The 115,343-nt window shown below is 41.4% G+C and carries 95 protein-coding genes and 3 tRNA genes (1 of these 98 running past the window's edge); 52 read left to right on the forward strand and 46 right to left on the reverse strand.

Annotation, left to right across the window (positions count from 1 at the left end; all coding sequences use genetic code 11):
• Positions 1 to 18 precede the first annotated feature (18 nt).
• The 3 genes from OCK74_RS17270 to OCK74_RS17280 all read left to right on the forward strand — a co-directional run bounded on the left by OCK74_RS17270 (position 19) and on the right by OCK74_RS17280 (position 2,291).
• Positions 19 to 699 (forward strand): hypothetical protein, encoded by a 681-nt coding sequence (locus OCK74_RS17270; RefSeq protein WP_279298316.1) that lies wholly within the window; start codon positions 19 to 21, stop codon positions 697 to 699.
• 18 nt (positions 700 to 717) lie between these two features.
• A complete protein-coding gene (locus OCK74_RS17275; protein ID WP_279298317.1) occupies positions 718 to 1,170 on the forward strand; it encodes a GNAT family N-acetyltransferase in 453 nt (150 codons plus the stop codon).
• A 296-nt stretch (positions 1,171 to 1,466) separates the two neighbouring features.
• Positions 1,467 to 2,291, forward strand: a complete 825-nt coding sequence (locus OCK74_RS17280) for a nickel-binding protein (RefSeq protein ID WP_279298318.1) — start codon at positions 1,467 to 1,469, stop codon at positions 2,289 to 2,291.
• Between the two features lie 195 nt (positions 2,292 to 2,486).
• Here OCK74_RS17280 and OCK74_RS17285 read toward each other — a convergent pair whose 3' ends face one another.
• The 6 genes from OCK74_RS17285 to OCK74_RS17310 form a co-directional block, all read right to left on the reverse strand.
• Positions 2,487 to 3,695 carry a glycoside hydrolase family 27 protein gene (locus OCK74_RS17285; protein ID WP_279298319.1) on the reverse strand — a complete coding sequence of 403 codons (1,209 nt, stop codon included), beginning with the start codon at positions 3,693 to 3,695 and terminating at the stop codon, positions 2,487 to 2,489.
• 239 nt (positions 3,696 to 3,934) lie between these two features.
• Positions 3,935 to 5,266 (reverse strand): APC family permease, encoded by a 1,332-nt coding sequence (locus OCK74_RS17290; protein ID WP_279298320.1) that lies wholly within the window; start codon positions 5,264 to 5,266, stop codon positions 3,935 to 3,937.
• A 226-nt stretch (positions 5,267 to 5,492) separates the two neighbouring features.
• On the reverse strand, positions 5,493 to 5,903 hold the full coding sequence (locus OCK74_RS17295; RefSeq protein ID WP_279298321.1) for a VOC family protein: 411 nt from the start codon (positions 5,901 to 5,903) through the stop codon (positions 5,493 to 5,495).
• A gap of 57 nt (positions 5,904 to 5,960) precedes the next feature.
• Positions 5,961 to 6,410 carry a helix-turn-helix domain-containing protein gene (locus OCK74_RS17300; RefSeq protein ID WP_279298322.1) on the reverse strand — a complete coding sequence of 150 codons (450 nt, stop codon included), beginning with the start codon at positions 6,408 to 6,410 and terminating at the stop codon, positions 5,961 to 5,963.
• A gap of 245 nt (positions 6,411 to 6,655) precedes the next feature.
• A complete protein-coding gene (locus OCK74_RS17305) occupies positions 6,656 to 7,231 on the reverse strand; it encodes an outer membrane beta-barrel protein (protein WP_279298323.1) in 576 nt (191 codons plus the stop codon).
• Between the two features lie 45 nt (positions 7,232 to 7,276).
• The gene (locus OCK74_RS17310; RefSeq protein WP_279298324.1) at positions 7,277 to 10,060 is read right to left on the reverse strand and encodes a PAS domain S-box protein; all 2,784 of its coding nucleotides are present in this window, start codon (positions 10,058 to 10,060) and stop codon (positions 7,277 to 7,279) included.
• A 228-nt stretch (positions 10,061 to 10,288) separates the two neighbouring features.
• Between OCK74_RS17310 and OCK74_RS17315 the strand changes: the two genes are divergently transcribed.
• The 13 genes from OCK74_RS17315 to OCK74_RS17375 all read left to right on the forward strand — a co-directional run bounded on the left by OCK74_RS17315 (position 10,289) and on the right by OCK74_RS17375 (position 28,502).
• Positions 10,289 to 11,191 carry a hypothetical protein gene (locus OCK74_RS17315; protein WP_279298325.1) on the forward strand — a complete coding sequence of 301 codons (903 nt, stop codon included), beginning with the start codon at positions 10,289 to 10,291 and terminating at the stop codon, positions 11,189 to 11,191.
• Between the two features lie 62 nt (positions 11,192 to 11,253).
• A complete protein-coding gene (locus OCK74_RS17320; protein ID WP_279298326.1) occupies positions 11,254 to 12,696 on the forward strand; it encodes a hypothetical protein in 1,443 nt (480 codons plus the stop codon).
• A 211-nt stretch (positions 12,697 to 12,907) separates the two neighbouring features.
• The gene (locus OCK74_RS17325; RefSeq protein ID WP_279298327.1) at positions 12,908 to 14,044 is read left to right on the forward strand and encodes a hypothetical protein; all 1,137 of its coding nucleotides are present in this window, start codon (positions 12,908 to 12,910) and stop codon (positions 14,042 to 14,044) included.
• 187 nt (positions 14,045 to 14,231) lie between these two features.
• Positions 14,232 to 14,783, forward strand: coding sequence for a hypothetical protein (locus OCK74_RS17330; RefSeq protein ID WP_279298328.1), 552 nt, complete (start codon positions 14,232 to 14,234; stop codon positions 14,781 to 14,783).
• On the forward strand, positions 14,729 to 15,049 hold the full coding sequence (locus OCK74_RS17335; RefSeq protein WP_279298329.1) for a hypothetical protein: 321 nt from the start codon (positions 14,729 to 14,731) through the stop codon (positions 15,047 to 15,049). The genes OCK74_RS17330 and OCK74_RS17335 overlap by 55 nt, the downstream gene beginning before the upstream one ends.
• Positions 15,050 to 15,155: 106 nt before the next feature.
• Positions 15,156 to 20,852: an IPT/TIG domain-containing protein gene (locus tag OCK74_RS17340; protein WP_279298330.1), complete on the forward strand. Its 5,697-nt coding sequence runs from the start codon at positions 15,156 to 15,158 to the stop codon at positions 20,850 to 20,852.
• Positions 20,853 to 20,860: 8 nt separating this feature from the next.
• A complete protein-coding gene (locus OCK74_RS17345) occupies positions 20,861 to 21,730 on the forward strand; it encodes a hypothetical protein (RefSeq protein ID WP_279298331.1) in 870 nt (289 codons plus the stop codon).
• Positions 21,731 to 22,145: 415 nt separating this feature from the next.
• Positions 22,146 to 23,963, forward strand: coding sequence for a 3-keto-alpha-glucoside-1,2-lyase-like domain-containing protein (locus OCK74_RS17350; protein ID WP_279298332.1), 1,818 nt, complete (start codon positions 22,146 to 22,148; stop codon positions 23,961 to 23,963).
• 19 nt (positions 23,964 to 23,982) lie between these two features.
• The gene (locus tag OCK74_RS17355) at positions 23,983 to 25,986 is read left to right on the forward strand and encodes a c-type cytochrome (RefSeq protein WP_279298333.1); all 2,004 of its coding nucleotides are present in this window, start codon (positions 23,983 to 23,985) and stop codon (positions 25,984 to 25,986) included.
• Between the two features lie 25 nt (positions 25,987 to 26,011).
• Entirely contained in the window at positions 26,012 to 26,749 is a 738-nt protein-coding gene (locus OCK74_RS17360; protein ID WP_279298334.1) for a 3-keto-disaccharide hydrolase, read from the forward strand.
• A gap of 189 nt (positions 26,750 to 26,938) precedes the next feature.
• Complete coding sequence (locus OCK74_RS17365; RefSeq protein WP_279298335.1) at positions 26,939 to 27,577, forward strand: DUF502 domain-containing protein; 639 nt, start codon at positions 26,939 to 26,941, stop codon at positions 27,575 to 27,577.
• Between the two features lie 18 nt (positions 27,578 to 27,595).
• The gene (locus OCK74_RS17370; protein ID WP_279298336.1) at positions 27,596 to 27,898 is read left to right on the forward strand and encodes a DUF1330 domain-containing protein; all 303 of its coding nucleotides are present in this window, start codon (positions 27,596 to 27,598) and stop codon (positions 27,896 to 27,898) included.
• Positions 27,899 to 28,067: 169 nt separating this feature from the next.
• On the forward strand, positions 28,068 to 28,502 hold the full coding sequence (locus OCK74_RS17375) for a hypothetical protein (RefSeq protein ID WP_279298337.1): 435 nt from the start codon (positions 28,068 to 28,070) through the stop codon (positions 28,500 to 28,502).
• 17 nt (positions 28,503 to 28,519) lie between these two features.
• On the opposite strand, the gene OCK74_RS17380 is transcribed toward OCK74_RS17375, so the two are convergent.
• On the reverse strand, positions 28,520 to 29,536 hold the full coding sequence (locus tag OCK74_RS17380) for a potassium channel family protein (protein WP_279298338.1): 1,017 nt from the start codon (positions 29,534 to 29,536) through the stop codon (positions 28,520 to 28,522).
• A 138-nt stretch (positions 29,537 to 29,674) separates the two neighbouring features.
• Here OCK74_RS17380 and OCK74_RS17385 point away from each other — a divergent pair, with 138 nt between their 5' ends.
• Both OCK74_RS17385 and OCK74_RS17390 read left to right on the forward strand, forming a co-directional pair.
• Entirely contained in the window at positions 29,675 to 30,214 is a 540-nt protein-coding gene (locus OCK74_RS17385) for a Crp/Fnr family transcriptional regulator (protein WP_279298339.1), read from the forward strand.
• A 58-nt stretch (positions 30,215 to 30,272) separates the two neighbouring features.
• Complete coding sequence (locus OCK74_RS17390) at positions 30,273 to 30,860, forward strand: DinB family protein (protein WP_279298340.1); 588 nt, start codon at positions 30,273 to 30,275, stop codon at positions 30,858 to 30,860.
• 4 nt (positions 30,861 to 30,864) lie between these two features.
• Here OCK74_RS17390 and OCK74_RS17395 read toward each other — a convergent pair whose 3' ends face one another.
• Both OCK74_RS17395 and OCK74_RS17400 read right to left on the reverse strand, forming a co-directional pair.
• Positions 30,865 to 31,026 carry a hypothetical protein gene (locus tag OCK74_RS17395; RefSeq protein WP_279298341.1) on the reverse strand — a complete coding sequence of 54 codons (162 nt, stop codon included), beginning with the start codon at positions 31,024 to 31,026 and terminating at the stop codon, positions 30,865 to 30,867.
• Between the two features lie 50 nt (positions 31,027 to 31,076).
• Positions 31,077 to 31,304, reverse strand: a complete 228-nt coding sequence (locus OCK74_RS17400; protein WP_279298342.1) for a hypothetical protein — start codon at positions 31,302 to 31,304, stop codon at positions 31,077 to 31,079.
• A 133-nt stretch (positions 31,305 to 31,437) separates the two neighbouring features.
• Here OCK74_RS17400 and mutL point away from each other — a divergent pair, with 133 nt between their 5' ends.
• On the forward strand, positions 31,438 to 33,447 hold the full coding sequence (gene mutL, locus OCK74_RS17405; protein WP_279298343.1) for a DNA mismatch repair endonuclease MutL: 2,010 nt from the start codon (positions 31,438 to 31,440) through the stop codon (positions 33,445 to 33,447).
• A 58-nt stretch (positions 33,448 to 33,505) separates the two neighbouring features.
• Here the strand turns inward: mutL and OCK74_RS17410 are convergent, their stop codons facing one another.
• The 3 genes from OCK74_RS17410 to pnuC are packed head-to-tail and all read right to left on the reverse strand — an operon-like array spanning position 33,506 to position 36,431.
• Positions 33,506 to 35,170, reverse strand: coding sequence for an ArnT family glycosyltransferase (locus tag OCK74_RS17410; RefSeq protein WP_279298344.1), 1,665 nt, complete (start codon positions 35,168 to 35,170; stop codon positions 33,506 to 33,508).
• A 23-nt stretch (positions 35,171 to 35,193) separates the two neighbouring features.
• The gene (locus OCK74_RS17415) at positions 35,194 to 35,778 is read right to left on the reverse strand and encodes an AAA family ATPase (protein WP_279298345.1); all 585 of its coding nucleotides are present in this window, start codon (positions 35,776 to 35,778) and stop codon (positions 35,194 to 35,196) included.
• The gene (gene pnuC / locus OCK74_RS17420; RefSeq protein WP_279298346.1) at positions 35,775 to 36,431 is read right to left on the reverse strand and encodes a nicotinamide riboside transporter PnuC; all 657 of its coding nucleotides are present in this window, start codon (positions 36,429 to 36,431) and stop codon (positions 35,775 to 35,777) included. The genes OCK74_RS17415 and pnuC overlap by 4 nt, the downstream gene beginning before the upstream one ends.
• 187 nt (positions 36,432 to 36,618) lie before the next feature.
• Between pnuC and OCK74_RS17425 the strand changes: the two genes are divergently transcribed.
• Entirely contained in the window at positions 36,619 to 36,993 is a 375-nt protein-coding gene (locus tag OCK74_RS17425) for a SnoaL-like domain-containing protein (protein ID WP_279298347.1), read from the forward strand.
• A gap of 87 nt (positions 36,994 to 37,080) precedes the next feature.
• Here the strand turns inward: OCK74_RS17425 and OCK74_RS17430 are convergent, their stop codons facing one another.
• From OCK74_RS17430 to OCK74_RS17455, 6 genes are all read right to left on the reverse strand, one after another.
• A complete protein-coding gene (locus OCK74_RS17430) occupies positions 37,081 to 37,677 on the reverse strand; it encodes a NifU family protein (protein WP_279298348.1) in 597 nt (198 codons plus the stop codon).
• Positions 37,678 to 37,764: 87 nt separating this feature from the next.
• Positions 37,765 to 38,607: a hypothetical protein gene (locus OCK74_RS17435; RefSeq protein ID WP_279298349.1), complete on the reverse strand. Its 843-nt coding sequence runs from the start codon at positions 38,605 to 38,607 to the stop codon at positions 37,765 to 37,767.
• Positions 38,608 to 38,706: 99 nt separating this feature from the next.
• Entirely contained in the window at positions 38,707 to 39,453 is a 747-nt protein-coding gene (locus OCK74_RS17440; protein WP_279298350.1) for a hypothetical protein, read from the reverse strand.
• Positions 39,454 to 39,635: 182 nt separating this feature from the next.
• Positions 39,636 to 40,631: a 2-hydroxyacid dehydrogenase gene (locus tag OCK74_RS17445; protein WP_279298351.1), complete on the reverse strand. Its 996-nt coding sequence runs from the start codon at positions 40,629 to 40,631 to the stop codon at positions 39,636 to 39,638.
• Between the two features lie 14 nt (positions 40,632 to 40,645).
• Positions 40,646 to 42,991, reverse strand: coding sequence for an ATP-dependent helicase (locus OCK74_RS17450; RefSeq protein WP_279298352.1), 2,346 nt, complete (start codon positions 42,989 to 42,991; stop codon positions 40,646 to 40,648).
• A gap of 43 nt (positions 42,992 to 43,034) precedes the next feature.
• Positions 43,035 to 43,442, reverse strand: coding sequence for an ester cyclase (locus OCK74_RS17455; RefSeq protein WP_279298353.1), 408 nt, complete (start codon positions 43,440 to 43,442; stop codon positions 43,035 to 43,037).
• A gap of 336 nt (positions 43,443 to 43,778) precedes the next feature.
• On the opposite strand from OCK74_RS17455, the gene mrdA reads away from it, so the two are divergent.
• From mrdA to OCK74_RS17470, 3 genes are read left to right on the forward strand one after another with little or no spacing between them, the layout of a single operon-like run.
• A complete protein-coding gene (gene mrdA, locus OCK74_RS17460; RefSeq protein ID WP_279298354.1) occupies positions 43,779 to 45,920 on the forward strand; it encodes a penicillin-binding protein 2 in 2,142 nt (713 codons plus the stop codon).
• The gene (rodA, locus tag OCK74_RS17465; protein ID WP_279298355.1) at positions 45,921 to 47,258 is read left to right on the forward strand and encodes a rod shape-determining protein RodA; all 1,338 of its coding nucleotides are present in this window, start codon (positions 45,921 to 45,923) and stop codon (positions 47,256 to 47,258) included.
• An 18-nt stretch (positions 47,259 to 47,276) separates the two neighbouring features.
• The gene (locus OCK74_RS17470; protein WP_279298356.1) at positions 47,277 to 48,026 is read left to right on the forward strand and encodes an MBL fold metallo-hydrolase; all 750 of its coding nucleotides are present in this window, start codon (positions 47,277 to 47,279) and stop codon (positions 48,024 to 48,026) included.
• Here OCK74_RS17470 and OCK74_RS17475 read toward each other — a convergent pair.
• Positions 48,023 to 49,129 carry a tryptophan 2,3-dioxygenase gene (locus OCK74_RS17475; RefSeq protein ID WP_279298357.1) on the reverse strand — a complete coding sequence of 369 codons (1,107 nt, stop codon included), beginning with the start codon at positions 49,127 to 49,129 and terminating at the stop codon, positions 48,023 to 48,025. The genes OCK74_RS17470 and OCK74_RS17475 overlap by 4 nt on opposite strands.
• A 193-nt stretch (positions 49,130 to 49,322) precedes the next feature.
• Positions 49,323 to 50,600 carry a phosphoribosylamine--glycine ligase gene (gene purD, locus OCK74_RS17480; protein ID WP_279298358.1) on the reverse strand — a complete coding sequence of 426 codons (1,278 nt, stop codon included), beginning with the start codon at positions 50,598 to 50,600 and terminating at the stop codon, positions 49,323 to 49,325.
• A gap of 282 nt (positions 50,601 to 50,882) precedes the next feature.
• Between purD and OCK74_RS17485 the strand changes: the two genes are divergently transcribed.
• A complete protein-coding gene (locus tag OCK74_RS17485; RefSeq protein WP_279298359.1) occupies positions 50,883 to 52,577 on the forward strand; it encodes a peptide MFS transporter in 1,695 nt (564 codons plus the stop codon).
• A 121-nt stretch (positions 52,578 to 52,698) separates the two neighbouring features.
• On the opposite strand, the gene OCK74_RS17490 is transcribed toward OCK74_RS17485, so the two are convergent.
• Positions 52,699 to 53,916 carry a DUF1501 domain-containing protein gene (locus tag OCK74_RS17490; protein ID WP_279298360.1) on the reverse strand — a complete coding sequence of 406 codons (1,218 nt, stop codon included), beginning with the start codon at positions 53,914 to 53,916 and terminating at the stop codon, positions 52,699 to 52,701.
• Positions 53,917 to 53,941: 25 nt separating this feature from the next.
• Complete coding sequence (locus OCK74_RS17495) at positions 53,942 to 55,399, reverse strand: DUF1800 domain-containing protein (protein ID WP_279298361.1); 1,458 nt, start codon at positions 55,397 to 55,399, stop codon at positions 53,942 to 53,944.
• A 634-nt stretch (positions 55,400 to 56,033) separates the two neighbouring features.
• On the opposite strand from OCK74_RS17495, the gene OCK74_RS17500 reads away from it, so the two are divergent.
• The 4 genes from OCK74_RS17500 (at position 56,034) to OCK74_RS17515 (ending at position 58,604) form a co-directional block, all read left to right on the forward strand.
• Positions 56,034 to 56,639: a hypothetical protein gene (locus OCK74_RS17500; RefSeq protein WP_279298362.1), complete on the forward strand. Its 606-nt coding sequence runs from the start codon at positions 56,034 to 56,036 to the stop codon at positions 56,637 to 56,639.
• Positions 56,640 to 56,837: 198 nt separating this feature from the next.
• Positions 56,838 to 57,308 (forward strand): group II truncated hemoglobin, encoded by a 471-nt coding sequence (locus OCK74_RS17505; protein WP_279298363.1) that lies wholly within the window; start codon positions 56,838 to 56,840, stop codon positions 57,306 to 57,308.
• Between the two features lie 16 nt (positions 57,309 to 57,324).
• Positions 57,325 to 57,639 (forward strand): putative quinol monooxygenase, encoded by a 315-nt coding sequence (locus OCK74_RS17510; protein ID WP_279298364.1) that lies wholly within the window; start codon positions 57,325 to 57,327, stop codon positions 57,637 to 57,639.
• A 482-nt stretch (positions 57,640 to 58,121) separates the two neighbouring features.
• On the forward strand, positions 58,122 to 58,604 hold the full coding sequence (locus OCK74_RS17515) for an Lrp/AsnC ligand binding domain-containing protein (RefSeq protein WP_279298365.1): 483 nt from the start codon (positions 58,122 to 58,124) through the stop codon (positions 58,602 to 58,604).
• Here OCK74_RS17515 and OCK74_RS17520 read toward each other — a convergent pair.
• The 7 genes from OCK74_RS17520 to OCK74_RS17550 all read right to left on the reverse strand — a co-directional run bounded on the left by OCK74_RS17520 (position 58,601) and on the right by OCK74_RS17550 (position 66,852).
• The gene (locus tag OCK74_RS17520) at positions 58,601 to 59,686 is read right to left on the reverse strand and encodes an ABC transporter permease (protein WP_279298366.1); all 1,086 of its coding nucleotides are present in this window, start codon (positions 59,684 to 59,686) and stop codon (positions 58,601 to 58,603) included. The genes OCK74_RS17515 and OCK74_RS17520 overlap by 4 nt on opposite strands.
• 103 nt (positions 59,687 to 59,789) lie before the next feature.
• Positions 59,790 to 60,905 (reverse strand): glycosyltransferase, encoded by a 1,116-nt coding sequence (locus OCK74_RS17525; RefSeq protein ID WP_279298367.1) that lies wholly within the window; start codon positions 60,903 to 60,905, stop codon positions 59,790 to 59,792.
• 15 nt (positions 60,906 to 60,920) lie between these two features.
• On the reverse strand, positions 60,921 to 61,592 hold the full coding sequence (gene mtgA / locus OCK74_RS17530; protein WP_279298368.1) for a monofunctional biosynthetic peptidoglycan transglycosylase: 672 nt from the start codon (positions 61,590 to 61,592) through the stop codon (positions 60,921 to 60,923).
• Between the two features lie 152 nt (positions 61,593 to 61,744).
• Positions 61,745 to 62,383 (reverse strand): LysE family translocator, encoded by a 639-nt coding sequence (locus OCK74_RS17535; protein ID WP_279298369.1) that lies wholly within the window; start codon positions 62,381 to 62,383, stop codon positions 61,745 to 61,747.
• A 16-nt stretch (positions 62,384 to 62,399) separates the two neighbouring features.
• Positions 62,400 to 63,947, reverse strand: a complete 1,548-nt coding sequence (locus OCK74_RS17540; RefSeq protein WP_279298370.1) for a GH3 family acyl-acid amido synthetase — start codon at positions 63,945 to 63,947, stop codon at positions 62,400 to 62,402.
• 93 nt (positions 63,948 to 64,040) lie between these two features.
• The gene (locus tag OCK74_RS17545) at positions 64,041 to 65,963 is read right to left on the reverse strand and encodes a glycosyltransferase family 2 protein (RefSeq protein WP_279298371.1); all 1,923 of its coding nucleotides are present in this window, start codon (positions 65,961 to 65,963) and stop codon (positions 64,041 to 64,043) included.
• Positions 65,964 to 66,057: 94 nt separating this feature from the next.
• Positions 66,058 to 66,852 (reverse strand): hypothetical protein, encoded by a 795-nt coding sequence (locus OCK74_RS17550; protein WP_279298372.1) that lies wholly within the window; start codon positions 66,850 to 66,852, stop codon positions 66,058 to 66,060.
• Positions 66,853 to 67,126: 274 nt separating this feature from the next.
• On the opposite strand from OCK74_RS17550, the gene OCK74_RS17555 reads away from it, so the two are divergent.
• From OCK74_RS17555 to OCK74_RS17565, 3 genes are read left to right on the forward strand one after another with little or no spacing between them, the layout of a single operon-like run.
• Positions 67,127 to 67,900, forward strand: coding sequence for an inositol monophosphatase family protein (locus OCK74_RS17555; protein ID WP_279298373.1), 774 nt, complete (start codon positions 67,127 to 67,129; stop codon positions 67,898 to 67,900).
• Positions 67,901 to 67,940: 40 nt separating this feature from the next.
• The gene (gene thiL / locus OCK74_RS17560; protein WP_279298374.1) at positions 67,941 to 68,972 is read left to right on the forward strand and encodes a thiamine-phosphate kinase; all 1,032 of its coding nucleotides are present in this window, start codon (positions 67,941 to 67,943) and stop codon (positions 68,970 to 68,972) included.
• Between the two features lie 21 nt (positions 68,973 to 68,993).
• On the forward strand, positions 68,994 to 70,466 hold the full coding sequence (locus OCK74_RS17565) for a S41 family peptidase (protein WP_279298375.1): 1,473 nt from the start codon (positions 68,994 to 68,996) through the stop codon (positions 70,464 to 70,466).
• A gap of 2 nt (positions 70,467 to 70,468) precedes the next feature.
• Here OCK74_RS17565 and OCK74_RS17570 read toward each other — a convergent pair whose 3' ends face one another.
• The 4 genes from OCK74_RS17570 to feoB all read right to left on the reverse strand — a co-directional run bounded on the left by OCK74_RS17570 (position 70,469) and on the right by feoB (position 76,471).
• Complete coding sequence (locus OCK74_RS17570; protein WP_279298376.1) at positions 70,469 to 71,299, reverse strand: nitrilase family protein; 831 nt, start codon at positions 71,297 to 71,299, stop codon at positions 70,469 to 70,471.
• Positions 71,300 to 71,323: 24 nt separating this feature from the next.
• On the reverse strand, positions 71,324 to 73,078 hold the full coding sequence (locus tag OCK74_RS17575) for a hypothetical protein (RefSeq protein ID WP_279298377.1): 1,755 nt from the start codon (positions 73,076 to 73,078) through the stop codon (positions 71,324 to 71,326).
• Positions 73,079 to 73,496: 418 nt separating this feature from the next.
• Positions 73,497 to 74,291 (reverse strand): hypothetical protein, encoded by a 795-nt coding sequence (locus tag OCK74_RS17580; RefSeq protein ID WP_279298378.1) that lies wholly within the window; start codon positions 74,289 to 74,291, stop codon positions 73,497 to 73,499.
• A 62-nt stretch (positions 74,292 to 74,353) separates the two neighbouring features.
• Positions 74,354 to 76,471: a ferrous iron transport protein B gene (gene feoB, locus OCK74_RS17585; protein WP_279298379.1), complete on the reverse strand. Its 2,118-nt coding sequence runs from the start codon at positions 76,469 to 76,471 to the stop codon at positions 74,354 to 74,356.
• Between the two features lie 221 nt (positions 76,472 to 76,692).
• On the opposite strand from feoB, the gene OCK74_RS17590 reads away from it, so the two are divergent.
• The 5 genes from OCK74_RS17590 (at position 76,693) to OCK74_RS17610 (ending at position 82,939) form a co-directional block, all read left to right on the forward strand.
• Positions 76,693 to 78,351 carry a M28 family peptidase gene (locus OCK74_RS17590; protein WP_279298380.1) on the forward strand — a complete coding sequence of 553 codons (1,659 nt, stop codon included), beginning with the start codon at positions 76,693 to 76,695 and terminating at the stop codon, positions 78,349 to 78,351.
• A gap of 19 nt (positions 78,352 to 78,370) precedes the next feature.
• Positions 78,371 to 78,805, forward strand: coding sequence for an IPExxxVDY family protein (locus OCK74_RS17595; RefSeq protein WP_279298381.1), 435 nt, complete (start codon positions 78,371 to 78,373; stop codon positions 78,803 to 78,805).
• Between the two features lie 116 nt (positions 78,806 to 78,921).
• A complete protein-coding gene (locus OCK74_RS17600) occupies positions 78,922 to 79,158 on the forward strand; it encodes a 4a-hydroxytetrahydrobiopterin dehydratase (protein WP_279298382.1) in 237 nt (78 codons plus the stop codon).
• 232 nt (positions 79,159 to 79,390) lie between these two features.
• Positions 79,391 to 82,144 carry an outer membrane beta-barrel protein gene (locus OCK74_RS17605; protein ID WP_279298383.1) on the forward strand — a complete coding sequence of 918 codons (2,754 nt, stop codon included), beginning with the start codon at positions 79,391 to 79,393 and terminating at the stop codon, positions 82,142 to 82,144.
• 54 nt (positions 82,145 to 82,198) lie between these two features.
• Positions 82,199 to 82,939, forward strand: a complete 741-nt coding sequence (locus OCK74_RS17610; protein WP_279298384.1) for a GLPGLI family protein — start codon at positions 82,199 to 82,201, stop codon at positions 82,937 to 82,939.
• Positions 82,940 to 83,017: 78 nt separating this feature from the next.
• On the opposite strand, the gene OCK74_RS17615 is transcribed toward OCK74_RS17610, so the two are convergent.
• The 3 genes from OCK74_RS17615 to rho all read right to left on the reverse strand — a co-directional run bounded on the left by OCK74_RS17615 (position 83,018) and on the right by rho (position 86,515).
• Positions 83,018 to 84,028, reverse strand: coding sequence for a hypothetical protein (locus OCK74_RS17615; protein WP_279298385.1), 1,011 nt, complete (start codon positions 84,026 to 84,028; stop codon positions 83,018 to 83,020).
• Positions 84,029 to 84,227: 199 nt separating this feature from the next.
• Entirely contained in the window at positions 84,228 to 84,794 is a 567-nt protein-coding gene (locus tag OCK74_RS17620; protein ID WP_279298386.1) for a hypothetical protein, read from the reverse strand.
• Between the two features lie 71 nt (positions 84,795 to 84,865).
• Entirely contained in the window at positions 84,866 to 86,515 is a 1,650-nt protein-coding gene (gene rho / locus OCK74_RS17625; protein WP_279298387.1) for a transcription termination factor Rho, read from the reverse strand.
• A gap of 614 nt (positions 86,516 to 87,129) precedes the next feature.
• Between rho and asnS the strand changes: the two genes are divergently transcribed.
• The gene (gene asnS, locus OCK74_RS17630) at positions 87,130 to 88,566 is read left to right on the forward strand and encodes an asparagine--tRNA ligase (protein ID WP_279298388.1); all 1,437 of its coding nucleotides are present in this window, start codon (positions 87,130 to 87,132) and stop codon (positions 88,564 to 88,566) included.
• Between the two features lie 72 nt (positions 88,567 to 88,638).
• Here asnS and OCK74_RS17635 read toward each other — a convergent pair whose 3' ends face one another.
• Entirely contained in the window at positions 88,639 to 89,448 is an 810-nt protein-coding gene (locus OCK74_RS17635) for a universal stress protein (protein WP_279298389.1), read from the reverse strand.
• A 146-nt stretch (positions 89,449 to 89,594) separates the two neighbouring features.
• Between OCK74_RS17635 and OCK74_RS17640 the strand changes: the two genes are divergently transcribed.
• Positions 89,595 to 90,122 carry an ExbD/TolR family protein gene (locus OCK74_RS17640; protein ID WP_279298390.1) on the forward strand — a complete coding sequence of 176 codons (528 nt, stop codon included), beginning with the start codon at positions 89,595 to 89,597 and terminating at the stop codon, positions 90,120 to 90,122.
• 446 nt (positions 90,123 to 90,568) lie between these two features.
• Positions 90,569 to 91,768, forward strand: coding sequence for a chromate efflux transporter (gene chrA, locus OCK74_RS17645; protein ID WP_279298391.1), 1,200 nt, complete (start codon positions 90,569 to 90,571; stop codon positions 91,766 to 91,768).
• Here the strand turns inward: chrA and nadD are convergent.
• Together nadD and OCK74_RS17655 are read right to left on the reverse strand one after the other, a co-directional pair.
• Positions 91,756 to 92,337 (reverse strand): nicotinate (nicotinamide) nucleotide adenylyltransferase, encoded by a 582-nt coding sequence (gene nadD, locus OCK74_RS17650; protein ID WP_279298392.1) that lies wholly within the window; start codon positions 92,335 to 92,337, stop codon positions 91,756 to 91,758. The two genes, chrA and nadD, sit on opposite strands and share 13 nt — an antisense overlap.
• A gap of 21 nt (positions 92,338 to 92,358) precedes the next feature.
• The gene (locus OCK74_RS17655; protein ID WP_279298393.1) at positions 92,359 to 92,583 is read right to left on the reverse strand and encodes a FeoA family protein; all 225 of its coding nucleotides are present in this window, start codon (positions 92,581 to 92,583) and stop codon (positions 92,359 to 92,361) included.
• Positions 92,584 to 92,641: 58 nt separating this feature from the next.
• On the opposite strand from OCK74_RS17655, the gene ybeY reads away from it, so the two are divergent.
• The 6 genes from ybeY to OCK74_RS17685 all read left to right on the forward strand — a co-directional run bounded on the left by ybeY (position 92,642) and on the right by OCK74_RS17685 (position 103,949).
• Entirely contained in the window at positions 92,642 to 93,079 is a 438-nt protein-coding gene (gene ybeY / locus OCK74_RS17660) for an rRNA maturation RNase YbeY (RefSeq protein WP_279298394.1), read from the forward strand.
• 81 nt (positions 93,080 to 93,160) lie between these two features.
• Complete coding sequence (mnmG, locus tag OCK74_RS17665) at positions 93,161 to 95,023, forward strand: tRNA uridine-5-carboxymethylaminomethyl(34) synthesis enzyme MnmG (protein WP_279298395.1); 1,863 nt, start codon at positions 93,161 to 93,163, stop codon at positions 95,021 to 95,023.
• A gap of 262 nt (positions 95,024 to 95,285) precedes the next feature.
• A complete protein-coding gene (locus tag OCK74_RS17670; RefSeq protein ID WP_279298396.1) occupies positions 95,286 to 97,442 on the forward strand; it encodes a PAS domain-containing sensor histidine kinase in 2,157 nt (718 codons plus the stop codon).
• 91 nt (positions 97,443 to 97,533) lie between these two features.
• On the forward strand, positions 97,534 to 97,821 hold the full coding sequence (locus tag OCK74_RS17675) for a hypothetical protein (protein WP_279298397.1): 288 nt from the start codon (positions 97,534 to 97,536) through the stop codon (positions 97,819 to 97,821).
• Between the two features lie 971 nt (positions 97,822 to 98,792).
• Complete coding sequence (locus OCK74_RS17680) at positions 98,793 to 102,236, forward strand: SusC/RagA family TonB-linked outer membrane protein (RefSeq protein WP_279298398.1); 3,444 nt, start codon at positions 98,793 to 98,795, stop codon at positions 102,234 to 102,236.
• A gap of 39 nt (positions 102,237 to 102,275) precedes the next feature.
• Positions 102,276 to 103,949: a SusD/RagB family nutrient-binding outer membrane lipoprotein gene (locus tag OCK74_RS17685; protein ID WP_279298399.1), complete on the forward strand. Its 1,674-nt coding sequence runs from the start codon at positions 102,276 to 102,278 to the stop codon at positions 103,947 to 103,949.
• A 207-nt stretch (positions 103,950 to 104,156) separates the two neighbouring features.
• Here OCK74_RS17685 and OCK74_RS17690 read toward each other — a convergent pair.
• Positions 104,157 to 104,239, reverse strand: a tRNA-Tyr gene (locus tag OCK74_RS17690).
• Between the two features lie 7 nt (positions 104,240 to 104,246).
• Positions 104,247 to 104,322: transfer RNA gene (locus OCK74_RS17695), tRNA-Thr, on the reverse strand.
• Between the two features lie 291 nt (positions 104,323 to 104,613).
• On the opposite strand from OCK74_RS17695, the gene OCK74_RS17700 reads away from it, so the two are divergent.
• From OCK74_RS17700 to OCK74_RS17725, 6 genes are all read left to right on the forward strand, one after another.
• Positions 104,614 to 105,930 (forward strand): site-specific integrase, encoded by a 1,317-nt coding sequence (locus OCK74_RS17700; protein ID WP_279298400.1) that lies wholly within the window; start codon positions 104,614 to 104,616, stop codon positions 105,928 to 105,930.
• 123 nt (positions 105,931 to 106,053) lie between these two features.
• Entirely contained in the window at positions 106,054 to 106,365 is a 312-nt protein-coding gene (locus tag OCK74_RS17705; protein WP_279298401.1) for a helix-turn-helix domain-containing protein, read from the forward strand.
• Positions 106,362 to 106,763 carry a hypothetical protein gene (locus tag OCK74_RS17710; protein ID WP_279298402.1) on the forward strand — a complete coding sequence of 134 codons (402 nt, stop codon included), beginning with the start codon at positions 106,362 to 106,364 and terminating at the stop codon, positions 106,761 to 106,763. The genes OCK74_RS17705 and OCK74_RS17710 overlap by 4 nt, the downstream gene beginning before the upstream one ends.
• Positions 106,764 to 106,792: 29 nt before the next feature.
• Entirely contained in the window at positions 106,793 to 107,422 is a 630-nt protein-coding gene (locus OCK74_RS17715) for a hypothetical protein (RefSeq protein ID WP_279298403.1), read from the forward strand.
• Between the two features lie 131 nt (positions 107,423 to 107,553).
• Complete coding sequence (locus tag OCK74_RS17720) at positions 107,554 to 107,943, forward strand: hypothetical protein (protein ID WP_279298404.1); 390 nt, start codon at positions 107,554 to 107,556, stop codon at positions 107,941 to 107,943.
• Between the two features lie 490 nt (positions 107,944 to 108,433).
• Positions 108,434 to 109,261: a hypothetical protein gene (locus OCK74_RS17725; RefSeq protein ID WP_279298405.1), complete on the forward strand. Its 828-nt coding sequence runs from the start codon at positions 108,434 to 108,436 to the stop codon at positions 109,259 to 109,261.
• 2 nt (positions 109,262 to 109,263) lie between these two features.
• On the opposite strand, the gene OCK74_RS17730 is transcribed toward OCK74_RS17725, so the two are convergent.
• From OCK74_RS17730 to recQ, 5 genes are all read right to left on the reverse strand, one after another.
• Positions 109,264 to 110,322, reverse strand: coding sequence for an RES family NAD+ phosphorylase (locus OCK74_RS17730; protein ID WP_279298406.1), 1,059 nt, complete (start codon positions 110,320 to 110,322; stop codon positions 109,264 to 109,266).
• An 8-nt stretch (positions 110,323 to 110,330) separates the two neighbouring features.
• Complete coding sequence (locus OCK74_RS17735) at positions 110,331 to 111,269, reverse strand: sce7725 family protein (protein WP_279298407.1); 939 nt, start codon at positions 111,267 to 111,269, stop codon at positions 110,331 to 110,333.
• Positions 111,270 to 111,271: 2 nt separating this feature from the next.
• On the reverse strand, positions 111,272 to 112,141 hold the full coding sequence (locus tag OCK74_RS17740; protein WP_279298408.1) for a sce7726 family protein: 870 nt from the start codon (positions 112,139 to 112,141) through the stop codon (positions 111,272 to 111,274).
• Between the two features lie 149 nt (positions 112,142 to 112,290).
• A tRNA-Phe gene (locus OCK74_RS17745) sits at positions 112,291 to 112,363 on the reverse strand.
• Between the two features lie 131 nt (positions 112,364 to 112,494).
• Positions 112,495 to 114,750, reverse strand: coding sequence for a DNA helicase RecQ (gene recQ / locus OCK74_RS17750; protein ID WP_279298409.1), 2,256 nt, complete (start codon positions 114,748 to 114,750; stop codon positions 112,495 to 112,497).
• A gap of 355 nt (positions 114,751 to 115,105) precedes the next feature.
• Here recQ and OCK74_RS17755 point away from each other — a divergent pair, with 355 nt between their 5' ends.
• Positions 115,106 to 115,343, forward strand: the start of a protein-coding gene (locus tag OCK74_RS17755; protein WP_279298410.1) for a KpsF/GutQ family sugar-phosphate isomerase. The gene runs 746 nt beyond the window's last position; the window shows 238 of its 984 coding nt (coding positions 1-238); it begins with the start codon at positions 115,106 to 115,108; the stop codon falls past the right edge of the window.

Below are 115,343 nucleotides of genomic sequence, written 5' to 3' on the forward strand. Positions count from 1 at the left end.
GGTAAATGAATCAGAAAGATGAAACAGGTCTATATCAATAGTAAAGAAAGGGTGGTGATCAAGGATGGCAAGCAGGTGCCCAGACTGTTGTTGGGCATGATCAGGGGCTCGATTGGGAAGTGCTTTGTGGTGAAGCATTATAGGGGGAACAAGAAAAAGAAGTGGAAAAAAAGGATTGTGATCACCAAGTACCCAGATATGAGTGGCATAGTGGCCTCTGAAAAGCAGAGGGTAAGGAGGGATTTGTTTAAGGAGGCAGTGGTGTATGCCCAGTGGATCCTCTCGGATGCGGAAAGGAAGGAGGCGTTTCGTAAATCTCTACCCAGGAAGAAGAGAAAGCATGTCTACCAGGCAGCTATTCGGTTGTATATGAACATGCAGGGGGACAAGCAGTGGCTGAGGAAGCAGCTGGCAGTGAGAGGGATGATGAGTACGGGCAGAAGGGAAATAGCTGATGTGAGGGTGGTAAAGGGTGAATTGTCAATGGGGAATATAAGAGAAGTCAGTGGAGTGTGGTCAATGGGAAATTTGAGCAAAGCGAAAAGTGCATGGGCAATGGTGAATGCGCGGAGGGCGAATGAAGGCTATCAGCAGCATGGATTATGGAAGGTTATATGGGAAAGGAAGAATTTTATGGATGTGTGGCAACAGGAAATGGTTGAAGAGTTGTGTTGCAAGCCTTTCTATTGTGATACTTAATCAATAAAAATTGAATAAATGAAGCTACACAGAGCTGATTCGAGTAATCGAGATTTTATTGAACTGGTTAGAGCTTTGGATGCGGAGTTGGCCCAGAGGGATGGAAGTGATCATTCATTTTATGCCCAGTTCAATACGATTGACAGGATCAAATATGCGATAGTAGCTTATGAGGATGATAAGGCTGTAGGTTGTGGGGCTATCAAAGAATTTGCTCATGGTATTATGGAGGTGAAGCGTATGTATACATTACCGGAATACAGGGGAAAGGGAATTGCGGCTAATGTGCTGGGTGAATTGGAAAAATGGGCAACAGAGTTAGGTTATCAGAAGTGTGTATTGGAGACGGGAAAGAGGCAACAAGAAGCGATTGCTCTTTATACAAAGAACGGTTATCAGATCATTCCGAACTATGGGCAATATGTGGGGGTGGAGAATAGTGTATGTTTTGAGAAAGAAGTAAGGGTATAATTGGTTAGAGGACATCTGTACAGGTCAGTGGGAAATTAGAAGAGATGATGAGGACAATGGATGGGTAGAAATAGATTTACAACTTTGACAAAGACCTGTGAACGGCATATCTTAGGGAAGAGGAGATATGTTTGGTACTTTTTGCAAGTTTGGTTAACTTACCAATGGTCTTGATCTCTGCTATATTTCTTATTGTTTGAAAGGATTCATTGTTGCCTCTATTTACTTTCACCTACTATTATAAAGTAAATCCTTCCTTATGTGAATATTTTTTCATCATCTAAAGTCTTCTGGTTATGCCACTCTATATGGACATGCATAAGGGTATGAAGGGACTTTCCCGTGAAGAATTAGAAAATGCGCATCGACAGGATGTAGAAATTCAAGATAAATATGGTGTGAAGTATCAAAAGTTTTGGGTCAATGAGGAAGCGGGGACTATATTTTGCCTTATTGAAGCCCCCAGTAAAGAAGCTTGCGCCGCTGTCCATTTCGCATCTCATGGTCAACAAGCCTGTGAGATCATTGAGGTACACCCTACCGACTATGCAGCCATTATGGAACCGGCTCATTCAACACCAACCGGTATTGTAGTGCATCCGGATGGGAAGTTGGATTCTGCAACCCGGACCTTTCTCTTTACAGATATTGTAGACTCTACCAGCCTCACAGAAAGCTATGGGGATATTATGGCTATGACTATTTTACGAAAGCACAATGAGATTGTTCGAAACGTTTTACAGAAAAATACAGGCACGGAAGTAAAACATACAGGTGATGGCATCATGGCGACTTTTATGTCCAGTGCGAAGGCAGTACGCAGTGCATTAGAAATTCAAAATAGTTTAAAAGAATACAGGGAGGAACATCCGGATGTTCCTTTACATATTCGAATCGGCATCAATGCCGGTGAACCCGTGACGGAAGGCAATGATTTCTTTGGAGCTGCAGTGCAGTTGACCAAACGGATCTGCGACATAGCAAACCCAGACCAGGTTCTTATATCAGATGTGATTAAGAGTTTGTGTATGGGTAGGAATTTTCAATTCCAGGAGTTGGAGGCCCAACATCTAAAGGGTTTTCACGAGCTAATCAAAACGTATGTTGTAACGGGATATTAGGTATAGGGAAAAGGAAGCCATATCCAAAACGCCTATATTCACCTACAAGATTGAAGGTAATAAATGGTATATCAAAGGTGGGTTTGATACCATAAGGTATTGGTAAGCAGCTTTTAGAAGCTGTTATTGGCTTTGCAAAGTTGAAATGATGCATGAAAGTTCGCTGGCAGGTGTCGAACTGGAATGCGAATGCTATTAGAGTTTTCTTAACCGGAATAACTTTGTCTCGTGGCTTTGTACAATGCCTTTCCACCTTTTTCCTTTGCCAATGTTTTTATGTTGCCAGAGGTCTCTTATTTCATATGTTCCATCCAAACCCAATTCATTGAAGTCGATGCCTGATGTTTGCGGCACATTACTACGGTTTAAAACTGCGACAGTATAATCGCCATTTGATAGTGGTTTTACAAACACATTCCATATATCTCCTTTTACTTTCCGTTCTGCCTGTTGACCTAATGGATCCTGGTTTAGTGCGATCACTTCCTCGTTCAGCAAAATGCGCCTGGTTGGTTCATTCATGTTACGCAGGTCATTGGCGGCTATGAGGGGAGCGTTCATTATGCTCCACAAGCTCATTTGACTTTGGTATTCAATATCATTGCACCCAGTGCCGCCAAGGTAGCCGGAAGGCCCCTTTTTTCCATACAGTCCTACCATAAGCATGTCGGGATCGTTCCACCCGCCAGAGCCAGCAAATGAATGCAGATCGGCATTTATATCAACAATATCCAGAATTCCAGCACCTACCCGGTGCAGGTCGGTAACTGATTTAGGCGATTCAAGACTTCTCCACTTGTCACGTATGTCAGCAGTTGTGCGCCACAATTGCCCGCCTGAGTTCTTTGCCCAATACCAGGGTTTTCTATCTCCCCATTCGCAGATCCCGAACATAATTTCTCTTCCGCTTTTGTGAAGCGCCTTTCCCATCCGGGTATAGCGTGTTATGGCAGTTGCAGAATCCTGCGGTGCACCACAATAATCGTATTTGAGGTAGTCAATCTCCCATGAAGCGAAGGTTTTGGCATCCTGTTCTTCAAAGCCCAGACTTGCTGTATAACCGGCACAGGTCAATTGAGCTGCATCGGAATATATTCCCAATTTGATTCCTTTTGCATGCATATAGTCTGCTAATGCCTGAATGCCTGAAGGAAACTTTTTAGGATCAGGAATCAAATTGTTTTTATTATCCCTGCCACCCTGCCAACCATCGTCTATGAAAATATAATTAAATCCTGCTTTAACCATGCCACTGGCTACCATTGCATCAGCCATTTCACGAATGGTTTGTTCATTAATATCTACACCAAAATAGTTCCAGGTCATCCAGCCCATTGGAGGAACAGGTGCCAGGATATTTTCCTTCCTGGAATTTGTTTGTGCGTAGAGAGAAAAGCCTTTCATGCAAAAAATAATAATAAGCAAAAAGAACCTTGTTCTCTTAATAAATTGAAGGGTAGAGACAGATGCTAGCATAATATGATGCAAATGTTGAACTTTAAAAATACTATTTGAAAACTAGTGCAAACCATGCAACCGTTTGCCCAATTTTTAATACAATTCAGTGATCTGCTATAACTGCTGAAGATTGTTTTAAAATCGGCAGCATGGCTAGTAGCCTTATTCGTTTGTTCAAAGTTGTGTTACTGCAACTGAGTAGCGAGTTTGTTTCTCTTGCGAATGAACAGGTTGTAGAAGGGATAGGAAAAAATGATGAGGGACAGGATGACCAGGAAGCTGAATTGATCGCTGATGGCAAAGCCAATGAATAGGGCGATTGTGACAATGAAAGCGAAATAAGTGGAGAAGGGATAGCCCCAGGCTTTATAAGGACGATGCAATGTGGGCTCCTTTTTTCGTAAATATATCAATGAGAGAAAGGCAAAGCCTGTGACCATCGTCATCATGAAGGCTCCTAAAGCGAAGAGCTGTTCAAAGGAACTCAGGAGGATCATGGTTGTGGCAATGGTATAGCAAAACAGAAGTGATATGTAAGGTGTTCCGCCTTTGTTCAGGATCGTTCCCTGTTTTATAAAATAGCCATCTCTGCTCAGCCCAAATAAGATGCGTGAAGGGATCATCATATAAGCGTTGAGAATACTGAAAAGAGAAAACAACGCTATCATAATAATTAAATTTTTACTCCACCTCCCAAAAGCTACTGAAGCTGCATCTGATGCGGCCAGTGTTGAATTGGCAATTGCACTAACCGGGAGCACATACAAGATAGCTGCATTGACCAGGACGTAAAGCAGCATTACAGTTAAAGCGCCGATCATGTAAGACTTAGGAATGTTGTGACCGGGATCCTGGTCTTCTTCAGCAAAGAAAGAAACGGACATCCATCCATCGTATGAGCCCATAATAAGTTGTAATGATTTAAAGACAGCGATGAACATTCCCCCGCTTAGTAAAGGAGTATTGATACTTTGAATAGTGGTGGTATGTTCGCTGAAAAAACAACCTCCTATCAATACTAAAAAGAGCAACACTTTAGCAGCACTGGTTACTTGCTGGATGCTGCTGCCACTTTTCACTCCCGGCAAGTTGAAAAGCGTAAAGAAGCTTAGAAACAAAATCGCTACCAATGTTGTATAGGGTTTTATACCCGGGAAGATCAAGGTGGTATATTCACTTAACACAATGCAGAAGTAAGCAGGCGCTATTGCGTTACAGATGAAATCAAACCAGCCATTTAAAAAGCCCGCATAACCGCCGAAAGCTCTTTTGATGTAATTGTAAGCCCCTCCAGCTTTGGGGAGCATTGTAGTCAGTTCGGCATAAGAGGAAGCTGACAGAAGAATGTATATGCCAACGAGTATCCAACATAGTAAGATCATGGGAGCACTTGGCAAAACAGCAGCAATGGTTGAGGGAGCTCTTAAGATACCAACTCCAATTGTACCTCCAACTACTACGGCAATCCCAAAGGCAACTCCTAATACTCTTCTTAGCTTGTTAATATGCTTTTTCACTGGCGCTTATAAGTATTATTTCAGCTAACGGAGAAGCATTGGCGTTGCGGCAGACTTTTTTCATTCGTTGGTTTGAAACCAATGCTCAATAAAGATAAACAATTCACCTGTTATTCTATAGTTCAATTGATCATGTGCAATCGGAATGTAAGGCAGGCCGTAATATATTGATGATTGCCTTTCCTTATTTGCTGCAACGCCGATAAAATTTGGTCAACAGCGGTTGTTACTTTTTCTGTCCCAGTGAAAACCAGTTTCCAGAATCGTCAACAAACAAAGCTTCGTAGCCGTAAAACTCTTTTGTTGGGGGTTTTTTGAAAACGATTCCTTTGGCTTTCATTTCTTCGTATGTTGCATTCAGGTCATTGCATTCAAATACACCAAAACCAAATGTCCCTTTCTTTACAAGTTCTCTCATTTGTTCGGCTGCACCGTCTTTGAACATCATACCGTCTTCAATAGGCATTAAAGTAATTTCCAATTCCGGTTGCTCTGGTGTGCAAACAGTCAACCAACGCATCCCTGGTCCCATTGGTGCATCTGTGTGCACTTTGAAGCCGAGTTTGTTCACATAAAAATCATAAGCACTGTCCTGATTAAGAACAAAGATGCTTACATGGCTTAATTGGGTAATCATAGTTCACTTTTTGTATTGCTTATGTAAGCAAAAGTCAACATTGATTTTTCAATCCACTTATTGAAAATTGCTTTTTTGCGTCCATCCTTTTTGTTCAGCGAAACATGCGGGAATAAATTGTAAAGGGTCTGTTTTGATTTGCTCTTGTTTTTCCATAAACTGTCGCTGATAAGCAGAAGGGGACATCTTAGTATACCGTTTAAATAAGTCGGTAAATGAACTCACACTGGTAAAACCTACAAAGAAGGAAACATCTGTTACAGACATTCCTTTTTGTAAAAGTCGTATGGCATTTTCAATTCGCACTTTTGTCAAGTATTGATGCGGTGTTTTACCATAGATCGTTTTGAACAGCCGGATGAAATGAAACTTGGAAAAGTAGGCTTCATCAGCGATATTGTTGAGATCTATGCAGTCATCAAAATGCGTATCAATAAAGAGTTTGGCTTGAACAATTCGCTTGTAGATATATATTTTAGGGAAATCGCTTTTCATTGGTATGCGCATGCAGAGGTTTTGAAGGGTTGATGATTTTTAATGAGGGGTGATCCAGAGTACAGCAAACAGCACCTAAGGAAAGCCTTTATGGTTAGTGTGTGTTATGGGCAAAATCATTAACATTATCAGAAACGCCTGTCTTTAAAACGTGTAGCAATTGCCGTCCCTAAAGCAAAAAACGTTCCCAAAAATAAAACCTTGAACAGGATGAATACGAGGTGATGAGGTTGATAGCTAAAAAAATGGCAGGAAGATCAAAAGCGATAGGCTGCGCCCAGAGCTATGCCGATATAGCCGGTGGCTTTATCGGCTTTGCCGGTACCGGGTGGCGGACCATCCATAACCATGGGGTAGTTTGCTTCTATGAATGGAAATACCTTATCATTGACTTTCATTCTTAATCCTAAAGCCGGCATTATGCTAAAGCTGGCATTAAATTCTGTTTCACCTGATGTGGGCGATAGATCATAACTAAGATTATAGAGGCTAACGCCCATGCCGAAACCAAGATAAGGGATCCACTTTTTATCGGTCAGCTCATAATCTGCAGTTACTAAAATAGGTACTTGATCAAGCCTGGCATTTTCAAAAACATCAGAGGGATTATCATCATTGTGCATGCGTCCCCAACCTAACATAAGACCTACGCCCCAACGATCATTCTTTAACCGCTTCGATACATTCAGCTGGTAAAGTATACCACTATTCGAAATTGTATTATATCCAGTGATCGGAATTGACATTCCAATGCCGGGTTGTACTGACCATTGTGCCTGCATTTCGCATGTCCATAAGATCATTGCCAGAAGGAGTGTATATTTCAATTTCATGTGACAACATTAATTTTTTACAGGTTAAATATGGAGTTACAGCCTTCATCTTTTGACAGGTAGGGTTATTTCGAAGGTGGCGCCTTCGTTGGGCCTGCCTTTGGCCTGAATGGTGCCGCCGTGGCGTTCTACTATGTTTTTGCATAGGGCGAGGCCAAGGCCGCTGCCTTCGTATTTATCTTTGGAATGAAGGCGGGTGAAGGTGCCAAAGATCTGTTCGGCAAATTCCTGTTCAAAGCCTATTCCATTGTCGTGAAGATAAATGTGGACCAACTCCTGACCTTTATTGTTTTCGACTTTGGCGGTAATGGTGATGGACGGAGGAACGTCAGGCCTGGTAAATTTAAGTGCATTATTTACCAGGTTGTAAAAAAGCTGGTGCAGTAAAATGGGAGCGCCTTCGATGGTGGGTAAGTTGTAATAGTAAATTGAAGCTCCTTTATGTTGTATGACCAACTCCAGGTCCACTTCAACACTTTTCATTATTTCGTTCAGGTCTACGGGTTCGAACATTTCTTCCAAAGCAGTGACGGTAGAATAGGTAAGCACGCCATCGATCATGACGATCATCCTGTTGGCAGCATTTAGTACCCTATTGATATACAGTTGTGCTTTTTCATCAAAATTTTCTCCTAATTCGTCTTTCAAACGGCCAACAAAAGTTTTTATTTTCCGGACAGGTTCTTTCAGGTCGTGCGAGGCTACATGCGCAAATTGCTGGAGGTCTTCATTAGAGCGCTGCAATTCTTTTGTCCTTTTCCTGACTTGCTCTTCAAGCTTTTGGGAAAGAGTTTTCTGATCGTGTATGTCTGTTAAGGAACCGATCCACCGGGTAATTTCACCTTTCTCATTTCGCACTGGTCCACCCTGGACACTATGCCAGCGGTACTCGCCAAAGCTATCCCTCAGTCTTAGTTCCGCCTTATAGACATCTCCTGTTTTCAAACTTTGCTCCCATACTTGAACTATGCGATCAAGATCTTCCGGGTGTACCAACTGCACCCATGATTCATGACCCATTGGCCTGAAGCCGGCGTATTCTTTCCAGCGAGAGGAAGCATACAACTGCTTTCCTTTTTCATCGGTCATCCATACCAATTGCGGCAGAGCTTCTGCAAGTACACGAAAGCGGCTTTCGCTTTCCATTAAAGCAGCCAATTGCTTTCTTTGCTGGTGAATATTCAAGGCTGTGCCAATAAAGCCAGCAAATTTATTGTGTTCAAAACGCGGCACCCCTTTGGCGAAGTACCATTCGTATTTTCCTGTTGCCGCATTTTTTATACGACATTCTATTGCAAAAGGTTTTTGTTTTTTAACGGCATTATTAAAGACCTTATACAACTTTTGAATATCATCGGGATGCACAAATTTTTCCCAAGCCAAGTCGGTTAATTCTGTGTAATGAGAGAGACCAAGAAAGCTCAGGAGTTCTTTATTTGTGTAAGTAACATACATATTTTCATCTGCCATCCAAACCCACATTGGTGCCTGATCGGCCAAAGTGCGAAAGCGCTCCTCGCTTTCACTGATCCGTTCTTCTATCAATTTTTGTTCGGTGATATCTATACTGACACCGGTGAATGTAACAGGTTCTCCCCTGGCATTATAAAAAAACTGGCCAAAAGACCGGATCCAGCGTATGGCGCCGTCATCAGCTCTTTTTATGCGGTAATAAGCATCATACTGCGTTTTTTGCAGGCGTGCGCTCTCTACTTTTTCAAGCGTTTTTTCTTTGTCAGCAGGCAGTATTACCTCATGCCAATCCTCGTAAGTAAGATCGGATCGATGTTCATCATAACCCCACATCCGTTTATGAAGTGGCGTCCATTCGAGTATGTTGGCATTTACATCTAAAGACCAGACACCTACGTGGGCCGCAGTTGTTGCAATGTCTAAGTGCCTGCTTGTTTCCTCCAGTGCCTTTTCGGCTACTCTACGCTGGTGTATGTTTGTTACTGAACCAATATATCCCAAAAAAATTCCTTGTTCATCAAATCGAGGTATGGCAGTGTCTAATACCCATTCGTAAGAGCCGTCCCATTTGTGAAGCCTGTAAACATTTTCATAAGGTTGTCGATAGTGGCTGGCTTCAAGAAATCCCTGCATAGTCTCTTCCCTATCATCAGGATGTAATGCGTTGGCCCAACCGTAGCCTTCAGCTTCCTCTAAAGTCTGGCCTGTAAACTCGAGCCACTGCTTGTTCAAATATGTGCAATAGCCTTTCGTATTTGTAACCCAAATCATGACAGGCACATTATCGGCCATATTGCGAAAGCGTTCCTGGCTTTCTTTCAGAATTTCTTCTTCCTTCTTTTGTTCGGCCTCTTTCAATATCCTTTCGGTTGTTTCTGTGCAGGAAACAAATACGCCACCAGGTTTTCCTGACTCGTCTATTACAGGACTATAACAATACGTCCAGTATGAGTTTTCCAATTTTCCATTGCGATAAATGGAAAAATATTGGTTTTCGCTCAGGATTGATTCCCCACCAGAAAGGACCTGGTCTATCATGGGTTTAATATAATCCCAGATTTCCGACCATACTTCAGCTCCCTTTTTTCCCAAGGCATGAGGGTGCTTTCCGTTTTCACCCAGGCTTGGGCGAAAAGCATCATTATAAAAGCAAATGTGGTCTTCGCCCCAAAAGAGGAACGTGGGGAATTTGGAGTTGATAATAATGCTTAATGTAGTACGAAAACTCTGCGGCCAGGTTTCTATTGGACCAAGAGTGGTTTGGGACCAGTCAATAGAACGGATGAGATTACCCATCTCTCCTCCACCCGAAAGAAATCCAAATGCTGCCTGCCCAACTCTTTCATTTGCTTGCATATTCAAGGTCCCCGTTGTATAATCCACCAGAAGAATACCAAATTAAGACATTATTAAAAATAAAAAGAATATCAGCAGAGAATTAATGCCCAGAAAAACAAAAGAAATAGGACCTGACTGTAAAGAATTGTTGGCTTTTGAGCATGATTTAAATCATCATAATTGCTGTACCCAACGTTATAACTTTAAAGACTCGAATACGAAACTTTATAAACCAGAAATATTGCCATGAGAAAAATCTTTAGCATTTTATGGCGGAGCATTCTTGTTGGCCTAGCCTATTTGATTGCCAATATGGTTATTGGAAGTATCCTAGCACAACCAGGATTTGAATTTTCAAAAACTACTCCACAAGACCTTTCCCGTTTACTCTTTACCACCTTTATATCCGGATTTCTAATGGGGGTTACACTTGGACCAGTAACTACTCTTTTCAGAGCAACCCGAGTACGCTCTACTTTAATTTTCAGTAGTGTTATTTTTCTGAATCTTGTATCTGTTCTTATTGAAGGCTATCTGTTTGTTCCAGGATTGCTGCAACAGGCTTTTATCCCAAGCTTATTATTGCTACAGTTTCTTTCTTCCATTGCCAGCAGCTTTGCCATCACCTTTCTTTTTAGCAACCAGAACAAAATGGACCCTATCATAACAATTGATCACAGGTCATGGTATTCATGGACCTGGCGGTTTATAATTAGTGCCGCCAGCTACCTGTTATTTTATTTTGCGTTTGGTTTTGTAAACTATGAATTAGTTACCAGGCCTTATTATGAAACCCATAGCAGTTTAGCTGTGCCTGAATTGAGTACTGTTATCCAGGTTGCATCGTTCCGTTCGTTGTTGCTCATCGCTTCTATTTTACCCCTGATCACGTTGCTGCATCTACCGCGGAGAAAGATGGCATTTACCTGTGGGATGATCCTGTTTGTGATCGGCGGCATTATACCTTTATGCATGCAAGCAGGTATGTTGCCAACAAAGTTGCTTATTGCCAGCGGGATAGAAATCTTCTTTCAAAACTTTCTTACGGGAGCTGTTGCTGCGGTTGCGCTTGGCGTCTGTAAGCTATCTATTCCTGACTCCTCAACAGATGTTTTTTATCATCTTGAAATTGAAGAAGAAGCGCTCTAGGGAGAAAGCCAGATGGCCTATGTTTGCATGAACAAACATGCTCATAATTACCAGCAGGCACCATGGCTAACAAGGTTAACAGATACAAAGAAATCCTCAGAGACCTGAATGAATGGGATCTATTTTTAATGAAGGAATCTGGTCTCCCGGGACCAAGAGCAAATCTTGAATTGTTAGCTGCTGTTGCTGATGCAGGGGATGAGGATACTTTTAACAGGTATGCCTATGAATTTACTCCCGAACAGGCATCCACCAACTCACCGGAAGTATTTTTAGTATTATGTGGCGTTGCAGGTATGGGAAAGCTGATTACCTCTGGCAAAACCCACTATTTCAGAAACCTGCGTGATTTTGCCAATGATCCAAGATGGCGGGTACGGGAAGCAGTTGCCATTGCACTGCAGACTGTTGGTGAGCAGGATATGAATATGCTGCTTGCAGCAATGGAGCAATGGAGCAAAGGCAATCGTTTGGAGCAACGTGCAGTTGTTGCGGCATTGTGTGAACCTAAATTACTAAAGCCAAAGGAAGCAGCACAAAAAGTACTGGAAATACTTGACCACTTAACATCGGATTCTTTGAAAGAAAGAAACAGGAAGGATGAAGATTTTAAGACCCTTAGAAAGGCATTGGGATATGGATGGAGTGTGGCTGTTGTGGCTTATCCAGAAAAGGGAAAACATATGATGGAGCACTGGCTCACCCATGTTGATAAAGATATACATTGGATCATGAAAGAGAACCTGCGTAAAGACCGATTGATGAAAATGGACAAGGTTTGGACGACAAAATGGTTGAGAGTTGTTGTTGGGATGGTGCTGATCATACTGTCACTTTTGACCAGCGTTGTTTCGTTTAGCCAAAACAGATATGCGATTGGCGTGGAGACTGGCTTTTCGGATGACAAGTACAAGGTTAGTGACCGGAATGGAAATCTGATTAATATTCCATGTATCAGCTTTGTGGCGGGTATCAATTTCAGAGAGCAAATTGATCATCATCTCTTTTATGAATTGGCTTTTCTTGTCAAACAGTATACAACAGGTTTTGCGTTGCAACAGCAGGTTAGCAATGTTGGGAATGATGCATTTGTAGCCTTACTCATTCCTGCACGGGTGGGTTATCACCTCAATATTTCAGACCGGGTTTCTTTAGTACCCCTGATCGGTATATCTCCAACATTAAAGCTCCCGGGCAAGGAAGAAGCCGCCGGTTCTTTTTATGAAAAGAATTCAGTGGCTGAAGTGGAGTGGCATTTTACAACGAGACCATTGAAAAGGGATTTTTATGCACTTGTGCAGGGAGGTTTAGGACTGGAGCATACACCGCTTTTGTTCTCCAATTTGAAATTTACTTTTAATTGCAATTACTATTATCAATGGCTATGGACTGTCAATGCTCTGGATATTCAATACAAAATTGACAATGGTCCTGTTGAGCAGGGGAACCTTTTTGGGATGGGCAGGTTTTTAAATTTCAGCGTTGGGGTGAAGTATGGGTGGTGAGGGAGCTTGATATGTTGCTGGTGGTGGGTTTTCTTGACAAGTTGATATTAGAGTAGGGCAGGTTGTATTGGCGAAGGTTTTTTAGGGGAGGGAAGTTTCGTTTTTGGGGTTAGGTGTTTTAGAATGAATGGGGGTTGAAAATTGTTTTGAGATTAGTGGGGATTAAAACTTTCGCATATTTTTGAATTGAACGCTATATAAATACCCACCCATGCAATTTGAGTTTGTAAGTGACGAAACTTTTCAAACAATTTTAGAACGTGACTATGATGAATTACAACGTTGTTTAGGTAGTAAAGCTGCAAAATCAGTTCTTATTCTTGCGGGTAGCATTGTAGAAGCACTTCTGTCTGACTACTTTATTGAAAACTTACCAGCTGGACATACCCAAGCAACAATATTAAACCTTGCCTTATCCAACCTTTTAGATTTAGCTGAAAATGAAGGGTTAATCAGTCGCAGTGACAAGAACTTAGCCACTGTTATTAAAGATTACCGAAACTTAATCCATCCCGGCAGAGAGGTTCGAAAGAACGAGCAGTTTGATTTCGAAACAGCTGAATTGTCCTTTAAAATATTAAATCTGTTAATCAGAAAAATTGAAAGGAAATACAGAGAGAAATTTGGATACACCGCAGACGATATAATGGCGAGTTTAAATGAAGACTGGAACTACCATTCGATATACAGCTCCGTTATAACTCGTTTAAGCATCGCTGAAAAGAATAAGTTAATAGATGAATTGGTGAGCCAAGAGAATAAACTGAAGTCAAAGTTTGTAAAGTTTGAAGGTGAATTCAACTATGAGAACACATATGAAAATATTGAGGAAGTCAAGTCTCTTGTTACTGAACTAAAGCCTATTCTTAAACAAGAAACAATTCTTTCTTACCTAAAAGAGCTTGTGCATGCAGTTACAAGTGGACATAGTTTACAAGCATTGGCCTTGTATAATCTTTTCCATGAAGATTTACATCTTTTGCCTGAACAAGAGCAAGAGATGGTATCCATTTATATGCTATCGTTATACAGTGACATTTCCGAAAATAGTTCTGATTTAGCTGTTGAAAAAACATATTCAACTATCGGGAAGTACACAAAGACGGAGAAAGGAAAAGATTATTTGAAGTCTGTTTGTGGTTTTGCTATTCCGCATTTCGGTGGTGCAGGCGTAAATTATGAATTTGATGTTCTAGAACAAATTTTAAACTCTTTCTCCGAAGCCGTAAAAGACGAAGTATTAGCTGATTTGAAAGCTAAGTTATTACCATTGGAGAATGTTCCTGCTAACATTAAAAAGGACTTTGTCGAACCTGCCGTAAAGCGAGGTATATTAAGCTTTGAGTAATACAGTGTACAATAGTGCATTGCTGCAAGTGTGGCAGATCTAATTCTTTTCAGCTTGACTTATAACACAGCATCTGGTTATCTTTACTGAACTGCAATGCTGTCAATTCCACACCTGACAGCAATGCTTTAAGGTTGTATGCTACATCTCGGACTCTATGCTTTTGGGACAAATCAAAACTAACACAATGAGACAGCTTGTACTACGCATAGTTCTAAGCGTGCTACTGCACACATTGACTACCTTCAGCCGGGCTCAAACGTGGGAAGCAGTAAACCCGCCGCTCAATTTATTTAATGGGACTATTTTCGCTACTACTGTCGATGTGTCGGGGCACATTTATGCTGGTGGTGGTTTTAAAAATGGCAGTTATAAGAATTTCGTTGCTGTATGGAACGGGACAGACTGGACTGAACCTGGCGCTGGTGCAACGGGATTGAACGCCAATAGCAGTATCCTTACGCTTGCCAGTTATGGTGACACAGTTTACGCTGCGGGCGCTTTTACCAATCGATCGTCACAGTATTATGTAGCCAAGTGGAACGGAAGTGCCTGGAGTGAGCTGGATCGCAATTCCTCCCTGCGAGCAAATGGTTTTATTTATTCCCTTGCTGTTGATCGGTCCGGCAATGTCTATGCTGCTGGTAGTTTTACTGATACTACAGGTAAGTATTATGTTGCCAAGTGGGACGGAACGGCACGTCGTGGAGCGAGCTGGGAACTGGCACCAATGCATTGAATGCAAACGACTATATCGGTTGCCTGGCAACCGATGCCAGTGGGAAGGTGTACGCCGGTGGTTCGTTCAGAAATGACAGTGGTGAATGCTACCTTGCCAAATGGAACGGGAGCAGTTGGACGGAAACCGGCACTGGTGCCGGGGCTTTGCATGCAAACAACACAATCAAAACTGTGGTGGTGAAAAACGAAACGGAGGTTTATGCAGCCGGTATTTTTACCGATGCCGGAGGCAGTTGTTACGTTGCCCGGTGGAATAATGACTAAAGTCAAACTAATAATTGCACAGACTATTAGCCTAAACCATCTGTTGCCTTATATTTGATTATTTTCCTAAACCCCTTGTGACAACAACAGCCAAAGAATAACTGCTATGAAATTTTGCTTTTTCTTTTTATTAATCACGCTCTTATGTACATCACAAATCCTTTCACAGCCTTCCATCACTTCATTTTCGCCATCAAGTGGCGCTGTTGGTACAACAGTTATCATAAATGGTGCAAATTTTAGTACAACACCTGCCAATAACATTGTTTATTTCGGTGCGGTAAGAGCTAATGTCACTGCAGCAACGGCAACTTCATTAACTGTAACTGTTCCAAACGGAGCAACTTGTCAACCATTGTCAGTTACTACTGGAAATCTTATAGCTTGGTCCGATGCGCCCTTTATTCCAACGTTTCAGTGGGGAGGCGCTATTAACAACAACGCATTTTTCAATCCTTTGCCCCTTGATTCAGTTTCAACCGGTAATTTTAATACGGAGGGCTTGGCAATTGCCGATTTGGATGGTGATGGAAAACCGGATGCCGCAGTTGCTGACAGGGCCAATAACACCGTATCCCTTTTTCGAAACCGTACAAGTGGAAATGAACTTTCTTTCTATGCCAAAGTAGACCTGGCTACCGGCAAAACGCCTGCTTTTGTTACTGTTGGTGATTTGGACGGCGATGGCAAGTTTGATTTGATTGTTGCTAACAGTGATATAAATACCAGCACGGTTTCAGTTTACAAAAACAACAGTACGGTAAACAACCTTTCTTTTGCCGCACCTCAATCCATTGCTGCTGGTACTCAACCCATGGCTCTTTTTGTAACAGACTTTGACAAGGACGGAAAGGCCGATATAGCCATTGCCAATGTTGACCTTCCCGGCTCCATCACTTTGCTGCGCAATATCACTTCCGGCGGTGTGATTTCGTTTGCGCCGAAACAATCCATAGCTGTTTCCGGAACATTTAATGATGTAAAAGCTGCTGATTTGGATGGTGATAAAATGCCTGATCTGGTCTTTTCAAATTACCTGCTGAATGTTGTTTCTGTGTTACGAAACACAAGTACCTCCGGTAATATTTCATTTGCTACATCGCAAAACTATGCAGCAGGAAGCTTTCCTTCAGGTATTGCTATTGGTGATATGGATGCAGACGGGAAAGCAGATGTAGCCGTTGCCAATTTATATTCCAATACGGTATCAATACTAAAAAATGCAAGTGTTAGCGGCGCCATTTCTTTTGGGCTAAAACCAGATATTGGCTCACTGGACAGCCCCACTGATGTTACGCTGAGTGATGTAGACGGTGACGGTAAACTTGATTTACTGGTGAGTGATGCAAACAATAGCACAGCTTATGCGGTTTCGGTTTTAAAGAATTATAGCACCACAGGAACTATTTCGTTTGGTACAAAGGCCGACTTCGGCATTACAGCAACGGGGAAAATAGGAACAGCAGATTTTGACATGGATGGCCGGCAGGATTTTATAGTTACGTCTGGCGCACTTCGTGGGGTTATTTATAAAAACCGCATCGGGGCTCCCGACATTACCTCATTTTCACCAACAAGTGCTGCTGCAGGAACAACGGTAACGATTTATGGTTCCAATTTTAACGGAACAACATCTGTTAGTTTTGGCGGTGTTGCTGCCGCTTCATTTACTTTGGTCAATTCATCAACTATAACAGCTATTGTGGGTGCAAACAGCGTTTCGGGCAACGTGGTGGTAAGTTCTCCAATGGGTTTTTCTTCAATAGCAGGATTTGTTTTTGCAGCACCTCCAAGGATTACATCCTTTACACCACAAACGGCTGTTACTGGGACAACGATAACCATCACCGGAACGAATTTCACAAACGCAACATCTTTCAGTTTTGGAGGTGTCCCGGCTGGTTCTTTTTCGGTCGTAAATCCAACCACCATTAAAGCCATTGTGGGAAGCGGAGCATCTGGCGACGTATCAGTGACAACACCTTATGGAGCAGCTTCTTTACCTGGTTTTGTATTTACGACTCCACAGCCAACCATCACTTCTTTTTCGCCAGGCTTTGGCGGCACAGGTGCTACAGTTTCCATTGCCGGAACCCATTTAGCGGGTGCCACGTCGGTTAGTTTTGGTGGCGTGCCTGCCAGTTCATTTGTTGTGGTTTCCAATAATGCCATTACAGCAACAGTGGGTTCGGGGGCTTCGGGTAATGTGAGCGTTACTACAGCATCGGGTACGGATTCACTGCCAGGATTTACCTATATCCCGCCGCCGGCAGTTACTTCTTTTACTCCTGCGTCAGCAAAATATGGCACAACTGTAAACATAACGGGCAATAATTTAAATAATGTTACAGGAGTGAGTTTTGGCGGTGTGCCGGCACTTTCTTTTTCAATCGTTAATGCCACTACCATTACGGCAACAGTTGGAAATGGCGCTTCCGGCAATGTGGTTGTCACGTCGCCATACGGTTCAAGCACAATGAGTGGCTTTACATTCCTGCCTTCGCCGACAGTTACGTCGTTTACACCTCAGTCAGGTCCGCCCGGAACAACCGTTACCATTACTGGCATTGATTTTACCGGAGCGACCAGTGTTTATTTTAATGGGGAACCGGCTACTTCCTTTACGGTACTTTCTTCAACCACGATTCAGGCAGTGACGGGTATTGGCAATACGGGCAGCGTACAGGTTACGACACCCAATGGATTTGGTATTTCTAGTTCTTATTATACCTTTATTTATCCGCAGCCAACCATTACTTCATTTTCGCCAATGTCCGCCACCACTGGTGATGTGGTCAGCATCACCGGAACAAATTTTATCAAAGTTCAATCCGTACGTTTTGGCGGTGTTGCCGCAAGTTCTTTTGTTGTTAATTCCTCTACAAGTATAACCGCCACAGTAGGGGCAGGTGCTTCTGGTAATGTTGTTCTAACAACCGCAGGCGGACAAGCATCAATAGCCGGATTTACATTTGTGCAACCACCGCCTACTATCACCAGTTTTTTTCCGCAGTATGCTGCAAACGGTCATTCAGTTACTATTACTGGGAACAATTTTTTGAATACAACCGCCGTATCATTTGGTGGCGTGAGTGCTTCCTCTTTTGTCATCAATTCCAATACAAGTATCACCGCCATTGTTGGCAACGGTGCTTCGGGCAATATAGCCGTCACAACGCCTAGTGGAAGTGCCAATTCAACATTTTTTAATTACGATAATCCGAAGATTACATCCTTTAGTCCAGCTTCGGCTGCAGCAGGGACCGCCGTGATCATCACAGGTTCTGACTTTTACAATGTTTCTTCGGTGAAGTTTGGTGGTGTGCCTGCTGCTTCATTTACAATTCATTCGTCGAACAGTATCACGGCTGTTGTTGGCGCAGGGAATACGGGCGATGTCACAGTAACTACACAAGTAACCACAAGCCGCATGGGCGGATTTACTTTTATTTCTCCAACACCGGCTATTCATTCAGTTGTTCCAAGTATTGCCACTACAGGTACGACCGTTAAAATAACCGGCAATAAGTTTACAGGTGCCACAGCTGTTAGTTTTGGCGGTGTTACTGCTGTATCCTTTGTAGTCAATTCTGATTCGCTTATTACAGCCACCGTTGGTGCAGGTACCTCCGGTGATGTTTCTGTTACCACACCTTTGGGTGGTGTAACTTATCATGGATTTATTTATACCAATGCACCAGTGATTACATCAATTGTTCCTGGTTCAGCACCTGTTGGTGCTTCTGTAACCATTTCAGGTTTTAACTTTAATCCAACTGCAGTTGGTAATACAGTTTATTTTGGCTCTGTAAAAGCACCTGTTTTATCTGCTTCTTCAACATCTTTGGTGGTCACTGTTCCGGCGGGTGCAAGCTACCAGCCAATTAGTATTACTAATAATGGTTTAACAACTTATTCATCCAAGCCTTTTAATATAACATTTACGTCACTGGAAACGTTGAGCACAAGTGCTTTTGCACCAAAAATTGATTTGGCTCTTGGCAACAAACCATATGGTATGGCGATTGCGGATATTGACTTGGATGGCAAAAACGATGTTGCCGTTGCCGTTGGAAATCCATCGAACAACCTAAGCTTGTTTCAAAATACAAGTACGCCTGACAGTGTATCTTTTGCTCCGAAGAAGACGATTGCCTATAACAGATATCCCCAACAAACTATCTTCAGCGACATTGATGGCGATGGTAAACTTGACATGATAGTTGCAAATGGCTCCGATATGAACGGCGTTTCAATATTCAGAAACACAAGCACAAACAACAGTGTTTCGTTTGCCGATGAGTATCTTTTTAACAACTTACGCCTGGGTAATTTTAGTGTAGCTGCCGGTGATTTGGATGGTGATGGAAAGGTTGATCTCGCTGTTTTATCGCAATATTCAAAAGAAATTTATATCTGTAAAAATACAGGCCAGCCAGGAATAATTTCCTTTGCTTCACCTATTGTAAGATCTGTGAATGGCATGGGCTCGAATATTATTATCACCGATATGGATTTGGATGCAAAACCCGACCTGGTAATTTCTACTGTTGTTGGTAATGGAAGTCCATACGGGAGTCTTTTCATCTACCGCAATACCAGTTCCGCAACTGCAATTTCGTTTGACGCAGCAAAAGATTTTTCCACCTCGGGCAGTGCGGCATCGCTTGCTATTGCTGATATAGATAGTGATGGCAAAAGTGATGTAATAGTAACAAATCTATATCTTAATACATTTAGTTACCTGCGGAACGTTAGTAGTGTTGGCAACATTGCATTGGAGAGTAAGCTTGAATTTCTAACCTCACAACATCCATCTGGTATAACCGTTGCTGATCTGGATGGGAACAACAAACCAGAAGTTGTTATTTCAAATAATGGCAATTCAACAGTATCTGTATTTAGCAATACCAGTTCGAATAACACACTTTCATTTGCACCGAAATTTCAGATAACCACAGGTGATGGCCCATATACTGTAACAGTTGGTGATATGGATGCTGACGGTAAACCCGATATCCTGACGACAAATCAAAACGACGGTAGCTTTTCAGTGATAAGAAGTTTGGTGGACGGCTTTTTTGTTAGATCTTTTGTTCCTACTTCGGGTGGTGCTGGAACTATAGTAACAATTAAAGGTACACATTTCACTAATGTTACCGATGTTAGCTTTGGCGGTGTAGCCGCCTCTTCTTTTACGGTGGTGAATGATTCCACGATTACTGCGGTTGTTGCCAATGGTTCAACCGGGAGTGTAAGGGTAAAAACAGCTGCCGGCGAGGATTCACTTCAAACATTTACCTATACCTGCGACTCTGTGAAAGGCCCGGTTCCTGTCATTTCTTTAATCCGTGATTCAGTCCTGGTCAGTTCCCAGGCCAATTATTACCAATGGTATTACAACAATAATAAGTTGCCAAATGCCATTTCCAATTCATTGGTTTTCAAAAATGCCGGTTTCTATCACGTGGAGACAAGTGCGGATAGAACCTGCTGGATTCCTTCGTTCGATTATCCTGTTCTCATCGGCCGGAGTACAACACAGGACTCCCTGCAGCTATATGTGTACCCCAACCCCTCAACTGGCAATTGCATTGCGTATGTAAAGCTGCCACAAGTGGGCACTTCAGTCGCCTATGTCCAGGTATTCAATGTGACGGGTGTGCAGGTTTTTCAAACCAGCAAGTTGATCTTTTATGGAAATGAAATCAGGATCCCGTTCACCATATCGGCCAAAGGGACCTATTTTGTTAAAATGGTCGTTAACAACAAGGTCGTTCAGCAATCGATCATCATCATTTAATGTATTGTATGAAGAAGATTTCCTTCAGTTACCTCATGACCGTTTTGGTGATCTTGTTGAGCTGTGGCAAGAACAAGGATACTGAGCCCGATACCGGAAACAATGGCGGTGGTAATAATCAACAAAACACAAGTTGTGTACTGACCACGATTTCGCAGGTAAACAGCGGAGCCGGTGCCGAATCGTCCTTATCTGCATTTTACAACAGCAATAACAATGTTACCAGTTTGGTTGTCTATGATAGCGTCAATAGAGCAAAAAGCTTTGAAGCTAGTTTCTCCTATATCACAGCCGACTCTGTCAGGATAAGCCCCTATCAATACCTGCGACTAGACGGCAACAAGCGGGTTATACGCTTTGTTACAAAATCAGATCTCTCTGATCCTGCTCATGCCGATACATATGTCTTTGAGTACTCCTACAACAGTGATGGCTATCTTGCAAAAAAGGATCTTTTTATCAATGGTTCAACAAGGGCAAACTTCAGCACAGCCTACACTTATGCCAATCAACAGTTAACGGGTTGCCTCATGACAACGCCCAGCGCAGGTAACCAAAAGGTGTTGGAATCAACTTTGTCTTACGACAGCAAAACGACGATCAAAAACTGGATGTATACATTCCCGGATGCCATGGAAGGTTACCCTTATCTAACTGTTCTCAATTTTGGAAAACATGTTGTGAACCCATTAAGTAAAGTTGTCACCAAAATATACAACCCTGCTTCCGGAGTTTTGCTTGACACATGGACCACCAGTTATGACAACTATCAAACTGATGCCAATGGGCATGTGCTGTCCGGCGTTGCAACAGGAGATCTGCAACAAGGAATAGCATCATTTTATGGCAAAACAAATTTCTACTACACTTGTCATTGATGATAGTTCACTTTCAATTAATGGCAAAAATATTTTTGTCCGAAGTAAACCAAACGATAAACCGATATAAACCAGACAGCCATTACAAAAATTAGTAAAGCCCGGCAGCCATTATAATGGCTCAAAGCACACAATCGAGTAGACGAAAAGCCCCAGAGAAAAGCCCCGGTACACACATCATGTACCGGGGCTTTTAGTTCTACTCCTTGTTGACCGAATGGCTGCCCAAGCCACTGGATGGAGCGGGTAGCCATGGCGGTGGCTAGCTTGACACAGGGAAACTCTTTAGGGAATTGTTGGTGGATCAGACTCCGGCTAATGCATTTTTTTGAATAATTTCATTCGTTTCATTTTTATAGATATTTTCGTTTCACTCATTGATTTTCAAAGCCATTAAAACAAATTAGCACTAACGATGACTTCCTTATTTCAGCAGAAAGTGATTGGTGTGTCCCTTTTTGCAGTAGCTGCTTTATGTCAAAAAGCTTCTGCCCAATCGTCACTTTCCCTAATTGGTCTTTCGTCTTTTCAATCTTCCGGGCCTTCCTGGAAATTAGCCGGAGATGTTTCTGCCGATCTTAGCCAGAACAATGTGTTGCAAACAACACCTGGTACCGGTGTATTGGTAAATCTTCCCAGCCAGCAAATTCATGGCGCCGATCTGTTGACCAATTTCCAGCACGGTGACCTGGATTTGGAATTGGACTACATGATGGCCAAGGGTTCTAACTCGGGCATTTATTTGCAGGGCCGTTATGAGCTTCAGTTGTTGGACAGCTGGGGCGTAAAAAGCCCTAAATACAGCGATAATGGCGGTATTTATGAACGCTGGGATGAGAGCCGCGGCAAAGGACTAGAGGGGTATGAAGGCTATGCACCCCGTCAAAATGTAAGCCGTGCGCCCGGCCTGTGGCAGCATTTAAAGGTTTCCTTCCAGGCGCCCCGTTTTGATGGAGCCGGCAAAAAAATTGAGAACGCAAAGATTTTGCGTATAGAATTGAATGGCGTAACCATTCATGAAAACGTTGAACTGTTTGGCCCTACCCGTGGTAGTATGGGCAGGGAAGCAGCCCTCGGCCCCCTGCGTATACAGGGCGATCATGGCGCCGTTGCATTTAAAAATGTTAATATAAAAAACTTCGACAAGCCCCGTCCGGAACTGTCGGATGTAAAATATTCAGTTTACAAAGGAAAATTTGAAGCAGAACCGGATTTTGCCAAGCTGAAGCCGGAAGCGGAAGGCACTTTAGCTGCACTTTCTTTAAATGTAAAAAACAAACTGAACGGAGAGGGTTTGATCCGTTATACCGGCAATTTACAGGTAAAAGAGTCCGGAACCTATCAGTTCAATTTAAATGTAAGCGGCGGTGGCGGCCTGCTTCAAATCAATAATCAAACCGTAATCCCCACCGGAGGAAGAAGTGGCGAGATCGCACTTCCTGCAGGCAATCTGCCCTTTGAACTTTTATTTGCCAAATCGGCCAGCTGGGATAGGTCGGCTTTAGGATTGACGGTTGCCGGTTCCGCCATTCGTGATTTCCTCCTCAGCGAAGCCGCTATTGCGGGTCCAGGGGTTGATCCTATTTTGGTGGATGCACCGTCCAATACCATTCTGAGAAGCTTTATGGATATTCCCGGAGGCCCCAGAGTAGTGCATGCAGTAAACGTGGGTAGTGCAGAACAGTTGCATTATACCTATGATATGGACAAAGGCGCTATTGTGCAGCAATGGCGCGGTGGTTTCCTGGATGCCACACCCATGTGGCACGAAAGAGGTGATGGTTCTTCCCGTCCTTTAGGAACGGTTCAACGATTTGGCAAGCCAGTGCTTGCAATTGCCCGGCTTTCTTCTGCCCAGGCAGACTGGCCCGAGGATACCGCGGCAACTGGTTTTCAACCCAAAGGTTACGATCTGGATGAAGTAAACCGTCCCATATTTAATTACTCCATTTATAGCTCCATGGTTTCCGATATCATCCGCGTAGTCAATAATGGGCAGGGATTGCAAAGAGAAATCAACATTCAGAATCCGGGCGAAAACTTGTATGTGCGTTTGGCGGAAGGCAAAACCATTGAAGCCAGGCCCAACGGCACTTACCTGATTGATGATAAATCATATTATTTACAGATCAATGATGCAGGAGGCGCAGAACCGGTCATTCGTGAAAAGAATGGTCGTAAAGAACTGATCGTTCCTGTAAAAAACAAAGTAAGCTATTCAATTCTTTTTTAATTTCTGATTGCTACAATATATGAATCAAGTATTCAAGAATGCTTTATCGAAAACAGTAAAACTTTTTTCGGCTTCATTTTTATCGATTGGTTTGGCTGCACCGGTCTTTGCCCAGGAGGCTGCAAAAGAAGAAGACTTCTTTAAAATTATCCGAGTAAATGCTCCCGAAGGAGTGATCCTGGAAGTGGGTGGACTGGCCGTTTTACCTAATGGTGACCTGGGCGTTTCTACCCGCAGGGGCGATATCTTTATTGTTGAAAACCCAACCACACAGCGTCCATATTTCCGCAAGTTTGCTTCAGGTTTGCACGAAGTGCTAGGCCTAGCCTACAAAAATGGCGCCTTGTATTGCGCACAAAGAGGCGAGCTGACCAAGCTGATTGACAGAAATATGGACGGCAAGGCCGACCGGCTGGAAACTGTTTATGCCTGGCCGCTTTCCGGCCATTATCATGAGTACAGTTTTGGCCCTAAATTGGCGCCTGATGGCACTTTCTTTGTTTCCGGCAACGTTGCTTTTGGAAATGAGGAATGGTATCGGGGCGAAAGCCGTGTGCCCTGGAGAGGCTGGATGATGAAGATCTCCGAAGACGGAAAAATGGAACCCTTTGCCACAGGTTTTCGCTCCCCTTGCGGCCTGGGCATGATCGACGGCGAATTGTTTTATGTGGACAATCAGGGCGACTGGATCGGCTCAGGGGGACTGGTGCATGTGAAAAAAGGTGCATTTATGGGCCACCCGGCCGGACTTCGATGGACCGGCATGCCGAATTCTCCACTTACATTAACCACCGAGCAATTATATGCCCATGTAAACCCGCGGCAGGTAAAAAATGACCAGGGCCGCTATATCAAGCCGGAGAATGTTGTCAATGAAAAGTTTGTAACATTAGCCGAGGTGAAAAAGGAAATCCCCGAGATCCAATTGCCCTCCGTTTGGCTGCCCCATGGTGTTCTTGGTATCTCCAACTCTGAAATTGTAAAAATTCCGGAAGGAGCCTTTGGACCCTTTGAAGGACAGCTTCTGATTGGCGACCAGGGACAGAGCAAGATCAGCCGTGTGTTTATGGAAAAAGTGAATGGCGAGTTTCAGGGCGCTGCCTGGGAGTTCCGCCAAGGTTTTCAATCGGGCGTATTGCGTATGGCCTGGGCAAAGGATGGCTCTTTGTTTGTAGGTGAAACCAACCGCGGATGGGGATCGGCCGGTGAAGAGAATCAGGGCCTTCAGCGTTTGGTATGGAATGGCCGTATTCCTTTTGAAATGAGAGCCGTTCGCGCCATGCCTGATGGCTTTGAAATTGAATTTACCAAGCCTGTAAATAAGAAGTCGGCCGAAGACATTGCTTCTTACTCAGTGGAAAGCTTTACCTATAAATACCATCCAGTGTATGGAAGTCCTACTGTGAACGCTCAAAAATGTAAGGTTAAAGGCGTAAAAGTTTCTGCCGATGGTATGAAAGCCAGGATCATTGTAGATGGTCTGCGCCAATACTATATTCATAACATTACCCTGGATGGCGTGCGTGATCTGGAGGATTCCTATTCACTGGTGCATCCTACAGCTTATTATACACTCAATAATGTTCCTGAGGGTCAGAAATTATCAATGAGTGAAGTAAGCACTAAAAATTCAGGCGGAACTGCAAAGAGCAATAGCGCATTTGCGGCCACAACTCTGGCTAAGGGTGGTACATCACTGAAAACACCTGATGATCCTAATGCAAAAGCAGACGCGAAAAAAACAACAGCAGCTACAGCAAAAGGTGTTGCTGATGTTAAACCCCTTTTGGCTAAATACACTTGTAATGCCTGCCATAATGCCGACAAGCGCCAGGTAGGACCTGCATTTAAAGATGTGGCTAAAAGAAATTACAGTATCGAAAAGATAGTTAGTCTTATTTATAATCCGCAGCCTCAGAATTGGCCTGGCTATGCCACAGAAATGCCGCCTATGCCACAGGTGCCCAAGGAAGATGCAAGGAAAATTGCAGCCTGGATCAAATCGTTGTCTGCAAGTAAGTAAGCTATTACATTCAAAAAGAAAAACTATGAATAAAGGATTATCTGTAATTATTGGTGTAACCAGTATTTTGTGTGCCTGCTCCTCTTCAAAAATGGGCACATCCGCCACACAGCTCAATACCTTAACCAAGCAGGAAAAAAAAGAAGGCTGGGAGCTGCTGTTAGATGGCAAAACAACCAATGGCTGGCATACCTACAACCGGGACACTGTAAGCAAAAACTGGAAAGTGGTGGATGGTGTTTTAATAATGGATCCTAAGGCCAAAACTTCGAGTGGAATGGAGGATCTGATCACCAACAATGAATATGAAAATTATGAACTTTCATTAGAATGGAGCATATCAGAGCAAGGCAATAGTGGGATTATCTTCAATGTAAAAGAGAGTCCTAAATTTGGCAACACATTTGTAACCGGCCCTGAAATGCAGATCCTCGATAACATCAAAGCCAGTGATAACAAACAGGAAAATCATCTTGCAGGATTGCTGTATGATATTCATGGAACTGCAGCCATGTCAAAACCCAAACCGGTTGGTGAATGGAACCTGGCAAGGATCATGCAAAAAAATGGTCATCTGACTTTTTATTTCAATGGTGTAAAAACACTTGATGTGCAGCAGGGAAGTGAAGAATGGAAGAATATGATAGCCAGAAGCAAATTCAAAACCTGGACAGACTTTGCTTCTGCAACTAAAGGAAAGATCGCTTTGCAGGATCATGGTTATGAAGTGGCTTTCAGAAATATCAAGATCAGAAAGATCTGATTTCCACTCAGTAAAAAAAACAAAAGCAGGTTATTGCGTTCAAAGGGCGTAATAACCTGCTTTTTTATTAATTCCTAAAAAGGGTTATTTAATGGTCTTTTTGGCGGAAATTAGAGTTTAAAAAGGTTCATCCTTTTTGCCTTGACTATGGCCGGGTTTACGGCTTTTTACTAAATTAATACTGCGGTAATGAGTAAAATATTCCATAGCCTCAAAAACACATTTATAGAAGGTGCCATATTCTTGTTACCCTTGCTCATCGTTTTTGTAGTGCTAACAAAAACAACTGAGGCTTTAAGAGGCCTTTCGACAAAAATCGCCAGTTTATTTGGATTGAAAAGCTTTATTGGCATTTCGGGCGGCACAATCATCAGTGCGCTCATCATTATTTGTATTTGCATGCTATGTGGCTTTTTTTCAAGGTATTCCTATTTTAAATCACTGTACGAATGGATGGATAACGGTCTACAAAAACATCTTCCCGGATACACCTTATACAGGGAAATGGCAATGGAGACGCTCGAAATCAGGGAGGAGGTTTTGCCTTTTGAAAATGCCGCATGGATAGAAAAGGACAATAGGTGGCAACCTGGATTTGTGGTTGATTCCTCAACTGATAACAAATGCATCGTTTTTGTTCCAACTGCTGGAAATGTAAAAGAAGGGGAAATATATCTTATTGAAAGCAATAAAGTTCATTCATTGCCGCATGCAGATCTAAAAGCTTTCCGGACGAGTATCAATAACCTGGGAAAGGGGCTTTTGAACTTTGAAGGAGGCGATCCTCTTCAAGCTACCAGTGAAGAGGATGATAGTATAAGACGTTGAAAAATTGAAGAAATTAAAATGATCTATATAATACAACTCATTTACATTAAAGAAGGGCAAGAGGAAGTGTTTCATCAATTTGAAGACATTGCTATACCAATCATTTCAAAGTATAACGGTCGGCTTTTATTGCGAATCAGACCCGACGAAAACTCCTTTATTGAGTATTGTATCGACAAGCCATACGAAATACACTTTGTTGAGTTTGGCATTGAGCAAGATTTTGAAGCCTTCAAACAAGACGAAGAGCGAAATAAATTTTTACATTTAAAAGACCAGTCCATAAAGACTTCAATATTAATCCAAGGAACAAAACTTTGACGAAACGAAAACGCGAGCAACCGTCTGGGATTTGGAAGAAATGGCCGTTATTCAAAGAAATTAAGAATATAAACAAAGGCGTCCAGATTTTGAGGTTTTAGAGCGGATGAGTACCTTTAAAGCGACAGACCCTTATACACATAGTGACGTTACCGGTAATTGTTCAAAAATGTATTTATTCCAGAGGATTTATCAATCAAGACATTTCGTTTTAATACCTATTATTTCCACTTTATTTATACAGTGTCAATCAAATTCCATCTCCTGCAAGGACATTAAAAACGGGAAGTTTCAATTTTACTCCAAACGGTCAGGTGAGCGCTACCTGGTGATCAGGCAAGACACCTTACAAAAGGAGCTGAATATAAATACCGGAGACACCTCCTATTGGAAAGTAAAATGGCTGAGTGACTGTACCTTTTCTGCCACTTATCTTTCAGGGGGCCCTGAAAAGACTGAAGAAGAGAAAGACTTTTTGACCCGACATCAAACGGTGGTGCAGATTTTAAAGATCACCCCGACGTATTACATCGTTGAGGGGAGCCTTGATTCCATCAACTCCGATATGAGCATTGTGGATACGATTTGGATTAAGGGGAAATAAGCTTTCTTTTTATTTTATTAGTCGCCTACATTTTTTTTCATGGCGGAAATTTGTTCACGGGTACCGAAAACGATCACTTTCATGCCATGAGATATGATGATAGTGTCCGGGGGGTTTATATTGAACCTGCCTTGTTCGTCTTTGATACCAATGCAGTTTACACCGGTTTTTTTCCAGTTCATGATTTCCTTCAATGACTTATCCCTGACGTGCGGTGGCAACTGATCATAATTCACGGCTTCTATATGGATGGCCTCCCCCTCCTCACCAGACAAGAAGTCAATGAATTCAATTACATCTGGCTTTGATACCAGGGTGGCCATATGTGTGCCGCCAATCATATCCGGCATGATCACATTGTTTGCACCAGCTTTATATAACTTGGCGGTGGCACCATGACTGGAAGCTCTCCCTATGATTTGCGCTTTAGGGTTCAAGGACCTTGCCGATAAGACAATAAATACATTATCAGCATCCTCAGGCAGGGTTACGAGTATCGCTTTTGCTCTTTCGACACCAGCCTGGACCAAGATCTCATCATCAGTTGCGTCTCCTACTAAGTAAACACATTTTGGGTCATGCAGCAGGTAATGGTCCAGCGTATTGTGATTTTTTTCAATTACCACGTAATCAATTTTGTGTGCTCTCAATGTTTTGGCAGCCTGCTGCCCATTTCTGCCAAAACCACAAATAATCACATGGTTTTTCTTTTGTTCCAAAGCCTGCATAAGACGTTTCGTTTTAAAATATTGAGACAGTTCGCCACTTACAACGTACTGCGTTAATTTGGCTAGTAAATAAGAGATCGTTGAAAAAGAAGCAATGATAAAAATTACATTAAATATCTTTCCCTGCTCAGATAAAGGCCTTATCTCATGATAGCCTATTGTAGTAATGGTAATCATTGCCATATACAATGCATCCAACAGGCTGAAACCTTCAATAATAATATAGCCGCAAACACCAAAAATGATAATAGCGAGGATCATCAGGAACCATCTCTTGAAGGGAGGCGTCTTTACAAGTTGTGGCATATCAATGGCTTGGAAGGCTATTAATGAATTGAAAACGGATATCAAATATCACCAGAAGTTTATAGGAAAGCAAAAAATTATGGAGTTTGCTTCCTATATTGTAACGAATGTAACTTACAACTTCTACCTACGAACACAATGGCAAGCGGTCAAGCATTTATCGAAAATCTGATCAATATCCTTGATATCATCTCAGAACAAAGAACAATATCAAAGGGTGAATTTCTTATCAGGGAGGGACAAATTGAAAAAAACCTTTATTATATCGAAACAGGTGCGGTCAGGGTTTTTCATTTGTCTGAGTTTGAAGAACAAACCATTCGCTTTGGATATGAAGGTTCATTTATCAATTCATTGTATTCATTTATCAAGGGCACGCCCTCAGAATTTTATATTGAAGCGCTTAGAAAATCGACATTAAGGGTTATTTCCAAAGGCCAGCTTTTAGATATCGTCAATGAAAGCAATGAACGCCTGAAACAATACAACTCCTTACTTGAAACTTTGGTGTGCCAGCAAATTGAAAGAGAAATCGACCTGCTCACTGTTTCACCTTCGGAAAGATTAAGGCGGGTTTTGGAAAGGAGTCCCAACCTGTTCCAGGAAATACCTTTGAAATACATTGCGTCTTACCTTAGAATGACACCGGAAACTTTGAGCAGGATCCGGAATTCTTGATCTCAATCAAGGAAGCTGTTATCTTTTGTTTTCAGCTTTGCATCAAACAAAATCAATTATGCAAATACAGACACACCTTCTCATTGAAGACCTCCTCAACAGAACAGAAAAGGCTACCAGGGCTGTCAAGAGATTTAAAGAATTGTCTATTGAGCAATTGAATTACAAGAAGAGTGCAACAGAGTGGAGTGTATTGGAGTGTATTGAGCACTTGAATCTATATGGTGACTTTTACCTAGTAGAAATCGAAAAGCAAATATTGGCTCATAAGAGCAAAGCACCATCAACTGTTTTTAAAAGCGGCTTGCTTGGTAATTATTTTGCCAACCTGATGCAGGTAAAAGATGGGAAGGTGAATAAAATGAAGTCGCCGAAAGATAAAAATCCTGTCAACTCGGTCTTGACGCCAACGACCTTAGACAGGTTCCTCAAGCAGCAGGAACGATTGAAGTCGTTGCTGATACAAGCACAGCATGTTGATCTTACGAAAACGAAAACAGCTATTTCGCTGACAGGGTTGGTCCAACTACGGCTTGGCGACACCTTCCGCTTTTTTGTTTATCACATTGAAAGGCATGTATTACAAGCGGAGAGAATCCATGCAGGCAGGACGAGCCCGCATTTATCAACATCAACTGTAGGGTAATACCCTAACTGGCTTCAGCCGGCTTATCAGCTTTCCCGTTTACCGTAAAGACATAGTTGCTGCTATCTGCTTTAATGCTGCATGCCACCTCTGCACCAATTGGTATTATGGCTAATTCATTGGAAGCTAATGTTGTACCGTCAATGGTGCGTATTCTTAGGAGCAATTAGGGTTTACTTAGGTGAAAGGAGTGGTGGGCATAGGTGGTGCCAGATATTAAACAACATCTTCATTTTTGAGCCAGAAGGTGCGCACAGCGTCCAATTGCTCAAAATCCAGTTCATCGTCTACTTCGGTTTTACTCCTGTCGTCCCTATAAGTAAACTGGCGGGATGGGCCATGTGCGGGCTCCAGGGTAAATTCGTAAGTTTCTGGTCCGGTATTGTGTACTATAACGTGCGTTCCGCTTTCCAAGGTAAACGCGATTGGATAATGCTTTACCATAAAATTGAATTTATATTCTAAGTTAGGAAGTAATAGGGCAATGTGCAATGGCGAGGTAGTGAATTGTGAAAATGGGTTGTAAGGTTGTAAATTCCGTAATACAATCAGTATTTTTGGCCATTAAGATAGTACCGTGGCTGATAGAATTTTATTGCTCCCTGATAATATTGCCAACCAGATAGCCGCCGGCGAGGTGATTCAAAGACCTGCCAGTGCGATCAAGGAATTGCTGGAAAATGCTGTTGATGCCGGCGCAACAGAGATCAAACTGATCATCAACGATGCCGGTAAGTCGTTGATACAGGTTATTGACAACGGCAGCGGCATGAGTGAGACTGATGCCCGTATGTGTTTTGAGCGGCATGCGACTTCCAAGATCAAAAATATTGACGATCTATTTCATGTCCGAACAATGGGTTTCCGTGGCGAGGCGTTGGCCTCCATTGCAGCTGTTGCCCAAGTGGAATTACGCACCAGAAAGGCGGATGCTGAAGTGGGCACTTATATAGAAATAGAAAACAGCGTGGTGACCAAGCAGGAACCAGTGGCGGCCCCAGTAGGCACTTCCATCGCCATGAAGAACCTGTTCTTCAATGTTCCGGCGAGGCGCAACTTTCTCAAAAGAAATGCAGCAGAAATGCGCCATATTATTGACGAATTCATGCGGGTTGCGCTGTCATTTCCCAACATCTTCTTTTCACTCACCAGTAATGGGCAGCAACTTTTTCACCTGGATGCAGGTACACTGAAGCACAGGGTGGTACAGCTGCTTGGCAATAATTACAATACTAAGCTGGTATCAGTGAAGGAGCATACGGATTACTTGAATATTTACGGGTTTGTGGGTAAACCAGAGACTGCCAAGAAGACACGTGGCGACCAGTACTTCTTTGTGAACAACCGTTTTATCAAGAGCGGTTACCTGAATCATGCTGTTATGAGCGCTTACCAGGAAATGATCGCTCCTGACAGCTTTCCCATGTATGTGCTTTTTATTGACCTGGACCCGACGCAGGTGGATGTGAATGTGCATCCTACCAAACAGGAAATCAAATTTGAAGACGAAAAGATCGTGTATGCATTTGTGCAAGCAGCGATCAAGCATGCATTGGCACAATTCAGCATCACGCCCACGCTGGACTTTGATTTAGATGCTTCTATCCAAGGCCTGGAGTCTGTTCAAAAGCCATTTACGGAAGAAGACAAGAGCAGTACCCAATCATCTTCTATTTTTCAAAGCTTTACACAGGCTAACCAGGCACATGCAATTGAACCAGGCAGAGGAGCAGAAAGCCTGGAAACTGGTCTTCAGAACTGGCGATCTGACTTAGGAACACTGGGAGCGGGGAGTGCAGCAAGGGAATTGGGAAGCGGGAATACAGGATTTGGAAGCTGGAGTGGAGGCCCAGGAAGTAGAGGAGGAAGCAGCTTTGGCGGTGGAAGTAATCTGGGTGGATTTCCCATGCAGGATTTTAAAAGTCCCAGCAATGAGCGTGTGGAACCGGTTGATGAACCGCCTTTTATCCACAGGCAAAGCAGCTTGAATTCAGAACTTCAATCATCAAATAATAAGATCCAGAATGCATTTCTGACGCAGTTGTTCTTTTCCTATATATTGCTGCCGTCAGAGAACGGTTTCCTATTGATTCACCAGCAGTCGGCGCACGAGCGGATCATTTATGAGCGGCTACAGCAGTCGATGCAGGGCAAACCTATTGCTACCCAACGCAGCCTGTTCCCATCCACTATAGAATTAACGCCGGGTGATGCCGTTTTGCTTACAGAGTTATTACCCAGTCTTCAACAAATGGGCTATACTATTGAGCCGTTTGGAAAGAATGCTTTTGTAATCCAGGGAGCGCCGGCAGATGTGGTGAATGGAAATGAAAAAGTGATCCTGGAGAAAATACTGGAGCAATACAAACATTTCAATACCGACCTGCGCCTATCGAAGCGAGAAATGCTGCTGCGGTCTGTAGCAGCCCAACAAGCCATTAAAGCAGGTGTGCCACTTAACGAAAGTGAAATGCAGCACCTTGTAGCAGAACTGTTTACATGTGGCCAGCCCAATACGACGCCATCAGGCCGGCCAACTTATATGGAGTTCAAAAAGGACCAGTTGGATAAGATGTTTGGGAGGTAAGTGAGTTTGAAGTTTGGAGTTTGAAGTTTGAAGTTTGGAGTTGCCGTGAATGTTGATTTCATCTTACTTCTACATTTATTTTATCGCTGTTGTGGGTGAACCAGCCTCCGTCGGAGCCGATGGCGAAACGGAGGAAATATTTACCTTTTGGTAGTTGCAACGGCAGGGTAAAAGCGTGTGCTTCTTTTTGAACCAGTTGTTGTAAGGTTATGTTCGCAGGAATATCTTTTAACAGGCTGTTCATTTCAAATACGCCCAGTTTTACAGGGAAGTCTATTTGAGGGTGTTGCTGCAAATAACTTTTGTAGTATGGGGGTACAGAAACTGTTGCCTTTATGTTCAACGGCTCGTTTTCACCGATGGTGTAGTTGCGTTCTTCTGCCTTTATCATGATCTTGGTAAAAGAATGAAAGCTGCTGTCATAGCTGTAATGAATGACACCCACAGAAGAAGGTATAGAATCCTGCATTGCCAAAGAATCATTTGCATCCCATATAAAAACCGGTTTGCCTAATAAAGAATCTTCCACCGGCCAGAAATTATAATTGTTGCGGCGCTTGTTGTATTCATTCAAGGAATAGGTGGGCTGCCCTGAGTAAAACCAATACTTAGATGCCTTCTGGTAGGAACTACTCAATACAATAGGCAGGCCGTTTGTTTTCTGCCGCAATACCTGGGGCCATTCCTTATACTGGTGAAAGCGGTCCCGAACTGCCTTGCCTGGCACCAGGTCAACCACCATCAAGAACCTTGCTGCCAGCACTATCACCAAAGTAATAGGTGCCAGGCGGAAAACCCATTGTCTTGCTTTGACATGTTTGAGTACATACTGGTGGCTTAATACAATAATGCCAATAATCGCCGGGGCGGTCCAGTTGGCTTCTACACGGCCGCGAAAACTACTCAGGAAGAAAAAGAAGAAGATGCCGATGGCAGTATATTTCAATGCTCTTTCTGTGTCATTTGCCGGGCGATACATAAAAGTGGCCGGCCAGAAGATGAGGCCAGCCAAAGGACCTGCAATCAACAGTTGTCCTGCGATATAATCGAGTGTAAAGGAAACTTTGTAAGGATTGACATTGCTTTCGAACAAGTGATAACGGAAGCTGATCCAGTCGTGCTGATATTGCCACCAAAGGTGCGGCACATAGAGTGCCAGTGCGATCAATCCGGCTGCGTACACTTGCCAGCGTTTCAACAGTTTCAGATTGGACAGCAGGGTGAAGAAAATAATCAGTACAGCATGGTATTTACTATATAGCAAACCTGCTACGACAATTGCCAGCAAGACTGTATTGGAAATTGTGGACTGCTGTACAAACTTTCTGTATGCCAGGAAGAAAAGTGCCGTAAAAAACATCAGGGGGATATCGGGTACAGCCATGAAGCCTGAAATCTGAAGAACTGCTGTGCAGAGACAGATTGCATAGAACAGGGCGGTATTTTTTTGCTCTATAAGAAGTTCGCACAGGTAAACGGTGAGTGTGCTGAGCACCACGATGAAGAAGCGCACACCCAGTTCACTGGCAAAAATGGCATAGCCCATTTTGATGATCAGAGCAGTCATGGGCGGATGGTCGAAGTAACCCCAGTCGAGAAATTTGGAGAACATCCAGTAATAAGCTTCATCGTCCTGCAGCTCTGTAAAGCCGGCTTGCAGCCAGTTGATCAAAATCCAGAGACCATAAAAAAGCAGGCGGTGATGTTTTGGTAATTGTTTCATGAAGAGGTGCTATTGAAATATTGTTAATGGGAGCCGGTTGCAAATTCGCGATCAATGATGTTGATGGCTGATTGGAGGCGTTCGGTGTAGGAGCCGGATACAATGGCCCATTTATAATGGCTGTTTACCAGCAGGTCTTTATACATTTTGAATAATTTCTTTCTAAACTCCAGGTCGGGATATTCACGCAGTTCGTCCTTCACCCAAGGCAGATCCACATTACAAAGCAGATGCAAATCGTACTGGCGGGTAGCAGCTTGTTTCAATATCCAAGTATGGCAATCGCCGAAGACCACTTCGCACCAGATCTTCATTACATTCATGTCGGTGTCGATGAAGAGAGGGCGTGGTGAATGGTGAATGGTGAATGGTGAATCATCAGAAATATTCTCATTGACCATGGAGGTGTATTTATCTTCCAAGGTAAGCTGGCTTTTGGCTATGAGCAGGAGGTCGTCGTATGTATAGGGCCGTTTGATCTGGAGCAGGAATTCACGGGCATACTCTGGACACCAGATCGTGTTGTAATGCGCGGCCAGTTGTGCACACAAGGTGCTTTTACCTGTGGACTCCGGTCCCAGGATGACGATTTTCCTTATGTTTTTCATGCGCCTTCCCATTCAAGTATTACTTTACTGCGCTGTTTCAGAGCCCGTTCTCTCCATTCCATTAAGCCGAAAACAGCCATTATGAAGAGTACGATGTAGAAGACGCTGGTAAATACGAAGCCTTTTACAAAGTATAAAGGCACAGATGCCATGTTGGTAGCAAGCCACCAGTACCAGCTTTCTACTTTCTTTTTAGCCATCAACCACATACCAGTATAAGCTGTGGCAGAAGCAAAAGCATCAGCAGCGGGAATTACTCCAGGGTAGAAGTAATTTTTCAGAAAAACCAGGGCAAAGAAAATGACAATATATAATACTGTACAAAAAGATAGTTGCTGTATCCATTCTTTTCTATCGGAGTACGTAATGTGTAATATGTGGTGGTGCTGTTTGTCTTTCCTGGCCCAAAGCACCCAGCCGTAAATACTCAAAACTGAATAATAGATATTCACGCTGGCTTCTCCTATCAAATGACCTTTGAAGCTGAGGTAAACATATATGATCGTACTTATAAGGCCTACAGGGTAAACGAGTATATTTTCTTTCTTAGAAAACCAAACTGAGGCGATACCGGCTATAACTGCTATGTACTCCAGTAAAGATGTTTGCTGCATGCCGGTGACAAACTGCTGCCAAAACTCTTGCAAAGACATGGTGTGAAGGTAGGACGCGAATGTGATAATTTGTAAATGATATCATTTGAAAATGAGTGATTTAGCAATTCCATAAAACGGGACAGTCAGTAAAAATGTGTCAATAGAGCGGCTGGTTCACTATTTATTAATTTGCAAATTGAAAAAATAGCTTGAACTTCTCACTTCAAACCCCAAACCAAATATTATGACTACTGAAACCACATTGACTACCCAACAGGTAGCCGACCATCTTGTAGAACTTTGCCGCGAAGGCAAGTTTGGAATTGCTCAAGACGAATTATATGCAGAGCATGCAGAAAGTATTGAGCCCGAGCATGCAGAAGGATTGCAATCCGTAAAAGGTATTGATGCCATTAGGAAGAAAGGCCAGCAGTTCCAGGAAATGGTAGAAGAAACGCACGACGTATCCATCACCAACCCGATTGTTGCCGGCAACTACATTAGTTTAGGATTGACCCTTGAAGCGACCTTTAAAGGCAGGGGCCGTTCAAAGATGGAAGAACTGGCTGTATATGAAGTAAAAGATGGAAAGATTGTAAAAGAGCAGTTTTTCTATTAAAAGACTGCAAGATTTATTTACTTATTCTATTAAATCACAAACCCTGTCAATGACAGGGTTTGTGATTTAATATTTATTGCCGCGGTCTTATTCAGCTTCGGCCACAACTTCCTTAACTTCAGGAATCATGCGTTTCATCATTCCTTCGATCCCAGCTTTCAAGGTGATCATACTTGACGGGCAACCAGAGCAGCTTCCCTGTAACATCAGGTTTACTACACCATCGTCATAGCTTTTAAACTGGATAGCGCCGCCATCCATTTCAACTGCCGGGCGTACATAGTTGTCCAGAAGTTCTTTGATACGTTTTACCACATCGGTGTCATCTGCATCTACGGCATTACTGCTTTCTGGCTTGATGGCAGCCACTTCATCTTCATTCACTACCGGCTTGCCTTCTTCCAGGTATTCTTTCAAGAACTGGCGGATGGCAGGAATTACATCATTCCAATCAGTTTCAGGCGTTTTTGTCAGCGTAACAAAGTTTGACGCAACAAACACCGCTTTAATAAAGGGGAATCCAAACAGTTCCAACGCCAAAGGCGAGGGTTTCGCACTTTCCACATCTGGGAAATCGATGCTTTTACCAGGATAGAGGAGTTTGTTGGCCACAAACTTCATTGTTTCCGGGTTGGGCGTCATTTCGGTGTATATGCTGATGATGGGATTTCCGGTTTTAATCATAATAACACAGTTTAAATAGCAAATTTACAAACTATTGTGCCAAGATTAAGGTTTCAAATTCGAAAGAAAGCTTAATATAGGCTGAGGCTATTTAAAAGTATACTTCACGGTAACCGTTGTATAGAGCATATTTTTACCATATTCGGATTGTTCAGGCTGGTCGGGTAGTTGTATAAGGTTTTGAGGGATCACGTAGGCAGGTGTAACCAAAACCTGGAACTTATCTTTTGAATAGATCAGAGGCAGGGAGGCTTCGTAGGAAAGAATATTGAATGCCTGGATTTGTTCGGTCACCTGCTGCTCACGCCTGTTTAACACGCCACCGGTTTTCTTTTTATAAGAGCGAGTAAAATTTTGAGTGCCGGCATTTACAAATAATGAAGGATTCAAGACCAAAACACTTTGGCCACGCTGCATGCGGAAAATATGATCCAATCCGGCGGTAGCGCCGAAGTCGATCTTATCACTAAATTTCATATCGCCACCCGCAGTGATATTTACTACTTTATTTAAAAAACTAAAGCTGGCACCAGTTTGTGCTTTCAATGCGGATTGCACCAATTGGCTGCTTTCCTTGTAAAAAGGTTTCATTGCATAGAGATGGGACAGCCATTTATTGGAACTGTATAGGTAGCCGATCGTTGCCACTGACCCGGCATATTCCAGCGCTGAAATTTGATTGTGCACAAAAACAGGGGCAGCATTGATATATACCTTTGGAGAGAACCAGAGTTCTGCCATCGGAAAGATCCCGCTGCTTGTCATGCTGTCCGTTCGGCCATAATAGTTTAACCCGCTGTTGTAGTTCAGGCTGATCTTGAAGGCCAGCCCTTTTTCTCTGGTACTGTCTTGAACATCACTTTCCTGGGCGTTAGCACTGGATATAAAAATGCAGGCTATTAATATAATAGAGAAAATATTTTTCATCATGTGGGGCTTTAAAAATACATCCCACCCGGTTAAGGAATGGGATGTTGCGTGTGTGATTAAGAGGGAACGGAGTGTTTTCGTAAGTTAATGACCTAAATTTTATTCTTTTTTGCCTGCCTTAGCGGAGGTCTTAGTTTTCAATTTTCCCTGGCCAGAAACACTGTTTTTGTCAGCCTGAACATTTACATCTGAAGAAGTTTCAGACTTAGCGCCAAAGACTGCAGAATTATCATTCGCATGCTCTTTTGCATTGTCTGAAGCGTGAACAGCCGCCTGAGATTTGCTGCGGGCCTCAGCTTTTACATCTGCCTCAGTTTTCTCCTTTTTTTCCTTTGTCTTTTCAACACGGGCTTTAGCTTTCTTCTCAGCTTTAGCTTTTACTTCTTTAGAAGTTTTTACGGTTGCATCTTTTTTAACAACAGCCTTATCTTTCACCTGGGTAGCACCGTCCTGAGTGTTTTCGATAGCATCTGAAGCATCTACTGTTACACCATCATTTGTTTGGGTAGTAGTTTCTGTTTTAGCACCGAAGACCGCAGAATTTTCATTCGCATGTGCCTTTGCGTTCTCCGAGGCATGAACAGAAGCCTGTGCATTTACTCTTGCATTGGTAGAAGGATTCACCTGAGCTGCTTTAGCTGCACTTGCCGAAGCTGCACCCGAGGCTTTCACAGAAGCTTTTGTTGCTGCCTGTGCGGCAGTGCGTGTGGCAGACTGTGCTGCGGAAGCATGTACAGATTTTGTTACAGCGGTCGTATTGGTAACGCCTAAATTCACTTGAGCAAATGTTGTTGCTGCGCCGAGGGTCGCTGCTACTACGAGCATCATTTTCTTACTTGATTTCATAATTCCGAATTTGTTGGTTTGTATTCTAAGAGCGGAAAAAAGATCAAGGGTTTAATGATGTGCTAATATTTTTTTGTACTGATAATGAGTATGTTATAAGAAAATCATACTTAGATTAAAGAACAGGCGAAAGGTTTAATTGAAGTAAAAGAAATAGAGGCAACTGCTGGGAAAGGTCAATTTCAAACAAGCATGCCAGATAGTTCAGCTGCTTTGTTTTCCATAATTGCTTTGATATTGTATAAGGTAGTTTCGGCAATCTGGTCCATGGCTTCTTTTGTAAAGAAGGCCTGGTGCGCTGTTACCAATACGTTTGGAAAACTCATTAAACGTTGGATCATATCATCTATAATAATATCGCTGGAGAGGTCGCGGAAGAACAAGCCCTCTTCCTGCTCGTATACATCAACGCCCAGATAGCCGATATGGCCAGACTTCAAAGCATCAATAACGTCCTTTGTGTGAATCAGTCCACCACGGCCAGTGTTGATGATCATGACACCTCGTTTTGTGAAGGCAAGTGTTTCTTTATTAACCAGGTGTCTTGTTTGTTCGTTTAAAGGTGTGTGCAATGAAATGATATCTGATTGTTGCAACAGTGTAATCAGGGGAACGTATTCAACACCTTCTCTCTCCATATCCTTATTGGCAATCAAATCGAATGCAAGGATGCGGCAGCCGAAACCTTTCATGATCCGACAAAGGGCCTGGCCAATTCTGCCCGTGCCTATAATACCAATGGTTTTATTATGCAAGTCAAATCCCATTAACCCCTGGAGGGAGAAATTCTGTTCGCGTACGCGGTTGTAGGCTTTGTGTGTTTTACGATTCAAGGTCAATATCATTGCGACAGTATGTTCGGCTACAGCTTCCGGAGAATAAGCAGGAACCCGGCATACACGCATCCCTAAATTATTTGCAGCCTGCAGGTCAACATTATTAAAGCCCGCACATCTTAGTGCCAACACTTTTACACCTTTAACAGCCAATGCCTTTATCACATCGGCTGTTACTTTATCATTGACGAAGACACAAACGGCTGTTGCATTTTGAACCAGACCAACTGTTTGAGCGTCCAAAGTGACATCAAAAAATTCCAGTTCAAACCCGTAGTGTTTGTTATGCTGTGTGAAAAATTCCTTATCGTAAGGTTGAGCAGAGAAAAAGGAAACTTTCATGGTGAATAGTGCAATTATTTCTGTATCATCAGTTTGGCGTAATTGAGCATGATCTTCTTTTCTCCGTTGACGTCGAACTTGATGGTAGCTACAGGGTTGTGGTTAGAACCTTCTAGTTTTACCACTTCGCCAAAACCAAACTTCTGGTGTTCAACGCGACTGCCTACCTGCAGTTCCGCAATGTCACTAGGTACAAAGTTGGATGAAGGCGTATGTGCCACCTCTTTAGGCTTGGCATTACTACTGGCCAAAGAGGAGACAAAAGTTTTTTCCGGCTTTGGCTCTGCCTTCCTGGCAAAGCTGCTTCCCGTGCTGCTACCTGCGCCTTTCATGCGTTCAAAGGCATTACTGTTGGCCCAACCTGAGGAGCTTTGATTTCTTGTTCCGCCACCTGCAAAGCTGCGATCCAGGTAATCCTGAGGGATTTCGTCAATAAAGCGACTTGGCTCGTTAGCGGTCAATGAACCGAACTTATAGCGGGTATTGGCATAGGTTAAATACAACCTTCCCTTGGCCCTGGTAATAGCCACGTAGAAGAGACGGCGTTCTTCTTCCAGTTCTTCCCTGGTGTTGATGCTTAAGCCGCTAGGAAACAGTCCTTCTTCCAAGCCACCTACGAATACCACCGGGTACTCCAATCCTTTAGCAGCGTGGATGGTCATTAGTTTAACAGTGTCTGCATTGGGATCTTTCTGGTCTGCATCGGTGAGCAGTGTAATTTGTTGCAGGTAAGTAGCCAGGCCTTTATCTCCCACTTCACCACTCTCTTCACTCATTGGCGTTTCGGTAAACTCCTTGATAGAGTTCAACAACTCCTGAACGTTCTCGTAGCGCTGAACGCCTTCGGTACTTTTATCGTTGAAAAGTTCCTTTACAAAAGATGTTTGTTTACCTACATGGAAAGCGATTTCGTAGGCATTTTTGGTATCCAGCATGCTCCGGAAACTGCGGATCATCGTTACAAATTCTTCGATTGACTGGAGCGTGCCGGCTTTATAGCCAAACCTTGCCGCATTTTCTAACACCTCCCACATAGAGATATTGTTCTCATTTGCAGCCAATACAGCCTTGTCAACAGAAGTTTTACCAATACCACGAACAGGATAGTTGATAATACGCTTCAGCGCTTCTTCATCCTTAGGATTTACGATCAGTCGCAGGTAAGCCACATAGTCTTTAATCTCCTTGCGCTGGTAGAACGAAAGGCCACCGAAGATGGTGTAAGCTATGTTCATGCGACGGAGGCTTTCCTCGTATGAACGGCTTTGGGCGTTGGTGCGGTACAGGATGGCGAAATCTTTATTCTTATAATGATTGCGCAGTTTTTGTTCCTGGATGGCATCGGCCACAAACTTTCCCTCCTCATTGTCGGACATGGTACGAATCAGGCGGATGTTATCACCCTGCTTGTTCTCGGTCCACAAATCTTTTGGAATCTGGCCTTTGTTGTTTTTGATCACTTCGTTGGCCACAGTCAGGATGTTGGGCGTACTGCGGTAGTTCTGTTCCAGTTTGATCACCTTCACATCATCATAGTCTTGCCTGAACTGGAGGATGTTTTGAATGGTAGCACCGCGGAAGGAGTAGATACTCTGGGCATCATCACCCACAACGCACACATTTTCGTGCACAGCACCGAGGAGTTTGATGATCTCGTACTGGGCAGGGTTGGTATCCTGGTACTCATCGATCATGATGTATTTGAACTTATGCTGGTATTTGTGCAGTGCTTCCGGGAAGTTTTTCAGCAGCTCGTACATTTTGATCAGCAGGTCGTCAAAGTCCATAGCGCCGTTTTTGAAACAGCGTTGGGCATAAGCGGCATAGATCTTAGCCATCATTGGACGATTGGCCCTCATATCTTCCTGCTGGATGTGGTAATCATTGTTATATTCTGCCGGGCCCACCAAGGCATTCTTGGCTCCTGAAATGCGGTTGTAAACGGCGTTGGGTTTATAGTGCTGTACGTCGAGGTTCAGCTCCTGCACAACGGTTTTAATCACGCTTTTGGCGTCGTCTGTATCATAAATCGTGAATGAATTTGGGTAACCCAGCCGGTGTGCCTCGCTGCGCATGATGCGGGCAAACACGGAGTGAAAGGTACCGATATAGAGGTTGCGGGCTTCCTTGCTGCCTAAAATGTGTTCGATCCGCTCTTTCATTTCGGCGGCAGCCTTGTTGGTAAAAGTCAGCGCGAGTATATTAAAGGCATCTACCCCTTTGGCCAAAAGGTGGGCGATACGGGTAGTCAATACTTTGGTTTTTCCGCTGCCGGCGCCCGCTACGATCATTAGCGGCCCTTCGGTAGTGGTTACGGCGTTACGTTGGTGGTCATTCAGTCCCTTCAAATAGTCTTGCATAGTCGGCAAAGGTACGGAGGGGAGCCCGGATTTTACGGATGAATTAAGCCTGCGGAGGCAGCAGAGTGTGACCCAGTTGCTGGTACAAGTCTAAAAAGTCAAAGTGGTTCCAGGCTTCAATTATTTTCCCATCTTTTACTCTTACCATGGAAATTCCTTTGAAATTCACGTCCTTTCCACTATCTGTATGGGTTGCATTTACCGTACAGCGGGCTGTTTCAATGTCTTCTTCACAAACAACATCATCCAAGGTGATGTGGATATTTGAAAACTGGGTGCGAAAGTCTTTGTAGAAAGATTTGAATCCTTCTACGCCTTTGGGGCTATTTTCATCCGTGATACCATGAGCGATTCCATTCGTATCAAACATTTCGTCAATTGCCTGTTCGCGTCCCTGATTCCAAACCTGTTCAAACCACCGATGACAGAGCGTAGTGTTCTTATTTGACATAACAAAAAAGATTAAGTGAAAAAAGAAGTGACCAACAAAGTGTGGGTTACGGAAAACCTATATTAAATATAGTAAAAAAAATAATTGTGTATGATCCTAAAACCTGGGTAATCTGTGTTCCGGCAGGCGTTAAGCTGTCATTTATTTTGCGGTAATAGTAGCATTAAAGGGAATTTGGGTTCAAATGAGCCCTGTTTCCTCCATTTTTAATACATAAAGAATATGTTATCAAATTTTCACAAATTCTCATTTGTCCATCTGCTGCCGATTACCAAATTTTGCAGTATGAAGACGAGCCAGTTCCCCCTACTCTAATTTCGTTCTTCATAATGAACTATGTCGGTTTTTAACCAGTCGAGGAGTTATATTATTCGGATACTTTTTGTTGTTGTTTTCCTGTTGATCATAGCGCAACTTTTTAACCTTCAAGTAGTTTCCAGTAAGTACCAGAAGTTGGCGCAGGAGAATGCTGTATTCCGCAAAGTGATTTATCCGCCCCGAGGAATTGTATATGACCGTAAAAACAGGGCAATTGTTAATAATACATTGATGTATGACCTGATGGTAACACCATCGGAGGTGAAGGGGCTTGATACGGCCTATCTCTGCCAGTTGCTGGAAATTGATACGGCAGAGTTCAAAGCCCGTATGCTAAATCTTATCTTCAAGAATGGGCGTTACCGGCCTTCGGCTCTTGAACCATTGTTGTCGAATGAGAAATACGCACGTCTTCAAGAAAACATGTGGCGTTTTAACAGGGGGTTCTTTTTACAGGAGCGCCCGGTACGCACCTATCCTTTTAATGTAGGTGCTCACTTCATGGGTTATATTGGAGAGGCGGACCCCAAAATTATCGCCCAGTCAAACGGGTTCTACCAGCCTGGTGATTATGTTGGCCGGAGTGGATTGGAAGCGTATTATGAAAGAATCCTGATGGGCCAGCGTGGGGTACAGTTCTTAATTAAGGATAATAAGAACCGCCTGGTCGGTAATTATGAAAACGGGGAGTTTGACACGGCATTTGTTGCAGGCCGCGGATTGCGCACTTATGTAGATGTGGAAGTGCAGAAATTGGCGGAGAAGCTGATGACCAATAAAGTAGGAGCCGTGGTAGCCATTGAGCCTAAGACTGGCGGGATCATTGCCATGACCTCAGGTCCCAACTTTGACCCTAGCTTATTAACAGGCTCTAATTTCAAGAAAACCTATGGCAAGTTTGTACTGGATGTTTCCCGTCCGTTGCTGAACCGTGCTATTAAAGGGCAATATCCACCTGGGTCTACCTTTAAGCCACTCGGCGGACTGGTGGCATTGGATGAAGGATTGATCACCCCTTCTTTTGGATATCCCTGCGGAGGCCGCTATTATGCCTGTGGTATTGGCAAACCAGCTTGTACGCACTCCGGTGGGGGGCATGCTGCTACTCTTCGTTTGGCTATTGCCAATTCCTGTAACTCCTATTTTACCCATGTTTACCGCATGGCTGCAGACAACCCGAAGTATGGAGGTGTAAAGAAAGGTTACGCTAAATGGAGGGAATATATGAACGCTTTCGGCCTGGGCACAAGAATTGGTATTGACCTGCCCAGTGAAGACAAGGGTAATATTCCCGATACGTCGGTTTATAATAAGGTATACCGAAATGTTTGGAGCTCCTGTACTAACCTTACTTTGGGTATTGGCCAGGATATGATGACGGCAACGCCGTTACAATTGGCCAATGCCATGTGCATTATTGCCAATAAAGGATATTATTATACACCTCACTTCGTAAAATCGGTTGACAACGAATCAAAAGAAGATACAGCTATTCTAAGCAAGTTCAGGGTAAAGCATGAACCTTTGACACATATTTCCGATTCTGCTTTTAACGCCGTTATCTGGGGTATGCAGGATGTGGTGACGGCTGGTACAGCCAGGGGTGCTGCCATTCCCGGTATTAATATATGTGCTAAAACCGGTACGGCTCAAAACTTCCGTTTTATCAATGGTAAGAAGATCGAGCTGAATGAAAACTCGATGTTTGTTTGCTTTGCTCCCCGTGAGAATCCTAAGATAGCCGTTGCGGTTGTTGTGGAAAATGCAGGTTTTGGTTCCACGGCAGCAGCGCCGATCGCATCATTATTAGTGGAAAAATTTTTAAATGATACCCTTCGCCCTGAGAGTGTAAAGAAAGCACAGGCTATGGCGGAAAAAAACCTGATGCCAAGCATTCTGGCACTGGAACAACATATTGCAGACTCTGCCAGGGCTTACAAGTGGTATGAAATGTATAAAGACAGCAGTTTAATCAACAAGTATCTGAACAGGAAATCTTCTCCAACAGAAAAGAAAGATTCTGATACCAAACAACCAGATAAAACAGAACCTGCCAAGAAGCCAACTCCAGCGCCACAGCGTGTGGCAATTACCTTTAGGGCTGAAACAGTGCTGCCAGAAGAACGTTACATTGTAAAAAGAAAAACACCTGTTGTATAAATGAACAGAAATAATGTTGGCCTATCTAAAGGTATAGATGTGATCATGGTATGGCTATACCTGCTGCTGGTATCTATTGGCATTATGGCCATCTTTGCCGTAACCTATCGTGAAGGAGACTCAATTGTTGCCAGTTTTTTTTCTTTCCAGACTGATTACAGCAAACAGTTTTACTTTTTTATCATTGCAGCATTCATTGGAATTTTTATCCTGCTTACGGATAGCAAGTTCTTTACGGCTACTGCCAATATCTGGTATGCGGTCGGTATATTTTTCATGTTGCTGGTATTTCCCTTTCACTCGAATGTTAAGGGAACGGAATCCATTATCCGCTTTGGCGGCTTCCAGTTTCAACCTGCAGAATTTTGTAAGGTGAGCGTATGCCTTGCCCTGTCAAAATATCTATCTCGTCCCGATACAGATTTCACCAAAGGCCGGTCTCAATTGATTGCCATGGCAATTGCCTTAACGCCAGCTATGCTGAGTATTATGCAAAGTGAGACGGGGCTGGCGCTGGTATATTTTTCATTTTTCCTGGTCATGTACCGTGAAGGGCTTTCTCCAACAATATTGGTGATTGGCTTTTCGATGGCTGTGCTGGTAGTGGCTACCATTGTGGTGGAACCTAATACACTGGCTATTATTTTAACGGCCATTGCTGGTATTTATGCTTATTTCAACCGCCGCCAGATCAAGCGCAGGAAGTCATCTTTAGTCACAATCATTTTTGTATGGCTGCTTTGTGTAGGTGTACAGCGTTTTGCCGTTCCGTTTATTTTCACCCATGTATTACAGAAGCACCAGGTAGAACGGATCTTTTCGCTATTTGGTAAAGACAATCCTTATGCAAAGGGGTTCATGGCTGTACAAGAAGGAGGGGACGCTAAAAAAGAGGGCGTTAATGATTACAACGTAAAGCAGTCTAAAATTGCCATCGGATCAGGCGGTGTGGTGGGTAAAGGATTGTTGAACGGCACACAGACCCGTTACGATTTTGTACCCGAACAGCGTACGGACTTTATCTTTTGTACTATAGGTGAAGGTTTTGGTTTTGTAGGGACCACCTTACTGCTTGTCATTTATCTTATTCTTTTGTTCCGCATTGTTACCCTAGCCGAACGACAGCGAAGTGTTTTCAGCCGATGTTATGCGTATGGGGTGGCAGCAGTTTTCTTCTTTCACATCACTATTAATGTAGCAATGACGGTGGGGCTGGCTCCGGTGATCGGTATTCCGCTGCCGCTGGTCAGTTATGGGGGAACGGCTTTGCTGACGTTTACGATTTTGTTATTTATTTTGATCAGGTTGGATGCGGACAGGCAGATGGTGTTGAGATAAAATTAATTTTTAGGATACATGACTATAATTCCTCTTTCTGAAGGGTCGTTTACGATTGATAAGACAAAGCAATTTGTACCCTTTGACGATGAGCAACATAATTTACAGGACCGGCCTGTTGGTAGTTTGCTGGTAGAAATACAACCGTTTATCGTAAAAACTCCAAAAGATATTCTGCTTCTCGATACTGGTTTGGGATTTCATGATCAAAAGCGTGATGAGATGCAATTACATGCATCATTAAAAAAGGCTGGTATCAGGCCGGAGGAAGTGACGAAGGTATTGATGACACATCTGCACAAAGATCATGCAGGCGGTATTTGCCTGGACACTGATCATTCTCGTCTTTCTTTGCCTAATGCCACTTATTATGTACAAAAGAGAGAATTGGACTTTGCCCTGAAAACAGGTTTTCCTTCTTTTATACCTGAAGAATTGGAGCCGTTGACAAAGTCGCCCCAGGTAGAACTACTGCATGAAGATGAAGGCGTAATCGATGATTATATTTCTTACCAACTTACCAGCGGTCATTCGCCTTTTCACCAGGCATTCTGGATCAGGGAGGGTAATGAGACTGTTTTCTTTGGAGGCGATGAGGCACCCCAGCTTCAACAGATGAAAGTAAAGTACAAGACCAAATACGATTTCAATCCAGATAAAGCATTGCAGTTGCGCCAGTTGTGGTGGCAGCAGGGACAAGAAGAAGGGTGGACGTTTTTGTTTTATCATGATATAAAACATCCGACATACGGTACCCCTAATCCCTAAAGGGATGCAACAAAGCCCAATTCTTTTTCGATTTCTTTTGGCAATTGGGGTAATCTCCGGCGTTCGATGAGGAAGGAGGTAAGTTGGGCTATTTCTTTATATATATAGTGTTTGTCGGCGGCGGACTTGAGATAATCCCTGCCGCTGCTACCACCTGTGCCAATGCGGGTACCGATCATACGGTGTACCATGTTCATATGACGATGGCGCCAGGTACTTAGCTGTTCGTCGATTTCCAGCAAATTATTCAGTAATTGAAAGGGTAGCTGCAGGAGGGGGTATCCCCGGTAGAGCATAATGAACAGAGCTGCCCTATTGGCTTTGGCGGATAAGGTATACTGCGATTCGCGATGCTGCTGGAAAAATACCTCGTCAAAGGACTCTAAGTTGTTCTTTTCAGCTTCGGCCAGGCTATTGGCGTAACGACTCTTGTATTCCCTCCAGAATGGATGGGTATCGTCTTCTTTTGGCACAAGAGAAAAGTTATTCCATTTCTCCGTTTTATCAAAAAAGGGCATGCGCTCCAACCAGGCATTTACCAGTTGAAACAACGATTGCTCACTTTCTGCTTTTTTGATTATGTCTATATGTTCCTGCCGAAGCTGGGAGGTATAATACTCTTTTCCATGGCGGTTCTCGAACTTTAAACCCAGTTTGGCCTCGAGCAGTTTGAATTGCCAGCTTTGAAAGCCGGAGGCGGGCCGCAGCATGTCGCGGAAATCAAGGAAGTCCATAGGCGTCATTGTTTCCAGAATATCTATCTGGTGTATGAGGACACGCAAGATGACTGCCATCCGGTTGATTCGATGGACAACTATTTGCAGTTCAGGAGAATTATCGTTGAGCGCAGGTTTACGCATGATCTCCAGAATGGAACCGGCCTCGTGGTGCAGCTGTTTGAACCATAGCTCATAGGCTTGATGTATAATGATGAAGAGCATTTCATCGTGGGCAGAAATGTCGTGCTTAGCACTTTCAGGGTCCTGGGCGTTGAGGATCTTGTCGAGCTGGAGATAGTCGTGGTAATGGAGCCCGCTCATACCCCCGCTCTCACCCCCGTCCCCTAAAGGGGAGCCAAGGTCGAACATTATTTTGGTGTCCATTTATGACTTAAAGGTTTATGGTTAAAAGTTAGTAATTCTATTTTACTAAAACCTTATTTAAGTGATGTGGGAGATGGAGGCGTATAAGAAAAAAGGGCAATCACAAGGACTGCCCAAAGATGTACATTGCTATATATTATGGCGTTGCAGCATTGATGCGCTCCGCCTTAGACACTGGGGTGTGGGGCTTCTATTATTTAAATTCGTAGCCGATGTCGCGGCGGTAGTACATGCCGGAAAATTGGATCTGGCGCATACCTTGCTTGCTTTTTTTAATAGCCTCCTTCAAGGTATCTCCTAGCCCGGTAGCGCAAATAACCCGGCCACCTTTGGTTACGATGTTATCGCCTTCGGCTTTTGTGCCGGCATGGAAAATAATGGTGTCTTCCACTTCTTCCTCAAGGCCACAAATTTCAAAACCAGTTAAATAATCGTTGGGATACCCACCGCTTACAGCTACAATGGTTGCGGCAAACCGTTCGTCTGTCTCAACGGTCGCTCCTTCCAGCTTTTGCTGTGCGGCTGCAATCAACAAGGGCACGAGGTCGCTTTTCAGGCGAGGCATTACCACTTCTGTTTCAGGGTCGCCCATGCGGCAGTTGTATTCTATCACATAGGGCTCTCCTGCCACTTTAATCAGTCCAAAGAACACAAATCCTTTATAGTCCAGGTTGTCCTTAGCCAGACCGGCGATTGTTGGTTCAACAACCTTTTGAATTACTTTTTGCATGAAGGCATCATCTGCAAAAGGCACAGGGCTAATCGCGCCCATACCACCTGTATTCAATCCTGTATCGCCTTCACCAATGCGCTTATAGTCTTTGGCTTCAGGCAGCAGTACATAATTTTTACCGTCGGTGAGTGCAAATACTGAAAGTTCAATGCCGTCCAAGAACTGTTCGATCACCACTTTTTTACTTGCTTCGCCGAATTTAGACTGCTGAATCATTTGTTCAAATTCCCTTAGAGCTTCCTGGTGAGTTTGGGCAATGATCACTCCCTTTCCGGCAGCTAAACCGTCAGCTTTCAAAACAATTGGTAAAGAATGCTGCTGGATGTATTGTTTTCCCAGTTCGAAATTATCGGCTGTAAACTCCTGATAAGCAGCAGTAGGAATTCCGTGCCGCTGCATGAAAGCTTTTGCGTAGGCTTTGCTTCCTTCCAATTGGGCAGCTTCCTGGGAAGGTCCAATGATCAATAAATGGCTCAAGCTAGCTTCTTTTTTCAGGAAATCAACCAATCCTTTTACCAGCGGCTCTTCAGGCCCTACAACCAGTAGTCCTATGTTTTTATCCAGGCAACAATTTTTGATTGCTTCAAAATCGGTAACCGAGAAAGGGAGGTTTGTACCCAGTTCTGCCGTTCCGGGATTGCCTGGGGCAATCAATAAGTTTTCACAATGTTCACTTTGCGCCATTTTCCATGCCAGTGCATGTTCGCGGCCGCCAGAGCCTAATAAAAGAATGTTCATACAATTGGTTTAAATGTTCGCGGGTATGCAGGTTCAGGGGTTTGGGTATTAAATGTTTTCAAAATTTTTATCGTTAAAAATGCAGGAACCACCGTCTTTTCAACTGCTTTTGAATGAAAACTCTAAATCAACACTCGCGAACCTGTAAACTTGCGAACTTTTTTTCTGGACTGCAATTTCGGTCAAGATTGTTAAACGCCGGAGGAATTATATTTGAGCCGATAATTTTTCTTATTTTAATTCAATAATCCAAGTACTTTTTTAATTCTTAATTGTTTACGTATGAATATTACAGCGGCGGATGAGGCCATCCTGCAGGAGTCAAAAGCCCAGAAGGGGCATCCAAAAGGTTTAGGCGTTTTGTTTACAACGGAAATGTGGGAGCGCTTCAACTTTTATGGAATGCGGGCCTTGCTTACACTGTTTCTTGCCAAATCTCTTTTAATGGGCGAAAAAGAGGCTTCCATTATTTATGGTGGCTTTTTGGGCCTTTGTTACCTGACACCAATGCTTGGTGGGTATATATCGGATAAGTATTTAGGAAACCGCAACTGTATTACATTGGGCGGTTTGACCATGGGTATCGGACAGCTCTTGCTGTTTTCAAGTGCCAGTGTTTTCCAGGGAAATATCGAACTAGCCAAGACCCTAATGTGGGTGGCATTGGGCGTTATTATTATGGGCAACGGCTTTTTCAAACCCAATATCTCCTCAATGGTGGGGCAGTTGTATCCTAAAGAACAAAAGAACAAGCTGGATTCCGCATTCACCATTTTTTACATGGGTATCAACATTGGCGCCTTGCTGGGACAAACCATTTGTCCGCTTGTTGGTGACGTGGAAGTAAACGGAGTAAGAGATCTCACTGCTTTTAAATGGGGTTTCCTGGCTGCTGGTATTGCCATGTTTTTGGGTGTAATCATTTTCTCTATCCTGAAAAATAAATATGTAGTTACACCTGAAGGGCAGGCTATTGGAGGAAAGCCGCAAAAGAATGTTGCTTATGATGATGAAGCAGGACAGGCTAAATTCAGCAAGAATGCTATTAGAGGTTCTTTAGTTGCTGCCGCTGCATTGATTGCCTTCTTTTATTTTGTTGCCGGTCAAAATATTATTTATTCCTTTATTTATAGTAGCGGCTTGACACTGGCCGGCCTGATCATGACAGACCAATCGCTGACCAAAGTAGAGCGCCAGAGAATCCTGGTTCTGTACATCGCCGCCTTCTTTGTAATCTTTTTTTGGGCAGCATTTGAACAGGCAGGTTCTTCTTTAACGTTCATTGCCGATAACCAAACGGACACTAGAATATTGGGCTGGAGGATGCCACCGAGCATGGTTCAAAACTTCAATGGTCTATTCGTGATCATATTTGCGCTGCCCTTCAGTGCCCTTTGGATCTGGCTGAGCAAAAGAAATGCAGAACCTATCTCCCCTGTGAAACAAGCATTTGGCCTTGCCCTGATTGCTTTAGGATACCTGATTATTGCTATGCAGGTAAAAGGTCTGGGTACTGCCGGAAAGATCGGAGTTATCTGGCTGATCGTCCTCTATCTTTTACATACCTGGGGAGAACTTTGCCTGTCACCCATAGGTTTGTCATTAGTTGCCAAGCTGGCACCAAGACGTTTTTCATCTTTGCTGATGGGTGTGTGGTTTTTAAGTAATGCTGCAGGTTACGCACTGACAGGTACTTTAGGAGCATTGTTGCCACCAACGGGAGACAAGTATGCTACTGCTGCTGAAAAAGGAATCAACCTGCAAGGCGTATTAGACGGAACGGCACAATTAACCCAGGAGCAAACGGCTTTCCTGGCCGAGCAGAAAATTGCCACTGCTTACCCGCAATTTGCTGGCTTTACGATTCATAACCTATATGAATTCTTTATGGTGTTTGTGATTCTTTGCGGTGTGGCTTCTGTTATTTTGTATTTGCTGTCACCGATATTGAAACGGATGATGCATGGCGTACGATAAGTTTGGGTAGTTCTATTTAAATCTGTAAATTGCCCACGATCCGGGTTAACCGGGTGTCTAACGTTTGCATGCCTAACTAAAAGAGGATGTTTCATTTCAGAAACATCCTCTTTTTTTATGTTTACAGGAAGTTCAATGGGGCATATTTTCCTCCCAGGATCTTTGTATCGTCTGCACCAAGCCATTTGTTTAAAACGGTGGCATAAACATTCTTGAAATCTATTTGATATTTCAAGTCGCCATTATCTAAATCGGTAAGTGCAGGCATGGCATTGATCAAGCCTTTTTGCTTCAAGCCTCCACTCATAAAGAACATGTTGTTGGCAGTGCCATGGTCGGTACCACCGCTAGCGTTCTGGGCTACGCGCCTGCCAAATTCTGAGAAAGTAAATAACAATACGTCGTTGAAACGGTTATTGGCCTTCAAGTCTTTGATAAAAGCAGCCACGGCATCATTCATCTCCCTGAAAAGGCGCTGTTGTTGCGCCTGCTGGTTGATGTGTGTATCAAAGCTTCCCAATGACACGTAATATACCTTAGTGTTGATGTCGGAAAAAATCAGAGAGGCAATGGTTTTAAAACTGTTGCCGGTTTCTGTCTTCGGATATTCTGCCCGGGAAGGATGCAGCCGTGACTGCTTAAAAATGTAATCGGCAGAGGACAAAGTTTCTGCCATTGTTTTATATAAATATTCTACTGGTTGTTCGTCGTGGTGGTCGTGAGCGGCATCCTGATAATTATGAGCGCCCAGCACTTCTTTGAAGAAGCGTTCGTTGCTCATGCCATATAACCGCTTAGGATCTTTCAGGGCCAGGCCTTTTACCTGATCGCCTTTGAGGGCCAGGCTCAGGACATCATCTATTTCCAAAGCTTGTGTAGGTTTATCACAGCCAGAGCACTGGGCATCCAGATAGCGGCCGATCCAGCCGGTATTCCAATACTCCTGGCTTTGGCTGGCGGTGTGCCAAATATCCATACTACGGAAATGAGACCTGTCAGGATTAGGATAGCCAACATTATTTAATATGCCTAAAGAACCATCATCATAAGCTTCTTTAAATGCAGTTAAAGCAGGATGAAGTCCGGCTTCATCAGTCAGCGATAATGCCGCTGTACGTTCGATACCCAGCTTAGGCCGCGAACGGTAATAAATGTCGTTACGTACAGGTATTACGGTATTCAAGCCATCGTTACCGCCACTTAATTGCAGGATAACAACCACCTTGTTACCGGGAGGTACAAGGGTGCCTGTTTCGAATGCCTTTAAAAACTTTGGCACCATAAACGAGGCTGTGGCGAGCGACCCGACTTGTAAGAATTCACGGCGTTTGAAATGCATGGTAATATTATTAAAGTATTCAGGGTTAACACATTTGGTATTCCGGAGTGCTCATTAAATGCAGGGTAGCGGTTTTGATAAAACCCTCACGACTACTGCTGTCTGCATAAGCTTTGATCAGATCTGCACTGGGTATTGACCTGGAAGGCAGAAGCGAAGCAGCTATCGATGTCAGCAGCTTTTCGCGCGGGATGCTCTCAAAATTTTTCGTATAATCGTTCCAGTTGATTTCCGCCTTTAATTGTTTTCCAAACCGTCCCATTGCCTTCCTGGCCTGCATTTCATTACCTTTTTCCTCCTGGCGCCCCATCATTCTATCGTCATCATCTTTAGGACGGATGTTTAACTCGTCCTGATCGTTCAGCATTTGTGGTATACGGAGCCGTGTCATTAAGGTGGAGCTATCGATCCAGGTTTTACCACCTGGCCACCCTGCTACATTAGGAGGATAAAACAGTACCTGGCCAAGAATGCGCTGAAGTAGCAGAAGGGCCTCTTCATTCTGCAATTCCATAGGGAGCATTCTTTGCATGCCAGTTAATAATTCAATGGGAGATTTGATACGTGTTCCCCTGTTCTTTGCATCATAAAACCAGTTGCTTGTGAAAATATCTTCAAGCAGCTTTGATATGTTATAATCATTTTGATAGAAGCGCCTTGCAAGCCAATCTACCTTTTCCATGTCTGCATTTTCATTGACAAAGAACCGGTACACTTTTAAGGTAATAAAGCTTGCTGTTTCCTTTCGTTCCAGCAACATATCCAACACGTCTTCGCCTTCAAAGGCACCAGTTTTGCCAAAGATGGTTTTGTTGCCAAAGTCGTGTTGAAAGCGACGGAACACAAATTCACCTTTCAGGTTGGCGCTCCAGCCGGTAAATGCACGGGCGGCTTCCTTGATATCGTTTTCTGTATAATGACCACGGCCTAATGTAAACAACTCCATCACTTCACGGGCAAAGTTCTCATTAGGGTGGTCCTTCCTGTTCTGAGCCGCATTTAAGAAATTGAGCATGGCGGCAGATTTAGATACTTCGTGCAGCAGGTCGCGGAAGCTTCCTAAGGCATTGCTTCTGATGATGTGCAGCAAATCCTGTTGGTAAAATACATTAAGGTTACGGGATGCAAAATGCCCATGCCAGAATAGCGCCATCTTTTCTCTCAACTGGGCTTTGCTATTCACCATTTCGGTTAGCCATAACAGATTGAGATTCTTTATGCTTTCCCGCTGTTTTTGCTGCACCATTTTACGGTTCTCTTCGTCCAGCTTTTTTCCCTCCTTGGCAGCATCGCCAATACCCATCATCAGTCCCTGCAAGTAGTTATCGGCGGCATCAATAAAATCGGGCTTTGTAGCAGATTCCTTTTGCAGTGCCTTGAACAATTGCTGGGATGTAATATTATGTAGTTGCTGTAATTGGCTGGTAGCGGGGCCAAAGCCTGCCCGCCACATGAGATGGAGGTTGCTTTCAAAGTGGGACATATTTATTTTTTTGCCGGAATTTATAAGACAGGAATTTGCAAGCCTGGTTTAATTGCAACAGAGATATAACATTAAATTCATATTACCTGATGTAAGTGAAGTTAAAGAGTGGGAAAACGATATAAAAAAGTAAATGGAGTATTGGAATAAATTCAGCCGGGAAGATAGGGATCAAGTTAAATGCTTGGGGGATGATAGATGATAGTTGATAGATGATCGTGAGATATTGGGATGTGAGGAAATGGGTGGTGTAAAAATAGGTTTTCTAGGCTTTTCCTAGGCTTAGCTATGGATCAAGTAGGGCTCAGGTATGGCTGAGCAACGAAGGATGATAAGAAGGACCAGGGATTGGAATCTGCCAGAGGCAGAAAACTGACGGATAAAGAGACAGGGGAGTCTGGGTGTATGGGGATGGGAAAAAAAGGGGACCAGGAACGAAGGTGGCATACTGTTGTCATACTCTAGGTATACTGTTGGTATGCTTCAGGTATACTTGAGGTACGAAGGATCCCTACTTGGAAGCTGGAGCTGGGAGAGGACAAAAGCGGCCATTTCCTGCCATTTTCTGCCAGATCGGCCAGAGGGGTTGGAGGGGTAGATGGGCAGCCCTAGCTTTAGGGAGTAAATGAAAAAGATGAAACAGCTTTACATTGACAACAGGACCCGCCTGGTAGTAGTAGATGGCAAAGTGATGTCCCGGCTGCTGCTGGGTATCATCCGGGGCTCCATTGGGAAGTGCTTTGTGGTGAAGCACTACCGGGCCAACAAGAAAAAGAAGTGGAAAAAAAGGATCATCGTGACCCGCTACCCGGATATGAGTGGGATTGTGGCCTCTGAAAAGCAGCGGGTAAGGAGGGATTTGTTCAAAGAGGCCGTGGTGTATGCCCAGTGGATCCTCTCGGATGCAGAAAGGAAGGAGACATTCAGGAAGACCCTGCCTAGGAAGAAGAGAAAGCATGTGTACCAGGCTGCCATCCGGTTGTATATGAATATGCAGGGGGACAAGCAGTGGCTGAGAAAACAACTGGCAGTCAGGGGCATGATGAGTAGTGGAAGGAAGGAAATAGCGGAGGTGAGGGTGGTGAAGGGGGAATTGTTCATGGGGAATGCTGGTGGAGGGAATGGTTGGGAGCAGTTGGGAGGCTGGAAGGTAGTGTGGCAGAAGGAAGTGACAGTGGGGCTTGAGGTGGTTGGTGTTTGTGGAAAGGAGCCGGCAGGTTTAGAAGTATTGCGGATTTAGGGAGGAGAAGAAGTTCGTTTTTTTTATGTTTTCCAATAAGCACAACGGATGGGCTCATGCAGATTGGGCAACAAAGAATGCGAACCTGCGAGACACTGAGAGATAGTAAGTTATGCAGCTTTTTTAAAATCATTGTCTGGATAAGCTTGGTTCGTAAATTTATCTACCTATGTGCAATTTTAAACAGACACTTTTCAAATGAAAAATATCCCGACACTTTTTGAATGGGCAGGCGATATGACCACGTTTGAAACTCTTTTTGACAAGTTTTATGACAAGGTTTTAAAAGACGATCTTCTACAAGAGTTGTTTCAAAATTTGTCACCAGAACACAGGAAACACGTTGCCCATTTCGTAGCTGAAGTTTTTGGTGGTGACAAATTATACACCAACCTTGACAATGGCAGTCATTCAAAAATGATAGGTAAGCATATTGGCAAAATGTTGACAGAGGAAAAACGTAAAAGATGGATGGCTTTACTTATTGAAACGGCAGATGAAGTAGGACTGAAAAGCGACCCAGAATTTCGTTCGGCATTTATTGGGTATTTAGAATGGGGGACAAGAATTGCCGTTATTAATTCGCAACTTACACAAAATCCTATGCAACAAGAAGAACCAATGCCGAATTGGGGTTGGGGCGAAACAAAAGGACCTTATTTACCATAAACCATAAAACTAAGAAATGATTGTAGAATATATCCGTTATAAAGTAGAGAAAGACAGACGACAAGAATTTATTGACGCTTATATCAAAGCTTCTACACAGCTTAACGCTTCTGAATATTGTTTAGCTTATGAGATAAGTGAATGTGAAGAAGAATTGGGAAGTTTTATTGTACGAATTGAATGGACATCAACTGACGAACATATAAATGGATTTAGAAAAAGCAATGTCTTTCCTGAGTTTTTTACAATTGTGAAACCGTTTTTCAACGACATTCAAGAAATGCGACATTATAAGCTGACAAACATAAATAAACGAAAATATACACCTTGAGCCCAACATGTGTAACTCTGACTTTCATTTTAAAGTATGTATTGGAAATAAAAATGGAATAACAGACGAGCTGATTGATAGAAAGTGTACCTTGAAGTGTGCCCAAAAACAAAAAGCCCCGTAAGCTTTTTAACTTACAGGGCTTCACATGAGAAATCTGCTGTAGGGGGAGGGTTCGAACCTCCACGGGGCCGTTAGACGCAACACAAAACTTAGTGGTCAACCCTGGTCGGCCGAACAAAGGTGTCAGGTCGGCTCTATGTTGTTTTTATCCGGTGATCCCCACCCTCGAGACAAGAGGGCATGTCTGCCAAAAATTTCATCACCCCACAGTATTCATTTGTATCAATGATCTGAGAACAAAATTAATACAAAACACTATTCCTTCAAAATTTTTCAAAGATTGTTTTAAATATTTAGACAATATTCATAACTTGGTAGAAAATATTGAATAACTTCAAACAGACACTGCAAAATTAGCCATGAATTTGAATATTGACAAACTTGATTTGCAAATTATTGAGTATTTAACACAAGATGCTCAAATTTCCTATGCAGATTTAGGTAAAAAGTTGTTCGTTTCGCCCGGAACGGTACATGTACGGATCAAGAAATTACAGGAAAGCGGCATTGTGAGCGGGACCCGAATGCATGTTGACCTAAAGAAACTGGGTTTTGATGTGATTGCATTCATTGGGATTTACCTGGAGAAAAGCTCCCTTTATGATGTGGTCGCTTCCGAGTTAGTGAAGATCCCTGAAATCGTTCGCATGAATTACACAACCGGTAACTGGAGCATCTTTGCTGAGGTGGTTTGTAAGGATATTGCTCAATTGCGCAGTGTGCTGCACGATGAATTACAAAAAATCAAAGGCATTGAACGCACTGAAACTTTCATTTCGCTGGAAGAATCGTTGAACAGGACGGTGAAGGTGATGGCGGATGAGGAGAATGATGCCCCCTAAGGGGAGCTCCGTACGCTTAAAGCGTCGCGGAGGCCGTTGCCCATCAGGTTGAAGGCGAACACGAGTAGCATGATGGCAAAGCCAGGAGCAAGGGCCAGTACTGGATTTTGGGTAATAATGAAATTATAGTTCTCTTTAATCATTAGCCCCCAGCTTGGTTGTGGCGGTTGTACTCCAATGCCAAGGAAACTTAGTCCTGCTTCTATTATGATGGCAGAGGCAAAGTTAGAAGCAGCAATAACGAGAATGGGTCCCAAAATATTGGGCAGGATATGCCGTAGAATAATCCTGGATGAGGAAAATCCTAATGCCCGGGCCGCTTCCACATATTGCAATTCTTTTGTAGCCAGTACCTGCCCACGTACCAGGCGGGCCACACTTACCCACATCGTTAACCCGACAGCAATAAATATCTGCCAGAATCCTTTGCCAAGCAGCAGGGTTACGGCAAAAACCAGGAGTAATGTTGGTATGCTCCAAATTACATTCACGAGCCACATCACCAGTTCGTCTGTTTTTCCACCAAAATAGCCACCGATGGCGCCCAGAAAAATACCTACGGTCAGGGAGATCAATACAGTTATAAAACCAACACTCAGGCTGATACGAGTGCCTATGATCAGCCGGCTTAATATATCACGGCCAAACTTATCTGTTCCTAATAAAAAGATTTTATGTACTACGGGTTCAGGAGCCAGAGCGGATAAGGCTAAACTCATACGTTCGCTCAAGTCTTCATCAATATACTTTTGAACAACGAGGCTATCGCTCTCTCTATGCCAATTTACTACAGGAACATAGTCATATTTGTCGGGTCTGCCATATGCCATTTGCTCTAACAAACCAGGTTGCCGGGGCTGCAAAACTTTTTTTACCAGAACGAAAGACTGCCGGAAGCCAGGTTTTTGTCCTCCTATTTCCAGGATGATACGATTCGCAAAAGGAGAAGAATCGGGCGCGAAAAAGTAGCCAAACAAGGCCGTGAAAATAGAGAGCCCAATAATGATCAAGCCAGCAACAGCACCTTTGTTTTTCCATAAGCGCTTCCAGGTGGTATGCCAAAAGGATGGGGAGCTGTTCATGAGAGAAAGATAGGAGAAAGTTTGGAGTTTGGGGTTTGGAGTTGATTATTATAAAAGGAAATGGCGGAGATGCAGGAAGTGCATTAGTAGTTGGAGTTAAATTCTACTTTGTTCTCCGGCCTTTCCATTCATAGTGGCCGAACTGGCTGATGAAACCAATGACAATTGTATATAGTATATGCAGGGGTTGCATCAATGGGAAATATAACATTAGCCGTTCTTCTTTGTAAAAACGGGAGACGGCGTAAAGAAAAATACCTTCCACTAAAGTTTTCATCAACAGGTATAACAACAGCATCCAGCCATTAGAGATATTGAAGAAGGTGGCGCCGAGCAGAACCAGGAACAGAAGGTTGAAGAGGTATACAAACAGCAGCACCATTGTAATCCGGTAATCATCATAATAGGTAGCCTTGCTGCTCCAACGTATGCGCTGACCGAAGAATGCCTTCCAGGAGGACATTGGCTCTGTCTGCATAATCACATCCCTACTTTTGATATACATTACCTTAGCCGGATGTTGCTTCCATATTTTATACATCAGCAACATATCGTCACCGCTTGCAATTTTATCAATGCCTTCAAATCCACGTACATCAAAAAATGCCTGGCGTTGATATGCAAGGTTAGCGCCATTGCACATGCTGTGGGTGCCAGCCTGAACGCTGGCTGCAGTGATGCCTTGCAGCATCATGAAATCGAGTGATTGGAAAATGTGTAATACAGATCGTTGCCCCAGGAATTTCACAGGTGCTGCCATAAATACAGCTCCTTTTTCCTTGTAAAAGCTGGCTATTGTTTGTATCCAGCATTTTTGTGGCAGGCAGTCAGCATCGGTAATGAGCACCAGCTCACCTTTTGAGGCGTTAATTCCGGCCTCGATCGCTTTCTTTTTTGAAGACTGGTCTGGTTGTGTATCGGGATGAACCAGTCTTACCTGTTTATTGGAAAATGAACCGACAACGTTTGCTGTTGCATCAGTTGAAAAGTCATTCACGATGATGATTTCGAAGAGATCCTTAGGATAGGTTTGATGTAACAAGGATTCTATTAAACGGCCAATGCATTGCTCCTCATTCCTTGCGGCCACGATCACCGATACAGAAACAGATGGAGGGTTTGCCGGTGCTTCATAAGCCTTCAATTTTTTCCAATGATAGTAGTAATAGCCTATCAGGGCGGAATAAAAGAGAAGGAAACAAAGGGTGAGGAGAAGCATTGGATCGTTTGGAGTTTATTTTATGATTTCTTGTATATCAGCATCATCTTCCAAGTTGTTCATTTGGCGCTGGACCCAGCCGCTTCGTTTGGAAACGTAACCGGAAAGCGGTTTTACCGAATACTTTTTAGGATTTGGCAGGCAGGCTGCTATCTGAGCGGCTTCACGACGGGTAAGCTTTGATGCAGGCTTTTTGAAGTAAGCCTGTGCAGCAGCTTCTGCGCCATATATGCCTTTGCCCATTTCAATCACGTTAAGGTATACTTCCAGGATGCGTTTTTTTCCCCATATCCATTCGATCATTTTAGTAAAATAAACTTCCAGTCCTTTGCGGATCCAACTACGGCCTTGCCATAAAAAGACATTCTTTGCTGTTTGCTGGCTGATGGTACTAGCTCCTTTTACCCTGTTTGGCTTCCGCTCATTGTGTTTCATGGCTTTGTCGATGCTCTTCCAATCGAATCCGCCGTGATCGGGAAACACCTGGTCTTCAGAGGAAATCACGGCCAGTTTCATATTGTAAGAAATCTCATCACCATTTACATAATCTCTTTTAAGGCCATCGCCGCCAAACAAACCAGAAAGCTGTGTAAGGGTAACCGGCGGATCTATCCATTTCAGAATGATAATGTACAGAAGCTGCGAAAGAAAAAGCCCAATCACAATCCTTTTAATCCATCTTAACATAAGCAGTACTGCTCCTTTGTTTTTTATTTTACTCCGGGAACGAATTTTTCGCGAAGGTAGGGCTGGAATGACGAATTATTCGAATCCGCCAGAGGCGGACACGTGACGAATGGGAAAAGGGAGGAAATGAAAGACGGTTGGTGATAGATTAATTATTGGGGAAGTTTATTACCATAGAATAAAAGGCCGACTAATAAAGCGATGCCAAAGCCGATGAAAATAACACCATTGATACGATTAATCAGATGAATGTTCTTTGCTGTAAGGCGCCTACGCAGCTTTCCTGCCAGTAAGACCTTCGTAATATCTCCAATTACTACCAAGGCAAGCGCAATACTAAAAATCACTATACGCTCCTGGGTTGTGTGGCTGACAAAGGCCGTAGAAGTAGTGAGCCAGAATACAATGATGGCAGGGTTTAAAATATTCATGAAGTAGCCAGCCAATAATAATTTCAGATAATCTCTCTTTCTTACTTTTAATATTTGGTGTCCATGTTCATTGACAATTACCTTTTTGAAGAACAAGTAATAAATACCTACCGATATCAAAAAAGTACTGCCGACAATCCCGATCTCCGTTTTGCGTTCACCAAATTCAGAGAACAGTTCGGTAAACATATTCGATGCAACAGCCAGTGTAATATCACTGAAGGAAACACCGATGATAAAAGCCAGCCCGCCTTTAATGCCGTTATTAATGCTTTGTTTGAGAATGGAGAAAATAACCGGTCCCACCGATATACTCAATAACAAACCTAACGTAGTTCCTTTCCAGATAGCCTCAAGCATAATATCAAATGAGAAGTTAACTTTCGGACTTTACTTCATATTTCGTCTTTAAAAATTCATTCCAGTCCTGGAGCATTTTGCCCTTGAGTACTCTTGGAAATTTATGTTGGCTGCCGAGTTTGCCTTCTCTTTCCATGAATTGCATAAACACGTCTTCAGGTAACTTTTGAAGGAACACTTCTTTCAGTGCGCTGGTGCGCTCAACAGCATAGTCATCGTTCAACTCACACAGGTGCTGGTCAATTTTATCGCGCAGCAATGTTTCATCCACCGGATCATTGCAGGCTACATACCATTTGTGTGCGAATAAACTTTCGTAGGGGAAACCAACTACAGTAAATTCTGGGATTGAAATATTCAATTCATTACTTACTACTTCAATGGCTTTGTTCATATTGTCCACGCTCAAGTGTTCACCAACAAGGCTCAGGAAGTGTTTGGTTCTGCCAGTAATCACAACCTCGTTTCTTTCCAGATCGACAAAACGTAAGGTATCACCGATCAGATAACGCCAGGCACCAGCATTTGTACTCATTAACAGAGCATACTCTTTTCCCAACTCTACCTCATTAATCAACAAAGCTTCAGGATGTTCTACCAACTTTCCATCGCTGGTAAAGTTTTTATCGTTGAAGGGGACGAACTCCATGAAAATGTTGTTATCCAAAAATAGTCGCATGCCTTTGGAGTTCTCACGGTCGCGGTAAGCAATGAACCCTTCACTGGACAAGTAGTTCTCTATATAAATGATGGGTTTGCCCAACAACTTTTCAAAGCCCTTTTTATAAGGCTCGAAGGCTACGCCACCATGCACGAAGAATCCGAGGTTAGGCCAAATTTCATGGATATTGTTCAGTTTATAGTGCTCGATGATCATTTCCATACACATCTGACACCAGGCAGGCACACCTACAATATAGCCGATGTCCCATTCAGGTGCCTTCTCTACAATTTCATTGAGCTTTTGGTTCCAGTCTTTAATAGCAGCAATACGACCACCTGGCTTATAAAATGTTTGAAACCAGAAAGGCCTGTTTTTCATTAATATACCGCTGAGGTCGCCAGCATACCATCCGGCCTTACCTTTTTGTAAGTCTGTAGCACCTCCCAACATCAGGAAACCTTTGGTCATTGATTGCCGAGGGAGGTGGCTATAATTCATGAGAGACAGCAACTGCCTGATGTTATTGATGCGGTTGCTGCGCAACATATCTTTAGTAACGGGGATAAACTTACTGGCAGATTCGGAAGTGCCCGAGCTTAATGCATAGTACTTGATCTTTCCAGGCCATGCAACGTCAGGTACGCCGTCCAGTGTTTTCTTCCACCACTCCTCGTATATTTTATTATAATCATGTACAGGGACAAGCTCCTGAAATTTCCTAGCAAGCTCATTACTAAATAATATTTCATCGAAATGATATTGCTGCCCAAACTCTGTGAACCTAGCCTTCTTCAACAACTTCTTCAATACCTGCAGCTGTTGCTGTAACGGATCGTTACCCGATAAGCGCAATGCTTTAGCAATAGTATTCGGTATTTTAATATCAAGAAAACTCGCCATGCAAGTGATTTATATTTGTCAAATATAAAGGTAGGAGGAGTTTATTATTATTTGGTTTTTGGCCAACGGTTACTATACCTGGTTGAAACAGTTTTACCCATCCAGATTTCTATAGTTTTTTAGGATTAGTTTCACATCATGCATTGGTTCATAATTGCGTGCGTACCAATAATCCAAACGGGAAATATTTTCATTTAAGATGTCCTTCTTTGGTCCCAGCACACTAACGACAGCCTGTCGCAGGACAGGTAATCCTTTGCCACGGGTATGATAGCCAATCCACGTTTTGCGGCCAATGAGCACGCGCATGGAATTACCCAAAAAGCTCAGAGGTTTTTTGATCACTAATAAGTGTATGGGAAAACTGATGAGGAATATCAGCGCTGTAATCATATCAACCAAACGTTTGCTACGCTTTTTGTGAGGTTGAGCAAGGTTAAATTTTTCTTCAGCAGTCAATACTTCGCCACTTGTATAACTTAAATCGCTTCCCACGATACTACTGCTGCCTTCCATATGGAACCAAGTAGAAACCGGAATATGCTGGATCAAATACATTACAGACCGAGCAGGAATTTCGCCCACACACATGATCAGTTCCTTTGCACCTGAAGCCAGTGCTATTGCTTCCATATTTTGAAGCATTGCATGGATATTGGTTTGAGTATCGATAGAAAGCCGGTCAATAATTTTTTTATGCAATTTTTGTTGTTGCAAAATATGTTTCACTTCTTCAAATTCTTTTTCTGAGCCGGCAATTAGTATATAAGGCTTCGAAATGGAATGGGGCGGATGTTGCAATAACTTTCCTTTGAGCAAAACGAGACGGAATAAAAATAAGAGCAGAAAAGAAAGCAGTGAACCAAATAATACGATACCCCTGGAAAAACGATAGTGCTCGGGCAGCAGGGCATAGCCAGCCAACAGTGTCAGCAAGGCAATAAGAGAAGAGCGAACCAAGGTCCTTTGCCTGAAAGTTTTATTATATAGGCCTGAAAAGTAAGCTACAGCCAGATAAACAAAAGTAAATGCAGGAAAAGCGACCTGTAATAATGTGTTGGGATATACGTGACCACCTTTGACCACATTTGCCCAAGCTTCTTTCACCAGCCAGAAAGAAAACAAAATAATGACGGCATCAATTAAAGGCAGTCCAATCCATCGCACCAGTTTTGCAACAGCAGAGATCAATGCCCGCACCCAGATGGCGAAATGAATGGCCGCATTAAAGATACCGGCCTTGGCACCGCCATAGTGCTTGTGCACGAATATGCTCATCGCCTGAAAAAACATCCGCACATAGTTAAGGCTACCACGTTTCGTGCTTTCACCCTTGAAGTGAATGATCTCTGTTTCCGCCAGGTAATAATTTTGGAAACCACCTTCTTCCTGGATCCGGTAGCTAAGGTCTATATCCTCTCCATACATAAAGAATGTTTCATCAAAAGAACCCACCTTTTCCAATACATCTTTCCGAACCATCATGAAAGCACCTGCCAGTACGTCGACCTTGTGATTTTGATGAGCATCCAGATGTCCAAGGTAATAGCGACTAAAGATCTTAGATTTTGGGAAAAGTGCAGACAAGCCAAAAAGTTTAAAGAGAGAAGTAGTGGGCGCAGGAAAAGCCCTCTTAGACTCTTTTAAAAAATTGCCTGACCCATCGAGCATCCGCACACCAAGAGCACCAGCATCTGAGTGTTTCAGGAAGAAATGCAGGCATTTTTCGATTGTGTCCTCAGCGATTATGGTATCGGGGTTTAGGAAAAGGATATAATTGCCGGTAGCGTACTGCAAGCCTTTATTGCAAGCCTTTGCAAAGCCCAGGTTAGCACCAGCCTGAAGAAATTGTACCTTAGGGAACTTTGGTTGCAAGTATTCAATACTACCATCAGAGGATTGGTTATCCACTACAATAACCTGAATATTTTGCAATGTGCCCTTTTGCAAAGAATACAGACACTGCTCCAGAAAGTGCTTGACGTTGTAGTTTACTATGATGACTGAGACTTGCAAGGGTACAAAGAAAGAGGGAAAGCGGGAAAGTAGGAATAATCAGGGAAATAATTGGCATTTATGATGTAGATGCAGACTTTTTAACCGAAGGCACTTACTTCGAACTGATTTGAACCCCGATCAACAGTGCCATGTGCAATCCAAACCATTGCTGGCTTCCCCAGCCATCAGCGATGAGAAAGTGGCTGTAGTTAGCAAAAGCACCTTTTGCATTAGCCTCGGCAAACAATAGTTTTGAAATGTTGTAACGGAGCCCTCCTTCCAATACTATTACATAACCAGTTATGTTATACCGATCATCCCTGTGCTTTCCCATGATTGTTGTATTCGTTTTGGGAATGACCGGACCTGCACCGGCTTTGAACAGCAAGTTCAGGACTTTCACACCATTCTTATCTTGCAACAGAGGTTTCCATTTCATCCATTTCAATAGAGCGTAGTTAGCACCATCGCTATGCTCCAATTGGACGAAGTCAGGGTTGATCAGTGTATCTGTTTCGTAATTATGGCCATTGATGGTTCCTTGCATGCGCACAGGTTGCGACTGAAGTATATAATACTTGATATGATCAAAGTTGAATTCGATGCCCCAGTTCTTTTTATAATTGTAATAACCTAATGCGTAGCTATATTGAGGTGCTCCCTGGCTAAAGTCCAGGCCTTCGTCATCTTTACCTCGCACATTTTCAAGCGTAAAATCAAAAGCAGGGTGGGCGGAACTTTTCAACCTGATATCGCTCTTAGAATAAAAAGACCGGTTTGTGCCAATAGCTATATAAAAGGTGCGCGGCTTTTCCTCCTTTTGAGCAGGAATATTCATTTGTGCTTGCAAAGCATTGCTATAAAGCATAAAAAGTATGAATATAAATATTCCAACTACCTTTTGCATACACTGGTCATAAGGATGCGGTTAGTAGGTAAATAGATTAAGTGCTTGCCCATTATAAAACTTCAAAAGACGGGCCTGAATTTTTAAAGTAGTGTTGATGACGAGGGGACTCCAGGCTGGAGGGAGGGAGAAGATAACAGATGATAGAGGTAGATTGAAGTATTGTGGGTTGGAGAAGGTATGGCACGGCAGAGAAGAATGAATTTGGTGCGGGCGTACAAAACAAACCTGTAAATCAGTAACCAATCCCAGCAATCGATGGTTATCTTTGCGCATGCTTAAATCAACTCTATTAGAAGCCGTGCAGTCGGCAGCTGATGAAGTGCGGCGCTTCATTGACCTGGATTTTAAAATTTCCAATAAGGAAGGGGTGAACAACCTTGTAACCGAAGTGGACCATGCATCTGAAAAGATCATCATAGATACGATCAAAAAGAACTTCCCTGACCACTATATTCTGACTGAAGAATCAGGGGAAATTTACCAGGATTCGCAATACAAATGGATCATAGACCCTATTGATGGCACAGTGAATTTTGCCCACCGTATTCCTATCTGCTGTATTTCCATTGGTGTGGAGCATAACGGCAAAATGATACTTGGCGCGGTTTACAATCCTTTCATGAATGAAATGTTCTTAGCAGAAAGAGGATGTGGCGCCACACTCAACGACAGACCAATCAGCGTTAGCAAGAAGGAAAAAGTAGAGAACTCCTGCCTGGTTACTGGTTTTCCCTACACTTATCTTGATATGCCCAATGGACCGTTGGAAGTATTTGACCGCCTGATCCGCAGGGGCGTTCCTGTCCGCCGACTGGGCTCTGCAGCGATAGACCTTTGCTGGGTAGCCTGTGGCCGTTTTGATGGTTTTTACGAGCATAAACTGAATGCATGGGACAGCGCTGCCGGATTTTTACTGGTGGAAGAAGCTGGTGGCAGAGTAACCGATATGAAAGGAAGCCCGTATTCACCATATCAGCCAGGAATTGTAGCTACCAATGGTATTATACATAATGAACTGTTGAAATGGGTGAATAACGAAATTTGAGGTAGTAAACATCAAACTATAATTTGTAAATAGTGAATAAATGAGTGATCGCACAGAAATATCTACTCTAGGTGAGTTTGGTTTGATAGATCATTTGACTAAGAATATTGAAATACAAAATGCATCTAGTATTGTTGGTGTGGGTGACGATGCGGCCGTGATTGACCATTTTGGCAAGCAAACGGTGATCACCAATGACCTGTTGGTTGAAGGGGTACACTTTGATCTGATGTACACACCTTTGAAACACCTGGGTTATAAAACAGTAGTGGTGAATGTGAGCGACATCTACGCCATGAATGCCACTCCAACACAGATCATCCTTGGTCTGGCCTTCAGCAATCGCTTTAGCCTGGAAGCCCTGGATGAATTTTATGAAGGTGTTTATGCTGCCTGTGAAGAATATGGGGTAGACCTGATTGGGGGTGATACCACATCTTCGCAGAAAGGTTTTATTATTTCCTGCACTGCCATAGGCGAAGTAGCACCAGACAAGTACACGAAGAGAAGCGGGGCACAAAAAGGAGACTTGCTCTGTGTGAGCGGTGACCTGGGAGCTGCTTTTCTGGGACTTACTTTATTGGAGCGGGAAAAGAGAATATTCCAGGAAAGCCCAGGTGTGCAGCCAGACCTTGAGGGAGAAAAATATATTGTAGGCAGGATATTAAAACCTGAGGCAAGAAAGGACATCACTGCTTTTTTTGCGGAAGCTGAGATTACACCTACTTCGATGATTGACGTGAGTGATGGCCTTAGTTCGGAGATACTGCACATCTGCAAGCAAAGTGAAGTAGGTTGTGTATTGTACGAAGAAAAAATCCCCATTGCGGAAGAAAGCCGGCAGGCTGCATTTAAATTCAACCTTGACCCAACGGCCTGTGCCCTGAGTGGAGGGGAAGATTATGAACTTCTGTTTACCATTAAGCAGGATGATTACGATAAACTGAAGGATCATCCAGAGATCAGTGTAATTGGTTATATAACAGACGAAGAGGCAGGTGCCCAAATTTATACGAAGGGTGGGAGCAAACATCCTATTACAGCCCAGGGATGGAATGCTTTTAATGGGTAAATCGTAAATACCATTAGGGTTATGAGATTGTTTTACAGCGTCATCCTGGTGTTGCTGCTTGGAAGTTGTACAGTGTCCAAAGAATTTTCAACCGGCAAAAAATACGATGCCAGCGAATTGACAGAAGATTATGCCTTGTTCCGAAATATCCTGCAGGATGCTCATCCTGGCCTTTACTGGTATACGCCCAAAGACAGCATAGATTATTATTTTAATCTGGGGCAAAGCATGCTGAAAGATTCCATGACAGAGCCAGGGTTCAGAAATGTGTTAAGTTATGTGGTTTCTAAAGTCAGGTGTGGCCACACTTCCATAAAGCCGTCCAAGCAATATGCCAAAAAGAGCAGGCGGAGCAGCCGTTTTTTCCCCATAGTACTTAAACTGTGGCCGGATACTGCGGTGCTGACGCTCAATTTAAACCGAAGGGATTCCTTACTGAAAAGAGGCAATGTGGTTACGGCTATCGACAATAAGCCCATGAATGAAATTGTCGACTCGCTGTTTCAATACTTACCCGCTGATGGTTATAATCTTACACACAAATACCAAACTTTAAGCAACAGGGGCATTTTTGGGTCAATTTATTCTTCTGTATATGGTGTAAAGTCGTCCTACCAGGTTGAATACCTAGACAGTCTTGGCGTCAAAAGGAAAGCGACCATTCCATTATACAGGGTACAGGATGATTCTACATACAGGGAAATGCGCATACCACAGATGACCCGGCGAGAAGCTAAAAGACGAAGACTAGAGGATAACCGCACCCTTCAATTTGATACTTCACTGGATATGGCAGTGATGGACCTGAGCACCTTTACAAAGGGTTACCGGCTGCCTTCATTTTTTAAATCTTCTTTCAGGGAGCTCAGAAAAAAAGGAACTAAAAACCTTGTTATAGACCTGCGTGGCAATGGCGGTGGCAGCATTACCAATTCGAACCTGCTGACGAAATTCATTGCCTCCGGCCGTTTTAAGGTGGCAGATTCTCTTTATGCTATAAAAAGGGGAAGCCCTTATGCCAAGTACCGCCAGAACCGGTTTAGCAATTGGCTGTTTCTTGAATTCTTTACCAGTAAAAAGAAAGATGGACACTATCATTTTGGTTATTTTGAACGAAAACGATTCAAACCCAAAAAGAAAAATCACTACAATGGCACGGTGTACATCCTCACCGGAGGCAACACTTTTTCAGCGTCTACCTTGTTTACACAGGCTGTAAAAAAGCAGGAGAATGTAATCGTGGTGGGAGAAGAAACCGGCGGAGGTGCCTATGGTAATAACGCATGGTTGATTCCAGATGTTACCTTACCACACACCAAGGTACGTTTTCGCTTACCTCTTTTCAGGCTGGTCGTGGATAAGAGCCTGCCTAAAAATGGCCGGGGCGTTATACCCGAGGTCGAAGCAGATCCATCTACAGATGCCATCCGCAGGAATGTTGATTTCAAGAAGGAGAAGGTGGTGGATATGATCAAGAATGGAAAGCGGATATAAGTTTATTGTTTTTGGTTTTCGGTAGTGAAGTTGAGTATTTGAAACAGATCAGCGTCTTTCAGGAAAGGCATTTTTTCACGTATTTGAATGAGGTGTTCTTTGTCAAGCGTAATGGTAAAAATATCTTCGTCGTGGGCTTTGTGATACAACACTTCGCCCAGAGCATTTACAACCATGCTGTCGCCACTGTGGTAAATATTATTGCCGTCATTGCCTGTGCGGTTCACTCCAATCACATAACACTGGTTTTCAATGGCCCGGGCTTGCAAGAGGGTTTTCCAGGCATGACTTCTGCGTTCTGGCCAGTTGGCAACATAGATCAAGAGGTCGTATTCGGGACTGGCTCCATCTTCTTCTGTTTGCAGTGGCGACTGCCGTGACCAAACAGGAAATCGAAGATCGTAGCAAACCATCAGATTGATTTTCCAGCCGTTGGCAGAAGCAATCAATCGTTGGCTGCCGGGGGTATAAAACTGGTCTTCACCGGCGAAAGCAAACAGGTGGCGTTTATCATAAATACCGTACTTCCCATTAGGCAGCATCCAAATCAGCCTGTTGTAATAATAGCCTTCTTCTTCGATGATCAAACTTCCGGTAAGGGCAATTTTTTTGGCTGCAGCCACTTTCTTCATCCACTGAACAGTTGGACCATCCATGGTTTCGGCAAACTGCTGCGGTTTCATGCTGAAGCCAGTGGAGAACATTTCGGGTAGTATAACCACTTGTGTTTTCTCCTGAATGGAAGCAATCTTTTGTTCCAGCATTTGCAGGTTGGCTTCTTTATTTTCCCAATGCAAGGCGGTTTGGATCAATGTGAAGGTAAGTGAAGACATGGATGCAAGTTAATGGGTCTTGGGTTATTGCTTTGAGGCCAATTTGGGATTAGCACCAATCGTTTCCAATATCCCTGTAAGTATTGTTTTCCATACCAGGTTACTAAATCCAGGATTTGGGCTCGGCTGAAACTCTATAATAGGCTCTCGTGGGGGTTCATTTTTTTGGGGGTTGTTATTCTTTATTATAAAGGTATTGGCAAATAAACCTATTAACCCTTTTTTGTCTAGCCCCTGCTCATCCTTTTCCTTTTCATACAATGAAAGTTTCAGATCGTTGTAGCGCATCAAGATCTTACCAGTTGTTTTGTACTCATTGCCTTGGATATGCACTTTTGTATTTTCCAACCTGCCTTTCTCCACTTTGAACAAGCCAAGAGGCATGGCAAAACTGTTGACAAGACTTCCATTAAAACCGGCTACATTGAAGTCTGCTGAAAAGTTACCACTCTTGTAGTTTACTAAATCAAATGTAAGCGAAGCCGTAATAGGCATCTGGCGCATCAACTTACCCGATGCATTTACATTTGCCTGTCTCTTCTGCCGGATATATTGCTTCATATTGGTAAGATGAGACGAATTGATATATACATTACTAAAATAAACGAATCCTTTTTGCTTAGATACCGGGTTATACTCCTCATAGGTTAGATCAAGATTCCGCACATTCAGCCTTTTCAAATAGACCTGCATAGGCAACTTCATTAACAGCTGGTTGAGGAAAGAACTCTCTTTAGGTTTTGATGGTAAGGAGCGGTCCATAGAAACTTTCAACCTTGGGTTGCTGATGTCTACTTTATCTGCGATGCAGCGCTCCTTATTCATAAAGCTCCACCAGTCTATATTATGAACCAATATCCTGGGTATTGACAGATCGTACAGTTCAGGTTGATACAACACTCCTTTTTTGTGCTCCTGCTTTTTATATTCGGATGAAAGTGAAACATTATCAAGGGTCATCAAACGCTTCGGGGCTTCAATTGTAATTGTAGCTATTTTAAACCGGTATAAATTATCAGCACTTCTGGTCGCATAATTGCGCATGGTCAAAAGCGCTCTTTTGGCAAATAAAAAGCGGTCTGTCGAGTTTTGTGTCGTAGAATCAATCAATATATCGTGAAAGCGGAGTACGACATCATTGAACTTTGTTTTCTTGTTTTTATTTTTTACGTCATAACTGATGACAGAGCCTCCCTCAACAGTCAGTTTTGTAACTGCCAGTTTTTGAATATGTTGTTTGATACGCTGATAGAGATTTTCCGTATCCATGGATTTCCTTTTATTATAAGCTCTTTTTTGATGGTAGATTTCAATAAAAGGAGCAATGATATTCAACGAGTTGAAGGTCATTGTTTTGTTGTTCATGACATCGTCTATATTAATGCCATTCAACTTAATGGAGCGAAGGGAAATAGCGAACACATCATCAGGAGCCTGCTTCGAGTTGTCCAACGCAGCTAATGCATTTTTGTCGGGAGAAAGCTTTACGTTCATTAGCGTTACTGTTGATTCCAGCACATCTACCACCATGCTATCCATGGTTAGATCGTACAAGCCTTTGGATCCGTCTTTTACCAACTGCTGCAATCTTTTTTTGAACAGGGGCCGCAGGTCCAGGATCGTATCCAGATTTTTAGCCGGAGCAGCAAAAGCACTATTTTCCACATCTTCTATTGCTCCTGCCTGCCTGATATCCGCCTTCAAAGAAAAGCGTGTAAAAAGATATGCAGCTATCACGAACCCTCCAATTATCAGCAATAAGATGTAAAGCTTTTTCATCAGGGCTGAAATAGTTCAAAGATTAAACCACAGATGAAATGATGAATTGTGAATAGTCAATTGTGAATTTGTATGGAAGTGACTATTGTTTTTAGTTGTCCAGGTGTGAAAGGGAAATGAAGAGGATTGATGATGTGCTGAGTAATGTAGATAGTGAGGAGTAAACGGGAAGTCGGTAGGGCTTAAGTATGCCTTACATACGGGGTTGATACGGAGTATACAGGGAGCATGTATGTAGCATGTACGGCTGATGTTTACTATAACTCTACTATATGTTTACTATAACTTTACTGTAAGTTTTCTATAAGATTACTATAAAGGGGTGGTTTATAAGTTTATGGTGTATTGGGAAATAGCAATTGAGAATTGATAGTTAGGAATTAGGAGCTTGGCAGAGGGTAGATGGATAAGTAGGTAATTATTGACAATTTATAGTTGTAAAGGAGAAGTTATTTCCATTCCGGGAGATTGCTGTCCGTAATATGTAGAAGGCTCCATTGGCATGCTGCTTTAATAAAGAGATTCCTGTATTATACTTTTCCAATAGGAAGGCTAAGGCCATTTCATCGGTACAGCCATGGCCATATTTCATTTCTCTAAACTCATCTACCAGAGCCTCTGGGAATTTGGGTGAACAACCGAAGCATCCAGACAGGTCGCGTGGGTATTTTACATTGAAAGAGTTTGCGGCTGAAGCATTCGTTATTACTAAGGCATACACAGTATTATTTTGTGTTACGACAAACCGAGCATTGTAGTCTTTCTGTTTTTGATTAATATCTATTAAACCATATAGGTCACCAGCATCGGGCGGATGATTACCCGGATGATTATGCAGATCAGCAAAAGCATTAGCCATGTTTGGCACAGTGCTATTGGATTGTGCACCCGAATTCAGGAACGAGGTTAAAATGTTGTTTTTATCGTCTTTTCCAAAAGCAATGACATGCTCTTTTCCTTTATTTAGAAAGGCTGTTTGTATTTGGTTCAAAGCCGTTACGTACTGGTCTGTTTTCGAAAAAGCGGTTACAGTTTCTAAGGCAGCTTTTGCTTCTATACAAGGATCTAACCGGGATATGGCTAGGCCAGAATCTGAAGTTAGAGTGCTATTGGAGGTAACAGGTGTTGACTGATGCGGCCTCAAAGATCCGGACTGCGCGTAAAGACAGGAGAAGAACCACTGTAAAACAATAATATGCAGGATTTTAGTCATTACTGTAATTGTCTGCAGCCAAATGCAAAATATAGTGACTAATCGGCTAATTGAGTTTGAAATTATTTCAGCAACTGAAACACTGCAAAACTAAGAACATAGGCCAAGGCTGTCATATAAGCCAGTTGGATCATAGGCCATTTCCAGCTCCTGGTTTCACGGCGGACAATTGCCAGTGTACTCATACATTGCATGGCGAAGACATAGAAGATCATCAGCGACAAGCCAGCAGCGAGTGTAAATACGGGTGTGCCATCAGGCCATTTGGCGGCTTTCATTTTGTCACGGAGTCTCAGGCCTTCCTCGTCATCGCCAACACTGTACAGGGTGGCCATGGTACCTACGAATACCTCACGGGCAGCAAAGGAGGTTACAATGGCAATGCCGACTTTCCAATCGAAGCCTAAGGGTTTAATCGCCGGTTCCAAGCTTTTACCAAGCAGGCCGGCATAGGAATTCTCCAGTTTAGCTGCATGGTATATGTTTTCCACCTGGGCAACAGGTAAAACCTGTGCAGCTTTAGCCTGCATGTATTGGGCTTCCACCATTTTCATTTTATTCGCCGGACCATAAGAGCTTAATCCCCAAAGCAGAAGACTAATGATCATGATGATCTTACCAGCATCGAAGACAAAAATCTTTGCCTTGCTGATCATGGTGTGCATGATATTGTTCCAGCGCGGTGCGTGGTATGTAGGCAATTCGAGGATAAAAAAGCTTTTCTCTTTAATATTGATAAACCACTTGGCCACATAAGCCACCAACATAGCCATCAACAGTCCTAGCAAATACAGGCCCATCATTACCAGACCTTGCAACCCTAAAAAGCCAAAGAAATATACTTTGGGAATGACCAGGCCGATCAGGATTGTATAAACAGGCAGTCGTGCTGAACAGCTCATCAAAGGAGTGACAAGTATGGTCAGTAGCCGTTCTTTTTTATTTTCAATATTTCTTGCCGACATGATAGCGGGTACTGCACATGCAAAACCGCTGATCAAGGGCATCACACTCTTCCCATTCAGCCCCACGCTACGCATCAGCCGGTCTGTCAGAAAGGAAATACGTGCCATATAGCCAGTATCTTCCAACAGTGTAATCAGGCCAAACAATATCATGATCTGGGGTACAAAAACCAATATCCCACTTAAACCAGCAATAATTCCATTGATAAAGAGGTCGCTCCACCATTTTTGGGGCAAAATGCCAGACAGCCAGTTACCTGCAGTTGAAAATCCCAGTTCAATCCAATCCATTGGATATTGAGCCAAAAGAAACACGCACTGGAATAAAAGGAACAAAACGGCTAACAGGATCAGGTAACCCCCATAGCGGTGCAAAAGAATATTGTCCAGCTTGTTAGTAAATAGCGTTTGTTCCAAAGGATCAGGCTCTGCTACAGAATTCTGCATAATATGCTTGATGCGGGAGTAGCGCTGTAAGATTTCTGAGGCCTGGGTTTTGGTATGGTTGAAGCTGTACTTTTCTTCAATGCCTTCAATTGTATCCTGGGTATCTGAGTCAAAATTGAAATGCTCGTGGTTGATCAGCAGGTGGATGGCTTTATAGTCACTTACCTCAGGAAATACCTTCTGCAAGTCCCCAATAGATTCCTTTGCAAGGGAACGATTATCAATAAAATCACGCACAGGAACCTGGTAGAGGTTGAGGGCGGTCTGTTCAATTGCTTTTTTCAGCTGGGGAATGCCTTTGTTCTTACGAGGGTTCACAGAAACTACAGGAACGCCCAATTCCCGCTCCAATTCTGCCAGGTCGATCATGATACCTTTTTTCTTGGCCATGTCCACCATGGATAAGGCTACGACGACGGGTTTTTTCAGATCTATAATCTGTGTGCAGAAGAGCAGATTGCGTTTCAGGTTGCTGGCATCAACCACCACCACATATATATCTGCATGGATATCACTATCCTGATGGAGTAAAACTTTATAACTAATCCACTCATCGGGACGTTTAGGGTATAAACTATAAGTACCGGGCAGGTCAATTACATTCGCTGACAGGTCTTCCGACAGATTTGTATATCCTGTTTTTTTATCCACAGTAACCCCAGGAAAATTGCCCACCTTTTGATTCAAGCCAGTCAGGCTATTGAACAATGAGGTTTTACCACAATTTGGATTACCCACTAAAGCTATATGTAAAGGACGGTTTGCCACTAATTGGTGTGCAAATTTAGAAGCCTTACTGTAGAGACATTTACGAAATCAGGAGTATTTATGAAATCTGGGAAAAGTTTAACACCCCTTGTTAAAGGAAAGTTGAAGGGGTCACAAGTTTACGAGTTAAAATATTCCACCTGATATTTTTCAAATTTTGATAACTCTAGGCAAACAACCATTGAATACCTTTGTGCCTCTATATTGAAAGATTTATTGGAATGCGGAATTATTTTCTTATTTTATTTCTCCTGATTTTTGGCGCAACTGAGGCCCAAAAGCTAAAAAAAGAGGACAAACAATTAGTAGCGAATTTGCAGGCTCACATTCAGTACCTGGCCAGTGATGAATTACAAGGCCGTAGAACAGGCACACAAGGTGAAGCCCTTGCAATGAAATATATCAGTGACAAGTTCAAAGGCGTTGGCCTGGCACCCAAAGGCACCAACGACTACCTGCAGCCTTTTGTCATCAATGAAGGAAAACAAGTCAACCCCTCTACCCACCTTATTGTCGGGGGACAAGCGCTTACCTTGTATAAAGACTTTTTCCCTTTAGCCTTTAGCGGAAACGCTTCCCTGGAAGCGCTTCCTTCTATGGCTATCCAGGAAGTGCAAATGCCCTGGTTCTGGGACATTAAGGAAGTAGTTGAAGAAAACAAGGGCAATCCTCATTGGGATGTATACGCCGCCATAGAGAAAAAAGCTGAAGACGCCCAAAAGAAAAGCGCTACGGCATTATTTGTTTTCAACACCTCAGCAACCAAGGACAATATCCAGTTCAAAGGAAGCGAGCGACCCTCCCAGTTATCTATACCCGTCGTTTATTTAACCAAAGAAGCCGTTTCTAAATATTTTAATGATGAATCGGCAACCCTGGATATTAAATTAAAGACAGATATCAGTCCGAAGAGCAGGACAGGCAATAACGTTATTGGCTTTATTGACAATGGAGCACCAACGACCATTGTTTTTGGCGCCCACTTTGATCACCTAGGCTTAGGCGAAGATGGTAATTCATTGCAACAGGGATCAAAAGATATTCACAATGGTGCTGATGACAACGCCAGCGGTATATCTGCCCTGATAGAACTTGCCCGAATGCTCAAAGCATCTTCTCTGAAGCAAAACAATTACCTGTTTGTAGCTTTTTCGGGCGAAGAGCAGGGATTGTACGGATCGAAATACTTTACAGAAAACCCTACGGTTGATCTTGGTTCTGTTAGCTACATGATCAATATGGATATGATCGGGCGGCTGAATCCATCCAGTCCTGTACTGACAGTTGGTGGCTTTGGCACTTCGCCATCCTGGGGCGCTGTGTATAACGCAACTGGCAAAAAGTCTATTTATAAAGGAGCGTTGCAGTTCCGCTTTGACTCCAGTGGTGTAGGTCCCAGCGACCATACTTCTTTTTACCGTAAAAGCATCCCTGTGCTGTTTTATTTTACCGGCCTTCATAGTGACTATCATAAGCCTACAGATGATGCCGACAAAATCAATTACACGGGTGAACTGCAGGTGATCAAACACATCTACAGCCTTGTAGAAGTGCAAAGCAGAAATGCGGGAAAGGTTGCATTTACTCCTACCAAAGAAATGCAGATGAATGCAACTGCTTCATTTAAGGTAACCTTAGGCATTATGCCCGATTACAGCTTCAGTGGTAATGGGGTGCGCGTGGATGGAGTGACAGAAGGCCGTCCAGCTCAAAAAGCAGGTTTAAAGGCGGGTGATGTTATTGTAAAACTTGGCGACCATGCTATTGGTTCCCTCGAGAGCTATATGGAAGCCCTCAGCAAGTTTAACAAAGGAGACAAAACAACAGTATATTACAACCGCGGAAGTGAGAATCACTCCTCTCCGGTTGAGTTCCAATAAGGCGACCAAAGCTATCTGTATGCGACTTATACTTGATCACAAAGACCTGACTGATAGCTTCTTTGAAGATACCAGGCTATTGGGTATTATGGCACCTGTCAAAGACTACCAGTTTTGCTGGCAGTTGAATAATTTATTTGGATTTGATTTCAGGATCAATAATGATATAGAAATTCAACTGACCCGCAAACAGCGTCACTACTTTTTTGCTGTGTATGAATTTGCCGAGAAGTACAACTCGCTGGTGCATTATCTATACAACAATCAATTTGACGGGGAGTATCTACTACCCGAGTTTAAGCACCTGGACTTCCTATGGCTGCTGAAAGGTGACGTGGTTAGTGATTATGCTTTGTTGCAGTTGATCAACTCCCTCCGTACACTTAAGGGAGTGCAACTTGTGGTTGAACTCACTGATGAAAAGATCAGGAATAAAGAGCACCTGGTATTTTAAACAGTAATCCATTAGAATGCTGCAAGTTGTGAGGATGTGGCCATGTAATCAAGGAATTATTGTAACTTGTAAGTAGAAATATCATTTCAGCTAATTATCAAATCATCTTTTACACCATGGCATGGCAGGAAAAAGATAACTCCCTTTACCAAAAGCTAGAATTTAAAGACTTCAACGAAGCTTTTGGCTTCATGAGCCGTGTGGCAATGATCGCTGAAAAAATGAACCACCATCCTAAGTGGACCAATGTATGGAATACTGTGGAATTTTGGCTTTCTACACATGATGCTGGCGACATTGTTACTGACAGAGATCGTAAACTGGCAGAAAAGATAGATGCGCTTCTTAAGTAGAACCTATAGTTGGCTACTTTAATTGCTTCTTACAATTATGAATCCCACAGGATTACACTGCTCAGTGTGATTCATTTAACAGGCATGTACAATTTGTTTTGCTAAACAATCAGACTATTTAGCAAATTTCATAATATATGTTAACCTTGGGTTAATTGTGATGAGAGGCTGTTCCCTGTTATATAACGGAAACGCCTAAGTGATAATTTTACATATCTAACTGCTCTTAAATATGAATAAGCTGCTCTTTTTTTTCTTGTTTATTACATGCATCAACTATGCATCTGCGCAACAGGAATCCCAATTGAAAGGTAAGGTAGTAGATACCCTGGGAAAAGCGCCTTTGTACAATGCCGTTATTTCCCTACTTAACAAAAAAGATTCTACTTTATCGAAATTTACCCGAAGTGGTAAAGATGGAAGTTTTAACCTGCTCCGTCTTGCAAAAGGCCAGTACATTATAATGATCACTTTCCCAAAATTTGCTGACTATGTTGATGTGGTGAATATACAGGAGCCAGTAGTTGATATGGGCGCTATTGCGCTTACCCAAAAAGCCACGCTTTTAAAAGAAGTTGTGATACAAAGCGGACGTGCTATTCGCATCAAAGGAGATACAACGGAATTTGTTGCCGATAGTTTTACTGTGAAAGAGGGTGCTACGGTGGAAGACCTTTTGAAACAGTTTCCCGGCTTCCAGGTAGACAGTAAGGGACAAATCACAGCACATGGCCAGCGGGTGCAAAAAGTGCTGGTAGATGGTGAAGAATTCTTTGGTGATGATCCTACAATGGCTACACAAAATATTGCAGCCAAAGCCGTGGATAAGGTACAGGTGTATGATACAAAGACGGATCAGCAAAACCTTACAGGATTAGGAGGTAATAACCAAGGCAAGACTGTGAATATCAAGCTGAAAGAAAACAGTAAGAAAGGATCTTTTGGAAAAGCTTTTGCAGGAAGCGACTTTCAGAAATATCATGATGCTAAAGTGCTTTACAACAGGTTTGTTGGTAAGAAAAAAGTTTCTGTCTATGGCACTAAGAGTACTGTTAGTACTGGAAGCCTGAACTGGGAAGACCGGCAAAAGCTTGGCTTAGAAAATGATTTAGAATACGACGAGGTCGGAGGATATTATTACAGCATAGGTAGTGGCGATGACTTCAACGACTGGAGTTTGCGTGGCCTGGCAGACTCATATACAGCCGGAGCTTTATTCAACAACAAATGGAATGAGGACAAGTATGGCATTAACGGTTCTTACCGGTTCAACCGCCTGTCCACAAGAAATGAGTCATCCACTCTTACACAGACCATCCTTTCTGACGGGTTGTTATATAGAAGCGATTCTGTAATCAGCAATGGTTTGAACCAGCAGCATGCGCTAAATGGCAAATACGAATGGAAGCTGGATTCCCTGGCCTCTATTAAATTCACGACTGCCGGCATTTACAAAACAACCCAGGGCTTCAACCATACCAATAGTAATACGCAGAACGAAATGGAGCAATATCTGAATAAGAACGACCAGACAAGAGAGAATGAAACAGAGCGGAAGCAATTGGACAACCTTTTTTCTTATAAGCAATTATTTAAGAAGAAAGACAGGCAACTGTTGTTGACCTTGCGTTTTGGCCTGGTAGAGGATGACAATAACGGCTTATTGTATTCGAAGTTCGAAAAACATGATGGCAATGGTAATTTTGTGTCTGATAGTATTACCGACCAGCAAAAGTTATTCACAGGCAACTCCCGGACTATTGGTACTAAAATCACCTATAGTGAGCCGCTTACTTCAAAATTGTCCTTGGTTGTTGATTATGGTTTTAATAACAATAATTCAGCCTCCAATCGTGCTTCATACAATAATGAAGGCAATAACAAGTACGAGATACTGGATTCTCTTTACAGCAATAATTTTAACCTGGATGCTTCTTCACATAGCACCATGGCGGTATTGAAATATGTTGGCAAAAAGACAAGGTTCGCAATGGGATCCGGATTATCAGCCCTTCAACTAAACCTTAAAGACCTGTATAAAGACAAAAAGACAAACTACAACTTCCTGAATCTAACGCCACAGGCAACCTATAGCTACCAGTTAAAACAGCAAACATGGTTTTATGTGAACTATAGTGGTACAACCCGTCAGCCCAGTATGAACCAACTGCAACCTTTCCGTGACAACAATGACCAAACAAATATCTTCATCGGAAACCCTAACCTGAAGGTAGGTTTCAACCATAGGTTCAATACTTCTTATTCAAGCTACAAAGTACTCACAGGCACGAACTTATATGTTGGTGCCTCCTACGGATTTACACAAAACGATATTTCCAATTCCAGCATCATTGATGCATCAGGTAAAAGAACATACACTCCGGTAAACGTAAATGGCAATAATTACTGGAATTTCTGGGGCAACTGGAATCATGGTCAAGGAGAAAAAAAATTGCGCCATTATATTCAGCTGAATGCTAATGGAGGCCGGAATATCAATTTCATTAACAATGAAAAAGGCACCAATAACTCGGCAAACTTTAATATAAATTATGGCATTGGCTATGATATAAAAGACAAGTTCAATTTCAGGATCGGCCCAAGCGCAGGCTATAACAGCTCCCGCTCTTCTTTGCGAAAAGTTGACAACAACTATTTTTCTTATGGAGGTTCTGCCAATGGCTATGTACTGCTTCCCGGTAAGATCGAATTGAGCAGTGATATAAATGCCAACCTCCGCCAGAAGATTGATGCTTTTGACCGTAATACCAATATCATTCAATGGAATGGATCTATATCCAGAAAAGTATTAAAGGATAAAAGCGGAAAGATCATCTTCCTGGCAAACGATATCTTAAACCAGAATAAAGGCTACAACCGCAACATTGGCAGCACCTTTGTTACCGATGAACGGTACCTCAGGGTAAGCCGTTATTTCTTATTGAAGTTTGAATGGTCGTTCAATAAAATGCCAACAGGAAAATAGTAATACTTGAAAAATTGACAGACCATTATCCAACTCACTAAAACAACAACATTAATGAAAAGATCAATTCTCCTTTTAATAGCCATCTTTCTTGTACACTCATTGTTACCTGCACAAGCCCTTTTCTATAATACCATAAAAGTGGAATTTGAAAAGACCGTTTATGTTCAACAGATGTATAAAGAGTTAGTGCCAGAATCCTACGATAGATTCAAAGCCAACCTTCCTGCAACTTCGATTAGTTATTTTGACTTCATAGGTGATACTACTAAATCCATTTTCAAACCTGGCAGGGAAGTGCCTGTGAGTACACGTTCCTGGTATAGTTCTATTGCAGATAAAAATGTTGTTTATTCAGATTATAAAAGTGATCGGGTGGTGGCACAGAAACCTGTGTATGAGGAGACATTTCTTGTAGAAGATAGCCTTGCTAAAATCAAATGGAAAATAACTGCCGATACGCGGGAGATTGCCGGATTTGAATGCAGAAAGGCGGTCGGCATACTTAATGACAGTATAGGCGTATTTGCATTTTATACAGATAATATTTTGATCCCAGGAGGGCCGGAAAGTATTCAAGGGCTACCTGGCATGATACTGGGAATGGGCATTCCCCGACTGCATACAACATGGTTTGCAACCAAGGTAGAAGTAAGTGGTGTGAACATGAACAGTGTAGTGCCGGCAACCAAAGGAAAGAAGTCTACTTACAAAACGATGATGGAAGCGCTCAACAAAGTAGCCAACAGATGGGGCGATTATGGCAAGAAAATGCTGCTGAACTTTGCGATTTGAGAATAGGAATAGTGAGTGATGAATGATGAATAAGCCGATATTTCAACCATTCATCACTCACTATTCCTCTTTCTACTTTCATTTCTTTTTCCGGAAAACTATGGCCGCATTATTTTGGAGGTCGGCCGAGAAATGAACATTATACTTGTTCTGACCATCCTGCACAATAAGCAAGCCTGTATTTGGCGGAATGGTTCCCAAGTTTTCAGCAATCAAAGTAAGTTGGTACATATCTGAATCAGTTGAACGCAGGAGCACGCTTTTCTTGGCAGCCACTGCTGTCAATTTTGTTTTTGAAATAATATTCTGTCCATTGAAGTTTACTGAAATAGTATCACCATCTACTATTCCATTGTCATAAAAGGAGAGCACCAAACTATCTGTAACTACATCTATTGTTTGCATCACTTTAGTTGTCCTGCTTTCAACAGGAATAGCGGCAGGGGCAACATCTTTGCTTTTTGACATTAAAGATTTATCATCTGCCTTTGTTGGTTTACTTTCTTTTTTTGGAGCTTTAACTTCTGTTTTTGCAACACTTCCTGTTGCTGGTTTCGTTTTCTCTGTTTCTTTTTCTTTATTATTTACATAAACAGGCGCCGCCGGTCTTTGTAAAACATCTAATTCGTATAAATGATTAATCAAGGCTGAACGTAAACTATCATTATCTTTTTTGAGGTCTAATCCGCCATTTATAGAGTAGTAAACTTTCGTTTGATTAGTTCGCCATGTGCCCTTTAACTCCTTTATGCTGTCTTGTTGCGGTAACGGTATTGTATTGATCTGGTATACACCTTTTGATCGTTCAGAAGGGAAGTTATTCGCCACCATCTTCACGTCTTCAACAATCAAAGCTCCATTCTCTTTAGTAGCTTTTATTCTTTTAACGCTATAATAAAATGTATCGTTTACAACAAAAGTAGTATACGCATAACCAGTTATTTTTCCTTTGTATTCACTCAATGCTAATTCATAATTCTGAACCTTTTTCGTGCTATCATTTACCAAGATCCCGGAGTACAATCCACTAACATCTTGAGCAGAAGCATTAAAGCATAAAACTAAAAAGAAGGGCAGTAGGTATCTCATTTTCATAAAGGTTGAACAACGATCAGTATTTATTATTTTGAAAGTAAATAAAATCAATTTATCGCATATAAGAATGAAATGCCAGCAAGTATTCAAATAAAATGAGGCTGACCCTATATTCGGGACAGCCTCATTGAACATTTCTTATTCATTTTATAAGAAGTATTTTATACAACTAAAAGATCTAAGGTTCTCAACATTAGTCCTTCTCCTTTACACCATCCTCTGTAATCTTGACCTTACCATCATCTGTTTTGATCTTCATATCGCCATCTTTATCAACTTTCATCTTTACATCTTCTGTCTTCATTTTGAGGTCGCCATCATCATCTTTTTTCCATCTGTCATCAAATGGAACCCATTTATTCTTATGATCCCGGAATCTTAGGTTCTTGCCCTCCATATGAGCAGTACCTATTGTGTCAAAACCCTGATCACCATAAACCCACCATGTCCGTGTATCTACATAGTAATCTACTGGCTCGCCAGTTTCCATATTGGTCCTGGCACCGGTTTCAGGGTCTACTTTAATTCTGATTTTTTTACCAGTGCGGGCATCTACATAAGCGCCAGCTTCACTATTGATCCGGAAGCTATCAGCCTGGGCTGCGTAACTACCTGTTGAAGTGGCTGTAGTTGTTGCAGTGTTCACATCGTCTGTAGTAGTATCAACAGAAGCAGAAGTATTGTCGCCACTGTTGTTACACGCTACAAAGCCAAAAGAAAAAGCCGTTGCAAAAAGTCCTAATAATCTTTGTTTCATCATGGTTAAAAATTTTATGTCCATGAGTCAAACAAAAATGAGACCGAATCTGCAACGGCTTAATAATGAAAATGTTATCTATTCATTGAGGCAAGGAACTCATAATTATCCTTTGTTCCTCTCATACGTTTGAGGAGTTCGTTCATAGCCTCTTCCGTATTCATATCATTCAGGTATACTCTTAAAAGGTTCATGCGCTGTAAAACGTCCCTTTCCAGCAAAAGATCATCACGACGGGTAGAAGATGCCACCAGATCAATAGCAGGGAAAATACGCTTGTTGGCCAAACGACGGTCAAGCTGCAACTCCATATTACCAGTACCCTTGAATTCTTCGAAGATTACTTCATCCATCTTAGAACCAGTATCGATAAGGGCTGTAGCAAGAATAGTCAAAGAGCCGCCATGTTCGATCTTGCGGGCAGCGCCAAAGAACTGCTTAGGTTTTTGCATGGCATTAGCCTCCACACCACCTGACAAAACTTTACCAGATGCAGGTGCTACTGTATTGTGGGCACGCGCCAGACGGGTAATAGAGTCGAGCAGGATCACTACATCATGACCACACTCTACAAGGCGTTTTGCTTTTTGAAGAGCCATGGTCGATACTTTTACGTGCTTTTCAGCAGGCTCATCAAAAGTAGAGGCGATTACCTCGGCTCTTACACTGCGCTCCATATCCGTAACCTCCTCAGGGCGCTCATCGACCAGAACAACCATCAGATAGCACTCTGGGTGATTTTCAGCAATTGCATTAGCTACAGCTTTCAACAACATGGTCTTACCAGTTTTAGGCTGCGCTACAATCAAACCACGCTGACCTTTACCGATTGGAGTAAACAGGTCCATAATGCGGGTTGAATAATCTGATGGGGAAGTAAACAGGTTCAGCTTTTCAAAAGGGAAAAGCGGTGTCAGGTAATCGAAAGGCACGCGGTCGCGAACCTCTTCAGGTTTTTTGCCATTGATCGTATCAACTTTCAGTAAGGCAAAGTATTTCTCACCTTCTTTGGGAGGGCGAACAGAACCGTAAACTGTATCACCGGTTTTTAAACCAAACAACTTTATTTGGGAAGGGGATACATAAATATCATCAGGAGAAGACAAGTAGTTATAATCAGAAGAGCGCAGGAAGCCATATCCATCAGGCATCATTTCCAGCACACCCTCGGCATTAATAATCCCATCAAATTCGATATTAAAGCCTTGGTCGCGGCGCTGAGGATAGTATTTATTGATCTGCACGCTAGACCTTTCCGCAGTACGGGGAGCTTCCGCAACAGCAGCCAGTTCTTCTTCCAACTCAACAGACTCTTCCACTTCATTAGCTACATTATTAATAATAGGCTCTTCTTCCTGTGGAATTTCAATCTCTACATCCTGATCATCAGATTTTTTCCGGGCTTTTTTAGGTCGTTCGTCGTTTTTCGCCTTAATTTTTTTGATAGGCTTTTTTTCTCCAACTTCCATGGCAGCAGCAGGAGTAATTGTTTCAACAACAGCTTCTTCTGTTGTATTCGCAGTAGTAGCTTTTACGATACGCTTCCTTTTGGGACGATCGTTACTTTTGTTTTGGCCCTCGCTGGCTACTACAGCCTGCCTGTCTAAGATTTTATAAATAAGCTCTTGTTTATCCAGCTTTTTTGCATTATCAATCTGAAGCTGTTCGGCAATATCCAGCAATTCTGGAACAAGCATATCATTCAACTGCAAAATATCGTACATAGGAAAATCTAATTTTATAAGCTCATTCTCATCAGAGCTCCAATCTTCAATTGGATCTTTGGGTTTATTTGTGAATGGAAGTTTGAAAAAAACGATTGTTGTGAGTAAAGCAGGAGAGGTCTCTCAACTTTTTCTGGTGCAATTATAACGCTAAAAAAGTGAATAGTAAAATTTTTTCTTCGTCAAATAAAATATTAATAAAACTATATACTTTTTTTAAGCAAATTTTCAGTTTGCCCTAGCCAAGAGCCCCTGCACACCTGATGCAATTTAGGACATCTTGCCTTCTAAAAACATGATATTGATTGCCTTTTGCCGGCAACAGGGCGTTATAGTAATGTTATAGTATTGAATAGCACACGCAACAATGCGCTTAAACCCTTTTACCATAGCTCACTCGCTTTCATTTCCAAACTACAAAAGCCTAAAGCCTTATTTCAAATTTTAATCCAAATTCAAGTGCCATTTCCGGAATCATTTCATTCCCTCTGGCATTAGAACGATCCCAGGTATCATCAAATCTGATTTACTCATTCATAATTCCTAGTTTATTCCCTAAATCCATCTAATCCTTTAAATCCGTATTCTATCTTTGCCGCTCTTAAACAGGCAATATGTTCAACAAGCGGATAAAAATAAAAGAACTCCTGAACAGTGAACCTCAGGAGCAACAGGAAACTGTTATGGGGTGGGTGCGTACTTTTCGCAACAACCAGTTTATAGCCTTAAATGATGGCTCCACCAACAACAATTTACAAGTGGTGTTAGAACTGGGAAAATTTGATGAAGACTTATTAAAACGCATTACTACCAGTGCCTCCTTAAAAGTAACTGGTACGGTAATTCCTTCCCTGGGTAAAGGCCAGAAACTGGAGCTGAAAGCTGATACTGTAGAAATCCTGGGAGATTCGGATGCAGAAAAATATCCATTGCAGCCCAAAAAGCATAGCCTTGAATTTTTGCGGGAAAAAGCACATTTGCGCTTCCGCACGAATACTTTTGGCGCCATTTTCCGCATACGCCATTCACTGGCTTTTGCTATTCACAAGTTCTTTAATGATAAAGGTTTTGTTTACTTACACACGCCTATCGTCACGGCTTCTGATGCAGAAGGAGCCGGTGAAATGTTCCGTGTAACAACACTACCTTTCGATAATCCCCCACGCCTGGATGATGGCAGCGTTGATTTTACAGAAGACTTTTTTGGACGCTCTACCAATCTTACCGTAAGTGGTCAATTGGAAGGTGAGCTGGGCGCAACGGCCTTTGGAGAGATCTATACGTTTGGACCAACCTTCCGCGCTGAAAACTCAAATACGGCCCGTCACCTCGCTGAATTTTGGATGATTGAGCCTGAAATGGCTTTCTGCGACCTTGAAGATAATATGAACCTGGCGGAAGAGTTTATCCAGTATATCATCAGGTATGCTATGGACCATAATGCCGATGATCTTGAATTCTTAAGACAGCGTTTACTGGATGAAGAAAAGCAAAAGCCACAAGCTGAAAGAAGTGAGCTGGACTTGATTCAGAAACTGCAATTTGTAACGGAAAACAAATTCGAAAGAATTACCTATACAGAAGCTATTGATATCCTGCTACAATCACCGGCCTATAAAAAGAAAAAATTCCAATATGAAGTGAAGTGGGGTATTGACATGCAAAGTGAGCACGAACGCTACCTGGTAGAAAAACACTTTAAAAAGCCTGTGATCGTTACCAATTATCCAAAAGAAATCAAAGCTTTCTACATGCGCCAGAATGAGGACGGCAAGACCGTTGCTGCTATGGATATATTGGCTCCAGGCATAGGAGAGATCGTGGGAGGTTCGCAACGTGAAGAGCGCATGGATAAGCTTACTGAACGCATGAAAGAAATGCATATTCCTGCAGAAGAGTTGTGGTGGTATTTGGATACACGCCGTTTCGGAACAGTACCCCATGCTGGTTTTGGATTAGGTTTTGAACGCATGGTTCAATTCGTTACAGGAATGGGAAATATCAGGGATGTGATAGCATTTCCAAGAACACCAAAGAACGCCGAGTTTTAAAATAGACGCGCATCATTTCAATAAAAAAGCGGGAGTCTTTATTGTAAGACTCCCGCTTTTTTACTTCATTTATTAGCATTTGATCGTCATTACTGGTATCGTAGAGTGTTTAACTATATCCAATGAATGAAGCTTGAAAAATAACCGCTCCATAAGGTTGTGTTCGTGAGGAAAGACCAACAGCAAATCAGCCTTTTCTTCTTTTAAATATTTAATAATGCAGTCACGGACATTTTCTCCTTGTACGGCATGATAAGTGGGAGAAAACGATTGTAATTTATTAAGCAGAATATCCCGTTGTAACTCTGTGTCAGGATCTTCTTTATTAGTCACATGTACTATATGGATGCTGGTATTCAGGTGTTGCATAACCTCAGTAATCATCTCCACAGGTAGATTTCCGCCTTCCTGCAGGTCAGCGGCCAACACTACATTTTGTAAAGAGAAATCTTTGTAATGAGCAGGAACTGCTATCACAGGGTAACGACTGTCCCGGATAACAGATAAAGTAGTGCTTCCAAAGATGAGCCTTTCCAGGCCGCTGCTTCCATGACTTCCCATGACAATGGCCACAGGGTGAAGATCTTTGCTCATATCTTCCAATTCATCATTCACATCACCAAGGCGGCTTTCCGTCCTGATATTTAATCCAGGAAAAGCATTTGACAACTCCTGTGCACTTCGTCCCAGGCTTTCATCAGCATTCTTTTTCAATTCTTCCGCAGAAACCAATATTACAGGCATATCATTCATCGAGACAGGGATCTGGTACACATGTACCAATAAGACTTCTGCTTCAATCTGACGGGCCAAGTGCGCGGCATAATGCATTGCATTTTCCGCTGCAGGGGAAAAATCGGTAGGAACGATCAACGTTTTCATACCCAAAAGCTACGGAAAAAAAAGAAAATTGCACTATTTAAGTGCGTATGGAAGCATCCAAATCAATTACAACATAAGTGCAAAAACAAGTAGAATAATTATATGGATTTTTCTTGTTTATGAATCTTATTTATAAACCACAAACTATGGCTCAAATCCAACTGCAACCTGCCCCTGCAGGAAAAAAACGCTACATGAGCAGACCTCATATACGTATAGATATGACCCCCATGGTAGACTTGGGCTTTCTGCTGATTACCTTTTTTATCTTCACTTCCAGCATGTCCGAATCAAAAGCTTCAGACCTGTACCTGACAGCTGGTGATGAACCCACTTCAGAATTAGGAGCGTCGACCGCCTTAACAGTTTTGATATCTGGAGGCGACAGTATTTATTACTATAATGGAAAGTGGGAGGATGCTGTAAAAAACAACGGAATGCATTTATCCAGCTTTGATGTAGCAAAGGGCATCGGCAATATTATCCGTAACAAACAAAAAGCATTAGGCGATAAAAGTGCAGATTTGATGCTATTGATAAAGCCGACTCAAAGGTCTACCTACAACAACCTGATAAATGTACTAGATGAAGTATTAATTAACAATGTAAAGAAATATGCGATCATGGAGCCTACAAGCGGTGAATTATCTGCAATACCTACCGCAGGCAATTAAAGAACGTCAATGTATAAACGAAACAGGTAAATGCAAAGACTTCACTTCTGCATTTACCTGTTATACTTTAACGTGCCTGCATATACGAATTTATCGGCCCGGTTACTGATTTAATATTATGCTCTGAAAATCTCCTATAAAAGCGCTCCAAAATTCCACCAAACAAGGAGAGCGAATCATGATAAAATATCGCCCTCCAATTTACGCCCAGAGCTTTGCACATACATCATCTCCTTTGAAGACACTTATTTTACTTCTTCTTATCTTAAACCATCACGATTCTGTGTTTTCTTAACGTTTTTGGCTTTTTACCTTCTGCTTTCCGAACTTTGCTATGAATAATTAATTGATTTCTAATTTGAATCAATTGCAGGCTGTAGTGATTTTTCTATTTTTATTGCTCCATGTTGTTGCTCCGACACATCCCATTTCTGAAAAGCGTTTTCTTGTATAGCATCTCGGCTTTTGGCGGGCCGCAGGCCCATCTGGCCATGATGATGAAAAACTTTGTTCAGAGAACTCCTTATGTGACCAAAGAAGAATTGCTTGAGTATAATGCGTTGTGCAGTTTATTACCAGGAGCATCCTCAACCCAAACCATTCTATTGATTGGTTATAAAAGAGGGGGTATACCATTGGCCATTTTTACTTTATTGGTATGGATACTACCTGGGTCGCTTTTAATGGGGGCATTTTCATTCCTTTTGCACTATATTGACCGGAAAGCCCTGCACGTGGATGTATTCAAATTTATACCTTCCATGGCAGTTGGATTCCTGGCCTTTGCAGCGACAAAAGCATTCAGGATATCGGTAAATAACACTATTACCTGGTGTATTATGCTCTTATGTGTTGCCGCCACGTATGCCTTCTTTCAGTCCCCATGGACCATTCCTATCCTAATTGTTTTAAGCGGGTTCATTACCAACCTGAGTAAGAAGCGTATACCACAGCCGGAAACAAAACCTAAGAAGATCAAATGGTGGAATATCTGGTTGTTCGTGATTATTTTCCTGATAGCTGGTTTTACCAGTGAAATGGCAAGGAGGAATGACTGGCCGAACAGAAAGCCTATCCACCTTTTTGAAAACCTTTACCGGATGGGCGGTATTGTGTTTGGTGGGGGACATGTGCTGATGCCTATGATGTACGAACAATTTTCGGTTCGCCCTGCTGCAGTAAAACAAAAGAATCCAGGTGTTATCAGCATCAATAAAGAAGATATGACCACAGGGATGGGAATTGTCAGGGCTATGCCGGGGCCTGTATTCTCAATAGCTTCTTTCACTGGGGGCATGGCACTTAAAGACAAAGGGCCGGAAATGCAGGTAATCGGGTGTATCATTGGCACTGTTGCCATTTTTCTCCCAAGCGCACTCCTGGTTTTATTCTTTTTCCCAGTCTGGCATAATTTGAAAAAATATGTCGTTGTCTACCGGTCCCTGGAAGGCATCAATGCTGCAGTAGTTGGGATTATGATCGCCTCAACTTTTTACATTATGAAAGATATCACCCTGGTAGATGCCCGGGTTTCCAGCCTCATCAATATTCTGATTATTGTTTCAACCTTCCTATTGTTACAGTTTACAAGGATTGCCTCTCCAATCATAGTAGCAGCATGCCTGGCATTAGGCTACTTCTTCTGATTTTTAAAAAACCGGCTTTTGATTATTTCCAGTTCAGCTGCTTCTGGCACTAAATATTTTATTGATTTTCCTTCCTTTAACAGCGTCCTAATATGAGTTGCTGATATATCTAACATAGGAGCCTGCATGATATGAATGGAAGCATTTACCGTATTCTCTACAGGGAAACCAGGGCGGAGATAAATGATAATTGGATAATGATCAACAATGGCCCGATAGTTATGCCATTTAGAGATATTCTGGAAACTGTCACTTCCCATAACAACAGAAAACTCACGAGTAGGATATTTTTCTCTCAGGTAAGCCAAGGTTGTAGAAGTATAGGATGGCTTAGAAAGAGAAAATTCTATATCGCTAGCTTTTAACCTGGGGTCGTTTTCTATAGACCTTTGCACCAGGAACAAACGGTCATATTCATTCAGAAGGGTAGAAGAGACTTTGAACGGGTTTTGCGGCGATATCACAAACCATATTTCCTGCAGCGCCGTTTCATTTAATATGTGATTAGCAATAATCAGATGCCCAATATGGATGGGGTTAAAAGAACCAAAATACAATCCTGTTTTCATCCTGTCTAACTCCTCTCATTTCTAATGTTCTAAAATAATCTGATCAGCTTCATTTAACCGCAGGCTAAGGGAATAGCCAGCAATCCTTATAGAAATGGGATCACCTAAAGGAGCCACCTGCTCAACCACCACCACTTCACCGGGAATACATCCCATTTCCATGAGTTTTAATTCCAATTCTGAACTAGCAAAACCCTTGATTTTTGCTCTTTCCCCAGGCTTTAACTCTGATAATTTTCTATTCATAAACTATTTTTCAAATCTACAGCTTTCATTTTCCAAAGGTTTACGATTTTTGAAAATCATGCAAAACAAAAAAGTCAGCTTTCACTATTTAGATGTAAAATTCTTTTTTAAGAATCGAGAAACTGTCAAGCAGTTTATTCTTGAATTATTTAAGAGGGAAGGGAAGAAGGTAGATACAGTCAATTATATATTCTGTACTGATGAGTATTTAATTGACTTAAATATGGAATACCTAAACCATGACACCTATACTGATATCATTACTTTCTTTTACTCAGAAAATGATCAGCCTGTTCTATCAGATATATACATCAGTATTGAAAGAGTTAAAGAAAATGCAGTGCAATTTCAAACATCCATCAAAAATGAATTATTGAGAGTTTTGTTTCATGGTGCGCTGCACCTCTGCGGCTACAAGGACAAAAAAGCTGAAGAAGAAAAATTAATGAGAGAAAAGGAAGAGTATTATTTAAAGCTCTTCAATGCGAAACATTAATGTTCCACGTGGAACACGGAAAACTTCAATCCTTTATTAAATTAACATGTTCCCCGTGGAACATTAAATTATTTTTGCAAAATGTTTCAAGAATATGATGTGATTGTGGTTGGTGCAGGCCATGCAGGTTGTGAAGCCGCTGCTGCTGCAGCCAATATGGGTTCTAAAGTACTGTTGGTTACCATGAACCTTCAAACCATTGCTCAAATGAGTTGTAACCCAGCTATGGGTGGAATCGCTAAAGGCCAGATTGTTCGAGAGATAGATGCCCTTGGTGGATACTCTGCAATTGTTTCCGACGAATCCATGATACAATTTCGCATGCTCAACCGTTCAAAAGGTCCAGCTATGTGGAGCCCCCGCTCGCAGAATGACAGGATGTTGTTCTCTCAAAAATGGCGTGAACGCTTGGAACAAACTCCAAATCTGGATTTCTACCAGGATATGGTTAAAGAAATCATCGTAGAAGGCGGAAAAGCTTCAGGCGTGGTTACGGGCTTAGGACATCACATCAAAGCCAGGGCAGTCGTACTTACCAATGGTACTTTCTTAAATGGAGTTATCCATATTGGAGAAAAAAAGTTTGGTGGTGGTCGTGCGGCAGAAAAAGCAGCAACAGGACTGACTGAGCAACTTGTTTCGTTAGGCCTGGAGAGTGACCGGTTAAAGACAGGCACTCCGCCAAGAGTAGATTCCCGCTCTCTCGACTACAGTAAAATGGAGGAGCAGAAAGGTGACGAAGAAATCACGGGCTTTTCATATACCAACTCAAAGAAGCCCAAAGAACAAAGAAGCTGCTGGATCACTTATACAAATAGCCAGGTTCATGAACTTTTAAAGACAGGCTTTGACAGAAGCCCCATGTTTACTGGCAGGATAGAAGGAGTTGGGCCACGCTATTGTCCAAGCATAGAAGACAAGATCAATCGCTTTGCCGAAAGAGACCGTCACCAGATCTTTGTTGAACCTGAAGGATGGAATACGGTAGAGATCTATGTGAATGGCTTTTCAACTTCCTTACCGGAAGACGTACAATATGCAGCACTCCGCAAAGTGCCGGGTTTCGAGAATGTAAAATTCTTCCGCCCTGGTTATGCTATCGAGTACGACTACTTTCCACCAACACAACTAAATTATAGCCTGGAAACAAAGCAAATAGCAAACCTCTTCTTCGCCGGACAGATCAACGGGACAACAGGGTATGAGGAAGCAGCCTGCCAGGGTATTATGGCTGGCATCAACGCTCATTTAAAGACAAAGAATGAAAAACCACTTATACTTAAACGGAGTGAGGCCTATATTGGTGTATTGATTGACGACCTGATCAGCAAAGGAACACAAGAGCCTTACCGAATGTTTACATCCCGCGCTGAGTTTAGAACGCTGTTAAGGCAGGACAATGCTGATCTTAGGTTAACTGAAATAAGTTACCGCCTGGGACTGGCTTCACAGGAAAGAATGGATAAAGTACTTTCCAAGAGAAACGAAGTGGAAGAAATAAAGACAGTGCTAAAGAATATACAGCTAGAACCTGGAGAGATCAATGGCTTATTAGAGCAACTCGGCAGTTCTTCTATCATTGAAAAACAAAGAGTTGAAAAGATATTACTGCGTCCTAACCTGCAGCTGAAAGATATCGCACAACACGTGCCTAAGGTTCAGGAAGCATTGAACAGCTTCCAGTTAGAGTCTGTAGAACAAGCCGAGATTCAAACCAAGTACCAAGTGTATATAGATAAGGAAAAGGATTTAGTAAGCAGGATGCGTCAAATGGAAGACCTTGCTATTCCAGATAGCTTTAACTACCACAGCATTCAGGCTTTGAGCGCAGAAGCAAAGGAAAAGCTGAACAGGATCAAACCACAAACCTTGGGACAAGCAAGCAGGATATCTGGTATCAACCCAAGCGATGTTCAAATATTAATGGTATATATGGGAAGGTAATTAATAAAAGTTTCCTGAAAAGTTTATAAAAGGTAAGCAGGTATCCATCCAAAGGTGCCTGCTTCTTTTTTGTTTAGATGATAATCACCAAAGGATTCCATCTTAGAGCATTACATACTTTTACCAATTTATACTTCTGCATCTATACTTGCATCTAAACTTTTCTAGGTAGTTATCCGTATTCTTTTAAAGTACATTACCGATATACCTCAGAAAAGTACTTAGTGAATTACATTTGAGAACCGTTAGTAACCCAACCCCTATGCAGAACTATCAGTCTCTCTCTATCCCGAATAGTTTTCAAAGTAGCATGCACCTATCTCCCTCTCAGTTGCAGCGGCTTTTCGATTCTCTTTTGTCCGTTGTTTTTGCAATTGACATTGATGGCAATTTTGTTTATGTCAGTAAATCTTCCTTTTCCATTTCGGGTTACCTACCGGAAGAGTTAATGGGAACTTCTTACCTGGATCTCATCCTTGAAGAAGATAAAGAAAAGACTCAGGACTATTTCAGAAAACAGATCTATAGCCAGGATATTCCAAACTTTGAAAACTGTTTAATCAGGAAAGACGGTGTTCATATTCACATTTCATGGACAGGCAGGTGGGATGCCAAGGATAAGATGTTTTACTGCGTGGTAAGTGATATATCGGAAAAGAAAGCGGCAGAATTACAGAAGCAACAATACCAGGTGGACATGCTAAATATCCTGGAGCGCATTTCGGATAGTTTTTTTTCTGTAGATAAAAACTGGATCGTCACATATCGAAATCAACAAACCGAACAACTTACCGGGAAGCAAAACCAGCAAATATTAGGAAAGAATCTTTGGGAATGTTATCCCGAGCTTGTGGGCACTATCGTTTATGATCAGTATCATAAAGCGATGAAAGATCAGGTTCCCACTCAATTTGAGTTTTATTTTGGCCGGATCAATTCATGGCTCTTCATCAGCGCTTATCCATCAGATAATGGCCTATATGTATTTTTTAGAAATATCAATGAAAGAAAGCAGGCAGAGTTGCTGCAGATGTCATTTGATGAAAATATAAAGGAATGGAACAGCTATCTCAAAAACATTGCAGATAGTATGAACGATGGCTTTATAGGATTGGACGAAAACGAAAAGGTTGTTCACTGGAATAAAAAAGCTGAAGATATCTTTGATATAAAGCGATATGCTGCTCACCGCAAAAACTTACGTTCATGCTTCAGCGCAATTGACGGGGTTTCATTTTACGAGGAATTTGCAAACTTATATGCTGAAAAAAAATCCGGTTCTTTTACAATCTTCTTCCGTCAATCAAATAAATGGTATGAAACAACGGTCAAAGAATTAACCAAGGGAGCGGTCATCTTTATAAAGGATATTACTTTAGTAAAAAAAATCAAAGAAGAATTGCGTAAGCTATCTGTATTGACAAAGAAAAATATCAATGTGATATTACATACAGATGCAGAAGGAAGAATTACGTGGGCCAACGAAGCACTCGTTTCCTTAAGTGGATATACTTCAGAAGAAGCAATAGGAAAAACGTTAGGTGAATTGTTGTGCAGCACAGAAGCAGGTGCGGCGACTGCAAGGAATATTCATACGCTTATTGCAAAGGGACAATCCTTTCAAATAGAAGCACTCACTTATAATAAATCAAAAGAAACTTTTTGGTCCGAAATCGAAGGTCATCCTGTAAAAGATAAAAATGGTAGTTCTGCACAATTCATAACCATTATAACAGACATATCTGAACGAAAAAAATGGCGCCAGGATGGCGTTCAAGAATTACAGGAACAACAGCAGCAAGTTACTGCATCTGTTATTAAAGCCCAGGAAAGAGATCGGGAGCAAGTAAGCCAACAACTACAAACCAACATCAACGATGTACTAACAACTGTAAAATTATATACAGAGCTTTGTTTGACTGGCGCAGGAAATAAAGACGAAATGCTGCGCAAATCACTCAACCTGCTTCAGTCTTCTATAGAGGACATCAATAGCCTTTCTAAAAAACTGTCCCCACCGTCATTGCATGACGTTAGCCTTAAAGATTCTTTACTGGATCTTATTGAATCTGCTACAGCTACAAGCAAGGTAGAAGTCACTCTTGAATTAAAAAGAGTGAATAACATTGGCATAAGCAAGGAACTACACACTGCATTATACCGCATCTTACAAGAACAACTGGTGAACATATCAGCTCATGCCAAGGCAAAAAATGTACGGGTAATGGTCAATGGCACGAGCAGCGAATTAACGCTTAAAATAAAGGATGATGGTATTGGCTTTGATACCAGCAAGCAGAGTAAGGGTATTGGCATTACAAACATGATTTCGCGGACGGAAAACCTGAAAGGCGTCCTCTCCATCAACAGCGCTCCGGGTATGGGTTGTGAACTGCATGTTCGCTTTCCATTAAGTTAGAAACAGTATCTGGTTATGGCCAAATGTAAATCATACAGAGTCTGCAAAAAGGTCTGATTTTTGTTACATAGCTGACCGTCAATTCGTTAAGATGAAACTCAGTGTAACGGTGCAGTACAAAGCCAAACTTGCTCACTATTCAATAAGACAAGAAACGTCAGGAGTTTATCTTGCCACTTTAGAACAGTATGAAGGTCCTTTTTCTGAGGCTCCTCCCGCCAAGATCATGTTAGTAAAAGGGTTCCGCCGTTGGGCTGGAAGTTTTGAACATCAGGACATTTTAAACGATTTAGGCCGCGCCATTGATATTAGTCTCGGTAAGGAACACACAAAGGACAATCTACGTGAAAACTCCACAAAGTTTCCATCAGGTAACTAGTCTTCCCAAATGCTCATCTCCAAAATGAAACATGAAGTACCCCGGTTTGCATTTTTTCACTTATACGCTCACTCAAACAGCACTCAATGGTAAAATGTTTTAATATCAAAGCATAAAATCTAACCCCGATCATCCCAGATCCTGAGTTCTGCACTTATGTTATTTTATTTTTTTAATAACTTTTTAATTTTATTCCTTAAGTTTGTAATCTTTAATTAATTTTATTCCTTAAAAGGAATTTTTATGTAAGCAAACCATAAAATATATAAGAGATATTTTATGCTTCTGCTTTTTCAAGTTATTATCTTTTGCTGCCTATGAACAGAAATATTTCCATCTTAAAAAACTTCATCAGTGAGTTTTTTATAACAGGTGTCCTTAAAGAACCTGGTCTTATTTTTTCTTCCTCAGGATTTAAGACGCGACTGTATGCATTTAACATGGATACAATCGAATTTAATGTCATATCCTTAATCAGTTATTTTATAAATGGATTAATAATTCAAAGCAAGGGCTTATTACAAAGCAACTTAAGACAATCAGTTAAAGGATCATGGTTAAACGCATAATGTTCTAATCGAAAGAATTAAAATCTTCAGCAACATGTTTCCATAAACCTCATAAAATAATCGGTATTGGTATGTCAGGATTTGTGTGTGTCAAAAGGTACTAATAGAACTATATACCTAACAAGCATCAAGCTAATATTTCCTTAACAACTTATTAAGCGAATGGTATACCATATTCATTTAATAATGACTTCATACGAGTAAAATCAAAAATCAATGTATGGCGCTAAATATATATTGGGCGATAGAATCGATGATGAAATTATTAACTATTAAACTTCAAAATAAATATGCTAATAACAATAATTAAAACCCCAAAGTGTAGCCTATGATTTATTAAGGAGAAGAGAAAACAAATTTGAATTTGAAAACCCTTTTTTATAATTCTCATAAATGTGCTCAATGAAAGTAAATAATTACAATCACCGCCAGCCGGAAGCAACAGGCTGGTACAAAACAACAGCGATGCTTCGTTCCTTAATGGTATTACTTGCCATTTTTCTAACACAATTAGCCTTTGGCCAAATAGGCGGAAAAGTGGCCGATGAAAATGGAAAACCAATGGCAGGTGTTTCCATAACTGTCAAAAACAATAAAGGTGCCGTTACAGATGTAAATGGTGAATTTGCATTAAATGTAAAACCTGGAACTGCCATTACAATTTCATACATTGGTTATGAAAGCCAACAGGTTGTAATAGGAAGTTCTAAAGACCTAAACATTGTACTTAAACCTTCGTCGAATGTATTGTCAGATGTAATAGTTACAACCGCCTTAGGCGTGAAAAAAAACAAAGACAAACTGGGTTTTGCGGTTACAGAAGTAAAAGGCGAGACTTTAGCCAAAACGAATGAACTAAACCCTATCAATGCTTTACAAGGCCGGGTGGCCGGTGTGCAAATCGATTTGGGTGGTTCAGGAGGCTTAATGAGCAACTCAAAAATTTTAATTAGAGGTAACTCGTCTTTAGGTACCAACAACCAACCCATTTTTGTCGTTGATGGAGTGATCATTGATAACGATGTTTTTAGTGGTACAGGTAGGGATTTCGGTAATGATTTAAAAAATTTAAACTCCGAGGATTTTGAAAGTGTATCCATATTAAAAGGATCTGCCGCCGCCGCTTTATATGGTTCAAGAGCTTTGAATGGAGTTGTATTGATTACTACCAAAAAAGGTAAGCAAAGAAAGGGGCTGGGTGTATCAGTAACACAAGCAGTGAATATCACTAATCCTTATTCCGGACCAACTTTTCAAAATGAATTTGGAGGTGGTACCGTTGGTGATTTCTTTACAGACAACAGAGATCCCCATTATTCGGCGAATCAAAGATGGACAACGAAGGTATTCCCTATAGATCCGGTTACTGGCAAGCCATATATTGATCATCAAATAGGTCGTGAGTTGGAAAACTGGGGACCACGTATGCAAGGTCAGGATGTTATTAACTACGATGGCACTCCTACAAAATATTTACCACAACCCAATAACTTCTTGGATGCGTTCCAAAACGGTGTAGGCTATAATACAAACGTAGCGATAGATGGGGGAACGGAAAAAAGTACCTTCAGATTTTCATACAATAGGAATAAGGCCACCGGTATTGTAAGAACAAATGAGTTTCTTAAAAACGCATTTGACATTCGCGTTACACACAAATTGAACAAAAGGATTGAGATTGACTTCAGTGGCGCTTATTCCAATTTTGATGGACAAAATCCCCCGAACTTGGGCGGAGGTGACGCATACGCATCATACAACTTCGGTAGATTATATACATGGATGTTGCCAAGAAACTATGACACCAAATACTGGATGCAAAAACAAAATTATACCAGCAAATTTGGCGGAGTTCCGGATCCAGGTAATAAATCAGAAACAAATTTAAGCCCTGAATCAAGATTCTGGTTCCAGGTTTTTGAAAGCGAGTTTACCAGAAGAGAACAGACCCTTCGCAGCAAATTAGCTTTGACTTACACGCTCAATGACTGGGCAAAAATTATGCTGGAAGGAAATATCAACAATCTTTATACAAAAAATGAGTCTAAAGAGTTAGGACAAGGCGCCAACTTTACAGGGGGTAGTTATTCATTAGGATTTGGAACAAAAGATAATAAATATGCCAAGTGGATGTTTCTTGTAGATAGAGATATCAATAAAGACATTACGTTTAATGGTTATATTGGTGGTGAAACACAGAGATCCACTATTATGGGCGAATCAAGCAGCACTGCAGGAGGCCTTATCTATCCAGGAAACTATTTTCTTTCCAATTCAGTGAATACGCCTACAACAAGTGGTGGCATTAGTTCTGATATGAAGACTAATTCTTTATACGCAAGTGCTGATTTAGGGTATAAGGACATGCTATTCTTACAAACTACCTTGAGAGCCGACTGGACTTCTGTGCTTACTTACAGGAATGGCAGTGGAAATAATTTCTATCAGTATCCAGCAGCAAGTTTAGCATGGGTGTTTACCAAAACATTTGAAAACAAATTGCCTTCGTGGATCAGCTATGGTAAATTAAGAGGCAATATTGCTGATTTGGGTAAAGGCAATGTGAATCCGTTTGATATTAATCCAGGATATAGTATTAATGGATATAGTAACGCAAATGGAAATAATGTTCCTTATTCTACATATAACACATCAGCTGTATTACAGCCTAATCTGAAGCCTCTCAAAAAAATATCGCAAGAATTAGGTCTCGAAATGCGCTTTTTACAAAGTCGCCTTGGGTTTGATCTGAGTGTATACAAGGATAATACATATAACCAGGTTCTTGATATTACAGTACCTGTTGAGTCAGGTGTCAACGCTATCAAGATCAATGCCGGCAACTTGCAAAACAGAGGTATTGAATTCGCAATCGATGCCATTCCGGTAAGAAATAAAAATTTCTCCTGGAATACAGCATTTAATATTGCAACCAACCAAAATAAAATTATTGATTTATATACTGGAAGAACAGAATTTAACTTAGGAGCCAATATCGGTGAAATAAGCACTTGGGCAGTAGTTGGGAAATCTTATGGAACATTAAGAACCCAAATTCACTCAAAAACATTCCAGTCAAACGATCCAAAAGATCCAAGGAATGGCAAACCTATTCTCGCATGGCGTGATGATGCCAGAACAGCATTTCCAAAAAGAAGCAATACCTGGCAAGATGTAGGAGATATCAACGCTAAGTTCAGAGCAGGATGGGATAATACGTTTACTTACAAAAACCTGAGTTTAAACTGTTTGATCGATGCGAAGATTGGTGGTGATTTCGTAGCACTGTCTTATCGCTATGGAACGCATACCGGCGTATTCCCCAACTCTATTTTTGGACGTGATGCCCAATCTGGTGGTATTACATGGACATCTAAATATGCAAATGACGGTGGTACTTATGACGATGGCCGTATAGTGGATGGTGTGTTTGATAATGGAACAGTAGTTACTACACCTTCGGGAGCCAAACAGGATGTGAGTGGTATGACATTCGAAGAAGCATACAAAGCAGGTTTTGTTGAACCAACGCATACACCACAGTTTTTCTATCGCTACGGTTCTTCCTCTACCGGAGTATCCGATTATTGGATCTTGGAAAACAGCTGGATCGCACTTCGTCAGGTTGCATTGAGCTACGCTGTACCTCAGAAATTTTATTCAAAAATGAAGTTGAATGGATTATCAGTATCTATGGTAGGCAGAGATCTGAACTATTTATATCAAACACTGCCCTACAACTTCAACCCAGGGGCTAATAACTCAAACAATACGGCGTATTCAGGAGAAGAAGGGTTCCTTCCAAAAATGAGAAATTTTGTGTTCACTCTTAGAGCATCGTTCTAAGGAAACTTATTTTTTAACTCATTATAATATAAATAAATTATGATAAATAAATTAAAACTGGCAACCTTAATAGCGTTAGTGGCATTTGTAGGAGGTGCTTGTAAAAAGGACTTTGCTTCCATTAATACCCCTCCAAGCGTGGTTACCACTCCCGATGTTAAATACCTGTTTACATATTCTCAGGAAAGAATATTCAGATATCAGGCTCCCACAGAATGGGTGTATGAAAATATGGAGCAGCTTATGAGGTATACTCAATATGTTAGCACCAGTCCTTTTGAATATCAAAGCGTTAATTCCAGGTATGGTACATATTACTTAAGCATATTACCAAATCTGTTTGAGATCAGAAAGCAAATTGATGCCAAACCAGATAAGAATGATTACCAATATATGGCGGCTTCTACTTACATAATGCAAGTGCTGTTTGGTATCAAAGTAACTGATATGAATGGATCTATTCCTTATTCCCAGGCGGAGCAAGGAAGGTATGAAGCGAAATATGGTCCTGTGTATGATAATCAGGATCAACTATTTACAACATGGCTTTCAGAGTTGGATAACGCAATCGCAACATTGACAAACACATCTTTAACCAATCAACAATCGTATGGTAATAATGACATTTACTATAAAAGCGATTGGACTAAATGGGTAAAGCTTGCCAATACATTGAAGCTCAGAATAGCAGCACGGATTGAGAATCAAAATAGTGCAAAAGCAAAGCAAATATTCCAGCAGGTGATGCAAAATAGTGTTGGACCTATCACTACCGATGATGCGCAACTTTCGTATGCCAGCAAGGACTACGCAGGCATGGGTTCGGATATAAATTACAGAGCCGTTAGATATGGCAGTACTTCAATTATAAAGTTTTTGAAAAACACAGCCGACCCTCGCTTATTCATTTACTTTTCATCTAATGACTTAAAGGGTTCCTATAAAGATACATTGACCAAATACAATGTAAATCTTCCGGCTTTTGTTAATTCAAACGATCCGTTGATTAGTTATCAGGGAGCACCAGCGGACTGGACTACCGATACAACCTCTAAATACATAAGTACCCCTGTAAAAGCTGGTACCCAAAACTATTACCTGATATCAACGATCAATCGTCCATTCTTTTCGCCAACATGGAATGGTGCGAAAGGCTTGTTTACAGATATTCCGGTGACAAATGCGGAATCATGTCTATTGATCGCTGAGTTTATTCAAAAGGGATATGGAGAGGGTGTTAATACAAAAGGAACCGCTGAAGACTGGTATAAGAAAGGGGTGACTTCTTCCATAAAGACGATGAATGCAATAGCTGTTGCTGCACTATCAACCGTAGGGTATACTACAGATGGCACTTCAGAAATTGCCGCTTATCTGAACAACCCTCAGGTTAAATTCAACGGAGTAAACGATTTGGAAAGAATCTATATTCAGCAATACCTGAACCTTTTCAGAAACGCGAACGAAGCATTTGTATTTTGCAGAAGAACAGGGTATCCTAAAAAAGTGTCAACCTATTACGCTCGTGAAACTTATACAACCCCTATTCCACGCAGATGGTGGCTGGGAGATCCCGGTGAAGTAAATAGGTCAAATTGGGCCAACGCTTTGAAAGAACAAGGCTTTACACAAAATGCCCAGGATGTTCAGACATTAAGTACGGAACGTGTTTGGTACGATAAAACAGCTCCTAATTTTGGAGAAGGTAAGTAACAATGTGAAGTATTAGCTAAATAAAAAAGGCGGCAGGTTAAACTAGCCGCCTTTTTTATTTAGACGATTCGAACTTCAGAAAAAACCGCTTTCGCAAACACGAAATACTCAATTGAAAAAGGTAGAATTTACCTACTTAAATGATGAACAGAAATGATTAACTACAAAAGGGATGAGAAATAGTGAAAGTAGTTTCAGGTTTGATTGTGGGCAGGAGTGGATTCGAACCACTGAAGTCGAAAGACAGCGGATTTACAGTCCGCCCCATTTGGCCGCTCTGGAACCTGCCCATCGTTTTGGAGCCACTTGTCGGAATCGAACCAACGACCTACTGATTACAAATCAGTTGCTCTACCAGCTGAGCTAAAGTGGCCTATTACATAAACGAAGCACTGTAGTGCAATTCAAAAAACAATTCATTAAAAAACCCCTGTGATGAACAGGGGCGTTGTGTGGTGTGGGCCGGGCTCACACCTTTTTTATTTCTATTTCAATTATTAATCTAGTTGAACAGAAATAGCCTCTGTAATTAAGGAGTGCAAAGGTATTTGATTCAAAGTAAATAAAAGAAGAATAAGGAAGATAAATTTTAAAGTTCCCCCTATTCTTCCCCTATTTAAAAACCTAATTTGTATTAGTTCACAATTAAGAATGAACCTCTTTTATGTCAAAAACACAAGGAAAAGTGTCTTTTTATTTAAAAGACCCCAAAGCAAAAGGATTAACAGCAGTAAGAGCAACATTTTGTTATAACAAAATGCAGATGAAATATTATGAACCAAAACTTTCGATTCATCCTAAGTACTGGAATAGCAAAGAACAGAAGGCAAGGGAAGTTAGGGATATACCGTATTCTTCTTTTAATGCTACATTGAAAGCAATTGCAAATGCTATTATTGAAGAATACCAAAAGTTTAAATTAGAAAACAGCAATTTAGAACCTACTATAGCACAGCTAAAAGAAAGGGTAAGCAAAGCGAGAAATAAAACCGGACAGGCAGAAGAGCGGGTAAAACAAGACTTATTTGGGTTTCTGGAAATGTATTTAAAAGACATATTTAAGAAAGTAAATCCACTAACTGGAAAACAAATAAGTTCAATTACGATTAGAGCGTATAAACAAACCTTTAGGCTATTGAAGGAATACAAAACCTACAGCAATAAATACCTAGACTTTGAACATATTGATACGGACTTCTATAATGATTTTACATACTTTCTTACACATGAAAAAGGTTATAAGTTAAATACAGTAGGCAAACATCATAGGAATATCAAAACTTTTATGCAAGAGGCATTAGATAGAAACCTAACAACAAATATTGCCTTTCGTAAAAAGTCATTTAGAGTAGTTTCAGAAAAAACAGATGCCATTTATTTAAATGAAATGGAATTAAAAGAGTTAGAGAACCTGGATTTAAACAACGAGAAAAGGTTAGAAAAAGTAAGAGACCTATTTCTGGTGGGTTGTTGGACAGGATTAAGATTTTCAGACTTTTCAAAGATTAAAGCCCATAATATTAAAGATGAATTTATAGAAATAGAAACACAAAAAACGGGAGCAAAAGTCATTATTCCTATTCATCCTACTGTACGGAAGATTATCACTAAATATGAAGGTATTTACGCTAACTCATTGCCACCTGCTATTTCAAATCAAAAAATGAATGATTATTTGAAAGAATTAGGAGGCAAGGTTGAATTATTAAAATCTCCTTTAACAATAGGAAACACTATTAAAGGAAGTAAAGTTTATCAGACAACTAGCAAATACGAGCTAATTGTTACACATACAGCTAGAAGAAGTTTTGCAACAAACCAATATATAAAAGGAATACCTACCTACGATATAATGAGGATTACTGGCCATAAGACAGAAAAGGCATTTTTAAGGTACTTAAAACTTGAAAATAAGGATGCAGCTATTCGAATGAATAACTTCTGGAAAAACGAAGAAAACATATTGAAAGTTGTAGTATAAATGCAACTTCTCACATCAAATAAGTACTTGTATTATAGAGATGTACACATAAATTTTTTTTAGTTGATACAAGTATTTGTCTATTGAAATTTGTCTTTATTTTGCCTAAATTATATAAGTTTTATGTCACGCAACATTATTCTACAGGGCCTAACTGTTAACGAGTTAGAAAACCTGATAAAGAAGGTGGTTGCTGAGCAGCGGTTAACAGAAGTAGCATTATTGTCGAAGCAGGTTCCCTCTCAGAAGGAAACCACCTATTTAAGTAGGAAGCAGGTCTCAAAAAAATTGAACCTCTCATTACCAACTTTAGCAAAGTACTCTAGTGAAGGCCTTATTCCAAGTTATAGGATTGGCAAACGAATTCTCTATCGAGAAGATGAAGTTATTAAAGCATTAGAAGTAGTCCAAACTCAAAAATTTAAAAAATTATGAGGAAAACTACTTTGATTCCTTTTAAAGGTGTTTATAAGAAACATCCTTTTATAAAAGGACATTATGAATTAGATAACCCGAAAGAATTTCAATTCAACTTCCTAGTTATTTCTCGTTCAAAAGCAGATTATTTAAGAAACATTGGGGCAAATGCTGTAATTAATTGCTTCAATGGAAAGACTAAGATTTTACATTCCGGTCTAATTGAATGTTATAACAACTGGTATTTTGGAGATACTATCTATAAATCTACAAATAAGACATTTATTGTTTTGCGACATTTACCAGAAAGGAAAGAATTGATATTATATCTGTTTCAATCTTTCTACCCAAAAAGACCTTTTGAATTTGCTAGAAAGTTTATTTATCGAATTCTCCTAAAAGAAAAGGCAACCTAGAAAGATCGCCTTTAATAAAACGTTGTTGTATGTGCAAATATAATGCTAATCCTTTATCGGGATTAGTCGGAAAGGTTTTGATTTTTTACTCCTTATTAGACCAATATAAATTAACAGAGCATGAGTACTGCATTATTGATTTAATAAGAAGAGGATATGATAAGAGCAATGGATTTTGCTGTTGTAAAAAGAAAAATTTAGCCGAAATAATGGGTGTTACTCCAAGTCTTATTCATTTTCATATGGAAAAATTAGCAGAGAAAGGATTTATTGTAGCAATTAAAAACGGAATCAAAATTTCAGACTTAGAATTACTCGAAGATTTTTCAGCATATGTAAGTAAAGGACAATATGCGCAAGTATCATTTGACTTTAATAAAAAGTATGCTATAACACTTTTTCAAAGTATGATCTTATGGCGAATACATTATGTTAAGTATGTTTTGAAATATGATGACGCAAGTATAGAGTATCTGTGTAGAGAAATCAATGTTCAAAGAAGCACAATGAATTATTGCATAGGTAAACTTGTAGATAAAGGATTAATTATTCATTACAAGGGAACCTGCACTTTTGAAATTCCAGATGAAGTATTAGAGGAATTAAACAACATAAAAATTCAAAAACTGGTAAGAAAATATTCAAAATTTGGAAGCTAAAATTCAAAAACTGGAAAAGAAAAACGTAATAAGTTCAAAAACTGGAAATAATTATATTAATAAAGAATAATCAAAAAAGCTATTTAATGTGCCCTAACTACGGTTAGGGCACTAATAATAAAATTTTAATCATGGAAGAAAATAACAAAGGAAGAAAAAAAGGTTCGCCAAATAAAGTAAATAAGTCAACTAGTAATAATATATCTGAGTGGTTGATAGAAAAGGTTGAAACATCATTTAAACATTTTCATCTACTTCCCAGTGAAAAAAAGGTTTCTGAAACTAGGAAGCATACAGAACAAATATTAAGAAATTGTGATTCTAAGACTAAAGATGAAATAGCAGATACAATATTTAAACAAATTAAACCTCATGTAGAAAGATTAGGTATTTATTTCAATCATTTACCAACAGAGCAAAAGTTTACAGAATGCAGAAAATTCATTTCTTTACTTAAACCAGAGCACATAGAAGAAATAGGAATACTTCTATCAAGTAAAATCAAAAAACCGCACAAATAATATAGGAGAAGTTCAATTTTGATTTTTTTTTAGTATCGAAATTTGAAGATAGAAAATCAAGTTCTTACCCTTACTTATACTAAGTTATTCATACAATAATAATCAATGAATATAGTAGAAGCTAAAGGAAGATCGCAGTACAATATACATTTCACCCCCACCCTTAAAACCTAAAATTCAAGCCTCCCACTAGGCTACACTAGATACCCGTTTTTAAATTTTTGGGCTGTTTTAAAAAGCAATATTTTAGCATTTAATTTTATTTCAATTAAATTAAAAATGTGATATAGGTTAACAAGTGACTGAAATATAGATAATTGCGGCTGCAATACTTTTTGTTTCTGAAATTCTGGGGAGAATATTCAAACACGGCAAAAAGGTAATGCGAGACGCCCCGAAAGGGCGTGACTTTGTGTTACCATGTCGTGTAGGTCTCTCCCCAGAGCCTCAGAAACAGGTAGCTGCAAATGTTCACGCTCAATTTTTATACATGATACAAAACACAACTGCTAAATGGTACAACAAGAAAAGGTTTTTATTACCTGTACTAATTATTTTTCCTCCTTTGGGCATTTACGGAGCATGGAAATCAAAAAGAAAAGTACTTTCTAAAATTGTTCTCACTTTCGGAGGTATATTCTTAAGTTTTTTCTTACTTATTATAGTAGTAGCAATAGCAAATCCTTCTATAGGCAATGAAAAGGGCCAAAAAAAGGATCAAGGAACAACAACAGAAACACTATCACAGATAAGAGAACAAGATCAAATAAGCACTAAAAACAGCCTCACAACCACAGAAATTGAAACATTAAAAGCCTTTCAAAAAAAATGGGCAGATAGCATTGTAAAAAGCTGGGAAGGAACCTTTATTACAGATGTGAAACTTTCTTTACCAGATACTATTCAATTTTATCTGAGTAAAGCTGCTAGTAATAACGTTCAAGCTACTAGAAAGGAAAACTTAGGGGTATATGAGATTCTTTATGATAGCTCTAAAATTCAATTGGCAGAAAATCTAAGGAGTTATCCAGTAGTAATTGATTTTTTACCGGCTAAAGGCTACAAAATAGAAAACTGGGTAAAGTTCCAAACCATTACTTATAATGGAATAGAATTATATACAGGTTTAGCAAATGAAAAAGAGCATTATGGAACCATTATAGGAGGCTATATTGTTGATGGAGAAAGGTATGTACAGATTTTAACCAGTAACGGAGAAATTGAAACAATTGAAAGGAAGGAACTAAACCTTAAAGCCTTCTATTATAAAGCAAATGATCCTAAGATAGGTGTTGCTATAAGCTGGGTTAATAAATAAGTTTATTGTTCCTTTATTTCTGAATAATTATAAGCAATGGATTCCACTTCAAATACTTGAGTTGAAATACACTTTATTTTTTCATCAGAAAAGAGAGCAATATTGAATCCACTAGGATTCATGGAGCTACTATATTCCACTCCATCATATCCTAAATATTTTATTAACTCACATAGATACTGGGTAGGTAAGTATTCAAGTTCTGTGTCTTGCCTTCTTAGAGGTTTTTTAAGATCGCTATGAAGTGACCGAACAAATTGTTCATACAATAAAAACTTTTCTATATCAGGTAATTGAAAAGGACTAATCCTTTCACTATGTCTGAGAGAAACTATATTTACTACATCAGTAAGTTCAAATTTGGCTACTGTTACATAATCATAAATAGCAGCTCTTACCTCATAAAGAGTCGTTTTTATATCATTTGCTAAGTATAAATAAGAAATACCTGTAGGATTTGCTCGCCCTGGAGTAGCTTTATTTGCTGGAGGTTTCCCCATCAACGCAATTTCAAGTCCTTCTTTATTAGAATTTCTTGCCCGGAAGAACTGTTTTCCTTTTTTATATGAACGTTTGTAAGATGCAAGTATGTCCTTGAAGTTTTCAATACCAAATTGATTATGCAAAAAGAATCTGTTTGTGTTTTTTATTTCTTCTTTAAACTTGGCCCAAGTAATATTATACTCATCGGCTTTCTGTATGTTATCTGAACTGGAGAAAACTCTTGGAATGGTTGGCCCTTGAAAAAGATTTGGTGCATCAGTTGTTAATGTCCCTCCAATACAACTAACTAAGTTATTAACAACATCATTATTTAATAAAGGGTTGAAAAGATTCCATTCCTTTAATTGTTGATAAAGTAGTTTACCATCTTGGTTTTCTTCGCCATTAACTGGAATGTATGAAAGGATTAACTCTTGAAAAATGTCTAACAGTTCAGATGCTGGTATAACCCCAACATCATCTTTCGAACAGATTTCACAAGTTCCCTTTTGAGTAGAATTAGTCTCAATGAAAGCAATGACTTCTCTATCTATAAAGCAGTTTGCGCAGCAATTCATAAATTGGCCTACTTAGTAAGTAGATAATTAACAAGTTCAAGATGATTGAGCATGGATAGTTTCTTGATACTACCTAAACCGGGATAATGTGAAGAGTTATAGTATTCTTCAAACGTTTTTATAGCCTTTGTTTTAAATGGAAGTGTTGCTGTAAAAGACACCAGCTTTCCTAAAGCCTCTGCAAATTTGCCGGGAGTATCATGATAATCATCGTTAGAATCCGAAACAAAATGTTTGATTCTTAGTCCATCTCTTGACTCATAAGTTAAGTGTATCACTACTGCATAAGGAAGAAAGCCTCCATCAGTGTATTGCTCTCCAATGGTTAAATAATCTGAAAAGCCGAAATAGTTCTCTTCTTTATAAATTAGATATATGTCAGAGAATGGTTCATCCTCAAAGCCAATATAATCAGAATTCTTAGGTTTAGATTCAAAAACATCATCTAATAGAACTCTCGTTTCCGAAGGAAAAAGATACTTATATCTTCTAACCTTAATTTTTTCATGTAGGAAGTTGAACTTTACTTTATACGCTCCTGAAACGGCCCTGTAAAAATCTTCTGAGATAGTATCATTATGAATTATTATAAGTTCTTGATTTTCTAAACCGTATTCTTTAATCAGTCCAAGAATAAACTCTAATTGGCTCTCGTTGTATGAATGTATTCCAATTTGAAACCTTGGATTATCCCTTAAACACTTTGTATTATTAATTTGCCTTAATATATGTTCTGGGTTCTTTATCTCTCCAACAGATGGATTTATAATAATTGTAAAACATACATCCTCTTTGGCTAAGAAATTACAAGCAGTCTCAAGCGTTTTGAACTCACTTTTAACTGGTTCAATAACAGGTGCAATAATATCAGAGCCGCGAATTTCTTTGGAAAATTCCCTAAGGGCTAACAACTCATACTGTTTACCCCTTAAAACAGGTAAATACATATTTAAGATTTAAAGGGTACACTTAGGAAGCTAAATAAGTTATTGAAATCATTAGGACGTAAATTGAGGGTATGACAAATATATCTCAATTCATGAGGTATTTTATTATAATTGCTGGCTATAAATTCTTTTGGAACTCTTTTCTTTAATTCAAGCATAACAAGTTTTTGAAATTCTCTAACTGGTATTGACTTGCAAAGTTCGAGGCATACTTTGAAATATTGTGTATTCGGAACATCTGGAATATATCCCAATCTTTCTTTTATCAAGCAAGTATATTCGCTTTTCCTCAATAATTTAAATAAAACAGTATGCTCAAAAAATTCAGTTATTTCGATAGCAGGGGTGTGCTCAACCAGCTTATTTTTATCATTTAAATATATCAGACCAACACCTTTTCCTTTAATTAACTGGTAGTATTTATAGAAGATAGACTCATGAGTGACAACATACACCTTTGAAAATGCCTTTTTATAATCAAAAATTTGACTCAATAATTTATCTGAATTATCTAGTTCCGTCTTTATTTCATATATAACGGCCTCACCGTTAATAAATACAGTATCAGCAATTGATTTGTCAATTCTTAATTCATTTAAAACTATTGTGTCTTTTAGTTTTTTATTCTTAATCAGATTATTAAAAAGGGTATTCTTATATAAATACTCATTTCTGTAGTTATTATTGAGGCATTTATAAGCCTTTTTGATAACTTCTAAATTAGTAAGGTTGCAATCTATCTGTAATGTAGACATGTTTTTGACTACATATCTTTTGTAAGATTCTTTATTATTATTTTGAATAATATTTCGAAAAGTTGAAGCGGTAAAAATTTGGGAGAGATGATGAAATATATGTTTCCCGCTTTCCATCTAACAAAGATATTTTATATAGCGTAGTGATTAAAGAGTTAATTAAGGTCAATACAAGATAAAATTTTTATTCTTCCCCCTAAACTTCCCCCAAAAAGAGAAAATCCTTTGTAAACTATTCATTTACAAAGGATTTTTTTCTTATTTTGTGGTGTGGGCCGGAATCGAACCGGCGACACAAGGATTTTCAGTCCTTTGCTCTACCAACTGAGCTACCGCACCTCCTTGTCGATGTCAACATCACAGTGGATATGTTTTGTTGAATCGGGTTGCAAAAATAAGGGAATGTTTGAGATTACCAACAAATAATGTGAAACTTTTTTTCCTAATTATAGAATCTATTCTTTCTTGTATTAATTACCATAAACACTTAAAAACTTAATGCGCATGATCTTCAATTGCTCCCAGTTATAGTTACCATCAGCCAATTCTTCCTGGGCAATTTGCAGCGAAGAAGTTTCGCAACCCTTGAAGTAATCAATGATCTCCTCCTGTTCGTATTCATCCAGCATTTGGTCAATTGCATAATCCAGGTTCAACTTGGTACCACTTGCAGCAATGGTTTCCATTTCTTCCAGCAAAGCATCCAGCCGCAGGTCCTTGTTCTTAGCGATAATTTCAAGTGGAATCTTCTTATCAACCTGTTGGATGATATGCACCTTATTACCACTCTTATTCACAACGCTCTTCATTACAAAGTCATCTGGCTTCTCGATGCTATTTTCTTCTACGTAACGTGCAATCAGTTCAATAAACGGCTTTCCATAACGCAATGCTTTACCCTTGCTCACACCCTGGCATTTCTCCAGTTCTGCAGTAGTGGTAGGATACATGGTCGCCATGTCTTGAAGTGAAGATTCAAGGAAGATAACAAAAGGAGGCAGGCTCTTTCTTTTCGCTTCCTTCTGCCTCAGTTCTTTCAGCATTTCAAACAACTTATCATCAGCGGCAGCACCACTGGCAGCTTCTGCTCCCGCTTCGTCATCATCAGCGTTAGCATCTTCAAACAAGTTGTTCAGAACAATTTGGAAAGACTTCGGCTTTTGGAGAAACGCATGCCCTTTCTCTGTAATTTTTAAGACACCGTATTCTTCAATATCTTTTTTTAACAAGTTCTCTAATAGCATTTGACGGATCAACGAATTCCAGAAATGACTCGGCTGATCTTTACCAATACCAAACACTTCTATGCTGTCGTGGCGGAACATTTTGATCTGAGGCGTCAAATGGCCGGTTACAATTTGTAATGTATATTCAGTAGCAAAGCGCTCATCTAAAGCCACAATCGTGTTCAACATTTTAACCACCTCAGCTTTCGCTTCTACCTTTTCTTTCGGATTTCTACAGTTGTCGCAGTTGCCACAATTCTGATCGCCAAAGTCCTCACCAAAATAGCTAAGAAGTACCTTACGGCGGCAAACACCGCTTTCAGCATAAGCCACTGACTCGTTGATCAGCTGGGCACCCACTTCGCGCTCACTCAAAGGTTTGTCACGCATTAGGTGTTCCAGTTTGGAAACATCTGTATGTGAATAATATAAAATACACCTTCCTTCCAGTCCATCACGACCAGCACGGCCGGTTTCCTGGTAATAGTTTTCTATTGACTTAGGAATATTGTAGTGGATAACAAAACGGATGTCCGGTTTATCAATACCCATCCCAAAGGCTATGGTAGCCACAATTACCTGAACATCCTCGTTCAGGAACTGGTCCTGCCTTTCTGCGCGCAGTTTGGAATCTAGACCCGCGTGATAGGCAACAGCTTTCACGCCATTGGCCATCAGCATGCTGGCAAGTTCTTCAGTTGTTTTGCGGTTCAGTGTATAAATGATACCGCTCTTGCCTTTATTGGAAACAATGAATTTAACAATGCTCTTCAACGTGTCATCCTTCTTGATCTTTGGCAGGATCTCGTAATAAAGGTTAGACCTGTTGAAAGAAGAAAGGAATACCTTGGGATCTCTCAAACCCAGGTTTTTAATAATATCGCTTTGTACCTTAGGAGTTGCTGTAGCTGTAAGCGCAATTACCGGGACATTTGGATTGATCTGATCCATCATATCGCGCAAACGGCGGTATTCAGGACGAAAGTCATGGCCCCACTCAGAAATACAGTGAGCTTCATCTACAGCAAAAAACGAAATCTGCATATTACTGAAAAAGTCCAGGTTATCCTGCTTTGTAAGGGTCTCCGGTGCCACATAAAGCATTTTTGTTCGGCCGGCCTGCAGGTCGTCATGTACAACTTTTATTTCCTTCTTGGTTAGGGTAGAGTTTAAAAAGTGTGCTACATCATCTTTGCTGCTGTAGCTGCGCACCAGGTCCACCTGGTTCTTCATCAAGGCAATCAGCGGACTCACGATAATGGCCACGCCAGGGCTAACAATAGCCGGTAACTGGTAGCAAAGACTTTTACCACCTCCTGTAGGCATGATCACGAAAGTGTCCCTGCCTGATAAAACTGATTGAATGATTTGTTCTTGCTGACCTTTGAATTGGTCAAAGCCAAATTGCTCTTGTAAAGCACTTTGAAGATCTATAGTAACGGAGGATGTTTCCGGTGCAGTTATTTTTTTGGACGAAGGTTTTTTCCTGGAACTGGCCATTTTGATTATTGGTTTTCTGCTTTAGATAAAGCAATATTTAAAATTATTTCTTTGTCTTTAGTAAAATTTCGGTGAAACAGGCAAACCAATCGTTTTATAGCCACTTTTCATATTGGGCTACTGTGCCATTTTTAACGTTCCGTCAAAAATGCCTGCGAATTTACTTATAGAAGGTTAGGCTTCCATCATAAAAAGGTTAAAACCCAAATAAAGCACAGGAATTTTGAAAATGATATGATTGTATTAAATATTTACATCATTTAACAGGGTGCATCTTTTTCCTAAAGGATTTTAACAATTAGGAATACTTCCAAATTTGAAATCCACAAGTTTAAATTCCACTAATTTTGGCGCCTTGAAACAGGAAAAAATTATAGTACAAGAGCACTCGATAATAAGTGAGGCCATCAGGACCATTGAGATGGAAGCTGAAGCTATCCATCATTTATCCTCTATGATCAATGATGATTTTGTCAATGCAATTGATGCACTTTACAACTGCAAAGGTCGTATTGTCATAAGTGGGATAGGCAAGAGTGCAATCATCGCTCAAAAGATAGTAGCCACTTTAAATTCAACTGGCACCCCATCTA

Source organism: Paraflavisolibacter caeni, assembly GCF_025628885.1.
GTDB classification, from domain to species: domain Bacteria; phylum Bacteroidota; class Bacteroidia; order Chitinophagales; family Chitinophagaceae; genus Flavisolibacter; species Flavisolibacter caeni.

Bases quoted from the DNA above. Each gene is read 5' to 3' on its own strand.
- OCK74_RS17435 (WP_279298349.1), bottom strand. From the start codon at position 38,607: ATGATGAAAAATATTTTCTCTATTATATTAATAGCCTGCATTTTTATA.
- OCK74_RS17740 (WP_279298408.1), bottom strand. From the start codon at position 112,141: ATGGAAAGCGGGAAACATATATTTCATCATCTCTCCCAAATTTTTACC.
- rodA (WP_279298355.1), top strand. From the start codon at position 45,921: ATGAACAGAAATAATGTTGGCCTATCTAAAGGTATAGATGTGATCATG.
- OCK74_RS17730 (WP_279298406.1), bottom strand. From the start codon at position 110,322: ATGAATTGCTGCGCAAACTGCTTTATAGATAGAGAAGTCATTGCTTTC.
- recQ (WP_279298409.1), bottom strand. From the start codon at position 114,750: ATGGCCAGTTCCAGGAAAAAACCTTCGTCCAAAAAAATAACTGCACCG.
- asnS (WP_279298388.1), top strand. From the start codon at position 87,130: ATGTTCAACAAGCGGATAAAAATAAAAGAACTCCTGAACAGTGAACCT.
- OCK74_RS17305 (WP_279298323.1), bottom strand. From the start codon at position 7,231: ATGAAATTGAAATATACACTCCTTCTGGCAATGATCTTATGGACATGC.
- OCK74_RS17360 (WP_279298334.1), top strand. From the start codon at position 26,012: ATGAATAAAGGATTATCTGTAATTATTGGTGTAACCAGTATTTTGTGT.
- OCK74_RS17475 (WP_279298357.1), bottom strand. From the start codon at position 49,129: ATGGACACCAAAATAATGTTCGACCTTGGCTCCCCTTTAGGGGACGGG.
- OCK74_RS17410 (WP_279298344.1), bottom strand. From the start codon at position 35,170: ATGAAACAATTACCAAAACATCACCGCCTGCTTTTTTATGGTCTCTGG.
- OCK74_RS17515 (WP_279298365.1), top strand. From the start codon at position 58,122: ATGAATTTGAATATTGACAAACTTGATTTGCAAATTATTGAGTATTTA.
- OCK74_RS17525 (WP_279298367.1), bottom strand. From the start codon at position 60,905: ATGCTTCTCCTCACCCTTTGTTTCCTTCTCTTTTATTCCGCCCTGATA.
- OCK74_RS17380 (WP_279298338.1), bottom strand. From the start codon at position 29,536: ATGCCACAACTTGTAAAGACGCCTCCCTTCAAGAGATGGTTCCTGATG.
- OCK74_RS17595 (WP_279298381.1), top strand. From the start codon at position 78,371: ATGCGACTTATACTTGATCACAAAGACCTGACTGATAGCTTCTTTGAA.
- thiL (WP_279298374.1), top strand. From the start codon at position 67,941: ATGAGTGATCGCACAGAAATATCTACTCTAGGTGAGTTTGGTTTGATA.
- OCK74_RS17425 (WP_279298347.1), top strand. From the start codon at position 36,619: ATGACTACTGAAACCACATTGACTACCCAACAGGTAGCCGACCATCTT.
- OCK74_RS17370 (WP_279298336.1), top strand. From the start codon at position 27,596: ATGATCTATATAATACAACTCATTTACATTAAAGAAGGGCAAGAGGAA.
- OCK74_RS17705 (WP_279298401.1), top strand. From the start codon at position 106,054: ATGTCACGCAACATTATTCTACAGGGCCTAACTGTTAACGAGTTAGAA.
- OCK74_RS17330 (WP_279298328.1), top strand. From the start codon at position 14,232: ATGAGACAGCTTGTACTACGCATAGTTCTAAGCGTGCTACTGCACACA.
- OCK74_RS17535 (WP_279298369.1), bottom strand. From the start codon at position 62,383: ATGCTTGAGGCTATCTGGAAAGGAACTACGTTAGGTTTGTTATTGAGT.
- OCK74_RS17610 (WP_279298384.1), top strand. From the start codon at position 82,199: ATGAAAAGATCAATTCTCCTTTTAATAGCCATCTTTCTTGTACACTCA.
- OCK74_RS17355 (WP_279298333.1), top strand. From the start codon at position 23,983: ATGAATCAAGTATTCAAGAATGCTTTATCGAAAACAGTAAAACTTTTT.
- OCK74_RS17735 (WP_279298407.1), bottom strand. From the start codon at position 111,269: ATGTATTTACCTGTTTTAAGGGGTAAACAGTATGAGTTGTTAGCCCTT.
- mtgA (WP_279298368.1), bottom strand. From the start codon at position 61,592: ATGTTAAGATGGATTAAAAGGATTGTGATTGGGCTTTTTCTTTCGCAG.
- OCK74_RS17470 (WP_279298356.1), top strand. From the start codon at position 47,277: ATGACTATAATTCCTCTTTCTGAAGGGTCGTTTACGATTGATAAGACA.
- OCK74_RS17310 (WP_279298324.1), bottom strand. From the start codon at position 10,060: ATGCAAGCAAATGAAAGAGTTGGGCAGGCAGCATTTGGATTTCTTTCG.
- OCK74_RS17390 (WP_279298340.1), top strand. From the start codon at position 30,273: ATGCAAATACAGACACACCTTCTCATTGAAGACCTCCTCAACAGAACA.
- OCK74_RS17640 (WP_279298390.1), top strand. From the start codon at position 89,595: ATGGCTCAAATCCAACTGCAACCTGCCCCTGCAGGAAAAAAACGCTAC.
- OCK74_RS17385 (WP_279298339.1), top strand. From the start codon at position 29,675: ATGGCAAGCGGTCAAGCATTTATCGAAAATCTGATCAATATCCTTGAT.
- OCK74_RS17540 (WP_279298370.1), bottom strand. From the start codon at position 63,947: ATGGCGAGTTTTCTTGATATTAAAATACCGAATACTATTGCTAAAGCA.
- OCK74_RS17510 (WP_279298364.1), top strand. From the start codon at position 57,325: ATGATTGTAGAATATATCCGTTATAAAGTAGAGAAAGACAGACGACAA.
- OCK74_RS17450 (WP_279298352.1), bottom strand. From the start codon at position 42,991: ATGCAAGACTATTTGAAGGGACTGAATGACCACCAACGTAACGCCGTA.
- mrdA (WP_279298354.1), top strand. From the start codon at position 43,779: ATGTCGGTTTTTAACCAGTCGAGGAGTTATATTATTCGGATACTTTTT.
- OCK74_RS17680 (WP_279298398.1), top strand. From the start codon at position 98,793: ATGAAAGTAAATAATTACAATCACCGCCAGCCGGAAGCAACAGGCTGG.
- OCK74_RS17565 (WP_279298375.1), top strand. From the start codon at position 68,994: ATGAGATTGTTTTACAGCGTCATCCTGGTGTTGCTGCTTGGAAGTTGT.
- OCK74_RS17675 (WP_279298397.1), top strand. From the start codon at position 97,534: ATGAAACTCAGTGTAACGGTGCAGTACAAAGCCAAACTTGCTCACTAT.
- OCK74_RS17375 (WP_279298337.1), top strand. From the start codon at position 28,068: ATGTATTTATTCCAGAGGATTTATCAATCAAGACATTTCGTTTTAATA.
- OCK74_RS17400 (WP_279298342.1), bottom strand. From the start codon at position 31,304: ATGGTAAAGCATTATCCAATCGCGTTTACCTTGGAAAGCGGAACGCAC.
- OCK74_RS17655 (WP_279298393.1), bottom strand. From the start codon at position 92,583: ATGAATAGAAAATTATCAGAGTTAAAGCCTGGGGAAAGAGCAAAAATC.
- OCK74_RS17325 (WP_279298327.1), top strand. From the start codon at position 12,908: ATGCAATTTGAGTTTGTAAGTGACGAAACTTTTCAAACAATTTTAGAA.
- OCK74_RS17600 (WP_279298382.1), top strand. From the start codon at position 78,922: ATGGCATGGCAGGAAAAAGATAACTCCCTTTACCAAAAGCTAGAATTT.
- rho (WP_279298387.1), bottom strand. From the start codon at position 86,515: ATGTACGATATTTTGCAGTTGAATGATATGCTTGTTCCAGAATTGCTG.
- OCK74_RS17430 (WP_279298348.1), bottom strand. From the start codon at position 37,677: ATGATTAAAACCGGAAATCCCATCATCAGCATATACACCGAAATGACG.
- OCK74_RS17615 (WP_279298385.1), bottom strand. From the start codon at position 84,028: ATGAGATACCTACTGCCCTTCTTTTTAGTTTTATGCTTTAATGCTTCT.
- OCK74_RS17725 (WP_279298405.1), top strand. From the start codon at position 108,434: ATGATACAAAACACAACTGCTAAATGGTACAACAAGAAAAGGTTTTTA.
- OCK74_RS17340 (WP_279298330.1), top strand. From the start codon at position 15,156: ATGAAATTTTGCTTTTTCTTTTTATTAATCACGCTCTTATGTACATCA.
- OCK74_RS17445 (WP_279298351.1), bottom strand. From the start codon at position 40,631: ATGAAAGTTTCCTTTTTCTCTGCTCAACCTTACGATAAGGAATTTTTC.
- OCK74_RS17685 (WP_279298399.1), top strand. From the start codon at position 102,276: ATGATAAATAAATTAAAACTGGCAACCTTAATAGCGTTAGTGGCATTT.
- OCK74_RS17605 (WP_279298383.1), top strand. From the start codon at position 79,391: ATGAATAAGCTGCTCTTTTTTTTCTTGTTTATTACATGCATCAACTAT.
- OCK74_RS17280 (WP_279298318.1), top strand. From the start codon at position 1,467: ATGCCACTCTATATGGACATGCATAAGGGTATGAAGGGACTTTCCCGT.
- OCK74_RS17590 (WP_279298380.1), top strand. From the start codon at position 76,693: ATGCGGAATTATTTTCTTATTTTATTTCTCCTGATTTTTGGCGCAACT.
- mnmG (WP_279298395.1), top strand. From the start codon at position 93,161: ATGTTTCAAGAATATGATGTGATTGTGGTTGGTGCAGGCCATGCAGGT.
- OCK74_RS17490 (WP_279298360.1), bottom strand. From the start codon at position 53,916: ATGCATTTCAAACGCCGTGAATTCTTACAAGTCGGGTCGCTCGCCACA.
- OCK74_RS17575 (WP_279298377.1), bottom strand. From the start codon at position 73,078: ATGAAAAAGCTTTACATCTTATTGCTGATAATTGGAGGGTTCGTGATA.
- OCK74_RS17270 (WP_279298316.1), top strand. From the start codon at position 19: ATGAAACAGGTCTATATCAATAGTAAAGAAAGGGTGGTGATCAAGGAT.
- OCK74_RS17620 (WP_279298386.1), bottom strand. From the start codon at position 84,794: ATGATGAAACAAAGATTATTAGGACTTTTTGCAACGGCTTTTTCTTTT.
- OCK74_RS17345 (WP_279298331.1), top strand. From the start codon at position 20,861: ATGAAGAAGATTTCCTTCAGTTACCTCATGACCGTTTTGGTGATCTTG.
- OCK74_RS17635 (WP_279298389.1), bottom strand. From the start codon at position 89,448: ATGAAAACGTTGATCGTTCCTACCGATTTTTCCCCTGCAGCGGAAAAT.
- pnuC (WP_279298346.1), bottom strand. From the start codon at position 36,431: ATGTCTTTGCAAGAGTTTTGGCAGCAGTTTGTCACCGGCATGCAGCAA.
- OCK74_RS17285 (WP_279298319.1), bottom strand. From the start codon at position 3,695: ATGAAAGGCTTTTCTCTCTACGCACAAACAAATTCCAGGAAGGAAAAT.
- OCK74_RS17485 (WP_279298359.1), top strand. From the start codon at position 50,883: ATGAATATTACAGCGGCGGATGAGGCCATCCTGCAGGAGTCAAAAGCC.
- OCK74_RS17700 (WP_279298400.1), top strand. From the start codon at position 104,614: ATGTCAAAAACACAAGGAAAAGTGTCTTTTTATTTAAAAGACCCCAAA.
- OCK74_RS17300 (WP_279298322.1), bottom strand. From the start codon at position 6,410: ATGCGCATACCAATGAAAAGCGATTTCCCTAAAATATATATCTACAAG.
- OCK74_RS17710 (WP_279298402.1), top strand. From the start codon at position 106,362: ATGAGGAAAACTACTTTGATTCCTTTTAAAGGTGTTTATAAGAAACAT.
- nadD (WP_279298392.1), bottom strand. From the start codon at position 92,337: ATGAAAACAGGATTGTATTTTGGTTCTTTTAACCCCATCCATATTGGG.
- OCK74_RS17670 (WP_279298396.1), top strand. From the start codon at position 95,286: ATGCAGAACTATCAGTCTCTCTCTATCCCGAATAGTTTTCAAAGTAGC.
- OCK74_RS17550 (WP_279298372.1), bottom strand. From the start codon at position 66,852: ATGCAAAAGGTAGTTGGAATATTTATATTCATACTTTTTATGCTTTAT.
- OCK74_RS17365 (WP_279298335.1), top strand. From the start codon at position 26,939: ATGAGTAAAATATTCCATAGCCTCAAAAACACATTTATAGAAGGTGCC.
- OCK74_RS17520 (WP_279298366.1), bottom strand. From the start codon at position 59,686: ATGAACAGCTCCCCATCCTTTTGGCATACCACCTGGAAGCGCTTATGG.
- OCK74_RS17495 (WP_279298361.1), bottom strand. From the start codon at position 55,399: ATGTCCCACTTTGAAAGCAACCTCCATCTCATGTGGCGGGCAGGCTTT.
- OCK74_RS17455 (WP_279298353.1), bottom strand. From the start codon at position 43,442: ATGTCAAATAAGAACACTACGCTCTGTCATCGGTGGTTTGAACAGGTT.
- OCK74_RS17275 (WP_279298317.1), top strand. From the start codon at position 718: ATGAAGCTACACAGAGCTGATTCGAGTAATCGAGATTTTATTGAACTG.
- OCK74_RS17505 (WP_279298363.1), top strand. From the start codon at position 56,838: ATGAAAAATATCCCGACACTTTTTGAATGGGCAGGCGATATGACCACG.
- OCK74_RS17555 (WP_279298373.1), top strand. From the start codon at position 67,127: ATGCTTAAATCAACTCTATTAGAAGCCGTGCAGTCGGCAGCTGATGAA.
- OCK74_RS17295 (WP_279298321.1), bottom strand. From the start codon at position 5,903: ATGATTACCCAATTAAGCCATGTAAGCATCTTTGTTCTTAATCAGGAC.
- OCK74_RS17350 (WP_279298332.1), top strand. From the start codon at position 22,146: ATGACTTCCTTATTTCAGCAGAAAGTGATTGGTGTGTCCCTTTTTGCA.
- OCK74_RS17500 (WP_279298362.1), top strand. From the start codon at position 56,034: ATGAAACAGCTTTACATTGACAACAGGACCCGCCTGGTAGTAGTAGAT.
- OCK74_RS17415 (WP_279298345.1), bottom strand. From the start codon at position 35,778: ATGAAAAACATAAGGAAAATCGTCATCCTGGGACCGGAGTCCACAGGT.
- OCK74_RS17440 (WP_279298350.1), bottom strand. From the start codon at position 39,453: ATGAAATCAAGTAAGAAAATGATGCTCGTAGTAGCAGCGACCCTCGGC.
- OCK74_RS17570 (WP_279298376.1), bottom strand. From the start codon at position 71,299: ATGTCTTCACTTACCTTCACATTGATCCAAACCGCCTTGCATTGGGAA.
- ybeY (WP_279298394.1), top strand. From the start codon at position 92,642: ATGCAAAACAAAAAAGTCAGCTTTCACTATTTAGATGTAAAATTCTTT.
- OCK74_RS17715 (WP_279298403.1), top strand. From the start codon at position 106,793: ATGTGCAAATATAATGCTAATCCTTTATCGGGATTAGTCGGAAAGGTT.
- purD (WP_279298358.1), bottom strand. From the start codon at position 50,600: ATGAACATTCTTTTATTAGGCTCTGGCGGCCGCGAACATGCACTGGCA.
- OCK74_RS17315 (WP_279298325.1), top strand. From the start codon at position 10,289: ATGAGAAAAATCTTTAGCATTTTATGGCGGAGCATTCTTGTTGGCCTA.
- OCK74_RS17320 (WP_279298326.1), top strand. From the start codon at position 11,254: ATGGCTAACAAGGTTAACAGATACAAAGAAATCCTCAGAGACCTGAAT.
- OCK74_RS17580 (WP_279298378.1), bottom strand. From the start codon at position 74,291: ATGACTAAAATCCTGCATATTATTGTTTTACAGTGGTTCTTCTCCTGT.
- OCK74_RS17720 (WP_279298404.1), top strand. From the start codon at position 107,554: ATGGAAGAAAATAACAAAGGAAGAAAAAAAGGTTCGCCAAATAAAGTA.